Annotated in this window: 113 protein-coding genes, 2 tRNA genes and 1 pseudogene (2 of these 116 only partly in view); 51 read left to right on the forward strand and 65 right to left on the reverse strand. The window is 56.4% G+C overall.

Features of this window, described 5'->3' with window-relative positions; all coding sequences use genetic code 11:
- The 3 genes in view from queE to Absy_RS06255 are tightly spaced (at most 2 nt apart) and all read left to right on the forward strand, a layout consistent with a single transcriptional unit that may run on beyond the window.
- Positions 1–346 carry the 3' portion of a 7-carboxy-7-deazaguanine synthase gene (queE, locus tag Absy_RS06245; protein WP_048853885.1) on the forward strand. The gene continues 299 nt to the left of window position 1, outside the view, so the window shows 346 of its 645 coding nt (coding positions 300–645); its start codon lies beyond the left edge, outside the window; its stop codon occupies positions 344–346.
- A 2-nt stretch (positions 347–348) separates the two neighbouring features.
- The gene (gene queC, locus Absy_RS06250) at positions 349–1077 is read left to right on the forward strand and encodes a 7-cyano-7-deazaguanine synthase QueC (RefSeq protein WP_048853886.1); all 729 of its coding nucleotides are present in this window, start codon (positions 349–351) and stop codon (positions 1075–1077) included.
- Positions 1070–1594 (forward strand): 6-pyruvoyl trahydropterin synthase family protein, encoded by a 525-nt coding sequence (locus Absy_RS06255; protein ID WP_048853887.1) that lies wholly within the window; start codon positions 1070–1072, stop codon positions 1592–1594. Before queC ends, Absy_RS06255 begins: the two co-directional genes overlap by 8 nt.
- Before the next feature lie 60 nt (positions 1595–1654).
- Here Absy_RS06255 and Absy_RS06260 read toward each other — a convergent pair whose 3' ends face one another.
- Positions 1655–3154, reverse strand: coding sequence for a malate:quinone oxidoreductase (locus Absy_RS06260; protein WP_261764745.1), 1500 nt, complete (start codon positions 3152–3154; stop codon positions 1655–1657).
- 275 nt (positions 3155–3429) lie between these two features.
- On the opposite strand from Absy_RS06260, the gene Absy_RS06265 reads away from it, so the two are divergent.
- Complete coding sequence (locus Absy_RS06265) at positions 3430–3864, forward strand: OsmC family protein (RefSeq protein ID WP_048853888.1); 435 nt, start codon at positions 3430–3432, stop codon at positions 3862–3864.
- A gap of 5 nt (positions 3865–3869) precedes the next feature.
- Here the strand turns inward: Absy_RS06265 and aroC are convergent, their stop codons facing one another.
- A complete protein-coding gene (gene aroC, locus Absy_RS06270) occupies positions 3870–4943 on the reverse strand; it encodes a chorismate synthase (protein WP_048853889.1) in 1074 nt (357 codons plus the stop codon).
- Between the two features lie 8 nt (positions 4944–4951).
- On the reverse strand, positions 4952–5791 hold the full coding sequence (gene fabI / locus Absy_RS06275; RefSeq protein WP_048853890.1) for an enoyl-ACP reductase FabI: 840 nt from the start codon (positions 5789–5791) through the stop codon (positions 4952–4954).
- Between the two features lie 190 nt (positions 5792–5981).
- On the opposite strand from fabI, the gene pdxH reads away from it, so the two are divergent.
- Positions 5982–6620: a pyridoxamine 5'-phosphate oxidase gene (pdxH, locus tag Absy_RS06280; protein ID WP_048853891.1), complete on the forward strand. Its 639-nt coding sequence runs from the start codon at positions 5982–5984 to the stop codon at positions 6618–6620.
- 81 nt (positions 6621–6701) lie between these two features.
- Positions 6702–7580: a universal stress protein gene (locus Absy_RS06285; RefSeq protein WP_048853892.1), complete on the forward strand. Its 879-nt coding sequence runs from the start codon at positions 6702–6704 to the stop codon at positions 7578–7580.
- A gap of 34 nt (positions 7581–7614) precedes the next feature.
- Here the strand turns inward: Absy_RS06285 and Absy_RS06290 are convergent, their stop codons facing one another.
- From Absy_RS06290 to Absy_RS06325, 8 genes are read right to left on the reverse strand one after another with little or no spacing between them, the layout of a single operon-like run.
- Complete coding sequence (locus Absy_RS06290; RefSeq protein ID WP_048853893.1) at positions 7615–8421, reverse strand: MBL fold metallo-hydrolase; 807 nt, start codon at positions 8419–8421, stop codon at positions 7615–7617.
- Positions 8422–8436: 15 nt separating this feature from the next.
- Entirely contained in the window at positions 8437–9225 is a 789-nt protein-coding gene (locus tag Absy_RS06295) for a TatD family hydrolase (RefSeq protein ID WP_048854001.1), read from the reverse strand.
- An 11-nt stretch (positions 9226–9236) separates the two neighbouring features.
- A complete protein-coding gene (gene metG, locus Absy_RS06300) occupies positions 9237–10775 on the reverse strand; it encodes a methionine--tRNA ligase (protein WP_048853894.1) in 1539 nt (512 codons plus the stop codon).
- On the reverse strand, positions 10772–11731 hold the full coding sequence (locus Absy_RS06305) for a DNA polymerase III subunit delta' (protein ID WP_048853895.1): 960 nt from the start codon (positions 11729–11731) through the stop codon (positions 10772–10774). The genes metG and Absy_RS06305 overlap by 4 nt, the downstream gene beginning before the upstream one ends.
- A complete protein-coding gene (tmk, locus tag Absy_RS06310; protein ID WP_084596947.1) occupies positions 11724–12362 on the reverse strand; it encodes a dTMP kinase in 639 nt (212 codons plus the stop codon). The genes Absy_RS06305 and tmk overlap by 8 nt, the downstream gene beginning before the upstream one ends.
- Before the next feature lie 3 nt (positions 12363–12365).
- Positions 12366–13580 (reverse strand): D-alanyl-D-alanine carboxypeptidase family protein, encoded by a 1215-nt coding sequence (locus Absy_RS06315; protein WP_048853896.1) that lies wholly within the window; start codon positions 13578–13580, stop codon positions 12366–12368.
- A 9-nt stretch (positions 13581–13589) separates the two neighbouring features.
- Positions 13590–14441, reverse strand: coding sequence for a septal ring lytic transglycosylase RlpA family protein (locus Absy_RS06320; RefSeq protein ID WP_048853897.1), 852 nt, complete (start codon positions 14439–14441; stop codon positions 13590–13592).
- Positions 14438–15427 carry a lytic murein transglycosylase gene (locus tag Absy_RS06325; RefSeq protein WP_048853898.1) on the reverse strand — a complete coding sequence of 330 codons (990 nt, stop codon included), beginning with the start codon at positions 15425–15427 and terminating at the stop codon, positions 14438–14440. Before Absy_RS06325 ends, Absy_RS06320 begins: the two co-directional genes overlap by 4 nt.
- A gap of 232 nt (positions 15428–15659) precedes the next feature.
- On the opposite strand from Absy_RS06325, the gene Absy_RS06330 reads away from it, so the two are divergent.
- The gene (locus Absy_RS06330) at positions 15660–16226 is read left to right on the forward strand and encodes a DedA family protein (protein ID WP_048853899.1); all 567 of its coding nucleotides are present in this window, start codon (positions 15660–15662) and stop codon (positions 16224–16226) included.
- A gap of 2 nt (positions 16227–16228) precedes the next feature.
- Complete coding sequence (locus Absy_RS06335) at positions 16229–17302, forward strand: ATP-grasp domain-containing protein (RefSeq protein ID WP_048853900.1); 1074 nt, start codon at positions 16229–16231, stop codon at positions 17300–17302.
- Here Absy_RS06335 and Absy_RS06340 read toward each other — a convergent pair.
- Together Absy_RS06340 and Absy_RS06345 are read right to left on the reverse strand one after the other, a co-directional pair.
- Positions 17292–18836: an amino acid permease gene (locus tag Absy_RS06340; protein WP_048853901.1), complete on the reverse strand. Its 1545-nt coding sequence runs from the start codon at positions 18834–18836 to the stop codon at positions 17292–17294. The genes Absy_RS06335 and Absy_RS06340 overlap by 11 nt on opposite strands.
- Positions 18837–18849: 13 nt before the next feature.
- Positions 18850–19698: an undecaprenyl-diphosphate phosphatase gene (locus Absy_RS06345; RefSeq protein ID WP_048853902.1), complete on the reverse strand. Its 849-nt coding sequence runs from the start codon at positions 19696–19698 to the stop codon at positions 18850–18852.
- Between the two features lie 134 nt (positions 19699–19832).
- Between Absy_RS06345 and Absy_RS06350 the strand changes: the two genes are divergently transcribed.
- A complete protein-coding gene (locus Absy_RS06350) occupies positions 19833–20291 on the forward strand; it encodes an MlaD family protein (RefSeq protein WP_048853903.1) in 459 nt (152 codons plus the stop codon).
- Positions 20292–20386: 95 nt separating this feature from the next.
- A tRNA-Met gene (locus Absy_RS06355) sits at positions 20387–20461 on the forward strand.
- A gap of 139 nt (positions 20462–20600) precedes the next feature.
- Here the strand turns inward: Absy_RS06355 and Absy_RS06360 are convergent.
- Positions 20601–21047 (reverse strand): DUF4167 domain-containing protein, encoded by a 447-nt coding sequence (locus tag Absy_RS06360; RefSeq protein WP_048853904.1) that lies wholly within the window; start codon positions 21045–21047, stop codon positions 20601–20603.
- A gap of 38 nt (positions 21048–21085) precedes the next feature.
- On the opposite strand from Absy_RS06360, the gene Absy_RS06365 reads away from it, so the two are divergent.
- Positions 21086–21247 (forward strand): hypothetical protein, encoded by a 162-nt coding sequence (locus tag Absy_RS06365; protein WP_179287777.1) that lies wholly within the window; start codon positions 21086–21088, stop codon positions 21245–21247.
- A 46-nt stretch (positions 21248–21293) separates the two neighbouring features.
- Here Absy_RS06365 and prmC read toward each other — a convergent pair whose 3' ends face one another.
- A complete protein-coding gene (gene prmC, locus Absy_RS06370) occupies positions 21294–22196 on the reverse strand; it encodes a peptide chain release factor N(5)-glutamine methyltransferase (protein ID WP_048853905.1) in 903 nt (300 codons plus the stop codon).
- Between the two features lie 90 nt (positions 22197–22286).
- Between prmC and Absy_RS06375 the strand changes: the two genes are divergently transcribed.
- The gene (locus Absy_RS06375; RefSeq protein WP_048853906.1) at positions 22287–22697 is read left to right on the forward strand and encodes a hypothetical protein; all 411 of its coding nucleotides are present in this window, start codon (positions 22287–22289) and stop codon (positions 22695–22697) included.
- Here Absy_RS06375 and prfA read toward each other — a convergent pair.
- The 6 genes from prfA to Absy_RS06405 all read right to left on the reverse strand — a co-directional run bounded on the left by prfA (position 22694) and on the right by Absy_RS06405 (position 30039).
- Positions 22694–23752 carry a peptide chain release factor 1 gene (gene prfA / locus Absy_RS06380; protein ID WP_048853907.1) on the reverse strand — a complete coding sequence of 353 codons (1059 nt, stop codon included), beginning with the start codon at positions 23750–23752 and terminating at the stop codon, positions 22694–22696. The two genes, Absy_RS06375 and prfA, sit on opposite strands and share 4 nt — an antisense overlap.
- Entirely contained in the window at positions 23752–24999 is a 1248-nt protein-coding gene (hisS, locus tag Absy_RS06385; protein ID WP_048854003.1) for a histidine--tRNA ligase, read from the reverse strand. The genes prfA and hisS overlap by 1 nt, the downstream gene beginning before the upstream one ends.
- A gap of 136 nt (positions 25000–25135) precedes the next feature.
- Positions 25136–26296 carry a flavodoxin-dependent (E)-4-hydroxy-3-methylbut-2-enyl-diphosphate synthase gene (ispG, locus tag Absy_RS06390; RefSeq protein WP_048853908.1) on the reverse strand — a complete coding sequence of 387 codons (1161 nt, stop codon included), beginning with the start codon at positions 26294–26296 and terminating at the stop codon, positions 25136–25138.
- Positions 26297–26434: 138 nt separating this feature from the next.
- Positions 26435–27712, reverse strand: a complete 1278-nt coding sequence (locus tag Absy_RS06395) for a helix-turn-helix domain-containing protein (protein ID WP_179287784.1) — start codon at positions 27710–27712, stop codon at positions 26435–26437.
- Positions 27705–28793: an NAD(P)H-dependent flavin oxidoreductase gene (locus Absy_RS06400; protein ID WP_048853910.1), complete on the reverse strand. Its 1089-nt coding sequence runs from the start codon at positions 28791–28793 to the stop codon at positions 27705–27707. The genes Absy_RS06395 and Absy_RS06400 overlap by 8 nt, the downstream gene beginning before the upstream one ends.
- On the reverse strand, positions 28786–30039 hold the full coding sequence (locus Absy_RS06405) for an aspartate kinase (RefSeq protein ID WP_048854004.1): 1254 nt from the start codon (positions 30037–30039) through the stop codon (positions 28786–28788). Before Absy_RS06405 ends, Absy_RS06400 begins: the two co-directional genes overlap by 8 nt.
- Positions 30040–30210: 171 nt before the next feature.
- Here Absy_RS06405 and ubiG point away from each other — a divergent pair, with 171 nt between their 5' ends.
- Positions 30211–30951, forward strand: coding sequence for a bifunctional 2-polyprenyl-6-hydroxyphenol methylase/3-demethylubiquinol 3-O-methyltransferase UbiG (gene ubiG / locus Absy_RS06410; RefSeq protein WP_048853911.1), 741 nt, complete (start codon positions 30211–30213; stop codon positions 30949–30951).
- Between the two features lie 55 nt (positions 30952–31006).
- Here ubiG and Absy_RS06415 read toward each other — a convergent pair whose 3' ends face one another.
- The 5 genes and pseudogenes from Absy_RS06415 to Absy_RS12975 form a co-directional block, all read right to left on the reverse strand.
- On the reverse strand, positions 31007–31516 hold the full coding sequence (locus Absy_RS06415) for a DUF2147 domain-containing protein (protein WP_048853912.1): 510 nt from the start codon (positions 31514–31516) through the stop codon (positions 31007–31009).
- Positions 31517–31630: 114 nt separating this feature from the next.
- Positions 31631–32125, reverse strand: coding sequence for a DUF1178 family protein (locus Absy_RS06420; protein ID WP_048853913.1), 495 nt, complete (start codon positions 32123–32125; stop codon positions 31631–31633).
- 43 nt (positions 32126–32168) lie between these two features.
- Complete coding sequence (gene grxC / locus Absy_RS06425; protein ID WP_048853914.1) at positions 32169–32429, reverse strand: glutaredoxin 3; 261 nt, start codon at positions 32427–32429, stop codon at positions 32169–32171.
- 19 nt (positions 32430–32448) lie between these two features.
- Positions 32449–33066, reverse strand: coding sequence for a ComF family protein (locus Absy_RS06430; protein ID WP_245614767.1), 618 nt, complete (start codon positions 33064–33066; stop codon positions 32449–32451).
- A 6-nt stretch (positions 33067–33072) separates the two neighbouring features.
- Positions 33073–33396: pseudogene (locus Absy_RS12975) on the reverse strand (double zinc ribbon domain-containing protein); the annotation flags it as partial.
- On the opposite strand from Absy_RS12975, the gene Absy_RS06435 reads away from it, so the two are divergent.
- Entirely contained in the window at positions 33352–34230 is an 879-nt protein-coding gene (locus Absy_RS06435; protein ID WP_048853915.1) for a class I SAM-dependent methyltransferase, read from the forward strand. The pseudogene Absy_RS12975 and the gene Absy_RS06435 sit on opposite strands and share 45 nt — an antisense overlap.
- A gap of 56 nt (positions 34231–34286) precedes the next feature.
- On the opposite strand, the gene moaA is transcribed toward Absy_RS06435, so the two are convergent.
- The 4 genes from moaA to Absy_RS06455 all read right to left on the reverse strand — a co-directional run bounded on the left by moaA (position 34287) and on the right by Absy_RS06455 (position 38150).
- Complete coding sequence (moaA, locus tag Absy_RS06440) at positions 34287–35303, reverse strand: GTP 3',8-cyclase MoaA (RefSeq protein WP_048853916.1); 1017 nt, start codon at positions 35301–35303, stop codon at positions 34287–34289.
- A gap of 140 nt (positions 35304–35443) precedes the next feature.
- Positions 35444–36853 (reverse strand): phosphoglucomutase/phosphomannomutase PgmG, encoded by a 1410-nt coding sequence (gene pgmG, locus Absy_RS06445; RefSeq protein WP_048853917.1) that lies wholly within the window; start codon positions 36851–36853, stop codon positions 35444–35446.
- On the reverse strand, positions 36853–37737 hold the full coding sequence (gene galU / locus Absy_RS06450) for a UTP--glucose-1-phosphate uridylyltransferase GalU (protein ID WP_048853918.1): 885 nt from the start codon (positions 37735–37737) through the stop codon (positions 36853–36855). Before galU ends, pgmG begins: the two co-directional genes overlap by 1 nt.
- A gap of 327 nt (positions 37738–38064) precedes the next feature.
- Positions 38065–38150, reverse strand: a tRNA-Leu gene (locus Absy_RS06455).
- Between the two features lie 74 nt (positions 38151–38224).
- Here Absy_RS06455 and lipB point away from each other — a divergent pair.
- Entirely contained in the window at positions 38225–38935 is a 711-nt protein-coding gene (lipB, locus tag Absy_RS06460) for a lipoyl(octanoyl) transferase LipB (protein ID WP_048853919.1), read from the forward strand.
- On the opposite strand, the gene Absy_RS06465 is transcribed toward lipB, so the two are convergent.
- Both Absy_RS06465 and Absy_RS06470 read right to left on the reverse strand, forming a co-directional pair.
- Positions 38913–39470, reverse strand: a complete 558-nt coding sequence (locus tag Absy_RS06465; protein ID WP_048853920.1) for a LolA family protein — start codon at positions 39468–39470, stop codon at positions 38913–38915. The two genes, lipB and Absy_RS06465, sit on opposite strands and share 23 nt — an antisense overlap.
- Complete coding sequence (locus tag Absy_RS06470; protein ID WP_048853921.1) at positions 39467–39805, reverse strand: BolA family protein; 339 nt, start codon at positions 39803–39805, stop codon at positions 39467–39469. Before Absy_RS06470 ends, Absy_RS06465 begins: the two co-directional genes overlap by 4 nt.
- Before the next feature lie 51 nt (positions 39806–39856).
- Between Absy_RS06470 and Absy_RS06475 the strand changes: the two genes are divergently transcribed.
- From Absy_RS06475 to cobT, 3 genes are all read left to right on the forward strand, one after another.
- Positions 39857–40468 (forward strand): J domain-containing protein, encoded by a 612-nt coding sequence (locus Absy_RS06475; RefSeq protein WP_084596949.1) that lies wholly within the window; start codon positions 39857–39859, stop codon positions 40466–40468.
- 66 nt (positions 40469–40534) lie between these two features.
- Positions 40535–41542, forward strand: coding sequence for an AAA family ATPase (locus tag Absy_RS06480; protein WP_048853922.1), 1008 nt, complete (start codon positions 40535–40537; stop codon positions 41540–41542).
- A gap of 26 nt (positions 41543–41568) precedes the next feature.
- Entirely contained in the window at positions 41569–43488 is a 1920-nt protein-coding gene (gene cobT, locus Absy_RS06485) for a cobaltochelatase subunit CobT (protein WP_048853923.1), read from the forward strand.
- On the opposite strand, the gene Absy_RS06490 is transcribed toward cobT, so the two are convergent.
- Entirely contained in the window at positions 43485–44960 is a 1476-nt protein-coding gene (locus Absy_RS06490; protein ID WP_181015893.1) for a pyridoxal phosphate-dependent decarboxylase family protein, read from the reverse strand. The genes cobT and Absy_RS06490 overlap by 4 nt on opposite strands.
- Positions 44961–45033: 73 nt before the next feature.
- The gene (locus Absy_RS06495) at positions 45034–46020 is read right to left on the reverse strand and encodes a bile acid:sodium symporter family protein (RefSeq protein ID WP_048853925.1); all 987 of its coding nucleotides are present in this window, start codon (positions 46018–46020) and stop codon (positions 45034–45036) included.
- A 68-nt stretch (positions 46021–46088) separates the two neighbouring features.
- Between Absy_RS06495 and Absy_RS06500 the strand changes: the two genes are divergently transcribed.
- Entirely contained in the window at positions 46089–47015 is a 927-nt protein-coding gene (locus Absy_RS06500) for a hypothetical protein (RefSeq protein ID WP_181015894.1), read from the forward strand.
- Between the two features lie 65 nt (positions 47016–47080).
- Here Absy_RS06500 and mfd read toward each other — a convergent pair whose 3' ends face one another.
- Both mfd and Absy_RS06510 read right to left on the reverse strand, forming a co-directional pair.
- A complete protein-coding gene (gene mfd / locus Absy_RS06505) occupies positions 47081–50557 on the reverse strand; it encodes a transcription-repair coupling factor (protein WP_048853927.1) in 3477 nt (1158 codons plus the stop codon).
- 49 nt (positions 50558–50606) lie between these two features.
- Positions 50607–50936, reverse strand: a complete 330-nt coding sequence (locus tag Absy_RS06510) for an FAD assembly factor SdhE (protein WP_048853928.1) — start codon at positions 50934–50936, stop codon at positions 50607–50609.
- 68 nt (positions 50937–51004) lie between these two features.
- On the opposite strand from Absy_RS06510, the gene recG reads away from it, so the two are divergent.
- Entirely contained in the window at positions 51005–53152 is a 2148-nt protein-coding gene (gene recG, locus Absy_RS06515; protein WP_048854007.1) for an ATP-dependent DNA helicase RecG, read from the forward strand.
- Between the two features lie 17 nt (positions 53153–53169).
- Here the strand turns inward: recG and Absy_RS06520 are convergent, their stop codons facing one another.
- From Absy_RS06520 to Absy_RS06540, 5 genes are all read right to left on the reverse strand, one after another.
- Positions 53170–53775: a thiamine phosphate synthase gene (locus Absy_RS06520; RefSeq protein WP_048853929.1), complete on the reverse strand. Its 606-nt coding sequence runs from the start codon at positions 53773–53775 to the stop codon at positions 53170–53172.
- Positions 53772–54548 carry a thiazole synthase gene (locus Absy_RS06525; protein WP_048853930.1) on the reverse strand — a complete coding sequence of 259 codons (777 nt, stop codon included), beginning with the start codon at positions 54546–54548 and terminating at the stop codon, positions 53772–53774. Before Absy_RS06525 ends, Absy_RS06520 begins: the two co-directional genes overlap by 4 nt.
- A 4-nt stretch (positions 54549–54552) precedes the next feature.
- Entirely contained in the window at positions 54553–54750 is a 198-nt protein-coding gene (thiS, locus tag Absy_RS06530) for a sulfur carrier protein ThiS (RefSeq protein WP_048853931.1), read from the reverse strand.
- A 20-nt stretch (positions 54751–54770) separates the two neighbouring features.
- Entirely contained in the window at positions 54771–55739 is a 969-nt protein-coding gene (gene thiO, locus Absy_RS06535) for a glycine oxidase ThiO (protein ID WP_048853932.1), read from the reverse strand.
- Positions 55740–55844: 105 nt separating this feature from the next.
- Entirely contained in the window at positions 55845–56321 is a 477-nt protein-coding gene (locus tag Absy_RS06540) for a DUF3429 domain-containing protein (RefSeq protein WP_048853933.1), read from the reverse strand.
- 184 nt (positions 56322–56505) lie between these two features.
- Here Absy_RS06540 and eno point away from each other — a divergent pair, with 184 nt between their 5' ends.
- Together eno and Absy_RS06550 are read left to right on the forward strand one after the other, a co-directional pair.
- On the forward strand, positions 56506–57786 hold the full coding sequence (gene eno, locus Absy_RS06545; protein WP_048853934.1) for a phosphopyruvate hydratase: 1281 nt from the start codon (positions 56506–56508) through the stop codon (positions 57784–57786).
- Positions 57787–57949: 163 nt separating this feature from the next.
- A complete protein-coding gene (locus Absy_RS06550; RefSeq protein ID WP_048853935.1) occupies positions 57950–58279 on the forward strand; it encodes an FtsB family cell division protein in 330 nt (109 codons plus the stop codon).
- 113 nt (positions 58280–58392) lie between these two features.
- Here Absy_RS06550 and rpmG read toward each other — a convergent pair whose 3' ends face one another.
- Entirely contained in the window at positions 58393–58560 is a 168-nt protein-coding gene (rpmG, locus tag Absy_RS06555) for a 50S ribosomal protein L33 (RefSeq protein ID WP_003623017.1), read from the reverse strand.
- Between the two features lie 69 nt (positions 58561–58629).
- Here rpmG and Absy_RS06560 point away from each other — a divergent pair, with 69 nt between their 5' ends.
- Entirely contained in the window at positions 58630–59901 is a 1272-nt protein-coding gene (locus Absy_RS06560; RefSeq protein WP_084596951.1) for a molybdopterin molybdotransferase MoeA, read from the forward strand.
- Between the two features lie 85 nt (positions 59902–59986).
- Positions 59987–60640 carry a transcriptional repressor LexA gene (gene lexA / locus Absy_RS06565; RefSeq protein WP_048853937.1) on the forward strand — a complete coding sequence of 218 codons (654 nt, stop codon included), beginning with the start codon at positions 59987–59989 and terminating at the stop codon, positions 60638–60640.
- Positions 60641–60691: 51 nt separating this feature from the next.
- On the opposite strand, the gene bioD is transcribed toward lexA, so the two are convergent.
- The 3 genes from bioD to Absy_RS06580 are packed head-to-tail and all read right to left on the reverse strand — an operon-like array spanning position 60692 to position 63990.
- Entirely contained in the window at positions 60692–62107 is a 1416-nt protein-coding gene (bioD, locus tag Absy_RS06570) for a dethiobiotin synthase (RefSeq protein ID WP_048853938.1), read from the reverse strand.
- Positions 62108–62791 (reverse strand): alpha/beta fold hydrolase, encoded by a 684-nt coding sequence (locus Absy_RS06575; RefSeq protein ID WP_048853939.1) that lies wholly within the window; start codon positions 62789–62791, stop codon positions 62108–62110.
- A complete protein-coding gene (locus Absy_RS06580; protein ID WP_048853940.1) occupies positions 62791–63990 on the reverse strand; it encodes an aminotransferase class I/II-fold pyridoxal phosphate-dependent enzyme in 1200 nt (399 codons plus the stop codon). Before Absy_RS06580 ends, Absy_RS06575 begins: the two co-directional genes overlap by 1 nt.
- A 57-nt stretch (positions 63991–64047) precedes the next feature.
- Here Absy_RS06580 and Absy_RS06585 point away from each other — a divergent pair, with 57 nt between their 5' ends.
- Positions 64048–65319: an adenosylmethionine--8-amino-7-oxononanoate transaminase gene (locus tag Absy_RS06585; protein ID WP_048853941.1), complete on the forward strand. Its 1272-nt coding sequence runs from the start codon at positions 64048–64050 to the stop codon at positions 65317–65319.
- Here the strand turns inward: Absy_RS06585 and Absy_RS06590 are convergent.
- The 6 genes from Absy_RS06590 to Absy_RS06615 form a co-directional block, all read right to left on the reverse strand.
- On the reverse strand, positions 65316–65783 hold the full coding sequence (locus Absy_RS06590; protein ID WP_048853942.1) for a molybdenum cofactor biosynthesis protein MoaE: 468 nt from the start codon (positions 65781–65783) through the stop codon (positions 65316–65318). The two genes, Absy_RS06585 and Absy_RS06590, sit on opposite strands and share 4 nt — an antisense overlap.
- Before the next feature lie 7 nt (positions 65784–65790).
- Positions 65791–66054, reverse strand: coding sequence for a molybdopterin converting factor subunit 1 (gene moaD, locus Absy_RS06595; RefSeq protein WP_048853943.1), 264 nt, complete (start codon positions 66052–66054; stop codon positions 65791–65793).
- A gap of 86 nt (positions 66055–66140) precedes the next feature.
- A complete protein-coding gene (locus Absy_RS06600) occupies positions 66141–66677 on the reverse strand; it encodes a hypothetical protein (RefSeq protein ID WP_048853944.1) in 537 nt (178 codons plus the stop codon).
- A gap of 131 nt (positions 66678–66808) precedes the next feature.
- A complete protein-coding gene (pgsA, locus tag Absy_RS06605; protein WP_048853945.1) occupies positions 66809–67378 on the reverse strand; it encodes a CDP-diacylglycerol--glycerol-3-phosphate 3-phosphatidyltransferase in 570 nt (189 codons plus the stop codon).
- Positions 67379–67501: 123 nt separating this feature from the next.
- On the reverse strand, positions 67502–69415 hold the full coding sequence (uvrC, locus tag Absy_RS06610; protein WP_084596969.1) for an excinuclease ABC subunit UvrC: 1914 nt from the start codon (positions 69413–69415) through the stop codon (positions 67502–67504).
- Between the two features lie 247 nt (positions 69416–69662).
- A complete protein-coding gene (locus Absy_RS06615; RefSeq protein ID WP_048853946.1) occupies positions 69663–70745 on the reverse strand; it encodes a dipeptidase in 1083 nt (360 codons plus the stop codon).
- Between the two features lie 115 nt (positions 70746–70860).
- Between Absy_RS06615 and Absy_RS06620 the strand changes: the two genes are divergently transcribed.
- Complete coding sequence (locus Absy_RS06620) at positions 70861–71661, forward strand: exodeoxyribonuclease III (protein ID WP_048853947.1); 801 nt, start codon at positions 70861–70863, stop codon at positions 71659–71661.
- A 30-nt stretch (positions 71662–71691) separates the two neighbouring features.
- Here the strand turns inward: Absy_RS06620 and Absy_RS06625 are convergent, their stop codons facing one another.
- The 3 genes from Absy_RS06625 to Absy_RS12870 all read right to left on the reverse strand — a co-directional run bounded on the left by Absy_RS06625 (position 71692) and on the right by Absy_RS12870 (position 78093).
- Positions 71692–75906, reverse strand: coding sequence for a translocation/assembly module TamB domain-containing protein (locus Absy_RS06625; RefSeq protein WP_048853948.1), 4215 nt, complete (start codon positions 75904–75906; stop codon positions 71692–71694).
- Positions 75906–77843 carry an autotransporter assembly complex protein TamA gene (locus tag Absy_RS06630; RefSeq protein WP_048853949.1) on the reverse strand — a complete coding sequence of 646 codons (1938 nt, stop codon included), beginning with the start codon at positions 77841–77843 and terminating at the stop codon, positions 75906–75908. The genes Absy_RS06625 and Absy_RS06630 overlap by 1 nt, the downstream gene beginning before the upstream one ends.
- Before the next feature lie 124 nt (positions 77844–77967).
- Complete coding sequence (locus Absy_RS12870) at positions 77968–78093, reverse strand: hypothetical protein (protein ID WP_261764743.1); 126 nt, start codon at positions 78091–78093, stop codon at positions 77968–77970.
- Here Absy_RS12870 and Absy_RS06635 point away from each other — a divergent pair.
- The 8 genes from Absy_RS06635 (at position 78092) to Absy_RS06670 (ending at position 89372) form a co-directional block, all read left to right on the forward strand.
- Positions 78092–79180 (forward strand): lysophospholipid acyltransferase family protein, encoded by a 1089-nt coding sequence (locus Absy_RS06635; RefSeq protein WP_048853950.1) that lies wholly within the window; start codon positions 78092–78094, stop codon positions 79178–79180. The two genes, Absy_RS12870 and Absy_RS06635, sit on opposite strands and share 2 nt — an antisense overlap.
- Positions 79181–79351: 171 nt before the next feature.
- Positions 79352–80770, forward strand: a complete 1419-nt coding sequence (gene miaB, locus Absy_RS06640; protein ID WP_048853951.1) for a tRNA (N6-isopentenyl adenosine(37)-C2)-methylthiotransferase MiaB — start codon at positions 79352–79354, stop codon at positions 80768–80770.
- Positions 80767–81864, forward strand: coding sequence for a PhoH family protein (locus tag Absy_RS06645; protein WP_084596953.1), 1098 nt, complete (start codon positions 80767–80769; stop codon positions 81862–81864). Before miaB ends, Absy_RS06645 begins: the two co-directional genes overlap by 4 nt.
- A gap of 43 nt (positions 81865–81907) precedes the next feature.
- On the forward strand, positions 81908–82390 hold the full coding sequence (gene ybeY / locus Absy_RS06650; RefSeq protein WP_048854010.1) for an rRNA maturation RNase YbeY: 483 nt from the start codon (positions 81908–81910) through the stop codon (positions 82388–82390).
- Positions 82387–83334: a hemolysin family protein gene (locus Absy_RS06655; protein WP_084596957.1), complete on the forward strand. Its 948-nt coding sequence runs from the start codon at positions 82387–82389 to the stop codon at positions 83332–83334. Before ybeY ends, Absy_RS06655 begins: the two co-directional genes overlap by 4 nt.
- A 69-nt stretch (positions 83335–83403) precedes the next feature.
- Complete coding sequence (locus Absy_RS06660; protein WP_048853953.1) at positions 83404–84024, forward strand: DsbA family protein; 621 nt, start codon at positions 83404–83406, stop codon at positions 84022–84024.
- A 46-nt stretch (positions 84025–84070) separates the two neighbouring features.
- The gene (locus Absy_RS06665) at positions 84071–88618 is read left to right on the forward strand and encodes an AAA family ATPase (RefSeq protein WP_048853954.1); all 4548 of its coding nucleotides are present in this window, start codon (positions 84071–84073) and stop codon (positions 88616–88618) included.
- Positions 88605–89372: a hypothetical protein gene (locus tag Absy_RS06670; RefSeq protein ID WP_048853955.1), complete on the forward strand. Its 768-nt coding sequence runs from the start codon at positions 88605–88607 to the stop codon at positions 89370–89372. The genes Absy_RS06665 and Absy_RS06670 overlap by 14 nt, the downstream gene beginning before the upstream one ends.
- Positions 89373–89503: 131 nt before the next feature.
- Here Absy_RS06670 and Absy_RS06675 read toward each other — a convergent pair whose 3' ends face one another.
- Positions 89504–91021, reverse strand: a complete 1518-nt coding sequence (locus Absy_RS06675) for an acetyl-CoA hydrolase/transferase family protein (RefSeq protein WP_048853956.1) — start codon at positions 91019–91021, stop codon at positions 89504–89506.
- A gap of 308 nt (positions 91022–91329) precedes the next feature.
- Between Absy_RS06675 and Absy_RS06680 the strand changes: the two genes are divergently transcribed.
- The 4 genes from Absy_RS06680 to gltA all read left to right on the forward strand — a co-directional run bounded on the left by Absy_RS06680 (position 91330) and on the right by gltA (position 94485).
- The gene (locus tag Absy_RS06680) at positions 91330–92073 is read left to right on the forward strand and encodes a metallophosphoesterase (RefSeq protein WP_048854011.1); all 744 of its coding nucleotides are present in this window, start codon (positions 91330–91332) and stop codon (positions 92071–92073) included.
- A 69-nt stretch (positions 92074–92142) separates the two neighbouring features.
- Positions 92143–92463, forward strand: a complete 321-nt coding sequence (locus tag Absy_RS06685) for a chorismate mutase (RefSeq protein WP_173957239.1) — start codon at positions 92143–92145, stop codon at positions 92461–92463.
- Between the two features lie 15 nt (positions 92464–92478).
- Entirely contained in the window at positions 92479–93024 is a 546-nt protein-coding gene (locus Absy_RS06690) for a SixA phosphatase family protein (protein ID WP_048853958.1), read from the forward strand.
- A 150-nt stretch (positions 93025–93174) separates the two neighbouring features.
- Complete coding sequence (gene gltA / locus Absy_RS06695) at positions 93175–94485, forward strand: citrate synthase (protein WP_048853959.1); 1311 nt, start codon at positions 93175–93177, stop codon at positions 94483–94485.
- 174 nt (positions 94486–94659) lie between these two features.
- On the opposite strand, the gene Absy_RS06700 is transcribed toward gltA, so the two are convergent.
- A complete protein-coding gene (locus Absy_RS06700; RefSeq protein WP_084596971.1) occupies positions 94660–94899 on the reverse strand; it encodes a hypothetical protein in 240 nt (79 codons plus the stop codon).
- Between the two features lie 269 nt (positions 94900–95168).
- On the opposite strand from Absy_RS06700, the gene Absy_RS06705 reads away from it, so the two are divergent.
- The gene (locus Absy_RS06705; RefSeq protein WP_048853960.1) at positions 95169–95921 is read left to right on the forward strand and encodes an orotate phosphoribosyltransferase; all 753 of its coding nucleotides are present in this window, start codon (positions 95169–95171) and stop codon (positions 95919–95921) included.
- 4 nt (positions 95922–95925) lie between these two features.
- Positions 95926–96789 carry a glutamate racemase gene (locus Absy_RS06710; protein ID WP_048853961.1) on the forward strand — a complete coding sequence of 288 codons (864 nt, stop codon included), beginning with the start codon at positions 95926–95928 and terminating at the stop codon, positions 96787–96789.
- Between the two features lie 79 nt (positions 96790–96868).
- Here Absy_RS06710 and Absy_RS06715 read toward each other — a convergent pair whose 3' ends face one another.
- A complete protein-coding gene (locus Absy_RS06715) occupies positions 96869–97939 on the reverse strand; it encodes a polyprenyl synthetase family protein (RefSeq protein ID WP_048853962.1) in 1071 nt (356 codons plus the stop codon).
- A gap of 101 nt (positions 97940–98040) precedes the next feature.
- On the opposite strand from Absy_RS06715, the gene Absy_RS06720 reads away from it, so the two are divergent.
- Positions 98041–98796, forward strand: a complete 756-nt coding sequence (locus Absy_RS06720; RefSeq protein ID WP_048853963.1) for a tRNA1(Val) (adenine(37)-N6)-methyltransferase — start codon at positions 98041–98043, stop codon at positions 98794–98796.
- 26 nt (positions 98797–98822) lie between these two features.
- Here Absy_RS06720 and Absy_RS06725 read toward each other — a convergent pair whose 3' ends face one another.
- The 3 genes from Absy_RS06725 to Absy_RS06735 form a co-directional block, all read right to left on the reverse strand.
- Positions 98823–99839 (reverse strand): ribonucleotide-diphosphate reductase subunit beta, encoded by a 1017-nt coding sequence (locus tag Absy_RS06725; RefSeq protein ID WP_048854012.1) that lies wholly within the window; start codon positions 99837–99839, stop codon positions 98823–98825.
- An 81-nt stretch (positions 99840–99920) separates the two neighbouring features.
- Positions 99921–101864: a ribonucleoside-diphosphate reductase subunit alpha gene (locus Absy_RS06730; protein ID WP_048853964.1), complete on the reverse strand. Its 1944-nt coding sequence runs from the start codon at positions 101862–101864 to the stop codon at positions 99921–99923.
- 203 nt (positions 101865–102067) lie between these two features.
- Entirely contained in the window at positions 102068–103048 is a 981-nt protein-coding gene (locus Absy_RS06735) for a Gfo/Idh/MocA family protein (protein ID WP_048853965.1), read from the reverse strand.
- A 252-nt stretch (positions 103049–103300) separates the two neighbouring features.
- Between Absy_RS06735 and secD the strand changes: the two genes are divergently transcribed.
- Together secD and secF are read left to right on the forward strand one after the other, a co-directional pair.
- Entirely contained in the window at positions 103301–104866 is a 1566-nt protein-coding gene (gene secD / locus Absy_RS06740; RefSeq protein ID WP_173957243.1) for a protein translocase subunit SecD, read from the forward strand.
- Positions 104867–104884: 18 nt separating this feature from the next.
- Positions 104885–105826, forward strand: coding sequence for a protein translocase subunit SecF (gene secF / locus Absy_RS06745; RefSeq protein ID WP_048853967.1), 942 nt, complete (start codon positions 104885–104887; stop codon positions 105824–105826).
- Between the two features lie 64 nt (positions 105827–105890).
- Here the strand turns inward: secF and Absy_RS06750 are convergent, their stop codons facing one another.
- Together Absy_RS06750 and mscL are read right to left on the reverse strand one after the other, a co-directional pair.
- The gene (locus Absy_RS06750) at positions 105891–106289 is read right to left on the reverse strand and encodes a hypothetical protein (protein WP_143221437.1); all 399 of its coding nucleotides are present in this window, start codon (positions 106287–106289) and stop codon (positions 105891–105893) included.
- A 75-nt stretch (positions 106290–106364) separates the two neighbouring features.
- Positions 106365–106856: a large-conductance mechanosensitive channel protein MscL gene (mscL, locus tag Absy_RS06755; protein WP_048853968.1), complete on the reverse strand. Its 492-nt coding sequence runs from the start codon at positions 106854–106856 to the stop codon at positions 106365–106367.
- Positions 106857–107158: 302 nt separating this feature from the next.
- On the opposite strand from mscL, the gene rpmE reads away from it, so the two are divergent.
- The 3 genes from rpmE to Absy_RS06770 all read left to right on the forward strand — a co-directional run bounded on the left by rpmE (position 107159) and on the right by Absy_RS06770 (position 108883).
- Complete coding sequence (gene rpmE / locus Absy_RS06760; RefSeq protein WP_048854014.1) at positions 107159–107389, forward strand: 50S ribosomal protein L31; 231 nt, start codon at positions 107159–107161, stop codon at positions 107387–107389.
- A gap of 176 nt (positions 107390–107565) precedes the next feature.
- A complete protein-coding gene (locus Absy_RS06765; protein WP_048854015.1) occupies positions 107566–108087 on the forward strand; it encodes an Hsp20 family protein in 522 nt (173 codons plus the stop codon).
- A 205-nt stretch (positions 108088–108292) separates the two neighbouring features.
- Positions 108293–108883 (forward strand): DUF1013 domain-containing protein, encoded by a 591-nt coding sequence (locus Absy_RS06770; RefSeq protein ID WP_048853969.1) that lies wholly within the window; start codon positions 108293–108295, stop codon positions 108881–108883.
- A gap of 60 nt (positions 108884–108943) precedes the next feature.
- Here Absy_RS06770 and Absy_RS06775 read toward each other — a convergent pair whose 3' ends face one another.
- A complete protein-coding gene (locus Absy_RS06775) occupies positions 108944–109108 on the reverse strand; it encodes a YdcH family protein (RefSeq protein ID WP_084596975.1) in 165 nt (54 codons plus the stop codon).
- Positions 109109–109339: 231 nt separating this feature from the next.
- Between Absy_RS06775 and Absy_RS06780 the strand changes: the two genes are divergently transcribed.
- From Absy_RS06780 to Absy_RS06790, 3 genes are all read left to right on the forward strand, one after another.
- Positions 109340–109546 (forward strand): YdcH family protein, encoded by a 207-nt coding sequence (locus Absy_RS06780; RefSeq protein ID WP_048853970.1) that lies wholly within the window; start codon positions 109340–109342, stop codon positions 109544–109546.
- Positions 109547–109668: 122 nt separating this feature from the next.
- Positions 109669–110142: a 5-(carboxyamino)imidazole ribonucleotide mutase gene (gene purE, locus Absy_RS06785; RefSeq protein ID WP_371263677.1), complete on the forward strand. Its 474-nt coding sequence runs from the start codon at positions 109669–109671 to the stop codon at positions 110140–110142.
- Complete coding sequence (locus Absy_RS06790; protein ID WP_048853971.1) at positions 110139–111311, forward strand: 5-(carboxyamino)imidazole ribonucleotide synthase; 1173 nt, start codon at positions 110139–110141, stop codon at positions 111309–111311. Before purE ends, Absy_RS06790 begins: the two co-directional genes overlap by 4 nt.
- A 34-nt stretch (positions 111312–111345) precedes the next feature.
- Here Absy_RS06790 and Absy_RS06795 read toward each other — a convergent pair whose 3' ends face one another.
- Complete coding sequence (locus Absy_RS06795) at positions 111346–112077, reverse strand: JAB domain-containing protein (protein WP_052945716.1); 732 nt, start codon at positions 112075–112077, stop codon at positions 111346–111348.
- Positions 112071–112823: a UPF0758 domain-containing protein gene (locus tag Absy_RS06800; protein WP_146802505.1), complete on the reverse strand. Its 753-nt coding sequence runs from the start codon at positions 112821–112823 to the stop codon at positions 112071–112073. The genes Absy_RS06795 and Absy_RS06800 overlap by 7 nt, the downstream gene beginning before the upstream one ends.
- Positions 112824–112868: 45 nt before the next feature.
- On the opposite strand from Absy_RS06800, the gene Absy_RS06805 reads away from it, so the two are divergent.
- Both Absy_RS06805 and Absy_RS06810 read left to right on the forward strand, forming a co-directional pair.
- The gene (locus tag Absy_RS06805; RefSeq protein ID WP_048853973.1) at positions 112869–115094 is read left to right on the forward strand and encodes an ATP-dependent helicase; all 2226 of its coding nucleotides are present in this window, start codon (positions 112869–112871) and stop codon (positions 115092–115094) included.
- Positions 115094–115343 carry the 5' portion of a 50S ribosomal protein L11 methyltransferase gene (locus Absy_RS06810; RefSeq protein ID WP_048853974.1) on the forward strand. The gene runs 665 nt beyond the window's last position, so only the first 250 of its 915 coding nucleotides appear in the window; its start codon is at positions 115094–115096; its stop codon lies off the right edge, out of view. Before Absy_RS06805 ends, Absy_RS06810 begins: the two co-directional genes overlap by 1 nt.

Raw genomic sequence — 115343 nt, forward strand, 5'->3', positions numbered from 1 at the left:
CCAGCTGGACGCCCCCTTAATTGCCGCCATGCATGAGAGAGACTTTTTTATCGCGGTGGAAAGCAACGGTACCTTATCCGCCCCTGCGGGCATTGACTGGTTGTGCATCAGCCCCAAGGCTGGCGCACCTCTTGTGCAAACCAGCGGTACTGAACTCAAACTGGTGTACCCTCAGGCAGAGCTGGATCCAGCTGATGTTGCGGGATTGGATTTTGCGCACTTCTGGCTCCAGCCCATGGATGGACCAGAACAGGCTGCCAATACGCAGGCGGCCATAGCTTATTGCCTACAAAACCCACAATGGGCCCTTTCCCTCCAAACCCACAAGCTGACGGGAATACCCTGACCATGCCCCTGTCCTCCAAGGAACAGACCGAATCCGCTCTTGTGCTTTTTTCTGGCGGGCAGGATTCTGCAACATGTCTTGCATGGGCTTTATCCCGTTTTGGCCATGTGGAAACAGTAGGGTTTGATTATGGTCAGCGACATGCCATTGAACTGGAATGCCGCCAGAGCATACGGGATGGGCTAAGTGCCCTAAACCCTGCGTGGAAAAAGCGATTAGGTCCTGACCACACCTTACCTTTACATGCCTTAAACGATATTTCCGATACGGCGTTAACCCGCAACGCGGAAATTGCCATGACCCAGAGCGGTCTACCCAATACTTTTGTGCCTGGCCGTAATCTTATTTTTTTAACGTTTTCCGCCGCACTTGCTGCACGCAGAAGCATACGCCACATTGTGACCGGTGTGTGCGAAACGGACTATTCCGGTTATCCCGATTGCCGGGACGATACCATAAAAGCCCTACAGGTTGCTCTTAATCTGGGCATGGACAGCCGTTATGTCCTCCACACCCCGCTCATGTGGCTCGACAAGGCTGAGACATGGACACTCTCGGAAGAACTCGGGGGCGCTCCGCTGGTTACGCTCATCAACCACGAGAGCCACACCTGTTATATGGGGGAACGCAACCAGCGCCATCCATGGGGATATGGTTGTGGCACCTGCCCTGCCTGCCAACTCCGGCGCGCCGGATGGGAAGCCTACAAAGCTGAAGACCAACATGCCTGACCTTGTTTTTACCCGCCGCTTTTCCATGGGACACCGCCTGATCCACGGTGCCAGCGAAAGCTGTGCCCTGCCCCATGGACACAACGAATTTGTAACCGTGCGCCTCAAACCCACTCACCCCACCCGGCTGGATGGGCGGGGAAACATGCCTGTTTCTTTTCAGGCCGCAAAGCAAACCTGGCACCGCTTTGTGGATGAAAGACTGGACCACGCCCTGCAACTTGCGGCGGATGACCCTCTGCTCACATGGTTTAAAACCCATGAACCCGCACGCGCTGCCCGCATTGTGGTTACCCCCGGCGACCCGACAACCGAGCTGATGACATGCCTGCTTATGGCCAAGCTCAACGCATTCCTGTTGGCCGAAGGCGGGGTTTTACACTGCACCGAACTGAGTATTCAGGAAACTCCGACCAATACAGTCAGTTTTGATGGCAACCCGGCTGACTTTATTCCCCACAGCACCACCGGCCAGACAAGCTGGTGGAACCGGGCAGATATGAGTATCGCCGACTAAGCCCGACCAAAGCTCCCTCTTTCCTATATTGGACCTATAGAAAAGAGGGAGATAGAAAACTTACTGCTTCAAACCCAGAACCTGTGTTGTTTTATCAAAAATTTCTTCACATAGATCTGGATTACGGGCGAGCTTTTGCCCAAAGGACGGAATAATCTGGCGTAGTTTTTCGATCCACTGCGGCATTTTATCGGGGAAGCATTTTTCCAGCACTGTCAGCATAATCGGGGCAGCCGTAGAAGCACCCGGAGATGCACCCAGCAGAGCAGCAACAGAACCATCCTGGCTGGCAATAACCTCTGTACCAAACTGCAAAACACCACCTTTGGCAGCATCTTTTTTAATAATCTGTACCCGCTGGCCAGCAACAACCAGCTCCCAATCCTTGGCCTGAGCGTTGGGAATAAAATCCTGCAAGGCTTTAATACGGTCATTCTGGGACTGCATAACCTGCTCGATCAGGTATTTGGTCAAAGCCCAGTTATCCCGAGCAACAGCCAGCATGGGGCCAATATTATCTGCCCGCACAGACATCGGCAGGTCCATAAGAGAACCCTGCTTTAAAAAGCGCGTGGAAAAACCGGCATAAGGGCCAAACAACAGAGCCGGGTTACCATCGATCATACGCGTATCAAGGTGCGGTACAGACATGGGCGGCGCACCAACAGACGCCTTGCCATAAATTTTAGCATGGTGCTGCGCAATCAAATCCGGATTGGTGCAGCGCAGGAATTGCCCGCTCACAGGAAAACCGCCAATACCACGGGCTTCGGGTATGCCTGTTTTTTGTAGCAGGGAAAGCGCACCACCGCCACTACCAATAAAGACAAACCGCGCCTTGACCTCGCGCTGCGTATTCTGTCGCAGATCACGAATCTTCAGTTTCCAGCCGTCTGTGCCATTTCTGGTAATATCGCTTACTTCATGCTGCGTGTGCAAAGTACAGCCCGAAGTGCTGGCAAGATAAGTAAAGAGCAGTCTGGTTAGCGCACCAAAGTTAACATCTGTCCCTTTCAGGCTACGGGTCAGAGCCAGCTTTTGCCCGGCCGGGCGGTCACGCATGATCAACGGAGCCCACTGCGTAATCTGCGCCGTATCTTCCGTATATTCCATGCCAGAAAACAACGGATGCTGCGCAAGAGCCTCGTAGCGTTTACGCAGGAACGCCACATTATTGTCCCCCCACACAAAGCTCATGTGCGGAACGGGTGTTAAAAAGTTTTTAGCCGAAGCAATAATCTGCTTTTCAACCAGATAGGACCAGAACTGGCGAGAAATCTGGAACTGTTCGTTCACCCCGACAGCCTTGGTAATATCTACCGTACCATCTGCCCCCTGCGGGGTGTAGTTCAGTTCACACAGTGCAGAATGCCCGGTGCCTGCATTATTCCACGCATTGGAACTTTCTTCCGCAACGCTACCCAGACGTTCAAAAACGCTAATACTCCAGTCCGGCTGGAGCTGACGCAGGAATGTCCCTAGCGTTGCGCTCATGACGCCGCCACCAATCAGGACAACATCAACGGAAGAAGCGGTATCGGTCGTGGTGGAACTCATTATGGTCTCCGCGTTGTCAGCCTCGCCCGCCGCCGCGTCTGCGCATGGAAACGGGGCCAAAGAATAGCCGGAATGCTCCCTCTCCTGCCTCCTTGCAAGGCTTTACAGAGCGTTCACGGCCATATTGTTCAATGTAGTATAGACACACTCTGCTCAAAACGCCTTTTCATCTCTGCGAGAGCAGCAGCCATGAATGAACTTTACCAGCCACATCAGCGTTCAGCCCACACGATGCCTGACAAGCCCCGTTCAGGCGAACAGGAACGGATACATTGAACATGAGCAGTATTGTCAAACACGGCAGCGCACATTGGGAAGGAGCAATCAAAACCGGTAAAGGCACTGTTTCTACCCAGAGCGGCGCGCTCGACAGGCAGCCTTACGGTTTTAATACCCGCTTTGAAGGACAGCCCGGCACAAATCCTGAGGAACTGCTTGGAGCAGCCCACGCGGCCTGCTTTTCCATGGCTCTATCGCTTATTTTAGGGAATGCGGGTCTGACCGCCACATCCATTGACACGCAGGCTGACGTAACCCTGAGCAAGACTGATGCCGGTTTTGAAATTGCGTCTGTTGCCCTTACCCTGAAGGCCAACATCCCCGGAGCAACGCAAGAGCAGTTCCTTGAGCTTGCCAATCAGGCCAAGGAAGGTTGCCCTGTTTCCAAACTATTCAGGGCAACCATTACACTTGATGCAACCTTAATCGCCTAAAAGCGTCAGGCACCAACCTGAGCACGGTGCCGTAACAGATGGTCTGCCAGCACGCAGGCCATCATGGCCTCCCCAACAGGAACAGCACGGATACCCACGCAGGGATCATGCCGCCCTTTGGTTATAACCTGTGTTTCCACCCCATCCTTGGTAATAGACGGCACAGGAGTCAGCATTGAGCTGGTCGGTTTAACCGCAAAGCGCGCCACAACAGGTTGCCCGCTGGAAATCCCCCCCAGCACACCGCCAGCATGGTTGGAACCAAACTCCAGAGCACCATTGCGCATAAAAAGCGCATCGGCATTCTCTGGCCCGGTCAGGGATGCTGAGGCAAAACCATCACCAATTTCTACCCCTTTTACGGCATTAATACTCATGAATGCAGCGGCAATATCCGCATCCAGCTTGCCATAAATGGGAGCACCAAGCCCTGCGGGCACCCCTTGGGCAACAACTTCAATCACCGCACCGATTGATGAACCATCCTTGCGAATAGCAGCCAGATACTCTGCCCAGTCATCCACTACGGCTGCATCTGGGGAGAAAAATGGATTACGCTCCACCTCCGCCCAGTCCCAGCGTGTCCGGTCAATATCCTTGGCACCAAGCTGGACCAGTGCCCCACGTACACAAACCCCGTCCCCCAGTACTTTACGGGCAACAGCCCCGGCAGCGACACGGCAGGCTGTCTCCCGCGCTGAGGAACGACCGCCCCCGCGGTAATCGCGAATGCCGTATTTAAGGTCATAAACAAGATCTGCATGACCGGGGCGATAGGTCTGGGCAATATTGCCATAATCGCGCGAGCGCTGGTCTGTGTTCTCAATAATCAGCGAGATTGGCGTACCTGTTGTCTGCCCTTCGAATACGCCGGACAGAATGCGCACCTGATCAGGTTCCTGCCGCTGCGTTGTAAACGCGGACTGCCCAGGCCGCCTGCGGTCCAGAAAAGGCTGAATATCCGCCTCGCTCAACGGAATACGTGGGGGGCAGCCGTCAATAACGCAGCCGATCGCGGGGCCATGGCTTTCGCCCCACGTCGTAACCCGGAACATATGCCCGAAAGTATTGTAGGACACGGCGGTGCTTAGTCTCCAGCAACAGAAATATCGGGGGCAGTTGGGTTTTTCATACCAACCACATTGTATCCACAGTCAACATGATGCACCTCACCCGTTACACCAGAAGACAGGTCAGAGAGCATATAAAGCCCTGCTCCACCGACTTCTTCCAACATCACATTCCGCTCAAGCGGTGCGTTATACTGGTTCCACTTCAGAATGTACCGGAAGTCACCAATTCCGCTGGCAGCCAATGTTTTGACCGGCCCGGCCGAAACAGCGTTGACACGGATACCGTCGGCCCCAAAATCTGCTGCCATATAACGTACGGAGGCTTCCAGTGCGGCCTTTGCAACACCCATAACGTTATAATGGGGCATAACGCGCTCAGCCCCCAGATAGCTAAGGGTCAGTAATGAGCCGCCGTTTTTCATCAGACTGGCGGCACGGCGCGCCACAGCCGTAAAGGAATAGCACGAAATATCCAGCGCGGTCAGGAATGCATCCCGCGGCGTATCCACATAACGGCCACGCAGGAACTGTTTGTCCGCCCAGCCAATGGCATGGACAACAAAGTCCAGTTCGCCCCATTCGCGTTCGATCGTGGCAAATGTTTCATCAATAGCGGCGTCATCTGTCACATCGCATGGCAAAACCAGCTTTGCACCAATGCTTTCCGCCAGAGGCTGTACGCGTTTGCCCAGCGCTTCGCCCTGATAGGTAAATGCCAGCTCGCCTCCCTGCGCGGCAACTGCGGATGCAATGCCCCATGCGAGAGAACGGTCATTGGCAACACCCATCACCAGACCTTTTTTGCCCTTCATAAGCGTACCTTTTGTGGGCAGCTTGGCGTTGGGAGAAGACATGCGGGAACCTCAACCTACTTGTTTCGGAAAAAATTCTGGGTTTTCTGTAGGGGTGGTCGCATACACCGGCGCGTGAAACAAGCCCAAAGACGCATGGACATGCTTTAAACTCACATGCGGCAGGAGTATGGAATCACACAGGAAAGCCAGCAACGTTCCTTTCCATGACATTTAGACAAGAGTCCGAACCATGCCGGAAACAGACACAGCCGCCGCCTCCTTTCCATCCACCGACCAGCCTCTGATCGATTTGAGAGCAGACCCGTTCACGCTTTTTGAAGCATGGATGCAGGAAGCCGAAAAAGCAGAACCCAACGACCCCAACGCCATGGTACTAGCAACAGCTAATGCAGAAGGACGACCATCAGCCCGGATTGTTCTGCTCAAAGGGTTCGACCGGCGCGGGTTCGTTTTTTACACCAATATGTTCAGCCGCAAAGGCCGGGAACTGGAAGCCAACCCCCATGCGGCCCTGCTCTTCCACTGGAAGAGCCTACGCCGCCAAATTCGAATCGAAGGGGACATCTTTCCCGTATCGGATGAAGAAGCCGATGCCTATTTTGCGAGTCGGAGCCGTATATCCCGCCTGGGTGCCATTGCCTCCAACCAGTCACGCCCCTTAGCTGATCGCGCCATTTTTGAAAAACGCCTGAAAGACGCGGAAGAAGAGTTTGGAGAAGGCCCCATTCCCCGACCAGAAAACTGGTCTGGCTACCGGGTAACGCCCCAACATTTTGAATTCTGGCAAGAACGCCCATATCGCCTGCATGATCGCGCCATATGGGAACGCCAAGGGAACGAATGGGACGTAACACGGTTATATCCGTAAGAACACACGCAGCATCATCCACCATCATTATGCGCGCTGCATCCACGGGCCGCACGCACTAAAGCATTACAGGAGCAATATATGAAAGATGTCCGCAAAATACTGCTGCCCCTCCCCAGCACATCCAATGCGGAGGCAGCGCTGGTCCGTGGTGGCAACTTTGCCCGGCGCTTTGGCGCACATCTGGCCGTTCTGCATGTCCGCCCCGATGGCCGCGACATTGCCCCACTGGCAGGTGAAGGCATGTCTGGCGCCATGGTCGAAGACCTGATGCGTTCAGCTGACCATGAAAGCGCACGCCATGCCCACGATGTGCACGCCCTGTTCGAACGCTACGTTGCCGGCCAACCCGACATAAAAATTGTTCCGCTCCACAGTGTTTACCCTGAAGATGCTCCAAGCATCAGCTTTACCGTTGTTCGCGGTGCAGAAAGCGAGATTGTTCCTGCCCGGGCGCGCCTGTCGGACTTTACACTGGTGCCCCACCCGGATTCCGGGGATGAGGTCTCCTCCTCCGAGACTTTGCACGCCGTTCTGTTTGATAGCGGGCGGCCTGTTGTTATTGCCCCCCGCACCCCACCCGCAGGGCTGATCAAGCGCGTCTGTATTGGCTGGAATGGTACGGCTGAATCGTCATCAGCTTTACGTGGAGCACTGGCATGGGCACAAACGGCTGAAGCCGTGCGGGTGCTCCACTGCGGCGATTATCAGCGTCGGGGGCCAAGTGCCAAAGATGTAGTGGAATATCTGGCGGCTCACAGCATCAAGGCGGATGCCGTTGAATTCCAGCCTGTTGATCGTGATGTTGGCAAGGGTCTGTTAGCAGCCTGCAAAGAGTTTGAAGCCGATATGCTGGCCATGGGCGCATATTCGCATTCCCGCCTGCGGCAGCTTATTCTGGGTGGTGTAACGCGGCATGTCCTGGAAACCGCTGACATTACCGTATTGATGAGCCGCTAACCCTCAATGGGAGGGAGGGCAACGCCCTTCCTCCTTACAAACAGTGAGGAGGGTCAGGCAGTTCAAAGCTCATGCCATCCCATGCGGCTTCAACCCCGTGTGGCAGGTTGTTCTGCATCCATCCCCAGTCCATTTCTGAACCCATATGGGTCAGAATCAGGCGCTGTGGTTGAATGCGGGCTTTCCACTCCATAACCCGCTCCAGCCATGCGTGTGCGCCATGGGGTGTTTTTTGAAAACAATCCACCATCCATGTCTGAACGCCACGCAGGCACTCCATGGCAGCATCGGGCAGTTCCACCACATCCGTACTATAGGCAAAATCACCACAACGGATGCCCGTGGAAGAGACATAACCGTGGTTCTGCCCAAACAGAACAAACGTGTAGCCCTCTATAATAATAGGCTGGCCCCACGTAATGGGTCGGGCTTCCAGTGCCGCCCGGAAAAATTGAGGCGGCGTGCAGGGCTTAAAAACATAGGCAAAGCGCTGCTGCAATTCCTCCAGCACTTCGGCTGTTCCATAGGCGTTAATCGCCTTTCCAATCTGGCGATTAATCCCCCTAAGCTCATCAATGCCAGAAACATGGTCCGCATGGGTATGCGTGTAAATGACATGGTCAAATGCACTAATCCCATGGGCAAGCAACTGGGCGCGCAGGTCTGGCCCTGTATCCACCAGAATACCTGCCCCGTTTTCCATTCTTAAAAAAATGGATGCGCGGGTCCGCCTGTTGCGTGGTTCGTTTGGATCGCACGCCCCCCATTGGCCATGACCATCTGCCCCGCCAAGGGCTGGCACCCCTGACGACCCGCCACACCCGAGTACACTCACTTTCATACCCGCACTCCCGGTTTAGCGGACCTTACGGAACAGCCGTGCAAAATTCCGGGTTGTCTGTGCAACCAACTCAGCCGTTTCCATCCCGCGTTCCTGTGCAATGCGGCCAGCCGTATATGCAACAAAAGCAGGCTGATTCCGCTTACCGCGCTGTGGCACCGGCGCCAGATAAGGTGCATCCGTTTCCACTAATATGCGCTCAAGGGGAAGCTCCCGGGCAACGCTGCGGATTTCCTCACATTTAGGGAAAGTGGCTATGCCTGAAAAGCTGACATAACCACCCAGAGCAAGCACCCGCCTTGCAAGCTCAGGGCTGGATGCAAAGCAATGCAGCAAAATGGGGAAGGAACCTTTGGCGTATTCCTCCTCCAGAATTGTTGCCACGTCCACATCGGCCTGACGTGCGTGAATAATAACCGGAATATCCAGCTCTCTCGCCGCCTGAATATGTTTACGAAAACTTTCCTGCTGGCGGGGACGTACCTGCTCCTGCCCATGGAAGTAATCCAGACCTGTCTCCCCTATCCCAATCACCTCAGGAGCATCGGCAATAGCCACAATATCCTGCACACTTGGCAGCGGAGCTTCTTCCACGTGGTCCGGGTGTGTTCCTACCGTGCACCACACCCGCATATCCGGCTGGCTAAAGCCCGTCAGCCGCTTTTGCTCGGCCGCGTGGGATAAACGCGTGCCAATGGTAACCATACCACTCAACCCCGCAGCTTTTGCCGCATTAAGCAGGGATGGCAGTTCCTCATCTGAAAAATGATCCAGATGACAATGGGAATCGATCAACCCTTGCATGGTTGCTTCTGTCATACCTGCTCCGGTTCAACATAACGGGGGAAAATACCTTGTGGAGCTGGCAACTGTCGCCCACCGGGTAAAGGCAGTTCGAGTGCAGCAAAGGTACGCTCACCCGCCTCCACTCCCAGCTGGTCAAGCATCCGGTCCATACTGTGCGGCATAAACGGCTGAAGCATGGTCGCAATTCCTCGCAGCGCATCCAGCAGCACACGCAGCACATCGGCCATACGCTCTACATCTGTTTTGCGGAGCGCCCATGGGGCCTGATGGTCAATATACGCATTACAGGCGCGGATAACCTTCCACACGTCTTCCAGCGCATCAGTCAGGGCACAGCGCTCAAACTGGGAAGCCAGCAGTTGTGGCAGCACAGAAACCTGCCCTAACAGTTTCTGGTCCTCTTCTGTCAGGTTTCGCCGTTCTGGCAACACTCCGCCACAGTTACGCGCGACCAGAGACAGTGTTCTTTGGGCCAGATTGCCCAGATCGTTAGCAAGTTCCACATTATTGCGCATGATCAGCGCCTTGCGGGACAGATCACTGTCCCCACCAAAAGGCACCTCCCGCAGCACAAAGAACCGGACAGCATCCAGCCCGAAATCCGCCACCAGTTCCCTTGGATCAATAACATTGCCCAAAGATTTGCTCATCTTCTGGCCTTCAATGGTCCACCATCCGTTGGCAAAGACTTTTTTGGGCAGTTCAATACCTGCCGCCATCAAAAAAGCAGGCCAGTAAATGGCATGGAAGCGCGCAATATCCTTACCCACAAGGTGCAGACTGGCAGGCCAGAAGGCCATGCGAGGAGCACTGGTATCCGGGTAACCAAGAGCACTCAGGTAATTGGCCAGCGCATCAAACCAGACATACATGACATGCTGGTCGTCACCGGGTACGGGAATACCCCATTTAAAGCTTGTACGGCTGACGGACAGATCCCTCAGCCCCTGTTTAACAAAGCTGATAATCTCATTCCGTGCGCCATGAGGGCCAAGGAACTCGGGATTCTGCTCGTAAAGTTCAAGCAGACGGTCCTGATAGGCCGACAGGCGGAAAAAATATGAGGGTTCCTTAACCCATTCTACCGGCGCCCCCGTGGGAGCAACCTTTTGCCCGTCCGGACCTGTAATCAGTTCATCTTCACCATAAAAACATTCATCCCGCAGGGCGTACCATCCTTCGTACGCATCCAGATAAATGGCACCATTTTCCGCCACTTTGCTCCACAATGCCTGCGCACTGGCAATGTGGCGGGGCTCCGTTGTGCGAATAAAGTCGTCATACGAAATGGCCATGGCGTTGGCCATAGAGCGGAAATTGGCAGACACTTCATCCGCAAAAACCTTGGGAGCGACACCCGCAGCCTGTGCTGCCTGCTCAACCTTTTGCCCGTGTTCGTCCGTACCCGTCAGAAAAAAAACCTCATCACCCGCTAAACGGTGGAAACGCGCCATAACGTCCGCAGCAATGGACGTGTAGGCATGACCGATATGCGGTGCTCCATTTACGTAATAGATGGGGGTAGTCACATAAAAACGACGGGTCATTTTGGGCTCGCAATCGTCATAGCTTCAATAAGAGCTTCCTGTTTATCCAGATTAAAACGTTCCGTCTCGCTCTGAACACGCATAATCTGTTCCCACGCGGCAGCCAGGCTCATGCAGCGGGCATTTCCGTTCTGCGCGGCCTGCCGGGCCGTGATCTGCAACTGATCTGATAACAGAGTAAAAAAAAGCCCAAAACCATTATCCTTGCGCAAAATGGCTTCGGCAATTTCATACCCACGCAGGGCACCAACACCTTGCAGAACTTCGCCGACCAAAGCCGCCACACCTCCGCCGGTATCGGCCAATACTGCCACAGCCTTACCCGGTGCTCCATGCGCTTGGTGCATAATACGCGCAAAATCCAACTCTGGCATATCCGGGCAAAGCGCCTGCAAAACGCCACGCATCTCGGCCTCTTCCAAAGGAGCCAGTTCAAGCTTGCGGCAACGACTGCGAATGGTTGGCAACAACCGGCCTGGTGCTGAACTGGTCAGAATCAGCACGGTCGCAGGCGGAGGTTCTTCCAAAATTTTAAGGACAGCATTGGCCGCACTGCGGTTCATCCACTCAGCGCCATCCACAATAACCACACGCCACCCGCCTTCTGCCGCTGTCCGGCGCAAAAAGCCTGTTATGGGGCGTACGTCATCAGCCACAATCTCCTGTCGGTAACGCTGTTTTTTCTCGTCATATCCACGTTCGACTACCAGCAGATCAGCATGTGTTGCGGCTGAAATCCGGCGGCCAGCAGGAAGGTTTTCCGCCTCCCCCCCCAGCAAAATACGCGCAAGCGTAAAGGCGAATGTCGCTTTGCCAATGCCCGGTGGGCCAGTAACCAGCCACGCATGGGGCATACGCCCTTTGCTCAGTGCGGCACGGAACGCCGCAACTGCGGCCCCATGCCCATGCAACCGGAGCGATGCCATACGTGGCGGCATAAACGGGGCATCAGCCATGGGACAATCTGGACAAAATTTCCTTCATAATCTGGCTGTTCACTGCCTCTTCGGTGCGGTCTGCCGTGGCTATGCACCGCATACGTGCAGGCTGCTGCTGTGCTATAGCCCTAAATCCGGCCGCAATCCGGGCGTGAAAACCCTCATCCGCCTGTTCATACCTGTCTGTTGGCACCCCACGCACGGCCAACCGCCGCCGCGTAACCTCCCGCGGTGCTTCGAGCAGAAATGTCATATCCGGCACCAGGTTAAGCTGTGCTTGCAAAACGTCAATCAACTCCAGAACAGCCGGATCACCCTCCGCACGTCCATAGCCCTGATAGGCTTTGGTGGAATCTGTAAAACGGTCACACAGCACAATCTGATTATCCGCCAGCGCCGGGCGAATGACCTGATCCACATGGTCAAACCGTGCGGCAAAATGAGTCAGAATTTCCGCACGCAAAGAGAGCGGGTTGTGACCAAACAGCAGGAGCTGCCGCAGATCTTCCGCTCCTGCCGATCCACCCGGCTCACGCGTAGCAAGCACACTGTACCCCTGTGATTGCAGGGCATCGCGCAGCAGGCGGAGCTGCGTGGACTTGCCCACGCCCTCCCCGCCTTCCAATGTTACAAACAGACCAGACATCATCCCTCACAGATGCAATCGTCTGGTCGCGCGGCCAATAATACCAAGAGCGGGCACTGCCTGCCCTGCAACCAATGGAATACTGGCTTTTCTGCCACCGGGCAGAACCACATTCAACTGGCCAAGCACCTGCCCGTCCTGCACTGGCGCAATAACCGGGCTATCGTAGTCAACCATCACATGGGTGCTGTTTTTCCAACCGTGAGGCAGCAGCATTTTAAACTCCTGCGCGGCAACCAGCGGCACGGTCAGGCTGGCCCCCATCCATACGGGAGCCTGTTCCACAACCTGACCTTTGCTTACGATCTGCGCTGTTTCAAAATTTGCAAACGCCCAGCCCATCAGACGTTCGCCTTCACGCCCGCGGGCACCATCGGTTGGCAGGCCATTGATTGCCATAATAACCCGACGCCCCTCCCGCTCGGAAGACGCACACAAACCAAAACCACCAGCATCGGTGTGGCCGGTCTTCAGGCCATCGGCCAGTCCTTTGACCACCAGAATATTTCTGTTTTCCTGATGAATTTTGTTAAAAACAAACTCTTTTTCGGAAAAGAAATGATAATATTCAGGAAAATCATGGATCAGACGCAGTGCCAGATAGGCCACATCCCGCGCGGACATGTAATGGTTTTCCGCTGGCCAGCCTGTCGCATTCATAAAGTGTGAATTGGTCAGGCCAAGCTTGCCTGCCGTATCATTCATCAGCGCAACAAACTGTTCTTCAGAACCGGAAATACCTTCGGATAGAACAATGCACGCATCGTTACCCGACTGAATGACCATACCCTGAATAAGATCCTGCACCGCAACGCTCTGGCCCAGCGGCACAAACATTTTTGAGCCCTGCATCCGCCATGCGCGCTCGCTAACAGGCAGCATCTGGTCAAGCTTGAGCCGCCCTGCCCGCAACATGCCAAACGTGACATACGCCGTCATCATCTTGGTAAGAGATGAGGGAGGCATGCGTTCGTCCGCATTTTTTTCCAGCACGGTAGCACCGCTACCGTAATCCAGAATGCAGGCCCAGCGCGCTATGGTATCCACCGGCCCCACAGGAGTCGTGGCGGGTGTTGCGGGCACCGCAGCACTGGCTGGAGCCGATGCGGCTGATGCGGAGGAAGGGGTTGCCCCATGCCGGGGGCGTGCCACGGCATCCACCACCAGTCCACCAGAGAAAAGGGCTGCGCCCCCTGCGAGTAAAAACCGTCGAGTCTGCAAAGCTATTCCCTATTCGACGACGATGTGAGAACCATTAAAACCATTGTCCAGTGCCCGCTTAAGGGCAGCGTCTGCGGCACTTATAGTCGCAAATGGCCCCTGCCGGACAGCCCACATCATGCTTTGACCAAACATAACGGGCTTAACCACCCCTCCGTGGCTGCCAGCCTGCACCATAGCAGCATACCGCGAGGTAAAATCCATGGTCTCAACCCAAAGCATTCCCGGAGCTGCATAGCCTTGTGCATAAGCCACTGGCATATCAGGTATCGGCCCACCGGATGCGGGAGGAATATCCACTCCACCCCGGCCAGTTTCCACCACAACACCGCCACTTCCACCAAGGCTGGACTGAACAACCTGCTCCTTTGGTGCGGCGTTGATCTGCAGGGCAACGCCTCCGGGCAGGATTTCCGCCAGATGCCTGCTAGCCACCTCGTCTTCTACAATGCGGACCTGTGCTGGCTCGCTACCCATACCCAGCAGGTTGGCAGCCTGTGTTGATAAAGCGATAGCACGCCCCATCTGCTCAGGGCCACGGTCGTTCACACGGACCCGTACCTGCCGTCCGTTTTCCAGATTGATCACGGTTACAATAGTGGGCAACTGGAGTGTTGGATGGCTGGCCGTCATGGTTGCCATACTCCTGACCTCACCATCGGCAGTCAGCACGCCCTCTGCCCCATTCTGACGGATGGCAAGTCCGGTTCCCTGCCACGCAAATTCTTCGCGCGGGTAATACCACTGGCCCTGCGCCTGCCATGCCGGACCAACCGTGTAATGCACATCCGGCTGCGCTGGCGGATGCGCGGGCGAGCAGGAGGCCAGTAGCAGACAGCTCCCAAAAACAACTTTTTTCACGTTATGGCATCACCCAGAAGGCCCACGGCCAATGCATAAAAATCTGACGGGTTGTACCGTCGGATCACGTTAAAATTATGGTAAACAATAAAAGCCTCGCCCCCCGCCCCATCAGGGCGGATAACAGCGCCTTCGCTGACCGATGCATCAAAGTTTCCAGCCCGTGGCCTTACTCCCTGCTGCTGCCACCATGCAATGGGCCTGATCTGGCTCCGACCAAGCTGGGATTGTGCAAATGTGTCGGGTAGCAGAACACCCTCCCCCCACGGCTGCCCGGCCTGCCAGCCACATTGAGCAAGGTAGTTGGCAATGGATGCAAAAACATCCCCTTCATTCCGCCAGATGTCCGCCCGCCCACCAGCCGGGTAACTGGCTGCATAGCGCAGGTACGCACTTGGCATAAACTGTGGTTGTCCCATAGCTCCGGCGTAACTGCCCAGCATGGTTGCAGGCGCCACACCAGCCCGCTCCACCACATGGAACGCCTTAAGCAGCTCCGAACGAAAAAAACTTGCCCGGCGACCATCATAGGCAAGAGTTGCCAGAGCATCGATAACCGAAAAAGTACCCATACGGGTGCCATATGCTGATTCCAGCCCCCATATGCCTGCCATGGCGCCTCGGCTCACACCATACAGGCTGCTCATCTGCCCTAGTAGCGCATCGCGCTGCTGCACGGCAGAAAGCCCGTCATTCATTTTTTTTTCGGTAAGAACCCGGTCTTTATACTGCGCCCATGTCAGGGTAAATTCGGGCTGATGCCTGTCCGCCTGCAGCACCTTGGCATTAGGCTGGGAGGTCTGTGCCAACGCCTGAGCAATAATGGAGGCCGATACGCCCTGTGCAAGAGCCTCCCGCCTTACCCCGGCTAAAAAAGTGGCATAGCTCTTGGAGGCTGCTGGTGTTGCATGGTGCTCTTTACGCGCATAAGCGGGCGCAGTTACGAGCAGCGCGCCCCCTCCAAGCAATAGTTTTCTACGTAACATAATGCACGCTCCGCTGTGCAGGCGACATGGAAGAGCTACAGTATCTTGCTTTTGCACATCTGTCAGTCTGTGTTGCGCTCTTTAATCCATAACACAGTTCGGCTACCCCTTGGAGCAACCTTATCAAGCAAAGCGCTCCCAACGCTTGACAGCCGCCACGTAAAAGAGCCTGTTGCAGCACCACCTGATACGTAAACCCAACACACTTCCGTATTGGAGACCAAGCTCCGTTGTGCTTGACCATTTTTTGGAACTTACAGCCACCCAGCCTCTTCTGCAGGTGCTGATTGTTATTCTAGCAACCTTTGTACTCGAAGATGCGGCAACCGTTATTACCGCCATTCAGGTTCATTTAAACACAATTAGCATACCAGTTGCCCTGATTGCTTTGTACATAGGCATTGTTGTGGGGGATGTGGGGCTTTACGGCATGGGCGCTCTGGCGGCCAGATGGCCGGTAGCACAACGCTGGATTAAAGTTCCTTCTGCACAGACGCAACAGGCATGGCTGAGTAAAAACCTATTCCTCGTTGTTTTTGTCAGCCGCTTTATTCCTGGCACGCGCTTGCCCCTTTATACGGCTTGCGGGTTTTTTCGGGCGGGGCTTGCTGTTTTTACGACAGCAACCTTTTGCGCTACCCTTATCTGGACCACAGCTCTCTTCCTGCTCTCGCTCCGTATTGGCGGAATATTACTGACCCACCTTGGCGCATGGCGCTGGGTTGGCATTGCAGGTTTTGTTGCTGTTATCATTCTTATGGGGCGGCTTGTTGCGCGCACCCAAAAAAACAAGATGTAATCATGCCTTCCACCTCCACGCACAACAAACAACCCAATCCATTATCCTTGTTCGAATTCTGGCCGCGCTGGCTGTTTTACACCCCTGTCGTGGCATACTGGATTTTGCTGGGGCTACGCTACCGGGACGTAACGCTACCAACGGCTGCCAACCCTCGCATAACAACCGGTGGTCTGTGCGGGGAAAAGAAAAGCGACCTGCTGAATATGGCAGGCCCTTACGCAAAACAGTGGATTGCCCCCTACGCGACATTTACAACCGGCTCGAATGACCTGGAGCTCGCCTTGCAGGCCATGCACTCCAAAGGTTTAGTATTCCCTGTTGTTGTAAAACCGGACATCGGCTGCAATGGGACCGGCGTTAAACTGGTGCACTCACACTCTGCACTAGCGGATGTTTGCGCTACCTTCCCCCGCAATATTGATCTTGTTGTGCAAAAACTTATCACATGGCCGCATGAAGCCGGGATATTCTATATCCGCCAGCCGGACGAACCTGCAGGACTGCTAACCTCCCTGACTTACAAAGACATACCATTCCTTATTGGTAATGGCCGGGATACAGTTCTGGACTTACTCAAAAAAGATGCACGTACCAGCAAGGTGCTCCACATTTATACCCCCCGCCTGCAACATTGCCTGCACACCATTCCCGCACAGGGTAAAAAACTGGACCTGGTCTTTGCTGGCAATCATTGTAAAGGGGCTGTTTTTCGTAATGGCACACCAGATATTACGCCAGAATTAACGCGCCAGATCGACCTGATCATGCAGGATATTCCTGATTTTTACTTTGGCCGCATTGATCTCAAATTCCATTCCACGGAGGATCTGGCGCGCGGTGAGAACTTTGAGATTATAGAAATCAATGGCGTTGGTGCAGAAGCCATCCATATCTGGGATTCCAGAACCACTCTGCGCGAAGCTTATGCTACCCAGTTCCACCATTACCGGGAAAGCTACCGGATCGGAGCAAAAAACAAAGCCGCAGGCTGGAAGCCTACAAACCTGTGGCACGGATTACGCTTATGGGGAGAGCAAAAAAAACTGCTGGCGTCCTACCCCCTTAATGACTGAGAGACTGCGCCTCCACCGCGGCTCGCTGCTCCCGCCCCAAACGGGAATGACGATTACCGTAAAAACGGTAGCACCCCCAGCCACATACTGTGTAGGCCGCCAATAATAACGCTGGTACGGGGTCTCCCCCCATCAGCGCCAAAACCATATCGCCACACAATGGGGCGACCATAAAACCGCAGAATACCATACCCAGCAAAGGTACGTAGCCAATCCAGACCCCGCGGATAACAAACCCACCAAATGGCACAACAAAAGCACGCTTGTAAGCTGGTGCGGTATTACGCATCCAGATCACGGTAAAACAGACAATCCCAAAAGCCGTAGCCGTGCCAAGGCTGACCAGATCGCCAATAATATCAATGGGCAGGACGGCAGTGGCCAACGCCACCACCACACCGAGCACAATACTACCGATCCATGGGGTATGGTAACGCTTGTGCAAACGGGAAAAAACGGGAAAGAGCAGGCCATCTTCCGCCATGGCAAAAAAGATTCGGCTTTGGGCATACAGTAGCCCCATTAACACCGAGCACAGCCCAATAACCGCACCAATTTTAACAAATAAGGCCAGCCATGGCTGGTGCATGGCATTAACCGCCACGGCCAGCGGGTCCGCTACATCCAGCGTCTGCCACGGCACAACACCTATCAGCACCGCGGCAACCACCATATACACCACGGTGCAGATGACCAGAGACAGAACAATGCCAACCGGCACATCCCGTTTGGGATTTTTGGCTTCCGCCGCAGCGGTAGAAACCGCTTCAAAACCGACATAGGCAAAAAAGATAACCGAAGCCGCCCGAAAAATACCGGGCACTCCGTAACGAAACCCACCCTCATAAGGCGGAATAAACGGGGTCCAATACGCCGGGTGCAGTTCCCAAACACCCAGAGCCACAAAAATAGCCAGCACGCCCACCTTAAGGGCAACAATCAATGAGTTGATTTTAAAGGATTCTCGCACGCCAACAATCAGCAGGATTGTTACAACCAGAATGGAAAAAGCCCCTAAAAGATCACACTGCCAATTCCCAACAATATGCCTGTTAGCGCCCTGATAAATCACGCCCAGAGTGGTGCTATGCAAAGCTGCGGGCACATGCACACCCAAATCTTCCAGCAGACTGGCCGCATACCCTGAAAAACCGGCAGCCACCCCCGCGCACGAAATGCCGTATTCAAGCAAAAGCAGCCACCCCACAGCCCATGCCCACCCTTCACCCATGGAAACATAGGCATAAGTATAAGCTGACCCCGATACGGGCATAACAGACGCAAGCTCCGCATAGGAAAGCGCTGTAAACAGGCACGCAATACCCGCGACAATAAAGGAAAGCAGAATGGACGGACCAGCATAATCCGCCGCGGCCGTTCCCGTCATAACATAAATGCCTGCACCAATGGTGGAGCCAACCCCCAACATGGTGAGCTGCAATGGGCCTAGCGTCTTTTTCAAACGCTGCTGGCCATTTTCCTTTTCAATTCGGGCAAGTGTTTTGCGGCGCAGGGGGGTACGGGCGTGCTTCATTCCTCTCGACCACTTATCCTGCAAAGTGGAACATCAGGAACGACGCTCCCCCCACCACCATGCAGTACCATGCAAAAGGTGAAAGAGCCCAACTGTCATGCCTGCGAAAATAGCGCATAAGAAAAGCAGTGCTCGCCAGCGCCGTTACGCCGGACACAACAGCCGCAAGCATGGCAATATGCATCTGCCCCGGATCAATTGGCGTGTGGCGCATTTTAAACGCTTCCCGCACGGTTGCGGCAATAATAACCGGCTGCGCCATAAGGAACGAAAAGCGGGCGGCTGCATCGTGGTGCAAACCACGTAATAACCCACCACAAATTGTAGCACCCGAACGCGACAGGCCGGGGAAAAATGCAAAGCACTGAAAAAATCCAATAAACAGCGCATCGCGCGAAGTCAGGCTTGCCAGATACCGAACATCCTGCCGGACCACAGAACCACGGAGTTTTTCAACCACCAGCAGCAGCACTCCATTCAAAAACAGGAAGAGCGCGGCAGAAGATGCTGAACCAAAAACACTCCGCAGCCAGTGTTCAAACAGACCGCCAACAATAACGGCTGGCACCGTAGCAAGGCATATCAACCACAGGATATGCAGGCTCTCTAATTGAATACGTTGCCCAAACGACCCGAATGCCCCTTTGAACAGCGCCTGCCAGTCCTGCCAGAAAAAAAACAGCAGTGCGACTGATGTTCCCATATGCAACATGACCAGAAACGGCAAAAATGTCGGATCATGCAGATCGTAAGACCAATGCAGCACAGCAGGCAGGACAACGGCGTGCCCAAGGCTGCTGACAGGAAAAAGTTCCGTAGCGCCCTGAAGCAGCGCCATGATAAGTGCCTGAAAAAGGGACATGAACGTTTAGGGTTCCAAACTATCTGAAATCTTACTGCTGTCCTTGCACCATGCGCCTAAGTGCTGCAAGGATTTCATCCTCTTTGTAACTTTGCGCAAGCACACATTATTCCGATAAAGGACCGTAACGGACCATGAGCAGACAAAACCACATAGGCGCGATTTTTTGCAGCACTCTGGTTCTGGCTGCCGCAACAGGGTTTGGTATTTACGCCACCAACACCCAAAAAACACCAGGCAAGACCTCTTACGAACTTTCCGCCCGCTTTGTCTCGGCTAATGGACTTTCCCGTGGTGCGGATGTGGATATTGCCGGCGTCAAGGTTGGACGCGTGGCTGCTATTACACTCGACCCTGAATCGCAAATGGCCATTGTCCGTTTTCGACTGGATGGCGCACTCCACCTTCCTGCCGACAGCACATTAACAATCGGCAGCAGCACACTGTCGGGCGAGAATGCTTTGATGATCGAACCCGGGACCGCAACGGCCCACGCACAGGCCGGACAAATGCTAACGCACACGCAGGAACCATCGAGCCTTGAACAACAGGTGAGCAACTATATTTTTGGCGCAGGCAATCTGACAGAGTAAGCCAATACCTTCCATCCAATCAGTTTTTTAAAAAAAATCTTCAAGATGGATTGACGCCTCCCTTGGGAACGGATACATAACCGCCACCAACCAATGGCGGCGTAGCTCAGTGGTAGAGCAGGGGAATCATAATCCCTTGGTCGGAGGTTCAAATCCTTCCGCCGCTACCAAATTTCCTTAAAATACAAAACATATTTTCTCTTGGTTTTTCCAAGTAGGAAAATATTGTGCATTATATGCAGCAGCACCCCTGCTCCGCCCTACACCATAATCCATGGTTGCAGGACGAACGCAGGTTAACCGTTAATATCAGCCTTCAGATAATTCTGGCTGTGGTTCTGTGGAAAGATCTTTGGGCTCGCTTGCGGCTGCTTCACCTTCAGGGGCGGGCTGCTCATCTTCTTCATACTCAGCTGCGTTGGACGCTGCACGCTGCTGCCTGCTGGCCTGACGCTCTGCGCGTTCCTGCTGACTTTGCTGCGCTGCCTGCGCCATAGCGTTCAGAATACGAAAATAATGCTCGGCGTGCTGGAAGTAAGCCTCAGCCGCCACGCGGTCACCGCTGCCGGTTGCATCACGCCCAAGCTGAAGATATTTTTCAAAAAGCTGCTGCGCTGTGCCTCTGACCCGCACATCAGGGCCATGACTGTCAAAAACATGATTCCGGTTCATGGGAATCTGGCCATTCAACTGCCTGGACGCTCCATTGCTCCCGTTGGAACGATGGTGTCTGGTACGCATCCGTTTTACATTCATGGGTTTATCACAGTGCTTTCCTGTTCATGGCACTTTGCATGAAGAAACAGTCCGATACAAAAGGCATGTTCCTGAATGAAGGCCGAATTGTTTTTTCGGAATGGGCTTTTGGCGGCAATGATTTTATTGCCGGAAGAAAAGCCCTTACCGCTCATCCACCGTGGCAGATTTTATTTATCTGCATTCTGCCGCAGGACTGAGCCAGTAGATAATAACAACGCGCAACCACAAAGCCAAACGGTTTTTTTATATTCCAGCATTTAGTGCGTTCAAGCGCAGCACAACACCCCGTGGAATACCAGCCAGATCCGGCACAACCTGCACAATCTCCAACCCGTTCCGGGCTGCTATGGCACGTAATGCCGGTTCCTGATCGATGCCAATTTCAAAAATACCTATGCCGTGCCTGTTCAGCAGCAAAGGGAGCTGACAACATAGCTCCTTATAGGCATCCAGCCCATCCGCACCACCATCCAAAGCCTTTACCGGCTCGTGCGCCCTCACCTCTTCCATCAAACCATCCAGGTCAGCGGTGGGAATATAGGGAGGATTGCTCAACACAACATCAAACCGTGCGCCAGTTCGCAGGGCATCGTTCCACCGACCGGCCATCATGAATGCGCGCTGCGCCATGTTGCAGCGCTGGGCATTACTGCGGGCCAGAGCCGCCGCCGCAGGATTAACATCCACCCCAATGCCCCATGCATTCCGGTATTCAGCCAAAGCCGCGAGCAGAATGCAGCCTGTTCCTGTTCCCATATCCAAAAAAGACAAAGCTGCATTGTGGTCTGGCAACTGGTCCAGCAAGGCAGAAATCAGCGTTTCAGTATCTCCCCTTGGCACAAGAGACGCAGAAGAAACACCCAAATCCAGACTCCAGAAGCCTTTACTACCCGTAATATAGGCAAATGGTTCATGCTGCGCCCGACGCCCAACCCATGTTACAAATGGTTCAGTAGCAACAGAAGCCCTCGGAGACAGAGCGAGAAGCGCCTCTGGGGTTAATTGCAGGGCATATTGCAGCAACAGCCGCGCCTCCCGCCGGGGCCCCTCCACACCCGCATCGTGCAAAAGTGCCGTTCCATAGGCCAGCAGGTCCTGTATGGGCTGGTGGAGTGGGAGGTTTTCTGCTTTGCTTTGGTGTATCATCTTAACAAATCATCTGATCCGCAAACTCTCATGCCTGCTTTACGCTCTTCATTCACTCTTCGGCTTTGTGCATTACTGGGCACTGTGTTCATGCTCACATGGTCTGCACACCCTGCTTTAGCCGGAGAATTTACGGTAACGGACGAAAAATCCGACATGGAAATTTCGGAAGTATCCCGCATTTATATGGATGGCAAACTGGCCTCTGTATTTAAACTTGATGACACGACAAGGCACAAAACAGTCCGCATTGTTACGCCACAAGGCCGGCTGGATCATATTTACACATTGTGCGGAGAAATCACCATCCGCACTACGGATGGCCGAGTGGAAACGCACGAGGTCAGCAGTAGTGGTATTTTGCATAACCCGGATGGCCACCACTTTGATGCACTCGGTTCCGATGGGTTTAAAGACTTTTTCCTACTCGACCAACAGGCACCCGAAGCCTCCGAGCGTATTCCCGGTCGGGGCGAAGCCTGCTCCGCCCCAATTAGTTAGAACCCTGCATCTGCCAGAAGAGCGGCCTGTTCTTCCTGCGTCAGAGCGTCCACAAACTCGTCCAGTTCACCCAGCATCACACGGTCAATTTTATACAATGTCAGATTGATGCGGTGGTCGGTAACCCGCCCTTGCGGAAAATTATAGGTCCGTATCCGCTCAGACCTGTCCCCCGTTCCAACCTGGGAGCGCCTGTCTGCTGCACGGTCCGCATGAGCCTGCTCGCGTTCGCGCTCATACAGGCGGGCACGCAGAATTTTCATCGCTTTGGCACGGTTTTTATGCTGGCTTTTTTCTTCCTGCATGGACACCACAATGCCAGTCGGCAAATGGGTAATACGCACCGCACTTTCGGTTTTGTTCACATGCTGCCCACCCGCACCAGATGCACGAAAAACATCAATACGCAGTTCAGTCTCGTTAATCGTCACGTCCACTTCTTCCGCTTCTGGCAGAACAGCAACCGTCACTGTGGATGTGTGAATACGCCCCTGCGCCTCGGTTGCGGGAACCCGCTGGACCCTGTGCACGCCTGATTCGTATTTAAGGCGTGCAAAAACGCTCTTGCCGTTAATTTCAGCAATGCCACAACGCAGGCCACCCAACTCGCTCTCGTCGTAATCCATTACGGTAAAGCGCCAGCCTTTAAGGTCTGCGTAGCGTCGGTACAGGTCAAACAGTGCGGCGGCAAACAGTGCGGCCTCATCCCCCCCGGCAGCAGGCCGCACTTCCAGAATGGCGCTCCGCTCATCCGCTACGTCTTTAGGCAGCAGCGCCAAGCGAACCTCCCGCTGCAATCCGGGAAGCTGTTCACGCAGAGCAGCCAGTTCCTCCCCGGCCAGTTCACGCATTTCCGGATCGGATAGCAGGGCTTCCGCCTGCGCTATGCCCTGCTCTGTTGCCCGCAGATCGTTAATACGGGCAACAACTGGCTCAATTTCCGCATACTCGCGAGAAGCCTGCGTAAAGGCATCCCCGCTCAGACCGCTTGCCAGATGCGCTTCCAATTCCAGCGCCCGGCTGGCAATCCGGTCCAGCCGCTCATCAAGATTCATTACGCAAAAACGCTCCGTGCGTCCGACATCAATGTTTCCATCGCCACATCGCTTTCCTGACCACTTTCCATGCTTTTGACACGGAAGACACCACGAGCCAGTTCGTCCTCACCAACAAACAGAACATGGCTGGCATTCTGCTTGCCTGCCCGTTCCATCCGCTTACGCAGTGATCCTTTGTAGCCGATCTCTGTGCGAACACCCTGCTGACGCAGAGCCTGCAAAAGCTGGCAAACGGCTTTTTCTTCCGGAGTTCCAACAGGTATCAGCACAACCGAGCGTGGAGCTTCGGGCGCATCTTCCAACAGCATGGCCAACCGTTCCACCCCGGCAGCCCAGCCAATAGCCGGCACATCTGGCCCACCCATCTGTTTGACCAGCCCATCATAGCGACCGCCAGCCAGAACCGTACCCTGTGAGCCAAGACGGTTGGTTACAAATTCAAAAGTCGTGTGGTTGTAATAATCCAGACCGCGTACAATGCTGGGGTTAACCGTGTAGGCAATACCAAACAGGTCGAGCTTGTTGCGCAGTTCATCCCAGAACGTACGGGCTTCGGGGGTAAGGAATTCCTCCATCATCGGAGCATTGGCTACAAGTGCGCGGTCACCAGCATCTTTACTGTCGAGGATACGCAGGGGATTTTTTTCAAGCCTTACGCGGCTATCTTCGGACAGCTTGTCCCCATGAGCAGAAAAATACGCAACAAGTGCGCGCCGCCATGCGTCCCTGCTGGCTGAATCCCCCAGAGTGTTCAACTCAAGGGTCACGTACCCGGCAATACCCAGAGCCTCAAGCACGGCATAACCGAGGGCAATAGCCTCCGCATCCGCTAAAGGCTCAGCCGCTCCCATCAACTCTGCTCCAATCTGATGGAACTGGCGGTAACGTCCCTTTTGGGGCCGTTCGTGGCGGAACATGGGCCCCGTATAAAAAACCTTCTGGGGTAGTGACTGGGTTAAGCCGTTTGTAACCAATGCACGGCAGACCGCAGCTGTACCCTCTGGCCGCAGGGTCAGACTTTCCCCATCCCGGTCATTGAAGGAATACATTTCCTTGGAAACCACATCAGACGTATCCCCCAAGGAGCGGGAGAACACGCGGGTATCCTCAAAAATAGGGGTAGACCATTCATCAAACCCGTAAAGCCCGGCAATATGGCGTGCAGTGCTGACCACGCGCGTATGGCGGCGCTGCTCTTCTCCAATAAGATCGTGCGTTCCTCTTACGGGCTGAATGCTGCTCACGGCCTGTTTTTCCTGATTGGCGCACAATGGCGGACCAGACTGCGCACCTTATATTGAAATGTCTGTATAATGGACGAACAAAAGCCACCACGCATTCCAAACTGATTGGAACAGGCGTGGTGGCCTGTATGCCAGCTTAGTTGGCAGATGCCATATCGGGCAGTTCGGGGGTTGCCCCTTCCTGCTTGGCAAGTGCTTCTGCGGCCTCAATAGCAGCCACACGTTCTTCAACCAGTTCAACAACGTGGTTGATCATGTCCCCTGCGGGCACAGTATGATCCTGCTTACCAGCGGAATAGACCATGTGACGGCCAGAACCACCACCGGTAACCCCAAGGTCGGTCATCAGGGCTTCCCCCGGGCCATTCACAACACACCCGATAATGGAAAGAGTGAGAGGCGTTTTGATATGGGCAAGCCGGTCTTCCAAGGTCTGGACCGTCTCCACCACATTAAAGCCCTGACGTGCACAGGACGGGCAGGAAATGATTTTGACCCCACGATGGCGCAAACCAAGGGATTTAAGAATATCCCAGCCGACCAGCACTTCCTCTTCCGGTGCGGCAGAAAGAGAGACACGCATGGTATCCCCCACACCGGCCCATAGCAGATTGCCCAAGCCGATAGAGGATTTGACCGTCCCTGCACGCTTGCTGCCAGCTTCCGTAATACCGATATGCAGCGGATAATCGCAGGCATCGGCCAGTTGCTGATAGGCGGCAACAGCCATAAATACGTCGGACGCCTTTACGCTGATCTTGAATTCACGGAAGTCATGATCTTCCAGAATTTTCGCGTGTTCAAGCGCACTTTCCACCAATGCTTCGGGGTTAGGTTCGCCGTATTTTTCGAGCAGGTGTTTTTCCAACGACCCAGCGTTCACACCAATACGGATGGAACAGCCATAGTCCTTGGCGGCCTGCACCACTTCCTTCACACGGTCGGCGCTCCCGATGTTACCGGGATTAATGCGCAGGCACGCGGCCCCAGCCTTTGCGGCTTCAATCGCCCGTTTGTAGTGGAAGTGGATGTCGGCCACGATTGGCACGTTCACTTCCTTCACAATTTCCGCAAGGGCTGTCGTGCTGTCTTCATCCGGGCAGGACACGCGCACAATATCAACCCCAGCCAGTTCCGCACGACGAATCTGCTCGATTGTCGCCTGCGCATCACTGGTCAGGGTATTGGTCATGGTCTGGATGGAAATAGGGGCGTCTCCACCGACGGCTACCTTGCCGACGTGGATCTGCCGAGATTTCCGACGCTCGATATGCTGGTATGGCCGGTAGCCGCTCATCTTACATCCTTTTGTCGAGCCGACAGTTGGGGGAGGTCTGGCCGCAATTCGGCGCTGCGGCATCTCCCGCTCTAGGTTTGGTGCTTTCCTGCCAAAATCAAGACCGATTGGCTACACATAAAGCAAGGAAAGAGCCATTCAGTGCGCGCCAGCTCCACTTAACTGGCGAGCGTTCAGGTCATCCGCGCTAGGCTCTGCCACTGGCGTATCCCGGTGAGATGGAGGTTTAGCAGCCGGAACTGGCGCTGCAATGCCACCACCCGGAACTGAAGCGGTAGCCGATGCACCACTTTTAGCAGAAGTCTCGGCCAACGGCGCGTGAACATTACCCACAGCCTGCGTTGCTGGCGCCACAGGTGCTGGTACGGATGCAACGCCACCACCAGCCTGAACCTGCCTGACCGTATCGGGCGTAAGAGCAATACGCCGCAACACCGCACCGTTCCGCCCCAACGGGGGCGTTGTCAATTCGCCCTGCCCTAACGCAATACCACCTGCGTTCCCTACAGTCAGGCTATATGGCCCATTATCCGAGGGAACTGTCCATGCCTCACCCGCTTGCAGAATGTGATCATACACAACCTTACCTTCTGCATTTTTAACCTGCACCCAACTTGGTGCCAAAGCTTTGAGGGTCAGTGGCGCACTGGCATCTGCCGTAGCTGGCTCAGCCTGCACATGAGCAGGTTGTGCATCAACTGGCTGCTGTTCTGGCGCACCATGATTATCAGATGCCGCACTCTGGGCTGGAGGAACGGTCGTATCAACCCCATGTGCAGGAGCAGCCGTTACTTCTGCACCCTCATGCGCTCCAGCTCCCCCCTCTGGCTGAACAGGCTGAGGCACAACAGGGACAGGTGCCAGTTGCGCCACATTATGATCTGGCAGCATGGAGGCCACTTGAGGAGACGGTGCATTTTTTGCACTTTCTCCGGGCATAAGGGTTGCCACCGGAGGCACATGCTCCGGCACTGGCGGCACATGTCCAACAAAACAGTACCAGCCCACATAACTCGCCAAAATAACGGCAAGACCAAGAGATATGCTGACTGCTGGCGGTAGGCGACGGTCCGCTGGCGGGTCCGGAAAATCCAGTTCCGGCTTACGCGCACCAAGCCGACCTTCCTGCCTGTAGCATTTCAACAATTGCTCAGGCTCAAACCCCAGCGCCTGCCCGTATGTGCGCAAAAAACCCAGCGCATAAACCTCGGCAGGCAGAATGTTAGCCTGCCCGGTCTCCAGCGCTTCCAGATACACACTCCGAATCCGCAGCCAGGCAGCAACATCCTCTATGCTCCACCCAAGCTGCTCCCGGCGTTGGCGCAAAGCTTCGCCCACTCCCAGTTTTGCAATATCTGGAAGGGGGGGCAAAGCTGGACCTTGCTCCTGATCAGAACCTTGGGCGTATTCAGCCATCCGCATCCATACGACGTTGTTGACGCACCAGTGCCACAGTAGCCTGTTCAACCAGATCTTTTATGATCTGCGCTACAGGCTGAACGGACTTTACCATACCAACAGACTGGCCCGCCATAACAGACCCCTGTTCCACATCGCCGTCAATCACTGCACGGCGGAGTGCTCCTGCCCAGAAATGTTCAATTTCCAGCTGTGCCGCCTCACGCGTAAGTTCACCTGCCTGAAAACGACGGATAACATCGGCCTGATGGCTGACAAACTGCCGCCCGCCCTCATTACCCAGCGCTCGGACCGGAATAACCGGAAAACGCTCATCCAGTTGCACGGAAGTAACGGCATCACGCGCGGCAGCACGCACAAACGCTTTTTTAAATTTTTCGTGAGCAATGCTTTCTTCCGCTGCGGCAAAAAGCGTACCCAACTGCCCACCGGATGCACCAAGCTCCAGATAGGATAACAGGGCATCTCCTCGGGCCAGACCGCCCGCCACAAAGACTGGAACACTCTGAATATGTGGTAGAATTTCCTGCGCAAGAACGGTCAGGGATACCGGGCCGATGTGCCCACCGGCCTCAGCCCCTTCGATCACCAGCGCATCCACACCCATTTTAATCAAGCGTTTAGCCAGAACCAGTGCGGGAGAGAACGCAATAACCTTGGCGCCCCCTTCCTTAATGGCTTTGATGGCAGCTCCCGGTGGAATACCGCCCGCCAGCACAATATGCCCAACCCCAGCATCCAGACAGACCTGCACCAGTTCATCAAGCTGCGGGTGCATGGTAATCAGGTTTACACCAAACGGACGATCGGTCAGAGCGCGTGTGGCTTTAATTTCCTCTGCCAGACGGGCCGGTTCCATGGCCCCACAGGCAATAACCCCAAAGCCGCCAGCGTTAGAAATGGCCGAAACCAGATTGCGTTCGCTTACCCAGGACATGGCACCGCCAAGAATGGCGTATTCCGTGCCCAAAAATTCGGTTCCGCGCCCCCACAATGCGTCCAGCCGCTTGCGGGCCGCATTGCGTTCTGCCTCAGTCGGCGCGTCGGTCAGGGCGACCTTTATGTGTTGCTCAGACATTATCCAGCCCATATGCGGTGTGTAGTGCACGCACCGCAAGCTCTGCGTATTCTGCCGCAACCAGCACGGAAATCTTGATCTCGCTGGTCGAAATTGCCTGAATGTTAATCGAACGTTCAGACAGTGTGCGGAACATGGTGCTTGCCACCCCGGCGTGTGAACGCATACCGGTACCGACAACGCTGATCTTAACAATATCCGGGTCTGTTGCCAGTTCTTCGTACTGCACAGAATCGCGCACACTTTCCAGCACATTGATCGCCTGCGGCAGGTCGCTCTTGCTGGTTGTAAAGGTCATATTGGTGGTGCCATCGGCCCCCGTGCTCTGCACGATCATGTCCACATTAACGTGGGCTTCGCTCATCGGACCAAAAATCGCAGCCGCGATCCCGGGGCGATCGGGAATACGCCGGACCGACAACTTGGCTTCGTCACGAGAGTAGGCAATGCCGGTAACCAGTTTCTTTTCCACGATTTCGTCCTCATCCACCACCAAAGACCCGGGAAGGTGCCCTTCCATAACAGCCGGGCCATCTGCAAAGCTGGAAAGAACCTGCACCCGCACGCCTTCGCGCATGGCAAGTCCTACGCTGCGGGTCTGCAGCACCTTGGCTCCGACCGAAGCCAGTTCCAGCATTTCCTCATAGGTAATTTTATCAAGCTTGCGCGCCTTGGGTACAATGCGCGGGTCGGTGGTGTAGATACCATCCACATCCGTGTAAATATCGCAGCGATCTGCGTGAATCGCAGCGGCAAGCGCTACGGCAGAAGTATCCGAACCACCACGCCCAAGGGTGGACACGCGACCATCCGGGGCTACGCCCTGAAAGCCCGCAACAACGGGCACCATTCCTTCGGCCATGCACCCCAGCAGACGAGCGCCGTCGATTGTATCCAGACTGGCCTTGCCATGCGCCGAGTCGGTCTGAATAGGAACCTGCCACCCGGCAAAAGACCGCGATGGTACGCCCAGCTTCTGCAGCGCAATAGCTAACAGTCCACTGGTGACCTGTTCGCCAGTAGCAACAATGGAATCATACTCCTTTGGGTCGTGCAAAGGAGACAGGGACTGACAGAACCCAACAAGCCTGTTTGTTTCCCCCGCCATAGCGGAAACAACAACAAGGACATCGCATCCTGCGTCTTTCTGTTTTTTGACGCGCTCGGCCACGGCTCGAATACGATCAAGGTCGCCGACAGACGTTCCGCCGAATTTCATGACAATCCGGGGTGCGGAACCGGACATAGCTTTATTCTCCACCAGACAAGCCGCAGAACATGCCCCTGCCCCCATTCGACCCCAGCTTTGCCAGAAAAGACGAACAGGAACGGTTGCACAGCTTTACAAGGCGCGTCACATAACCTTCCCGGCCCCCTTTCGTCCAGCGGGGAGACCAGCAGGAAAGGAATTTGTTGCATGAACGCCACCACCCCACACGCGGCCTCTTCGGTCTCTGAGGAAGAAATCGCACGGTTTAGCGCCCTTGCGGAGCAGTGGTGGAATCCTTCTGGTCCCATGCGTCCACTGCACGCCATGAATGCGTTACGCATAGACTGGGCCTGCCGCCACCTGCCTCTGCGTGGTCGCACTTCGCGCCGGGCAAAAATTCTGGACATAGGCTGCGGTGCCGGTCTGGCCAGCGAGGCACTAGCAAAAGCCGGTTACGATGTGCTGGGGCTGGATGCCTCCGCCAACGGCATAGCAGCGGCAAAGGAACATCTGGCTTCCTGCCCATTGCCGGAGCAGGCAGGCCCGCTACATTACCGCAATGGCAGCGCGGAAGACCTTGTGGCAGAAGGCTGCACGTTTGATGCCGTTGTTGCATTAGAAATTATTGAGCATGTTACTGATCCTGCGGCATTTATGGATATGCTTGCCCAGCTTGCCGGGCAGAATGGCACGGTCATCGTCTCGACCATGAATCGTACCTTGCGTTCTCTTGCCGTTGGCAAAATTGGCGCGGAATATATTTTACGCCTGCTCCCTGTAGGTACGCATGAGTGGCGCAAGTTCATTCTGCCATCTGAACTGGGTCAGTACGCTCGGGCTGCGGGCCTGCGCATGATTTCCATAGCGGGCATGGCCCCCGGCCCCATGGGCTGGAGAGAAACGCGCGACCTTGGCGTCAACTACATTGCCGCATTTACAAAATACTAATTTTAAAAATTTTTATGGGTTGGCCATCTTAAATATGCGCCAACCCATTTATTGTTCACTTAACAGAATCGGGAATTTTGCAGACTGGCCCCATAGCGGGGCCGGTATAGCGGGTCCATGTCTGGGTTTCGCCAAAAATGGGCAGGCCTATGTACCCACGCAATTTAAGTACCGTCGGCTGAGGCGACCATATCTGGGAATCGTACAGATGCCCTGTATCCGGGTCCAGAATATGCCCCGCCCAACGCCCTTTTTCATCATCCATTGGGTGAAAATCCGTGAGCATGAGCAAACCACACTCGCTTTTGCCATCATGCCCATGGGGGACATTCGTGCCATCGTAACGCAGGCCAATCAGGTGGCCACACAGATTTTGACCACAGCGCTCAATTTGAAAAACACCATCATGGTCCTGACTAAGCCAGTAACCCGTCAAAGCGTGTTCGTTTGACAAAGGCTCTGCTGAAAGAGACCCAACCGGCGCGGCCATGAGAAAAGCGGCCAGAAAAGCAGCAATACCTGCCTTGCCCCTGCGCTCCGTGCTGGATTGTCTGTCTCGCGTCATCTTTGCCTCTCCCTCAGCCGGGCTGGCGGTGGCTGGTCCACTCAGCCCTCAAGCATGTGTGAGGGATAGCTCCCCTCCACGCCACCCCCATTTGTATATGGTCAGACCAGACATTCAACTATCCGTGTCGCGCACCCAAGGAATATTGTGGAAGGCAACCCCTTCCTCCTCCAGCTCTTCCCGCTGGGTTTCGGACATCTCGCCATAAATGCCGCGCTCTGGTGCTTCTCCATAATGAATGCGCAAAGCCTCATCGGCAAAGTTCCTGCCTACGTTCTCGCACTTTTCTTCAACTTCGCGTCGCATTTCACGCAGAGCACCCAGCAAGGCGTCTGGCACAACAGAGGGGGTATGGGGAGCAGATGCCGCCGCGATGGTATGGGTGCCAGCGGATGGCGGTGCCTGAGCCGCTGCTTCAGGCGCTTCTTTGGCATCGGAGCGACCACGGCCAACGATGGCAGGCGCCATGGGGGCCTGATCCACCGCAGACGTGCCACACTCCATGCAGCTTAAAAGCCCTTTCTGCCTGAGCATGGCAAATGTGCTGCTATCTTTGTACCAGCCTTCAAACACATGGTCGTTGGCGCAACGCAGGCGATAGCAGATCATATTGGCTTACCTTGATGAGACCTTATAGCCTGTGCCTGAAAAATCAGCTCAGACCCAGCAATCCATTCAACTGTCCTGTACGCTCAAGCCGCATCAGGTCATCACACCCGCCAAGCGATTTTCCATCCACAAAGGTCTGTGGCACGGTTGTCTGCCCACCAGAAAGGCTAATGGCTTCATCCCGCTCCGGGGTGCCGCGAGGAGCGTTTACCTCGGCAAACTGGACATTTTTGCTCTTAAGCAGTGCAACCGCCCGCATACAATACGGGCAACCGGGCTGGGTATAAATTTTGATTTCTGGCATGAACTGTCCTTAACGCAATCTAAAGGGTGGATTCAATCCGCTTTTGGGCAAACGTAACTGTCGTTTTTGTCTGGCGTATTGAGCGGGGCAAATCCATATCAATTTCCGCTCTGGCAGGCACTACCCCTGCAACCAAAAGACAGACACTCCGCGCCCCGGCACCAAGCAGCGCTTTGGTACAGGCCGCAGCCGTAGCCCCGGTTGTAAGCAGGTCATCCACCAGAACAATGTCCCGGTCACGCACAGCACTTTCACGCCCATGGCGTACAAGAATGGCTTGCGCCAGAGCATCCTGCCGTGTCTGCCGATCAAAGGCTGCCAAAGGCAGGGTTGCCTTAATGCGGACCAACGCATCGGGCTGGCAGTTCAGACCATGCAGTTTTGCCACCCTGAACGCCAGCAGCACCGCCTGATTATAACGGCGCCTGAACAACCGCCAACGGTGCACGGGAACAGGCACGACCACCACATCCGGCAACAGAATATCCTGCCCGATCCGCGCCATCTGCTGGGCAAGAAAAGCGGCATTATCAAGCTGATCAGCATATTTAAGCTTTAGAATCAGCTCTCTTGCCACACTCTCATATACAAACGCCGCACGGGCCTGCCCCCATACGGGCGGGTGCCGTTCACACATTGGGCATAGACCTGAAGCGCCCAGCATTGCCTCGCTGGGTTGGGGAGTCGCACAGGCTTTGCAATACGGCATAACAACCGGTTGCAAATGGCCAAAACAGGCCGGGCAGACCAGTCCGTGCTGCGCAACCTCTGCACTGCAATGCAAGCAGACTGGCGGAAAAAGCACCCCGAGCGCCTTACGCCCCCCAACATGGAGCCACTTGATAAAGCGCTTAATTACAAACACAGGTTTGTCATGGAGGATCACTTGGCAAACGGCTAGGATACGCGCACATCTGACCTTATGGATACACCCGTTATTTTTGATCGCAAAGCAGTCAGGCTCCACCGGGATCGCTCAGCAGGTCGGCAAAACACCTTATTGCCGGTTCTGGAAGCCGCAACAGACAGACTACTTGACCGTTTAGACGATATGACGCGTAGTTTTTCCTGCGCATTGGATATAGGGGGGCGAGGCATTACCCAGCAGCGCCTTGCCGCACGGGGTATTTGCACAGTTAGCACGGATCTATCTCCCCGGCTTGTCTCCCAATCTGGCGGAATGCGGGTCTGCGCGGATGAAGAATGGCTGCCGTTTGCTCCCCATAGCTTTGATCTGGTCATTGCCAATCTGTCCCTGCATTGGGTGAATGACCTACCCGGAGCATTAACCCAGATCCGGCATATACTCCGCCCCGATGGGTTATTTTTAGCCAGTATGCCTATTCTACCAACATTACGCCCCCTGCGTACTGCGCTGGAAGCCGCAGAATTGGCGCTGTGCGATGGAGTCTCCCCCCATATCTCGCCATTCCCCACCCAGCAAAGCTGTGCACAGCTCATGCAACGCACCGGGTTTGCCCTGCCAGTCATTGATACTGAACGACTGGACCTGCGTTACCGCTCTCTTGCCGGTCTTTTAACCGACCTCCGGGCTGCGGGGGAAACAAATGCCCTCACCCAACGTAACCGGGGTATAGCACCCCGCCTTCTGTTCCCGGCGGCCGCGGCTGAACTGGAAACATCCGAGGCGGAAAATTTTGCCATGCCGCTCCACATGGCCATTTTATCTGGTTGGGCTCCAGCTCCTACGCAGCCGGTACCGCTCCAGCCGGGGCAATTCGAACACTCTTTGCATGATGCCCTGACCCAAGCGGATGCAACGCCCAAGCCCACAAAATAAACCTTTACCGCATACACACATACGATCGTACAGTTTTGACGATTACGGATGAACCCTCAGCCCCCAGTAACGCTCATATGCCTTTGGGGGCCGGAAATAGCGCCAGTTTGCGCATCCAGCAGAAAATTATGGCCTGTTGGTTTGCGTGCTATGGCAGACTGTATGGCAGCTTCCAATGCTGCATCTGCTGCACCTTCCCGCATAAGGTGGCGCAGATCAACCCCATCTTCCTGACCAAGGCAGGTATAAAGCCGCCCCGTACATGACAGGCGGACACGGTTACAGGTCGCACAGAAATTGTGGCTCATGGGGGTAATAAAACCAAGCCGCTGCCCTGTTTGCGCGACCCGCACATAGCGGGCTGGACCACCGGTCTGGTACGTTAACGGCTCCAGCGTCCAGCGCCGGGATAACGTTTGCCGCACGGAATCCAGCGAGAGGTACTGCTCCACGCGGTCCTCCCCGGTATCCCCCATAGGCATGGTCTCAATCAGGCATAAGTCGGCACCGATTTCCCCACACCAAGCCAAGAGTGCGTCAAACTCATCATCATTTACGCCAGCCATGGCCACGGTATTAATCCGTACAGCCAACCCGGCCGCGCGGGCTGCACGTATGCCATCAAGTGTTGCTGCCAGCTTCCCCCTGCGGGTCAGTCGGGCAAAACGGTCCTCATCCAATGAATCCAGACTGACATTAACCCGCTTGACCCCGGCTTCCGCCAGAACAGTCGCGTACTGCGCCAGACGGCTACCATTTGTGGTTAATGTTAATTCATCCAGGTGGCCTGCCTGCTCTGGCAGACGTAGCCATGACCCAAGTTCCTTGAAAAAAAAGCCAATATCGCGCCGCACAAGTGGCTCGCCACCCGTAATACGCAACCTGCGCACCCCATGGCGCACAAACACCCGGCTCAGGCGCAAAAGTTCCTCAAAATCCAGTACATCCGTACGGGGCAAAAAGGACATCTGCTCGGACATGCAGTACACACACCGCATGTCACATCTGTCAGTCACGGAAATACGGAGGTAGGAAATCCGCCGACCGGCGGGGTCCATTAAAGAGGACAACATAGGTACACTTTATATCAGAAACCTCTACCGTATTAAAATGCTAAAATTGTTCTACCAGAGCAGAAACAACACGCAGCACTGTAAAAACTTACGGCCCGCTTTAAGCAGGCCGCAAACAGCATACAAGCTGAAAAATCATTTTAATGCCCGGCATGACTGCCCGAAAAATCCGGTCTGGACAAACCAGACTGCTCCAGTTGGTGCACCAGCGCGTCTTTTAACCGATCCAGTCCGGCTTGGTCATGCCCTTCCACCCGGGCAACCAACACAGCCTGTGTGTTGGAAGCACGCAACAACCACCAACCATCCTTTGTGTTGACGCGCACACCGTCAATTTCAGACACATGGGCTCCCTCTTTGCGCAGCCGCGCCGCCACTTCCTCAATGACTTTGAATTTACGATAATCATCGCAGTCAAAGCGCACTTCGGGGGTGGAGAGCGTTACAGGCAGCGACTCACGGAAAACCGACAGTGGCTCATCTGAACGTGCGACAACATCGAGCACACGCACACCGGCATACAGGCCATCGTCAAAGCCAAACCATTTATCGGCAAAGAAAATATGTCCCGACATTTCTCCTGCCAGAGGAGAACCGGTTTCCGCCATTTTGGATTTGATCAGTGAATGACCGGTTCGCCACATAAGTGGTTTACCGCCCGCTCGTGCGACCTCATCAAACAGAACCTGACTGGCTTTTACATCAGCAATAACAGTTGCCCCTGCGTGGCTTTTGAGCACATCCCGCGCCAACAGCACAAGAATCTGGTCACCCCACAGAATTTCACCCTTATTATCCACCAGACCAATGCGGTCGGCATCACCATCAAAGGCAATACCCATATCCGCACCGTTATCCTTGACCGCAGCAATAAGCTGCTCAAGGTTTTTGGCAACTGTGGGGTCAGGATGATGGGCCGGGAATGTGCCATCGATGGCGGCATTGAGCACAATGTGCTCACCCGGCAGGGCTGCCACCATTTTTTCCAGCACTTCACCTGCGGAGCTATTGCCATTGTCCCAGACAACCTTGAGCTTACGCCCAGCGCCCCCATAATCCTGCACAAGGCGTTTTACATAAGCCTCGCGCAGGTCAACCGTCCGGAGCGTCCCGGCTGCGGCAGGAACCACATCTCCCTTTGCTGAACGCTCCCCCAGTTCACGGATCTGGGCACCAAAGAACGGTCTGCCAGCCAGCATCATTTTAAAACCATTATGGCTGGGGGGGTTATGGCTCCCCGTTACCATAATGGCACCATCTGCATCCAGCATGGCAGAAGCGTAGTAGAGCATGGGGGTCGGTCCACGCCCTACACGCGTTACCTCCAGCCCACACTCCAGAGCACCTTTTACAAGGGCTTCTTCCAGCATGGGGGAGGACAAGCGGCCATCATACCCGACAACCAGAGTTTTGCCGCCACCACGTCGCACAAAACTGCCAAAAGTCCGGCCAATGGCAAACGCGTCTTCTGCTGTTAATGTTTTGTCCACAATCCCGCGAATGTCGTATTCACGCAGGCTTGTGCCATCAAACTGATGCACAAAAGACATTAATTCTGGTTTTCGTACTTCTTAAGGAAGTCACGCACACCATCAGCCAGTTCTGGCCGTGCCAGCGCAAAGGCAATCTGAGCCTCGAGGAAGCCAAGCTTGTTGCCGCAGTCGTAACGCACACCCTCATACCGCAGGCCATGGAATGGCACGTGGCCAATGGTTTTGGCCATGGCATCGGTAAGCTGCACTTCACCGCCCGCGCCTTTTTCCAGCTTGGCAAGATGCGGCATAACATCGGGGGTCAGAATATATCGCCCGATAATGGACAGGTTGGAAGGGGCGTCTTCAGGCTTAGGTTTTTCAACCAGCCCCTTAACTTCCACAAGCCGCCCATCATCCTGGCCGGTTGCCAGAATACCATACCGGTTGGTGTGCTCACGCGGGACTTCGGATACGGCAACCACGTTGCCCCCGGTTTCGTAGTACGCATCAGCCAGTTGCTTCAGACAGCCTTTTTTTGACATCACCATGTCATCTGGCAGCAAAATCGCAAACGGGTCGTCCCCGATAAAGGCCCGCGCGCACCAGATGGCATGGCCCAGACCCAGAGGTTCCTGCTGGCGCACGGCCATAAGGGAACCAGCCTGAATAGTGCTTGGTTCCAGCGCTTCAAGGCAATCAACCTTGTTACGTTCCTTAAGTGTGCTTTCCAGTTCGTAAGCAATATCAAAATAATCGATCAGGGAATCTTTGCCACGGCCGGTAATCAGACAGAATTCTTCAATACCGGCAGCACGTGCTTCATCAATTGCATATTGAATAAGGGGTTTGTCCACGACCGGCAGCATTTCTTTGGGCATGGCCTTGGTCGCAGGCAAAAAGCGCGTTCCCAGCCCCGCAACTGGCAGGACTGCTTTACGTAAAGGCTTGGGATTAGACACGAATATAACACCTTCAAATCAAGTTAAACCAAAGACCATCCGCACAGGCTTGCTTAAAATCAGGGAGGGCACCACCCCAATCCTGCCAATGCCGGAAAAAGATAAAACTGCTATGACTTTTAATCTAGCATTATGCCCTTATCCGTAACCGACAGACATGGCGTTTTTTACATAACTGTAACCATGCCTTCTGTGCGCAACAAACAGCACAAAAGAACGGCGTGAATGTGACAAGCGCACAGTATATTGCAAAAAACGTACAAAAAAAACGACTCAAGGCCTCAGCCTTTTGCCGTTCCGTAACATATATTTTGTCAGGAAAGAAAATGGTGCGGTCGAGAAGACTCGAACTTCCACGAGGTTTCCCCCACAAGCACCTCAAGCTTGCGCGTCTACCATTCCGCCACGACCGCACGTGACAAACGATACCAAAAAGAGTGATACCGTGTGATAGGAAGCCCTATAACCGAACCATAAGCAGGCGGCAATGACCAAAGAACAAATTTTATGGGAAATTAGCAAAAAACTGGTTCCCTACCCTCTGGCCTTGAGCCGAATGGAGCAGATTGCAAAGGATATAAGGGCTGGAACGGCTGCGGAGCGCGTCTGGCTGCTTGAACACCCGCCCCTTTACACCTCTGGTACATCCGCCCGGGTAGAAGACCTGTTCAACCCCGCAGGTTACCCCACCTACCACGCAGGCCGGGGCGGGCAATGGACCTACCACGGACCGGGGCAACGCACGGCCTATGTTATGCTTGACCTGCAACGCCCGCACGGCAACACCCCCGCACGCGACCTGCGCGCTTACGTGCAAGCTCTGGAAGCATGGATTATTAGCGCACTGGCCAAATTTGGTTTGCGTGGAGAAGTGCGCGAAGGTCGGGTTGGTGTATGGGTGAACAACCCGCACACAAACGCAGAGGAAAAAATTGCGGCTATTGGGGTCCGTGTTTCCCGCTGGGTGAGCTGGCATGGCGTGGCCATCAACCTTGCACCTGCCATGCCAGACTTTGACGGCATTGTGCCTTGTGGCATTCGCGAATATGGCGTTGCCAGTTTTGAAAAACTGGGCCTCAGCACCACCATGGCGGAATTCGATCTGGCATTGATGGACGCATGGCAGACTGTATTTGGCAGCACACCATCGCCCATTAACCCCGTAGAACTTACGCTCAATCCAGCCGAATTTGCGTAAGCTGCCGCCGTTCATCCACAATCCGGACCTCGTACAGGGTCAAGGACCCTGCCGTGTCCTTGAAGCGGAGCGTAACCAGACCTTGGGACGGATTATCCGTTCTAGCCAAGGATAACTGCACAAATCCCGCAGGCTGCTGCACGTCCGTGACCATAACAGGTCCGGACAGGCGCACCGGGTTACCCAGCAGCAGCCCCAGCGCATTGTGGGCCAGCCCCATATGCGTTTCTGACCCATTCTGGGCATCGGTAAACACTGCTGAGCGTTCCGATGCCTTCAACTCCATTTCATGCGGGAGCGTGTAACGCATATCCAGATAACCGGGCCGGTAGGTAATAAGCCCCCCTCCGGTGCTGCCATTGGGCCAGACCTGCGTAAACGGTACAGCCTGTAGGTTCACTGTACGAAAATATGCCTCTACACGGCTTATAGCCGTAGTGTGCCCTGCCCCACCGGTCTGCTGCGTGGCACATGCCGCCAAAAACAGGGGGGCCAGCAAACACAAGCCACGACGCCCTAACAAACGTGGGGTCATGCTGCGGCCTCTTCTTCTGCTGGGGTACGCAAGGTCAAAGCCAAGGCATGTAGGCCATCTGCCAGTTCTGGCTCCAGCAGCTCATGCACCTTGCGCGAGCGCGCTACGCGACTCATCCCCTCGAAAACGGGAGAGACAATATATAGGCGGAAGTGGGTTTCCGTTGCACCCGCATGGGGGCCACGTGTCTGCTCCACATGGTGGGCATGGCGGTGGCTCTCGTCCAGCAGGTCCAGTCTGGTGGGAAAAAGCGCAGTTTGCAGCACTTTGCGCACACGCTGGGCCCGTGTAAGATTCGGTTCCAAACCAGATACGGATTCTGAAAGACTGGTCATATGACAACTCACCCCTTGCGACCAAAGCATTTGCAACGCAAATAACAATGAATGATGAAGCGAAGGAACACCCGTCCCCGCGCGTTTGATCCCGACCCGAACGCGCCGCAGCGCTGCTGCGACATGCCCGACTGCACAAGTCCGGCAGGATACCGTGCGCCACGTTCCCGCGATAGCCTGAACCAGTATTATTGGTTCTGCCTTGAGCATGTACGGGAATATAATGCGCGGTGGGACTACTATAAAGGCATGTCCCCCGGCCAGATCGAAGCGCATTTACGCTCCGACATAAGCTGGGACCGCCCGACATGGACATTTGGCCAGGGCCCCGGCGGTGGCAGGCGTACCATGCCCAACGAGGAAGATATTCTGGACCCGCTGGATATACTGGGGCAGAACCGCCGCGCACGCGCTGAACGTGCACGCGCACAGGCCGAACCGCGGGTACCAGTTCCATTGCGTGAACCACTGGCCATTCTGGGGCTGGACTGGCCCGTAACACTGGCAGATGCCAAAACCCATTACCGCGCTCTTGCCCGCAAACATCACCCCGACACCAATCATGGTGATCTGGCTGCGGAGGAACGCCTGAAAAAAATCAACGTAGCTTTTACCATTGTGAAGGCGCACCTGCAGGCTGAAGAACTCGAAAAAGCAGACTGATCATGTATCCTGCGTTTTTCTACCCGCCGGTTTTGTTTTGAACCACTTACGAGCAGACGGATAATCATGACGGACTCCAGCCCACAGACAGCAGCCCTTGATCTCCCGCCCATTTCGGCGGTTTCCGTACCGGATGTGGAAGTTAGCGTCCGCGATGTGTTCGGTATCGATTCTGACCTGAAGGTGCCAGCCTTCTCCCTTCGGACTGATCATGTGCCGCCGGTTGATCCGGCCTATCTGTTCGACCACGACACGACATTGGCCATTCTGGCTGGCTTTGCCTTTAACCGCCGCGTTATGGTGCAAGGCTTCCATGGCACGGGCAAATCCTCCCACGTGGAGCAGGTCGCCGCCCGGCTGAACTGGCCTTGCATCCGCATCAATCTGGACAGCCATGTCTCCCGCATTGATCTGGTCGGGAAAGACGCAATCGTGGTCAAGGATGGCCAGCAGGTTACCGAATTTCAGGAAGGACTGCTGCCGTGGTGCCTCCAGCGCCCCTGCGCACTGGTGTTTGATGAATATGATGCAGGCCGCCCGGACGTTATGTTCGTCATCCAGCGGATTTTGGAAGTGGAAGGCAAGCTAACCCTGCTGGACCAGAACCGCGTGATCACGCCTAACCCCTGGTTCCGCCTGTTTTCCACCGCCAATACCGTAGGTCTGGGAGATACAACGGGGCTGTATCATGGTACCCAGCAGATCAATCAGGGGCAGATGGACCGCTGGAACATTGTTACATCGCTTAACTACCTGCCTCACAAGCAGGAAGTCGGCATTGTGTGTTCCCGGTTGGGCATTGCGGAAGATGACAAGGCAGAGCGGGAAAAAATCAACAATATGGTTGCCCTTGCCGGGCTGACACGCAACGGGTTTATGGCGGGCGATCTGTCCACGGTCATGTCACCACGGTCGGTTATTGCATGGGCGGAAAATGACCGTATCTTCAAGGATCTGGCCTTCGCATTCCGCGTAACATTCCTCAATAAATGCGACGAGGCCGAACGCGGGATGGTAGCGGAATATTACCAGCGTTGCTTTAACAGCAGCCCCCTTCCCAAACGCTCCACCTAAAACCAGTACAGACAATCGGGGGCGTTATGGCTGATCATTCCAAAAGTGCTGGCAACCCACCTATCCGCCTCTCACGCGAGGAGGCGGAAAAGCGGGCCGATGCCTTTAAACAGGCAACAGAGGCAACATTGCGCGCCCTTGGCGGGCGGAAGGAGACGGATGTTTCCTTCCATAGTGGCAACATGCCCATGGCACCGATCAGTCTGGGCGAAAAAATTCGCCTCTCCTCCCCGTCTCTCAATCTGAATGAGGAAGAGGCCCAGCGCTTACGCGGCGCCGCCGATGCGCAGGCTCTTCGGCTCAAACACCACGACTTTGACCTCCATGCAGCCCGCCGCCCAGCCGATACCATCGCCCGCGAAGTCTATGACGCGCTGGAGCAGGCCCGTGTGGAGGCCGTTGGCGCACGCCACATGAAAGGCGTTGCCGCCAACCTGCGCCTTAGGCTGGAGCAGGAAATACGCTCAGCCGGTCTGGAGCATATGACAGATGCGGCACAACTTTCCCCCGTTGTTGGGCTGGAGCTACTGGCACGGGAAAAACTGACGGGGGAACCCCTGCCAGAAGCTGCCCGTACCATTATGGAGCAGTGGAAAAGCACCCTGCCACAAAACGCACTGGATGCGCTGGACACACTGGCCACGGACCAGGATAACCAAAAGGCTTTTTCCCGCTCGGCCCGCAAGCTGCTTGCAGCCTGCGCCCTGACGGATGATGAATCTCTCTCCGATCAGGATGAGGAGGAGGATAGCAACGGCAACGCTCCGGATTCCAGCGAAGAGAATGACGAGCAACCGCCCCCCGAACAGGAAGACGATACATCCGGCGCAGCACCTGACCTGTCGGAAGCCGTGTCCGAGCCGCAGCTTATGGCAGGCAGTGCCGATGCGGCTGACAACACACCTGAAGTTGAGCAGGAATCGGGGTCGGCAGAAGGCACGGGGGATGCCGCAGGCCCGGGCAACCGCAAGGAGATAGAACCCGGCCAGACCGCCAAAGGCTACCACCCCTACACCACCAAATTTGATGAAGAAATTCTGGCTGAAGATTTGTGCGATGCGGAAGAACTCTCCCGCCTGCGCCACCAGCTGGACCTTCAGCTTGCTACCTTGCATGGTGTTGTTTCCCGTCTGGCAAACCGGCTCCAGCGCCGCCTTATGGCACAGCAGACCCGCTCCTGGTCCTTTGATCTGGAAGAAGGAATGCTGGATGCGGGGCGGCTCTCCCGCATTGTGGTTAATCCGCGCCTTTCCCTTTCTTACAAGCAGGAAAAAGATACGGAATTCCGCGATACCGTTGTGACCCTGCTCATCGATAATTCTGGCTCCATGCGGGGTCGCCCCATTTCTGTTGCGGCATCCTGCGGGGACATTCTCGCCCGCACACTGGAGCGTTGTGGCGTAAAAGTGGAAATTCTGGGCTTTACCACCCGTGCATGGAAAGGTGGACAAAGCCGCGAACTCTGGGTGCAGAACGGCAAGCCCGAAAACCCCGGTCGCCTGAACGATCTGCGGCATATTGTTTACAAAGGAGCGGACACCCCCTGGCGGCGCGCACGTACCAATCTGGGGCTGATGCTGCGTGAAGGACTGTTAAAGGAAAATATTGACGGAGAAGCCCTGCTCTGGGCGTGGCGGCGGGTCAAAAGCAGGCCCGAAGCACGTAAAATTCTCATGGTTATTTCCGATGGTGCGCCGGTGGATGACAGCACACTCTCGGTCAACCCGGCCTCATATCTGGAAGATCATCTGCGCGAGGTCATTCATATGATTGAAAACCGCAGCCCGGTAGAACTGACCGCTATTGGCATTGGCCATGACGTAACCCGATATTATCAGCGGGCCGTGACCATTACCGATGCAGAAGAGCTGGGGGGCACCATGCTCCAGTCCCTTTCCGCCCTTTTTGACGAAAAACACTCCCGCAAGCGTGGGCAGCGGGGTTAACCCGCTACGCCGCCTGCCATTGCCTTGATCATTTGGGAGTGCGCCAAACGCACGTCCAGAAAAGACTCCAGTGTATTGAGCAGGATATCCACATCCGCCTCAGTCGTGCGGTGGTTTACAATGGCAGCCCGGATCGCCAGCACACCTCCAATCCGCGTGGTGGATGGCACCACAATGCCGCTGACCTGTAAGTCCTTCACCAGTTCGCCATTCAAGTCGTCCAGATCATCCACATCGGGCACAACTACCCGGAAACACACAATATTCAACGTAACGGGGGCCAGTAGCTCCATACGTGGTGTCGCTTGCACACGCCTTGCCAGATTCTGCGCGACCGCGCAGCTATCGGTTACAACCTGCCCCAGTTTTTGAGTGCCAAAACCAGCAAGGGCAAACCAGACCTTGAGCGCACGAAACCCGCGGGAGAGGTCCGGCCCCAAGTCACAGAACCAAGGCGCTCCTGCTGCCACCCCCCGATCCTCGCGCGAGAGATATGCAAGGGATTGGGCAAATGCCGCTGCCTGCACGCCGGGTTCGCGCACCAGTACGCAACCGGCATCGTAGGGAACCTGCGCCCATTTATGAAAATCAAATGCCAGACTATCCGCCCGTTCCAACCCTGCAAGCAAAGGAGCAAATTCGGGGGCAAGCACAGCAAGTGCACCAAAGGCGCCATCAACATGGAACCACAGCCCTTCGCGCTCTGCCAGATCAGCCAGCGCGTTTAAGGGGTCTATGCTCCCGGTATCGACCGTGCCAGCAGTGCCTACAATTAAAAACGGCTCCAAACCTGCTGCACGGTCCTGTGCGATCATGCGTTCCAAGGCGACTACATCCATACGGAATGCGGTATCCAGTGGCACACGGCGCAAAGCCTGCTCGCCCAGACCCGCCAGATCAAACGCACGCGCTACACAACCATGCGCACTCTGCGCAGCATAACCAACCAGCTTTCGCCCCCCCACGCCTTGCTGGCGCAGGTTCTGCCCATCAGGCACATGGCGCGTCGCGGTCGTAATGGCAATAAAATTGGCCATGGACGAACCTGTGACCAGAACACCCGTGGCATCTGATGGAAAGCCGAACATATCCGCAGCCCAGCGGATAACCATGCGTTCGACCTCAACAGGAGCATGGTCACGCCCACCCAGATTGGCATTTAGTCCGGCTGCCAGCATTTCAGCCAACATCCCCTGTGCCGTACCGCCTCCATGCACCCAGCCCATAAACCGTGGGTGCCGGTTCCCCACGGCGTAGGGTTGAACGTAACGGGTAAACTGCTCGTACAAGGCTCCAAGTTCCTGGCCTGTAGCAGGTAGTGGTGCAGCCTTAAACGCCTCACGCACAGGAGCAGGTATGGGCTGCCACACGGGACCTTGAGAGACGTGGCGGATATTTTCCAGCATCTCATCCAGCATCCGGTGCCCCTGCGCCTTCAGTTCTTCCCAGTCTTCTGGATCCAGCCCTGCCACGACCATGCTCTCCCCTATGCGGTTAAATGTTCTTTACGCAGCTTTTCAGCCAGTCACATTACGCCTTTCCGCTCTACTGGCGGGCAGACTCCCCTACTGCATTATCCAGTGCCCGGCTCTGGCGCGCAAACCTGCGTGCCAGAACGGCACAGACAAAAAGCTGGATCTGATGGTACATCATAAGGGGGAGAACAATAATCCCCACGGACGCAGGAGGAAAAAGCACATTGGCCATGGGCACACCAGACGCCAGTGTTTTTTTGGACCCACAGAACACAACGGCTATCTCGTCCTTCAAGGGCAGGCCAATCAGACGACCACCAAAAATTGTTAACGCCAGCACACTGAACAGCAACACCGTGTCGGCCAGTGCAATCATACCCAGTTCGGCCGCTGGCAACCGGTGCCATAGCCCCTGCATAACCGCATCGCTAAAGGCGGTGTACACAACCACCAAAACCGAACCCCGGTCAGAAAAAGAGAGTATTTTTTTGTTCCTGTGTGCCCATGCACCAAGCCATGGTTGCAACACCTGCCCCAGAATAAACGGCAGCAAAAGCTGATAGACAATATCCAGCGGGTTACCCGTAGCCTGCCCGTGCTGGCTTAGCACCAGCCCCACCAGAATGGGGGTAATAAAAATACCAAATACATTGGAAGCCGTAGCCGCACACACTGCCGCAGGCACATTCCCCCCGCCAATGGACGTAAAAGCTATGGAGGACTGTACGGTAGATGGCAGGCAGCACAGGAACAGTACACCCATCCACACATCAGGCTGCAACAGGTTGGGAAACAGCGCATGGGCGGCCAGACCGAGAAGTGGAAACAGCACAAAGGTACAGCTTAAAATAAGCAGATGCAGCTTCCATGCGACCACTCCATCCAGCACTGCCTTGCGTGACAGACGCGCACCCTGCAAAAAAAACATGAGGGCAATCAATCCCACTGACAACCAGTGAAAAACAGGTACGGCCGCCCCATGGCACGGCACAAAGGTCGCCAGCAGAACAGAGGCCAGCAACCCCAGCAAAAAGGGGTCAATTTTTAAAAACCGCACGGCTTTGCCTCTTTCATGATAAACTTGTTATTGCTTGGCGTTTTTACTTACGGCACCTTCCTTACGAAATGAAGCAGAACTCTCTTTTTTCCCTCTCTCTTCTCGGGGTCGTGAGTCTTTGCACCATCACCACCGCAGAAACCGCTTTTGCCGCCCCACCCTCAGGCTGTGCAACCATCCACTCCAGTTCGGAGGAAAATACTCCCACAGGTCTGATTGAGCATGACCTGAGCGTCAGCACCCCCGATGGTGCAACAGACCTGCATGTTAAAAAACTGCTCCTTTCCGCCCCAACATCCAGCGCGGCAGCCACACAGGACCTTGCTCACGCGGCGTCCCTGTTGCTGGTTTCCGCCATGACCGGGTTGCATAATGGAGCCTGCACACAATGGCTTATGGAGCAGGGCCAGCAAGTTGCCGCCAGCCTGAAGGCGGGCGGGCATTATGACCTGACATGGAGCAATGCCACCATTACGCACGGCATGGCCCATGTGGCTGTTGCCATGGCACGCTACCAGATGCAGGGGGCATCGGCCACGCACGCCAGTACGGCTACGCTCAGCATGAACGGACTATCGTTCCACAATGTTGCCAACCAGCAACTGTTGCCCTCCGCTGCACGGGCCACATTTTCCCTCCCCAGCTCTGAACTTCCCGCTCTTATGAGCGCCATAGGCGGGCGAAGCACGGCCGCCCCCGCCGTCCATGCCACCATTAGCAATTTTGAGGCATCGGAAGGGCGCATCCACCTACAGGGGCAAGGCCAGGCGACATTAACCGGTAATGTCGCCGCAACCTCGGCCTCCGGACACCTGGCCATTACCAATCTGGAAGATCTGATTGAAAAAGCCAGAGCTGCCCATCAGATGAAGCTCGCTGCGGGGCTTGTTCTGGGCAGGTTGGTCAGCCATCGCTCGGGCGAGCAGAATACATGGGACACCACATGGGAGGGAGGTGTGCTAACGGTTAATGGCTTTCCGCTTCCCATTAAGTAACCCAACCCCCTCTGCACGGGCTGCTTTTGTGCAGGGGGGGCGGCAGTCATAGAGTAACCTCGACTTCAGGCCGCGGCACGCTCACACAGATTGGCCAGATCCCGCAGTACCTTACGGGCCAGATCGATGCGTTGCACGTTGGTCAACTCCCGCACCACAGCCATTTTGTGGTCTGGCCGAAGGCGAACGACACCATCTTTCCAGCGCCCCATCCACTGCACCAGCCCACCGGGGTTAGCAAAACTGTTGTTCCTGAACTGGAGCACCATTCCTTTTGGTCCGGCCTCCACCCGTTCAACCCCAGCCTGACGGCAAAGTCTTTTAAGATCAACAATGTTGAGCAGGTTTTTAACTTCCTCTGGAACGGAGCCAAAGCGGTCCACAAGTTCCGCTTCCATGGCTTCCAGCTCAGCATCAGACGCCAAAGCGCTGATTCTACGGTAAAGACCTAATCTGACTGGCAGGTCAGGCACATACGCATCTGGAATAAGGACAGGGAGGCCCATAACAATATTGGGGGTCCAGCCGCGATCATTGTCTGCATTACGCCCCTTATCAGACCGCAGATCGGCAACCGCATCTTCAAGCATTTGCTGGTAAAGTTCTATTCCCACCTCGCGCACATGCCCGGACTGCTGGTCCCCCAGAAGATTACCGGCACCACGCAGATCAAGGTCGTGCGAAGCCAGCGTAAAGCCTGCCCCGAGCGTATCCAGCGTTTGCATGACCTCCAGCCGTTTTTCCGCCGAAGCGGACAACGTATGAGTTTGCGGCCATGTAAGGTATGCGTAACCACGCTGCTTGCCACGACCAACACGCCCGCGGAGTTGGTAAAGCTGCCCCAGACCAAACATGTCTGCCCGATGGATGATAAGCGTGTTCACGGCTGGCATATCCAACCCGCTTTCCACAATATTGGTGGAAAGCAGAATATCGTACTGACCATCAGAAAACTCGGTCATCACCCGCTCCAGCTCCGTGGGAGACAGGCGACCATGCGCCTGCACCAGACGGGCATCAGGAACAATGCTGCTCAACCGTTCAGCCAGATTATCCAGATCCTCAATCCGTGGTGCAACGCAAAAAATCTGCCCGCCACGGAAGCGTTCACGCTGAATGGCCTCGCGAATAACCACACTATCAAACGGCATGATGAACGTACGTACAGCCAGCCGATCGGTAGGAGGCGTTGCAATCAGGCTCATCTCCCGCACACCGGAAAGCGAGAGCTGGAGTGTTCGGGGCAAGGGTGTGGCAGAAAGGGTCAGCACATGCACATCTTCACGCAGGGCTTTCAGCTTTTCCTTATGCGACACGCCAAAGTGCTGTTCTTCATCAATAATCAGCAGTTCAAGGGCTGCAAATTTAACTGTTTTGGCCAGCAGGGCATGTGTGCCAATCACCACATTCACGCTGCCATCAGCCAGCCCCTTACGCACCTCGGTCGCCTCCTTGCCCGTAACCATGCGGGAAAGTTGCGCCACTTTTATGGGAAAGCCCTCAAACCGCGCGGCAAATGTCCGGTAATGCTGGCGGGCCAGCAGAGTGGTTGGCACAACAACGGCCACCTGTCCGCCAGACATGGCAGCCACAAAAGCAGCCCTGAGCGCCACCTCCGTTTTGCCAAAACCCACATCGCCACACACCAGTCGATCCATGGGCCGACCGGAGGACATATCCTCCAGCACATCGGTAATGGCGCGCGACTGGTCATCCGTTTCCACAAAAGGAAAACGGGCGCAGAATTCGTCCCACATTCCCTCGGGCGGGAGAAGTTCCGGTGCTTCCTTAAGGGCACGGGCCGCCGCTGTGCGGATGAGTTCACCCGCCATGTCCCTTATGCGGCTCTTCATCTGTGACTTGCGGTTCTGCCATGCCACACCACCCAGCTTATCGAGCGACACACCGGCCTGATCAGACCCAAAGCGGCTGAGCAGCTCAATATTTTCCACCGGCAGGTAGAGTTTTTCTCCACCATCGTACAGCAGACGCAGGCAGTCATGCGGGGCCACACCGACGCTTACTGTCTCCAGCCCATCATAGCGACCAATGCCGTAGTCCTGATGAACAATCAGGTCTCCGGCAGACAGTTCACTGGCTTCTGCAATCAGTTCATCCGCCCGACGGCGGCGGCGTGGTGGGCGACCAATCCGTTCACCCAGCAAATCCTGTTCAGAAACAAAGGCAACGTCATCCGCAACAAACCCGCGCTCAAGTCCGAGGGTTAACAGCCCTACCGGACCCGCCTTGGCTTTGCGCGCCCACTCCCATGTATCGAACGTTTCTGTCGCAACCCCATGCTCGCGCAGCAGCACACCAATCCGCTCGCGCGACCCCTTGCTCCAGGCGGCCACAAAAGTACGGCGTTTGACCTGCGCCCACTCCCGCACCTGCTCGCCAAGCAGGGTAAAAACCTGCTCACGCTGGGCACCGGGTACAATCTTGGAGAACATTTTGCCCGGGCGACCACCCACATCCACCCCACCAGCTCCATCTGGCTGGGCATAAGGGCTAAAGGCTACGGCAGGCAGACGCGCTACAGCCGCCTCCCACCCTTTATGGTCCATATACAACAGGTGTGGAGGCAAGGGGCGGTATGGTGTTTCCCCCTCCCTAACCGGCATTTTACGGGCCTGATAATGGTCCGCGATCATGTCCAGTCGGGCAGTCAGAACATCCTCGACCTGATAATCGAGAGAGAGTGCCGCACCCGGCAGATAATCAAACAGCGTTTCCAGATGTTCATGGAACAAGGGCAGCCAGTGTTCTATGCCGGGGTGCCTGCGACCGTCCGAAATATGTTCGTACAACGGATCGGATGCAGCGCCGGGGCCAAACGCATCACGCCAGCCTGTGCGAAAGAGCGATATGCTCTGCGCATCCAGCGAGAACTCGGATACGGGGCAGAGCACCAAACCATCGCGTTTGTCTGTCGAGCGCTGGGTACCGGGGTCAAAGGCACGGATATTCTCAACCTCATCCCCAAACAGATCAAGTCGCAGGGGTTCGGTCGCACCAGCGGGGTACAGATCAAAAATACCACCCCGCGTTGCAAACTCCCCAGCTTCCATAACCGTATCTGTCCGGGTGTAGCCATTGGCTATCAGCAGATCGATCAGCAGCGACTGGTCCAGACTTTCCCCCGTGCGAATACTCAGGGATTGCCCTTCAAATGTTTTGCGCGGGGCTACACGCTGGATGGCAGCATTAACGGTGGTCAGCACAAGCCGTGGTTTACCACCCGATGGCTCCAGCAGGCGGGTAAGAGTCGCCACCCGCTCGGCCACAAGAGTGGGATTGGGGGAAACACGGTCGTATGGCAGGCAGTCCCATGCGGGAAAACGCAGAACCTCCACATCTGTTGCCACAAAAGCCAGCGTATCCGCCAGCCGCGCCAGAGAGGCATCATTCCGGGCTATATGCAGCAAAGGCCCTTTGTGTTCGCGTGCACGGCGTGCAAGCAAAAGGGCATCGTACCCCTCTGGCACGCCCCAGATTGTGGCAATGCGACTCCCTGTGTTGGCACCTGTGTCTGCTGTCATCTGGCGTGCTTCTCTTGTCCTGCCTGTATTCCACCCAAGGAATAATCGTTTATTTTCCGCATTTTGCGCGGCATGACTTAACCATACGCCGCAACATGGGGGTCGCTTTTTCCTCCGGCAAGGGCAAACGGCCGAATAACCAGTCCGTCAGGTCGGGGTCTGGCATTTCGAGTATGGCTTCCATATCCGCCAGTTCTTCGGCGTTCAGGGTATCTGCCGTTTCCTCTACAAAACCACCGATCAGAATGTCGGTCTCAAAAGTGCCGCGATGGTTCGCACGGAACTTGAGCCTGCGACGGCGCGCGGCCAGAGAGTCCTCCGACCCGTCCGAAGCATTGGAAGAAAGCGTGTCGGATGATGGTGTAAAATTGTGTTGCATGGCTTTGCTGTCCTATACCGATGCTGTTCCTGTCTGTCAGCCTGCAAACAGAGGCCTGTATACCGTCCGTGTCCAGCCCCCCATCCTTCACATCCGCTTCGGCTCCGCAATGGGCAAATGCACCAGCGCTTCTGGCCCTGCAAGCGCCACTGGACAGCCTGAGTGGCGTTAATGTGGCACGGTCGCGGCTTTTGGCCAAAATTGCTGGAGGGTCGCGGGTCATGGACCTGCTGTTCTGCCTGCCAGAAAGCGTGACTGACCGGCGTTTGCGCCCCGCCCTTGCACAACTCAGGGCTGACACGATTGCAACCGTTTCTGGCACGGTGCTGGATGTACGCCCCCCAGCCCCCCGCACCCGCCAGCCATGGCGCGCCACCCTTTCCGACGAAACGGGTTTACTGGAGATCGCTTTTTTTTCCCCATGGCAGGCAAAGCAGGCCATCAAGGGGGCACAGATTGCCGTATCGGGCAAAATAGAGCGGTTTGGCGAGCGCCTGTGCATGACATCCCCCGACTATCTTTTGCCCGCCCGCCAGATGGAGCGCATTCCCTTACTCGACCCCGTGTGGCCACTCACTGCGGGTCTATTTGCAGGGCAGGTACGCCAAGCCATGGCCGCAGCACTGGCCCTGCTCCCCCCAGACCTGCCGGAATGGCATGACCCTGCTCTGATCAGCCAAAAAAACTGGCCAGAATTTGCCACGGCACTGGCATGGATGCACAAACCCGATACCATTCCCCAAAGCCAGAGCGGTACACAATGGCAGGCAGACCGCGACCGCGCGCGGACCAGACTGGCCTGTGATGAACTTCTGGCAGACCAACTGGCCATGCGTATTGCCAAGCAGGCCTCCCGCAGTCGCCCCGGGCGCAGCCTGCTGGGCAATGGCGTTTTACAACAACAAGCACTGGCAGCCTTTGGCCACCCACTTACACCGGGGCAAAAATATGTGCTGCGCCAGATAGAAGCCGATATGGCAGCACCGCACCGCATGAGCCGATTACTCCAAGGGGATGTGGGAGCAGGCAAAACACTGGTTGCACTGCTGGCCATGCTCCGTGCGGCCGAGGCCGGAGTTCAGGCAGCCATTATGGCTCCGACCGAAATTCTGGCCCGCCAGCACGCAGCAACATTTACGCGCCTTTCCCCCGTGCCGGTGGCATTTTTGTGCAGTTCAGTCAAAGGCAAGGCCCGCAAGCAGGCACTGGCGGATATGGCAGACGGCACAGCCAAACTGGTAGTGGGCACCCATGCACTGGTGCAGGAGACCGTAAAGTTTGCCGATCTGGGGTTAGCCGTTGTGGATGAGCAACATCGGTTTGGCGTGGACCAGCGCCTGACACTGGTGGAAAAAGGCCATCATGCGGACATGCTGGTGATGACCGCAACCCCTATCCCCCGCACCCTGCTGCTCACCCAGTTTGGGGACATGCAGGTCAGCCGCCTAGAAGGCAAACCATCGGGCCGCAAACCCATTCGCACGTCTTTGCACAGCCTGAATGCCATGAATGACATTCTGGAAGGCATTGCCCGCGCCTTGCAGGCTGGAGCGCAGATTTTTTGGGTCTGCCCTCTGGTTTCGGAAAGCGAGGCGTTGGATATTGCCGCAGCCGAAGCCCGGCAGGCTGTTCTGATCGACAGATTTGGGGACATGGTGGGGCTGGCCCATGGACGGCAGGATACAAACGTGCGTGAACAGGCGCTACAGGACTTTGCCAGCGGCAAAACCCGCATCTTGGTCGCTACAACGGTTATTGAGGTCGGGGTGGATGTGCCCTCAGCGACCATCATGATTATTGAGCACGCCGAACGCTTTGGTCTGGCACAGCTCCACCAGCTCCGGGGGCGCGTAGGCCGTGGCTCCAAGGCGTCTTATTGCTTAATGCTGCATGAGGAAGGATTGGGCCAAACAGCCCGCCGCCGCCTGAGCTGCCTGCGCGAAACCGAAGATGGTTTTTTGATTGCGGATGAAGACTTCCGTCTCCGTGGCGGCGGGGAGGCAACTGGCCGAAGGCAGTCTGGCCTGCCAGAATACCGGATGGCACCCGAAGTTCTGGTCGATCTGCTCCTCAGTACAGCCCATGCTGAAGCAGAACGTATTTTACCAGATATGGAAACGCATGAAGCCAGAACCTACCGCCTGCCCGCACCCGCCCGCCTGCTGTTGACACTTTTTGGCAAAACGGATGCAGCCCGCATTTTTAATGGCGGCTAATGTGACCAAAAGCGCGGTTAGCCGCCTGTTGCGGCTATCCACGCCTTAACCTGCCCTTCCGGATCTGCCTGTTGCGTAAAGGCGGACACGGCGGATACGCAATCTGCCCCCGCCTGCAGGCACAAAGGAGCGCGTTCAAGCGTAATTCCGCCAATAGCAACCAGTGGCATGGCACCAATCTGCCTTTTCCACTCCCCGAGCCGTTCAACTCCCTGCGGACCAAACGCCATTTTTTTTAACCGGGTTTCCCATATGGGGCCGAGTGCCACATAATCAGGTTCAAAGGTTAACGCCCGGTCCAGCTCTTCCTGACAATGGGTACTCAAGCCAACCTGTAACCGGCCATTGCGGATGGCGGTCATATCAGCGGTATCCAGATCTTCCTGCCCCAGATGAATGTAGGAAAGTCCCTCATCCAGCGCGATCCGCCAAAAATCGTTCAGGACCAGACATACATCGTGCCGCGCAGCATAGTCACGCGCCAGCCGGACCTGAGCGCGTAGCTCAGGCTCCGGCATATCCTTGACGCGGAGCTGAATGAAGCGCGCACCCGCAGCGCCAAGACGGTCCACCCACTGGGCGTTATCCACCACCGGATAAAATTTTTGCGGCAGAGTGCTCATCCCAAAAATGCCTTTCCTGCTACCGGGGTGGACGGCACCGCCATATCCCGCTCTTCCATTGGGTCAGCCATATGTGCCAGCATTCCTGCCTGAACAGCCAGACCAAAAGCCCGCGCCATGCCAACTGGATCACCAGCTTTGGCCACGGCGGTATTGATCAGAACCGCGTCATACCCCATTTCCAGCGCCTGCGCGGCATGAGAGGGCACACCTATGCCCGCATCGACAACCAACGGAACGGACGGAAAATGCGCCCGCATGGCACGCAACCCGAACAGGTTGTTCAACCCCTTGCCGGAGCCAATGGGGGCACCCCACGGCATAAGCACCTCACACCCGGCTGCCAGCAAGCGTTCGGCCACCACCAGATCTTCTGTTGTGTAAGGAAAGACCTTAAAGCCCTCCTCCGTTAAAATCCGGGCTGCCTCTACCAGCCCAAATACATCGGGCTGAAGCGTATCCAGCTCACCTATGACTTCCAGCTTGATCCAGTCCGTACCAAAGACCTCCCGCGCCATATGGGCGGTCGTTACAGCCTCCTTGACCGTATGGCAGCCTGCCGTATTGGGCAGCACGGGTACGCCCAGTTCCTGCACCAGAGACCAGAACGCCTGCCCGGCCCGCTCTCCCGCAGATTCGCGCCGGAGGGAGACGGTCAGAACGCCCGGACGGGCCGCCAGAACAGCATCACGCAAAATTTCGGGCGATGGGTACTGCGCAGTTCCCAGCATGAGTGCGGAGGACAGCTCCTGCCCATAAAACGATGCCGCCATACTTCTAGCCTCCCTGCATGGGAGCAACAATTTCTACCCTTGCCCCTGCATCCAGCGCTGCGTGCGCCCGCGCGGTTTTGGGCACAAACTGCCCGTTTAATGCCGTGGCAATGCGCGCACCGGCATATCCCAGCTCATCAATCAAGGCCGCCAGTGTACTGGCCGACACCTCCTGTGCCTGATCGTTGACGATTATCTTCATCGGGCATCACTCCTTGGGCCTTACGGCCCGAAAATCAGATCAGCGGCCTCCCGTGCCCGAGCGGGGGAGAGCAAAAAACCATGACGGTACATGCCATTAACATAGACATGCCGCCCCTGCTGCACCACGCGAGGCATATTATCAGGGTAGGAGGGGCGCAGTCCGGTTCCCATTTCCAGAATTTCGGCTTCCGCAAAACCGGGATGAAGTGTCCATGCGGAATTCAGCAGTTCCATCATGGAGCGCACGGTCATGCCGCCAGCATTCTCGCTTTCCACCATTGTGGCCCCAACCATGAACACATGGTTATCCCGCGGTACAATGTAAACCGGAATACGCGGGTGCAGCATACGCACAGGGCGGTGCAGAATAACATCGGGGCAACGCAGCAGCAGCATCTCGCCCCGGACCCCGCGCAGGTAGTCCAACTGGTCACGCACATGCAGGCCCGTGCAGTCCACCACCCAGTCAAACCCGCTCTCGTCCAAAGTCTGCGCGGTTGCCAGCACGACCTGCCCCCCCATTTGCAGCAGGCTTTGTGCCAAGGCTGGTAATGCCTTGCGGGGGTCTACATGCCCTTCATCCGCAAAGAACAGACCTTTTTGAAAACGTCCGGCAAGGTCCGGTTCCAGCCGTGCAATATCCGCTTCACCCACGGTTTGAAAATGGGACGTACGCCGCCCAAAACGGGCCAGTTCCCCCACATCGCGCGCAGGCGCCAGAACCAGACTACCTTCCCGCACCACACCGGGAACGTGGGCAGCCCACCAGTCAACCGAATCGACCGACTGGGCCGTAACTTCCGCCGGAGCAGACTCCGCCTCGCACCAAGGGGCCAGCATACCCCCTGCCATCCAGGAAGCCCCGGCCCCAACCCGTTCCGCGCAGTCATACAAGGTGACCACACCACCACGTTCGGCCAGTGTTACGGCGGCGGTCAGGCCCGCCACACCTGCCCCTTTAACCAGAATGCGCGGTTTGCCGTTCATAAGCCCTGCTTTCCACTGTGTGCCTGTTTGGCACATGTTATGCGATATGCGCGTGTTATAACACAAACGGCGCGCACCTTAACGCTCCGCCTCCCTGCCTGTCCTTCACAAAAAGCGAACCAACAACACCATAAGCAGACAACATTCTGTAATTGCAGTCACAATCCAGCGCACACCCATATACCCCGGCGGCACCCAGCCGCGCTGCCATGCTGCACGCTCTACAAGTGCGACAAGTGGAAAAGCCACAGCCAACAGGGCAATACCGGCCAAGGGGTGCCAAATAAGCCCGGTGCACGCCGCGGCCCAGCCCACCAGTGCTGGCACCACCCCAAGAAGCAGGCGCATATGATCCGTACGCCCGGCAGAGGCGACAAGAATGGTCCTGTCCGTCTCCAGCGCCTGCCCCCAATGAACCGCACCGATAAAGGAAAGGGAAATGGCGCCATACACAACCAGCGCCGTAAGCAGGTTGGGAACCGGGGTATGGGAATCGTAGAACACAATGCCGCATGTGCACACAATATAGGGCACAACACCTGCCAGCATTAGAACCACACCCAGAAAGGGAAGCTTGTTCATAGGGGGAAGGACAACCTTTTCTCTGTATTTTCTTGTTCTCAGTGTTGACAGAAAAGCCCAAGACGCTGCCACTAGCAACCGCATGGGCCAGAGGCCCCATGTGAGGTTTCGTCATAGATCAAGAATAAAAAACGGCGGTACCGGCCCCAGCCTGTACCCACTGACAAGCAGGAACAAACACACCATGAGCGCCATTGTTGACATCATCGCCCGCGAAATTCTGGATAGCCGTGGCAACCCCACCGTGGAAGTGGACGTGGAGCTGGCATCTGGCGCCAAAGGCCGTGCGGCAGTGCCTTCGGGTGCATCAACCGGCGCGCATGAGGCCGTGGAACTGCGCGATGGCGATTCCAAGCGTTACGGCGGCAAAGGTGTACTGAAAGCCATTGAAAATATCGAAAACGAAATTCTGCCAACCCTTCAGGGTGCAGAATCGGCAGACCAGATCGATATTGATAATGCCATGATCGACCTAGATGGCACGCCCAACAAAAGCCGTATGGGTGCCAACGCCATTCTGGGTGTTTCTCTCGCTGTTGCCAAAGCCACCGCAGCAGAACTGGAAGTCCCTCTTTACCGCTACGTTGGTGGCGCATTTGCCCACATCCTGCCTGTACCGATGATGAACATTGTCAACGGTGGCGAACATGCGGACAACCCGATCGACATTCAGGAATTCATGATCCAGCCGGTTGGTGCTCCTACCGTGGCTGACGCCATTCGCTGGGGTTCCGAAATTTTTGCACAGCTCAAAAAAGCCCTGAGTGCAGCAGGTCTGAACACCAACGTGGGGGATGAAGGCGGTTTTGCGCCAGCCCTTAAATCCGCAGATGAAGCACTTGGATTTATTACCCGCGCAGTGGAAGCCGCAGGCTACCGCCCCGGCCTGGATGTGACCTATGCTCTGGACTGCGCGAGCACCGAGTTCTTCAAAAACGGCAGGTACGTCATGGAAGGCGAAGGCAAAAGCTTCGATTCCGCTGGCATGGCCGCATATCTGGAAGATCTGGTCAGCCGCTACCCCATTGTTTCCATTGAAGACGGGATGGCCGAGGATGACTGGGAAGGATGGGCATTGCTGACCCAGACACTGGGCAAAAAAGTACAACTGGTCGGGGACGACCTGTTTGTTACCAACCCAGAACGCCTGCAACGCGGCATTAAGGCTGGCATTGCAAACTCCCTGCTGGTCAAGGTCAACCAGATTGGCACACTGACCGAGACACTACAGGCCGTGGAAATGGCGCACCGTGCAGGCTACACAGCCGTTATGAGCCACCGTTCCGGGGAAACGGAAGATTCCACCATTGCCGATCTGGCGGTTGCCACCAACTGCGGACAGATCAAAACCGGCTCCCTCTCGCGCTCTGACCGGACGGCCAAATACAACCAGTTGATCCGTATTGAGCAGGAGCTGGTAACTGCAGCCCAATATGCGGGGCGCACCATCCTCAAAAACAGCTAAGAGCGCCATAACGCTCCAAGCACTCTGGCCGGTCCCCCTTTAATGAGGGGGACCGGCTTTTTTGTGCACAACGCACTTTCCCACAGCGCCTAATATGGGTTAGACATTACTGAGTATTTATCTCTCTCTGTCACCACACCTTAAGGCTAGGAGCTGACCAAAAGTGCAGATTGGCCGTTTCTTCCGCCGTGTTATTCGGGCTGTGGTGCCCCCTTTGGCGTTTTTAAGCATTGCTGGCTATTTTGGCTGGAACGCAACACAGGGCGAGCATGGTATGCACGCATACCAGCAACAACTGGGGCTACTGGAGCAGGCCAAGCAGGCACGTTCGGATGCACAGGCCGAGCAAAACGCATGGAAGCGCCGCGTTAATGGCCTGCGGGAAAACACGCTGGATACGGATATTCTGGACGAACGCGCACGCGCCATGCTGAACATGGCCAACCGGAACGATGTTGTTGTACCCTACGACCGGCGCGATCCGCTTTTTTAAAACCCGGACCGGTTTTTTTACCTTAATTCCAGCCCGACTCTATTGGACATTACGACACAAAAAAACGGCGCTCTGGAGCGCCGTTTTTTTACACCATACCGATATGGCCAAAATTACTTAATTTTGGCTTCACGGAATACGACGTGCTTGCGTGCAACCGGGTCGTACTTCTTCAGTTCCATTTTACCCGTGTGTGCACGAGCGTTTTTCTTGGTCACATAGAAGTAACCGGTGTCAGCCGTCGAGACGAGACGGATCTTGATGACGTTGGTCTTGGCCATGACTTCCTCAGCAGAACATATTTACAGAGCCGGTCCATACGGCTCCGGCGGTGTTCAAGTTGCGGCAAAATGCGCATACAAAGGCAAAAGGTCAAGCTTTCTTACATCAATATGGCGCCGCGAACGCCAAAAGGAGACGATTTCATGCTGGATGTGGCAACCGCGCGGGCCAGAATTCTGGAAAACCTGCCATCCTGTGGGCAGGAAACAGTGGCCCTGACAGCAGCTTGTGGCCGCATTCTGGCGCAGGATGTTCACGCGCGCCGGGCCAACCCACCTGTTTGTGTATCCGCCATGGACGGATACGCCGTTCAGGCCGCAGATGCTTCCGCAGGAGCAACCCTGACAGTTATTGATGAAGCCCCCGCTGGCAGGCCTTCCAGCCGGACTGTGGTGTCTGGCACATGCATTCGTATTTATACTGGCAGTCAGGTTCCTGACGGGGCTGATGCCATTGTCATACAGGAAAACACCGAGCGGACCGACCAGACAGTCACCCTGACCCAGGCCGCACACACAGGTCAGTTCATTCGCAAACAGGGGCAGGATTTTGCGCAAGGTGCTGTGCTGCTGACCGCAGGCAGCAGACTCGGCCCACGGGATATCGGGCTGGCAGCCGCTGGTGGTCTGGTCTGGCTGCCAGTCCGCCGCCGCCCCCGCGTGGGTATTCTGGCAACAGGAGATGAAATACTCCTCCCCGGTGATACAGCCCCCCCCGATGGCATTTTCAACTCTGCCTCCTTCATGCTCTCAGCCCTGCTTACGCAGGAAGGGGCGGAAGCCATTGTGCTGCCCATAGCGCGCGATAACGCAAGCTCACTCTCCTCTGCTTTTGCCCATACCCATGATCTGGACATGCTGATCACCATTGGCGGAGCAAGCGTGGGCACCTACGACCTTGTACGCTCCACGTTGGAAGCAGAAGGACTGATCCAGAATTTCTGGAAAATAGCCATGCGTCCGGGTAAACCTCTTATGTCTGGCACGCTCAGGGGAATGCCTGTGCTGGGTTTGCCGGGCAATCCCGTGGCCGTTCTGGTTTGCAGTATGGTGTTTGTGCTACCCGCCCTCCACAAACTTATGGGGCGCTCTGCCTCCAACACACCAGACATGCAAACAGCCCTGCTGGGAGCAGACGTGAAAGAAAACGACCAGCGGCAGGACTTTTTACGCGCGACACTCCACACCAACGAAACGGGGCAACTGGTCGCCACTCCCTTTACCCGCCAAGACTCCGCTCAATTGAACATTCTGGCGCAAAGTCAGGCTCTGGTCATACGTACACCGCACGCAGCAGCCCAAAAAGCAGGAACACCTTGCAGCATCCTGCGGCTCCCCTGAATTAAACATTGACAAAAACAAGAACCTACATAGAACAAACTATGAGATTTATATTCCATTCCGAACTGACAGGCCGAGGTGCGAGATGCTGACCAGAAAACAGCACAAGCTTCTTCTTTTTATTGATTCGCACCTCAAACAGACCGGCTTTTCCCCCTCGTTTGATGAAATGCGCGAGGCTATGGGCCTACGCTCCAAGTCCGGTATTCATCGCCTGATTTCTGGTCTGGAAGAACGGGGTTTTCTGCGCCGTCACCACCACCGCGCCCGGGCGCTGGAGGTTATTCAACTCCCGGAAATGGAGGACGAACTGCCCTCCAACGTTATTCGCGGCAGCTTTACCCGGCAAAAACAGGATTCCATCAAAATTCCCCTCTATGGGCGTATTGCCGCTGGCCTGCCGATTGAAGCCATGGCAGATACCTCGAACTCCCTGTCCATCCCTGCCGATATGCTGGGGAGCGGGGATTATTATGCGCTAGAAGTCGCTGGGGATTCCATGATCGAGGCCGGGATCCTCGATGGTGATCAGGTCATTATTAAAAAATCCGATCAGGCAGAAAACGGGCAGATTGTGGTTGCTCTGATTGACAATCAGGAAGTCACGCTCAAGCGTTTACGCCGCAAAGGCAACATGATTGCGCTGGAACCTGCCAATGCCCGATACGAAACACGGATTGTCCCTGCAGAACGGTTGCATATTCAGGGCCATCTGGCCGGATTGATCCGCCATTACTAGATGGAGTGAATACTCCATCCCCATTGATGATATGGCCTGTGCCTTACAACATTAAGGGTCAGGCCGAAGGAGCGGTGCACAAACATCCTCCCACGCCGGAAAACGCGCTGCCACGGCAGATACGCTCTCCGGCGTAACCTGCTTAAGATGTTCAACTTCTGCCAGAATACGCACGTGCCCCTTGTGGGCAATGGTCTGGCTATTTGCGTTATTGAGCGGTCCATTCAGCACAACGCCTGCAACAGCAACACCCCTGCTTTTTAACGCCTGTATGCTTAACAGGGTATGATTGAGTGTGCCCAGCCCACTGCGGGCGACCAGCACAACAGGCAGCCCCCATTGCACTGCCAGATCCAGCATCATCACTGTATCTGTTACAGGAACCATCAGGCCACCGGCTCCCTCCACCACCAAAACCTTACCCTCTTCCACCCTGGGCAGCACAAGTTGGGCAGGATCTATGTGTACGCCTTCCGCCTCAGCCGCGGCCTGCGGTGAAAGAGAGGCCTGAAATGCCCCCGCGGGAGGAAAGCACAAAGGCTGGCCCGCCAGATCGGCCACCGTGCAGGTGTCCCCTTCCTCATCTGCCAGACCACTTTGCAGGGGCTTCCAGTATGCAGCCTGCCAACGTTTAACCAAGCAGGCAGACACAAATGTTTTGCCCACCCCTGTGTCCGTACCTGTTACAAAAACACCTGCAACCGGCGGTTTACGGAAACAGCCATACGCCAACTCCCACGTCATCGACGCTCCCATCTGATCCAAACGGCAGACTACGCGACGGAGCATCCCGGCCCCCATAGGCTTACGCCCCTTCTGGGGAACAGATGCGCCGGTGGCTTTAAGGTGTTTGATAAACCCAAGTGCATTACCAAAAACCTGCACGCAGTGTTCACGCTCCCACAGGCCAGAATACAGGTGTGGTATCCACCCATGTAACTGCGCATGGTCGGGATAAACAGGTGTGGCGGCCTGAGCACCTTCTGCCGCACAGGCGGCCTTCCACTCTGCAAAGGTGCCTGCGAGCAAAGTCGATACCGCTAACACGCCCCTCGGAGCCAACATATCGCCAAGGCGGGCCATAACCTGCTCTGGTTGTTCCAGCCATTGCATGACAAGATTGCCACAGATTACGTCAAACGGTCCGTCAACCGTTGGGTGGGCTGCATCCATCAACTTGAAGGTTGTTGAAGGCGGTGTATTGCGCCTGGCCCGTTCGAGCATATGGGGCGCAAAATCGGTTGCCACAATCTGTGCCTCTGGCCAAAGCCGAGCGAGTTGTGCGGTCAGCAGGCCGGTCCCACAGCCTATTTCCAAAATACGTTCCGGTTTTCTGCCCGCCAATATGCGTACAAGCCGTTCTGCCAGCGTCCGCGCTGCAAGGCGCTGCATGGTTGCAGCGCCTTCATATCCATCGGCCTGATCAAAACTGTGCCGTATGCGCTCCCTGTACGATGTGCCGGTCATTTACGCTCTCTGTTCCATCTTTTCTCGGGCATCCTGCAAAAACGCCACACAGTCCTGTAAATGGGTGTGTGGCAACATATGCCCACCATCCAGCCACTGTACGCCCGGACCACCAGCAAAACTCTCCTCGGTCATGGCGGGAGAGACAACGGGGTCCTGCCGGGCAGCCAACACACAATATTGCTCTGGAATACCAGCCAGTCTGGACCGGACATCCCCCGACACAAGCAACTCAAGCCCTTTTTGCAGGTTGGGAATACAAAGAGGCTGCTCCACCTCCCCCGCGCCGCATAGACCACGAAAATCAGCCAACACCTGCTCTGGCCTGCTGGACAGACCTTTAACCATACGCTGCAAAACCCGCACTTGCACCCCAGCCGCAAAATCTGGCCGTGCCGCAAAAGCCGCAAAGGCATTAATCCCTACCAGCCTGTTTGCACGGGAAAGTTCCATATGCTGTGCAAGCCACAAGAACCCCAGAGAATGCCCAATGCCCAGCATAGGGCGGCCCTGTGCCTGCACGGCCTGCACCTGCGCCATAGCCTGCGCAGGTGTGTTTGCCCCCTGCCCAACAAAACCCAGATCCAGCACACACGCATCCGCCCAACCCAGCGCAGCCAGCAAAGGAGTCCAGAAGTCCGGCCCAAAACCCCAGCCATGCACAAATACGGGCTGTACAGGCATTATTCCTGCTCCAGTGGGCATGTAGCCCTGACCGCATCCACCACGGCACGGGCCAGACCCTGCATCTGCTCGTAAGTATGATGGGCGTGGAAAACCACCCGCAAACGGCACCCTCCCGGTGGTACGGTTGGTGGGCGAATGGCAACTGCCAGAAAACCCGCCCGCTCTACCGCCTGAGCAACAGCAAGGGCGGTTTGTTCCGCCCCCACCACCACCGGCACGATCTGGGTGGTCGATGGCCCGACCTCCAGCCCAGCCTGAACCATTTTTGACCTGAACTGCGTGGCAAGGTCTGCCACATGCGCACGCTCGGCAGCCATGCCCGGCAGCAGGTCCAATGCGGCATCCACAGCGCCCAGCACCAGAGCAGAAGGTGCTGTGGAATAAATAAAGCCCGATGCCGTATTATCCAACCAGCGGCACACCGCATCAGATGCAGCCACAAACGCCCCCATCCCTCCGAGTGCCTTGCTAAAAGTCCCGATAATCAGATCTGCCTGTCCGCTGGCCAAACCCTTGCCCTGCTCGCCCAGAATGCCCGTGGCGTGCGCCTCGTCCACACATAAAAAAGCATTGTGCCGTTGGGTTATGCGCTGCAGTGTCGGCATATCTGCCCGGTCTCCATCCATGCTGAAAACGCTCTCGGTCAGCACAATTTTTAACCCGGCCCCCACTTCCTGCCCCAATAATGCATCCAGATGCGCCATATCATTATGCCGGAAACGTTTGGGGCGCACACCCGCTGCCGCACATCCGTGGTACAGGCTGGCATGAATCAAACGGTCCACCACAACAACGGGGGGGGCTCCCATAATCTGGGTAGAAAAACGCGCGAGTGCTGGCACGACAGAGGCATTGGCCTGCCAGCCCGAAGCAAGTATTCTGGCTGCTTCCATGTTTTTAAGCTGTGCCAGACGCCGCTCCAGTGCCACTGTTTGTGGCGGCGTACCTGTTACCAGACGGGAGGCACCACTCCCTGTTCCTTCTACCTTCGCCCACATATTTGCGCGCTCAAGCAGGAGCGGATGCGTGCGCAGGCCCAGATAATCGTTGGACGAAAAATCGACCAACACCGCATTACTCTCGGGGCGTTGCAATAATCCGGGGCCAGCCCCATGCCATTGCTGGCAGGAGCGCATACGCCCCTGCGCGGCAAAACCAGCCAGTCCCTGCTGGAAAAGATTGTCAAACCGGGTCATGACATCTCTGGTGCCGGAGCCAGCTCGCCCGGTCAATCATCTACAGGAACACTCCGCATGTCTGCTCCCGCTTCCATGCCCGACTGGTACCAACAGGGCCTCCCCCACATCTGGCTCCCATACAGCCAGATGAAGACCGCATCCGCTCCGCTGGCGGCACAGAGCACGCATGGGAGCCACATTACCCTGACCGATGAACGTACACTGGTGGATGGCGTGGCAGCATGGTGGACCGCCTGCCACGGTTACAACCACCCCTATATTCGTCAGGCGGTTATGAAGCAGTTGGAAACAATGCCGCACGTGATGTTCGGCGGCATGGTACACGAACCCGCCTTACGCCTGGCCAGCCGGTTATGCGCCCTGTTACCCGGCGATCTGGAACGGGTCTTTTTTACGGACTCCGGCTCCGTTGCCGTAGAAGTCGCCATGAAAATGGCGATCCAGTACCGGCTTAACAAAGGCGAGCACCAGCGCACAAAAATGCTGGCCTTCCGCGGCGGCTACCATGGAGACACGCTGGCCACCATGGCAGTATGCGACCCTGAGGAAGGGATGCACCATTTATATGGTTCGGCTTTGGCGGAACATGTTATTGCCCCCCTCCCGGTTGATGAGACCAGCACACGGGCTTTTATGGACCTGCTCGCCCGCCATGCGCACGAACTGGCTGGCATTATTATGGAGCCACTTGTGCAAGGCGCCGGGGGAATGCTTTTCCATGCCCCACAGGTTTTGCGCACGGTTCGCGCCGCAGCAGACCAGCATGACGTATTGCTGATTCTAGACGAAATTTTTACGGGTTTTGGCCGAACCGGAACACTCTTCGCCTGCGAACAGGCGGGCATTACGCCAGATATCATCACCCTTTCCAAAGCCCTGACGGGTGGCACCATGGCGCTTGCAGCAACGGTTGCGCGCCGCCATGTTTTTGAGGCGTTCTGGGCAGATAATCCTGACCACGCACTGATGCACGGCCCCACCTTTATGGCTAATCCGCTTGCCTGCGCCTGTGCCAATGCCTCTCTGGACTTATTCGAGGCAGAACCCCGGCTGGAACAGGTTGCCGCCATCAACGCGCTTATGACCGAAGCGCTGGAACCCTGCCGCACATTACCCGGCGTGCGGGATGTGCGTACACTTGGAGCCATTGGTGTTGTAGAACTGGACAGGATTGCCAACCCGGATGCCCTACGCCAGCAACTGATTGCCCATGGGGCATGGATACGGCCATTCCGTAATATTGTTTACCTTACCCCGGCCTTTACAATCAGCGAGCAGGACCTGCTGTTCCTGTGCCGTACCATCCATACTGTACTGGCAGCCTAGGGGACCGGGCTTTGCTGCAACCATGCGCGGGCGGCCTCTTCGTCCGTTTCCCGCGCATCAACCCATTGTGCCTGGCCGTTTGCATACTCCTCACGCTTCCAGAAGGGAGCGCCGGTCTTGAGCCTGTCGATCAAAAAAGTTGTAGCTTGCAGAGCCGCCGCGCGGTGTGATGCACTGGCACCCACAAAAACGATACCGGCCCCCACCTCCAGCCGCCCCACACGGTGGATGACTGTGCAGCCAGTCAGGTCAAACCGGGCCTGAGCCTCCTGCGCCAGTGCGTGCAAAATGCCCTCGGTCATGCCGGGGTAATGCTCAAGGGTCATGGCAACAAGCCCATCCCCGCCACGAACCTGCCCGACAAACAGACCAATCCCACCCGTAAGGGGCGAAAGGGCACTCAGGCGGGCTGTTTGCACGCCCACATCAAACGGAGCCGTCTGCACGGCAACATGGAGAGGCATAATCCGCTTAACCGCCCGTCATGGGGGGGAAAAAGGCAACTTCATCCCCCGGATGCACCACCTGTTCAAAGGTGCCCAATGTTTTGTTAATGGCAACACGCAGTCTGGGCTGTTCGGCAAATGCTGCTGCAATGGAAGGCGTTTCACCCTCAATCTGGTGGCGCAACGCTGTGACTGACAAACCATGCGGAGGAATAGCCACACTCAGGCTATCCAGCCCAACCTGCTCGCGTAAGGCTGCAAAAAACAAGACTGTTACATGATCCGCCATGATCCGCCCGATCCACCTTATAACTTGTAACATGCCCCTGCGCTGGCAGGGCGTTCATAGAGAATACACAGCCATGTCTGCCGCACCTAATGGGTCGGCAGATGCCCGGTACGGGGTGTACCTATGGTGCTGATTGACCCATCTGAATGGATAAGCGTTGTTGTGCCATCGCCATTTGGAATTTCAATGGGGGCTGCAGCGGCTTTGCCCCCCCCTGCTGGTTTGACCACATTCGATGGAAGGGCGGACGCACCGTATTCGCCATGCCCCACAACACCTTTATGAATACTCTCCTGCTCGCCAATGCTCATTTCCTGCCCATCTGGCAGTTGCGGGCCGGTGGCTGTTGCCTGCCCGGCAGCAGGTGGCCTGCCTGCCCGGCCTCTGGCCACATCCTCAAGCGTTGGCAAGGGGTCTGGGGGGCCGGGCCATATATTGCCGCCCTGAGGCAGAATGGGCACTTCCTTGGTGGCCTGCCCCTGTACTCGCCGCATATTCAGGTCCGAGCCTGATGGAGCATTAGGGTTTTCGCCGGGGAGAGTCATTGTGTCGGACATAACTTTTTCAAAGCCCGCACACCCACTCATCATGACGCACACTCCAAGAAGAGCGGCTCTTCGCATACCCAGACTCCGTATTACGCCATTATTCCGCAGCGACAGGTTCTTTCAAAGCCTGTCTTTCCGTGCGGCAGCACCCATAACACATGGCGCAACGCCAGTCGCCCAGACGTTGGCCTACGTGTTTGGGCCTTCTACAGATCTACGTGCTGCAACCCCTTGGTCAGATAATCCCATCCGGTAATCATTGTCAGCACCCCTGCAATCCAGAGCAGCACGGCACCAATCAGGGCTACAGGCAACCACGGCATACCCAGCAGTGCGCCTGTTCCATCTCCCGCCAGCAAAAAACCAATAGCCGTCATCTGAAAGCCGGTTTTCCACTTTGCCAGCCGGGTTACGGGCAGGCTGGCGCGCCGCTCTGCCAGATATTCACGCATACCAGATACCAGAATTTCCCGGCACAGAATGATAATGGCTGGCCACAGACTCTGGTATGGCAGACGCAAAAAACCAGCCAGCACCATAAGGCAGGCCCCCACAAGCAACTTGTCTGCTATGGAATCAAACATCCGCCCAAAGTCGGAAAGCTGGTGGCGCGAGCGGGCCAGTTTGCCATCAAAATAATCGGTAATACCGGCCAATATGAACAGAAAACACGCAATGGCGTCTGTTTGTGGCGTTCCCCATGCGGCAAATCCGACCACAATGGGGATTGCCACAATACGCGAAAGAGTCAGGACGTTGGGAAGGTCGGTCAACATTGCTGTCTATGCTAGCGCATTTCCCCCCGGACTGGAATGGTTTGACTTATCGCAAAGTCGTCAATCACGCACATTTCTCCCGCAATGCAGCCATTTGCCACCACCGGACTGGCCATACCGGATTTAATCCGATGACCAGCCGGGGTGAAAATGCCCATACACGGCCCGGGCAATCTCGCGGCTCACCCCCGGAGCGGCTTCCAGCGCATCCAGTCCTGCCTGTTTGACCGCACGGGCGGAACCAAACGTATTGAGCAGCATTTTTTTGCGTGCGGGCCCAATACCGGGAATATCATCCAGTTCGGACGTAACCAGCGCCTTGGAGCGGCCAGACCGATGGGTGGTAATGGCAAAGCGATGGGCCTCATCCCGCAGTCTTTGCAAATAGTACAGAACCGGATCCCGCTGATCGAGCTGGAACGGCTCCGTATGGTCCGTGTAAAACCACTCCCGCCCGGCATCCCGGTCCGGGCCTTTGGCAATGCCAACGAGCTTGACCCCCGACACCCCCAGATCTTCCAGTACGGTTTTAACGGCTGAATACTGGCCTGCCCCGCCGTCAATCAGCAGAACATCGGGCCAGTTTGAGGTATCGCCTTCATCCGCCTCCTTCAACGCGCGGCCAAAGCGGCGTTCCAGCACCTCCCGCATCATGGCAAAGTCATCCCCCGGCGTAATGGGGCCTTTAATGCGGAATTTGCGATAAGCCTTGCGGTTAAAACCCTCTGGCCCCCCCACAATCATCACGCCATAGGCGTGTGCGCCCTGAATGTGGCTGTTATCGTACACCTCAATGCGTTCTGGGGGGGCATCCAGACCAAAAACCTCGGCTACACCTTTAAGCAGCTTGGCCTGCCCGGCTGTTTCCGCCAGCCTACGGTTAAGTGCATCGCGCGCATTGGTCACGGCATGGTCAACGACCTGCTTTTTCTCCCCCCGTTGCGGGTTGAGAATATCCACTTTTTTGCCACGCCGGAGCGACAGTGCTTCTACCAGCAAAGCACTTTCCGCCAGAGGATGGTTCACCAGAATCTGGGCTGGGCAAGGCTTGTCATCATAAAACTGGACAATAAATGCGGACAGGATATCCGGCGCGGTCTCATCCTGCGCATGGGCGGGAAAAAAGGAGCGACTTCCATTGTTGCGTCCGCCACGCACAAAAAAGACCTGAATGCAGGTTTGTCCCGCTTCCTGCCAAAGACCGAACACGTCCGCATCCTGCAAGGAGGCAGGGTTGATCACATTGGAATCCTGCATTTGCGCCAATGCGCGAATACGGTCGCGCAGAACGGCGGCACGTTCAAAATCCAGTGCTTCAGCCGCCCTGTTCATATCCGCTCCCAGCGTGTCCCGCAGGGCGGTGTCCTTACCGGATAAAAAATCCCGCGCCTGTTCCACAAGCTGCCCGTAAGCCTGCTGGTCTATGCGCTCCACACAAGGGGCCGAACAGCGCTTGATCTGGAACAGCAGGCACGGACGACTGCGGCTGTTAAAAACCGAGTCCGCGCAGGACCGGAGCAAAAACACACGCTGGATCAAATTAAGCGTCTGATTGACTGCCCATGCGGAGGCAAATGGCCCCCACAGGCTGGCCCCCTTGACGGCCTTGCCCCTGTGCTTGGCAATCTGAGGAAAAGGCTGCCCATCTGTAAGCATAAGCCAAGGGTAGCTCTTGTCATCACGCAGCAGAATATTGAAGCGGGGCTTCATCCGCTTGATGTAGTTAGCCTCCAGCAGCAGGGCTTCGGCTTCTGTATGGGTGGTCACAATTTCCATAGATGCCGTCTCCGACACCATGCGCCGCAACCGTTCGGGCAAACGGGCTACCTGCGTATAGGATGTGACCCGCTTTTTAAGCGAAAGCGCTTTGCCCACATACAGCACCTCACCACGGCTGCCGAGCATACGGTACACCCCGGGCGAAAACGGCATGGTGCGCAAGGCGTGCCGGATAACCTCCACCCCTTTAAGGGGCACGGCCTCCACGGCATCACCCTGCGTTGGTGTGCCGTCCGGTGTTGAATTTTGTGCAGTCATCTGGTGCTCTTTGGGGGGCAATCAATTTCATCCACCGTTTTTGTGGATAAGTCTGTGGACGATGGGGGGCCGAAAGGGTGCAAACCGCAGATTTTCAGCCCTTCCAACGGATTGCATATTTTTTAATCAAACAAGTCAGAGCCTTGATTTGAAAGGATTTTACGCTTTAGCACTCTTTGCCGGTCTTTGCTTTTTTGAACTCTTTGTTGAAAATAGGGCATGTCAAGAGGAAGAGTGGACAAAATTTTCAGCCCGCATGGTGGGCTGTAATCTCGCTTTGTTCTGCTACCTGCTCCGCCTTTTCCAGCAGCCGCAAAAAATTTTCACCCCAGAAGGCAGCAATCTCGCTTTGGTCATACCCCCGGCGCATTAACTCGGCCGTAATGTTTACGCCCTGTGTGGCATCCTGCCAGTCTTCCAGGGCACCGCCCCCATCAAAATCGGAGGAAATGCCCACATACGCAGGTCCAAGCCGACGGACAACATAATCAATATGGTCCACCAGATCAGCCACCCCGGCAGAACGCCGCCCTTCCTCCGGTTTGGGTTTAAGAAAAGCAGGCATGGCAGTAATCTGGATCAGCCCACCACTGGCCTTGAGCGCATCAAGCTGTGCATCATCCAGATTCCGTGGGTGGTCACATAGCGTGCGCACGCACGAATGACTTGCAACCACTGGCGTTGCAGAAGCATCCACCGCCTGCAACATGGTCTGCTTGGATGCGTGAGAGACATCCACCAACAGGCCGAGCCTGTTCATTTCCCGCACAGCCTCACGCCCAAGGGCGGAAAGCCCTCCGTGCTTTTGTGGCGCATCACCCAGACTGGGACGGTGAATGGCCGCATCGGCCAAAGCATTGTGGCCATTATGGGTCAGGGTCACATACCGTGCACCACGCTGGCGGAACGCCCTTAACAGTGCAGGGTCTTCCCCCATACCGTAACCGTTCTCCACCGCAGGAATAACGGCAATAATACCCTTTTTGTGCGCGGCCCTGATATCGGCCACACGCGGGCAGATGGCGGCTGTTACACCATTATGCGTGCCCTGCATGGTGTTAATGGCATCCAGCATGGCAAGGCATTCCTGCTGCACCTGCTGGTGCGCCTCCGCCGTAACCGGCCCCTGCCCCGTATAGGCGACAAAACAGCCAGCCGACATGCCACCACGCTGCATTTTTGGCAGATCCACCTTACGCAAAGGCGTATCTTCAAATGCATCGCCTCTGTCCGGCCATGGAATATCAATGTGGCTGTCCAGTGAGAGAATGGCACTGTGCAGGTCTTGGGCTACCTGCGCGGAAATGGGTTGGGCATGGAGGGTCTTCATTCTTTAATATCATGGGGCGGATGCAAAAAATTGCAAGCCTCTCCGCCCCACTCCCTAAGGCTCACAGCCCCTCTTTTTACTTGCCCTGCACCGTGCAATACGCCATGCCCTGCCCATGCGACTTGTAACATGGAACATCAACTCCCTCCGCCTGCGTATGCCGCTGCTGGAAAAACTGACCACCACCTTGCAACCAGATGTTATCTGCCTGCAGGAAACCAAGGTGACAGACGAACTTTTTCCACTCGATGCCGTGCGCGCCCTTGGTTTTGAGCATCTGCATTACAAGGGCATGAAGAGCTATAATGGCGTGGCCATTCTCTCGCGCCTGCCACTCAGTGCCGCAACAGATACGCCCATCTGGTACGGCAAGGAGGACTGCCGCCACATTGCGGCAACCATTCATGCCCCAGGGGGCGACATAGCCCTGCATGATTTTTACGTACCCGCCGGAGGGGATGAACCAGACCCCGCGATCAACCCAAAATTTGCGCATAAACTGGCGTTTGTGGAGGAAGTCACAAACTGGTTTGCGCACCAAAAACCAAACCGCACAGTACTTGTTGGCGACTTTAACATTGCCCCGCTGGAGCATGATGTGTGGAACCACAAGCAGTTACTCAAAATTGTCAGCCACACTCCACCGGAAACCGAGCGCCTGACCAACTGGCAGCAAACAGGCTTTGTGGATGCCATGCGCCACTTTGTGCCTCCCCAAGACAAGCTTTACACTTGGTGGTCTTACCGTAACCGGGACTGGCGCAAATCCAACCGGGGCAGAAGGCTTGACCACATATGGGTTACGCCAGATCTGGTTCCACAGCTTGCTGGCATGAACGTGGTGCAGGATGCCAGAGACTGGCCCTCCCCCTCCGACCACGTTCCCGTGGTCATGGATTTTCTTCCCCTGTCATAAAAACCCCGGTGTTGGCCTGCTGCGCAGGTTCTAATAACGGTACTGCCATAGCAGACCAACACTACTGCCCGGATCATTTTCCGGCGTGGTAAAGCCGGTTACGGACCCACCGGTGCCTACCGTGGTGTTGAGCTTGAGGTGCTTGGTCAGGTCCACCTGAACCTGTGCCTGAGTCCCGGAACCGGAGGTGGCCTGTTTGGCCCCTACGTAAACACCTTTCATAACGTATTTACCCGCCTCCACGCTGCTCCCGCCATTACCCACGCCAGAACCGCCCCCCACGGCCAGCCTGTCCAGATGCAAGGTTTTGCGCAAAGTCCCCATCGGGTCAAAGGTCGTAAGCCCGGTCAGGGTTGCCAGCGCCGTACCCACCTCCACCATCTGGGTGGATGAAAGGGAGCGGGCATCGGTGCCAAAGAGCAGCATGGCCAGCACCTGATCCTGCGGTAGGGATGGTATGGAATCAAAGCTGATCTTGGGCGCACTGGCGTAGCCACCCACCTTGAGCATGGCTGTCTGCCCTTCAACCGCACGATCAGCCTCAAAATCCAACGTTGGGTCCAGTTTGTGGCCAACGCCCGAGCCATTAAAGCCAACCCGCCCTTTGGTGAAGTTGAGAGAAATTCCGGCAAGGTCAAAATTACCACGCTTGAGGTCAAACCCACCCGTTACAACAGGGGCCTGCGTGCTGCCCGTAACCCGCAGGCGGCCTGCCATTTCCGCATCCAGCCCATGACCACGCACAAAAAACTTGCCCGGAGAGACCAGCTTGAGGTCCAGCCCAATAACAGACTTGTGGGTACTGGCCGCCAGTTCCTCCTCCGCACGTTTTTTTTCTTCTCCGGGGCGGATCACATCCAGACGTGCAACGGATGAAGGCAGCGAGTTGGGAATATTAATTTCCACCCGCCGCAATTCCACTCCCCCCGCAACATCCATACGGGTCTGAATCTGCCCATTAACCGTTATGTCCGCATTGAGAATGGCGGTCAGCAGGTCGCTTGTAACCGGGCGGGCATCTTTGGCCAGCAAGTGCAGGTTAACGGGCATTCCCGGCATGGCAACGCCAACAAAGCCGGTCACACCAAGCGTGCCATCCCCTGCCTTGGCGTTCAGATTCTGAATCATGATCCGGTCGCGTGCCCCAACCACACGACCATTGATCGCGCTCAGGTGGAAGCCTTGGGCAAAATCCTGAAAATCTGCATTGATCAGATCAATCGCACCCGTAATGGCGGGGGATGCGGTAGTCCCCTTGATCTGTAGGGCCATTTGCATCTGCCCCTGCGCCTGCCGTGCCTGTGCCCCCAGAATGCCGTTGGCAATGCTCAGGTCCAGATGGCCATCAGTCCGCAAATCCAGCGCTCCGGCTTTGGAGAGCGGCGCATTCCCACGCACCTGCACCCCCAGCTTGGGCCCTGCCGAGGCATTGACCTGCACCTGTGCCTGTGTGCGGGCCAGATTGGCCGTAGCCTCCACCTGCAATGGTGGCACAGATGCCATGGCGGAACTCCCCGCCATGCGCAAATTGCTCCCCTTCAGCTGCACCTTGCCCTCGGGCTTATCCAAGGCACCAGAAAGCCTGGCAGAAAGCGCGACCACACCCGTGGCTTTTAAGCCGGGTACAAACGGCTGCGCCAACGCCGGAGTAATATTGCGAATATCCGCCGTAACCGACAGGCTGGGCTTGAGCCTGCCCGCCACATCCAGTGTTGCAGGCTGGCTCCCCGGCGCACTCAGCACCGCCCGCAGGTGGTCCAGACCCAGCGTATCCCCGAACGACACCAGGACCGGGGCCTGCAAACGCAGGATTTCTTCCTTGGCTGTAGCACTCAGTTTCTGGAGTTTGACCTGCTTGTCCGGCAGGTTCAGTACAGCCTGCGTATTCAGTGCCAAAGGTTTGCCCGACCAGCTTGCTGGCCCCACCTGAGCCGTAAGCAGCATTGCGTTATCGGGGCCTTTTGCACTCACAAGCGCCTGCCCGGTTACACCGGCCGCGGATAGGCCACCCAGACGTAACGTCAGGTCCGGAGTGGGGTGGAGAGCCGGGTCGGCAACCGTACCCTCCAGAGCAAGAGACCCAACACGCACCACTGGCGTTGTAACATTACCCTTGAGTTTGAGCGCCACCACAGGCTTGTCCGCCACAGTGGTGGTATTCACCGATGCCACCATGGAACCCGATAGTTTTTGCCCGACAAGCGGACCATAATCAGCCAGCCGCCCTATGCTGAGGTCCAGATTACCACGGGGTATAATTTCCTTTGGTGCAAGCGTTAGCGCACCCTGCCCTTTTGTGCTGTTCCACGCCAGTTTTTGCAGGTCGAGGTGGCGTATTCCATCCTCTGCCTGCCCAAAAGCCACATCCAGTTGCAATGGCGCACGATCCAGCACACCATTCAGGCCCAGCGTGCCTTGAGGGAGCGTGGGCAAATGGGCAACAGAGGCATCCAGCACCAATGACCCTTTGGCCATTGTGGCCGTACCAATATTGGCTTTTGCCCCCAGCGTAGCCGCAAAATCCTGCAATGGTCCTTTAAGGGCAAGCGCCAGAGTAGCATCTCCCCGCAGGCTCGGTGCCAGCTTGTCCAGTGCTGGCAAGCCAATAGTGGCTGCCATATCCACAGTCCGCCCGGTTTGCAGGCTACCATGCACCTTGGCATCCAACGCCTGCCCGCTAAGGGTAAGGGACGACAGATCTATCTGCTGCCCCGCAGGCAGGCTGCCCTGCGCGGGCAACGGGCGCATGGCAGCCACAAGTGCAATCTGCCCATCCGGGCCAAGCAGCCCCGCCGCCTGAGCCTGCCCCCCGGTAATGGCCAGCGGGCCATTAACCGCCAAATGCGTATCGCCCTGCGGGTTAAGCGGGCGGTCAAACTGCACATTCAACCCTGCATGACCGCGCAAGGGCACACCTGCGGCTTCGCCTATGGGCAGCAGGTCAGGCACATTCAGGCTGAGTGTCCCCTTCTGGGGGCTGGCGGCCTGCACCGTCCCGGACAGGGAGGCAACCGGATGTTCAAGCCTGAAGACCACCGGAATACCCGGCACGCCGGGTTTGGCTGTAGCATCCAGCGTTAAGGGAGCCGCTGCCAGCAGTGTTGGGGCTTTACCGGGGAGTCTCAGACCATCCGCCGTCAGGGTCAGATGGAGCTGTTCGGCAGCAGCATGAGCAGGCGCTCCTTCCCCTGCAAACCGAACCTTAAGAGCACCGACCTGTACACCGGAGGCAGCGAGTTGGTCAATATCCACCTGCGCTGTACCATGTGGTGCAGCCATTTTACCGCTCAAACGTGCGGCAAACCGCACCGCCTGCCACCCCATATCGGGCGTAAGACTCATCTGCGGGGCCTGCGCCGATGCTTCCAATGCCGTCAGCTGCTGCCCAAGCAGATCCAGCGTACCACGCACCTGTGCGCTTATGGCACCGGCGGACGCATTAAACGCCAGACTGGCAGCCTTGGCAGGCCCCTGCATATCCAGCTTGAGCGCAATGGGAGCCAGTTGCGGCATACCCAAACGGGTTACGGCAAAACCGTTCGCACCTTCGCTGGCGTTCAGATGAAGGGACAGATTGCCACCGCCTGTTGCCGTGGCAAGGCTGATCTGCCCTGGCACATCCAGCCTTTTGACCTGCAATGCAATATCCGACCGAGGGAGTCTGGGCAGGCTTAACCCATTAATAACCGGGTCAATATTGCCAAGTTTACCCCGACCACTCACGCTAAAACTGGCGGCTTGCCCGGCCAGAGGCGCCCCCACGTTAATCCGCTCCACCTCCAGCTTGCGAATATCCACCCCCAGTCGCAAGGAGGAGGGCGCGGAAGGTGACTCAGCTTTTGCAGGTTGCGCTGCGGAATCGGACACAGGCAGGCGTGGAATATCCAGCTCGGCCGCCGTAAAGGCATAAATACGAGCCTGACGCCCCAGCATGGCCAGAGGTGACCAGTCCAGCCGGACATCATGCAGTGTGAGCCACGCGCCCTGCCTGTCATGAATCTCAAGCGTTGCCACACGAAAATTATCGGGGAAACGGCCAGAAAGACCGGAGAGCGTGACCATTCCCCCGGTCAGCGATGTAGTCTGCCGGATGAGCATCCGCCGCCCGGCCCCGGTATTGGCCCCTACCAGCAACACGGTGGTTGCCAGCACACCAATCCCTACAAGCGAACCTGTGGCTAACAGCGCAAAACGCCCAACACGCCGCCAAACAGGGCGCGGGGGCGCTGGAGTGGACTGCGGCATCAGAATGTTTCCCCCAGCCCGATATAAAGGTCCCACGTATCGCCCCGTGGCGCACGGTTAAGGGGAACCGCCACATCCAGCCGAACCGGGCCTATGGGCGTATAATACCGCACACCACCACCCGCACCCACACGCAGGGTACCGGTAAAAGGCATACTGCTGCTGCCTACCTGCCCCGCATCTGCAAAAGCGGCCATGCCAAAGCTTTTAAACAAACGCTGCCTGTATTCCACCGACCCTGCATCCAGCGACGTACCACCAATGGCGTATTTGGTATGCCCGTACTGGGGGCCAACCCCCTGCCAGCGATAACCTCGCACCGTAGCACTCCCCCCTGCGTACATGCGCTGGTCGGGTGGAATGTCCCATGTCCCTGCGCCCTGAATACTGCCTATGGTGCCACGAAATGCAAAAATACTGCGTCCAGGACGGCTGATGCCAAGTTTGTGCAAATCCACATAGGTGGAGGCCGTGGCGTTCATGATTGTAAAAAATGATGTGCTGCCACCCTTATCCCCCAAAGAGAGCGAGGGCGTTACGTTAATGCTGGCACGCACACCATGGGTGGCTGGCTCAATCGGGTTGCCCACACCGGTGTTGTCGTACATGCCCGACAAGGGCGCTGACAGAATTGTATAGCTTCGTGACACGTTGAACTGTTCGATTCTTTCCTGCTCCGCAGCCAGTCCAAAATTTCCGTTCCAGTTTTTCGCCAACGGGCGCGTTACCCCACCACGCAGCAGCAAGGCCGTCTGCCGGTAGGACCAGAACAACTGCCGCAACCCCTCTATGCGGGCATTAAGATTCTGCCGGGACTCCAGAAAGTCTGGCTTAAAAAAGTCGGCATACACATCGTAACCCAAGCCCTGCTGGGCCGACCCGCCCAGACCCGTAATCAGGGCTGTCAGGCGCAGGCGCTCGGCATTGCCCAGCAGATTATTGTGGGTCCAGGTTGCGCCCACACGCGCACCAAGGTCGGTGGAATACCCCAATTCTGCCCCGACGGAATGGCGCTTGCCTTCCTGGAAGGAAAAATCGAGCGGCATGGTGCCATTAACCGCTTTGTCGGAACCATCCCTGACCGTAACGTTGGAAAAAACACCAAGGGTGGTCAGATCCTGCCGGGCCGCTTCTATGCGGGAGGGCTGGTACAACTCTCCTTCATGCACGGTCAGTCGTTTACGCACGAAGGACTCATGCACCTTTTTCAGCCCATCTGTGCTGATCTGGCCGATATTCAGCACCGGCCCCGGCACAACAGGGTAAACAATATCCAGTGTTCTGCTTGCCGGGCGCAGGTACGCCATGGGTTTATCAACCTGCGCAAGGGCATGTCCGCTCTCGCGCAGGGCATCAAGCAATCGGCCCCCTGCGGCCAGTACATCTGCCGCCACGGCTGGCTGCCCCGCGTGCAAACCAAAGGCCTTTTGCTCCGTATCGCTCAGATGGGGGGCAACACCCGTTGCACTTTCCACCAGCTTGACGGTTCCCAGATGGAACAGTGGCCCTTTATCCACCTTGACCGTAATATCCACTTTTTCATTTGCAGGAACGGTCTCAATCCACGATGCCAGAGCGGTGGACATACCATCCATGGTAACACCCTGCTTGCTGCTTTTGAGCAGGATATGCACCGTTCCATCATAGTATCCGCAGCTTTCCAGTGCTCCGCGCAGGCGGTCATATTCATTACGGACACGCCCTGCCAGCGCAAACGGCCCCACCGCACGCGTAGCCTGCAGGCTTAAAAGATCGGACGAAGTTTTAAGCGCAGTATCCAGATCACTCTGCCCCGTGGGGGCCAGAGTTGTGACGTATGGCTGCGGATCTGCCGCACGCACGGCACACGTAAATGCGCTCCAGAGCACGGCTCCAGCCAAAAGGCGATTCGTTGCTCCGGCAAACCTGACCAGTAAGTTACGGTTGTAAACGGCCACTATCCTTGTCTGTCCGTTGCCAAATAAAGGCCATGTGACCTCCTACCCGGCTGTATTTTGGCATATCTACCCTGCCTATAACCACACCATGACAAAAATTAGATCCATCCGCCAAAAAAAACCTTCACACACGCGATGGATTGTCCCCGTGCCCATCTTCGCGGTATGAGAACGCATGTTTTTGTGTTTCTTCCACATTACTGCCCGTTCCTTGGCCTGCCCGGCCAGCCTCTGGCAGAAGCAGGACCATGCGCACCAAGCCTGACCAACCTACGCAGCCCCTGCCCTTGGGCACGCCTGCCTCCGCCCCGATCTCTCCCCTTCCTGCATGGGTAGATGCGTTGTTCCGCCGTACAGGGGAGGCGCGTTCAGCCATACGACTGATGGGACTCCTTGTGTGGGTTCCTCTTTCCGTTGGGTTTGAGGCCTGCCTGCTCCCTGTTCCCGGCACGGCCAAAATCCGCTGGACGCGGGTCATCTGGGGCGTGCTGTGCCGCATTATTGGCCTGCGTATATCCGTTAAAGGCAAGCGGGCGGGCACTGTTGGCGGGTTAAAGGCGCGCAAACGGGGTGAACGCCCGGTTATTTACATCTCCAACCATATGTCCTGGCTGGATGTGCCTGTGCTGGGCACGTTGCTGCCATCTGTCTTTGTTGCCAAGGGCGATATTGAAAAATGGCCGGTCATGGGGCTGGTCTCCCATATTGGCCGCACCATTTTTGTCAGCCGCCAGCGCAGCACTACCGGGCGCGAACGCGATCAGATGATCCAGCGCATGGTAGATGGCGATAATCTGGTGCTGTTCCCTGAAGGAACATCGTCCGATGGGTCGCGCGTTCTGCCTTTCATGTCGGCTTTTTTTGCCATAGCCAAACTCCCCAAACTCAAGGAAGGCATGGACCCAAGCCTGCTGCCAGTAACTTATAAACCCGGCATGGCGCCACTCATCCAGCCCGTATCCCTTGTGTATGACCAACTCGAAGGTCTGCCGATCAGCCGTTTCCGCCGCCCGGTCTTTTCATGGTATGGCGATATGGATCTTGGACCCCATGTCTGGCAGCTTTTGCAATGGAAACGCTCCCACGTAACCGTTGTTCTGCACGAACCGCTGGACCCGGACATGTTCCCCAGCCGCAAGGCGCTGGCACAGACGGCATGGACCGCCGTAGCCGCTGGCTGCGCGGACCTGCGGCAAAACCGCGAACCCCGGATCCAGTCCGGGCGGTTTGATGCGGCCTCGCTTCCGGCCAATTTTTTGCCTGCCCATACCAAGAAAACAAAACTGCTGCTTGACAGGGCGGCCTCATTTTTTGCTTCATTCAAAAAGAGGACATAACCAGCGGAAGCGCACCCTGCGGCTTCCGCACTGTTCAGGACAGGAGACCACACTGTCAGGCACGGCATGGCCCTTATTCTGCACGATGCACCCCCGCTCACACGCCAAACGTGAGAAAAGAAGCTTGACCTGCGCCGCCTCTCGCCTGATGTCCTCTTTCCGTCGCATGGAATGGGCCTGCGGCAGAGCGGAGTGGCAGCCATTATGACCCGAACCCCCGACCAGACAGCACCATCACGCGCCCTGCATGTGATTACCTGGGGCTGCCAGATGAACGTGTACGACAGTGCACGCATGGGGGATGTTCTGCGCCCGCTGGGCTACCAGCCGGTGGACACGCCCGATACGGCAGACATGATTATCCTCAACACCTGCCACATCCGCGACCGCGCAGCGGAAAAGGTTTTTTCCGAACTGGGCAGGCTACGGCTGATCAAGGAGGCGCGCAAAGCACTTGGGCAGCAGACCATTATTGCCGTAGCTGGTTGTGTTGCTCAGGCCGAGGGGCAGGAAATTCTGGCCCGCGCTCCGTATGTGGATATTGTGCTTGGCCCACAAACCTACCATCGGCTGCCCGAAATGGTGGCCCGTGCGGCCCGTGCGGGCAATGCTATTATAGAAACCGATTTTCCCGCAGAGCAGAAATTTGATTTTCTGCCGGAAAGCGAAGCCCCGCAAACACCGGGCAACTACACCGCGTTCCTGACCATTCAGGAAGGGTGCGACAAGTTCTGCTCTTTTTGCGTGGTGCCTTATACACGCGGGGCAGAAAGCAGCCGCCCCGTGCAGTCCGTGCTGGCCGAAGCCCGCCGCATGGCCCAAAGCGGCGTGCAGGAGATCAGCCTGCTGGGGCAGAACGTCAACGCTTATCATGGGGAAGGGCCAGATGGCACCGTATGGGATCTGACCCGTCTGGCCTATGCACTGGCGGAAATTCCCGGCCTCTCACGCATACGGTACACCACCTCCCACCCACGGGACATGAATGATGCGCTGATCGCTGCTCACCGCGACCTCCCCCAGCTTATGCCGTTCCTGCACCTGCCCGTGCAGTCCGGCTCTGACCGTATTCTGCGCGCCATGAACAGAGGTCACACGGCAGACGAATACCGTGACCTTGTCCATCGCCTGCGTGCGGCTCGGCCAGACCTTGCCCTGTCCTCCGACTTTATTATCGGCCACCCCGGTGAAACGGAGGAAGATTTTGAAGCCACCATGCAGCTTGTGCGCGATGTAGGCTTTGCACTGGCCTATTCCTTTAAATACTCCCCGCGCCCGGGCACTCCCGCTGCGGGAGCCCCCCTGCAGGTTCCCGAGGATGTAAAGGATGCCCGCCTGCAAGCGCTGCAAAAGCTTCTGCGCGAGCAGCAGGATGCGTTTAACGCCTCCATGGTTGGCAAAACCGTACCCGTTCTGTTTACATCCAAAGGGCGCAAACCCGGACAGATTGCAGGACGTTCCCCCTGGCTCCAGCCGGTCCATGTGATCGGGCCTGACCACCTGATCGGTCAGGAACTGCCAGTGCGCATAACAGAACGCCTGACCAACTCACTGGGCGGTCTTTTGGAAGAGGAGAAAGTTTACGCTTGAATACCACGCGCACGTCCCCCCCTCCTTCCGTCGCGGTTGCGGAGCTGGCTCAGCCCGTAACGCTGCAATTTGAAAACAATGCGCTTCTTGCCCGTCTGGTCGGTGACCACGACCGGCACCTGCGCTGCCTGGAAGAAGGGCTGGAAGTGGACGTTGCACGGCGTGGCAACCGTATTTCCATTCGTGGTCTGCCCGAGACCACGTCTCTCGCCCGTATAACCCTGAGCCTGCTTTACCAAAAGCTGGCGGCGGGAGAGACCATAGACATCAGCGCAGTAGAGGCGGCCATACGCATGTCCAAAGTACATGAAAGCAGACCCACCCTCCCCCTGTCTGTTGCTCCGGCAACCCCTGTTGCAAACTACGATTCCGCACTTCCCGTTATCCGATTGCGGCATGGCAACATAGAACCCCGCTCCCCCGGACAGGCTGAGTATATGCGCGCACTGGCCAGCAGGGAGCTTGTGTTTGGCATTGGCCCCGCCGGAACGGGCAAAACCTATCTGGCCGTAGCACAGGCCGTATCTCTTTTACTGGCAGGCTCGATTGACCGGATCATTCTCTCCCGCCCTGCGGTCGAAGCCGGTGAACGGCTGGGTTTTTTGCCCGGAGACATGAAGGACAAGATCGACCCTTACCTGCGCCCTCTTTACGATGCCCTGCACGACATGCTCCCCGGTGATCAGGTCATGCGCCGCATGAGCGCTGGCGAGATTGAGGTTGCCCCCCTTGCCTTCATGCGCGGGCGTACGCTTTCCCACGCATTTGTTATTCTGGACGAAGCCCAGAACACCACCATTGCACAGATGAAAATGTTTCTAACCCGGCTAGGTCCGGGGTCTCGCATGGTTGTAACTGGGGATCTGACACAGATCGACCTGCCATACGACACCCCATCGGGCCTGCAGGATGCCGTGAATACGCTTGAAAACGTAAAGGGAATTACCATTTCCCGTTTTGAAGCAGCAGATGTTGTGCGACACAAGCTGGTCGCGCGCATTATTGAAGCTTATGATGCAAAGACGACGACGGCTGATAAAAAAGGGCATTCCCGCCACAAGGGCCGTCAGGAGAACAATGGAACCGCGAAGTAGTCTTGCCCCCGTCTTGACGCAAGAGGTGGCCGACTCTCTGGATATGGACCCGTATCCAGAGAGTTTTCATGATGAATGCCTCCAGAACGGCACGGAAGTGCTGGTCCGGGACATACGCTGGCGCTCCCATGTGCCTGCGCCCGAAAAAACCGTGCGGCGCGCTTTGGCAGCCTGTGCAGAGTACGGGCTGGAACCAGGCAGCGTTGTGCTGGCAACAGACCGGGCCGTGCGGCTCCTTAATGGCAGGCACCGCGGCAAGCACAAACCCACCAATGTGCTGACATTCGAGCCCCCTCCGGGTTACGCTGGTGGCGATATTATTCTGGCGCTGGAAACCGTAGTCCGCGAAGCACGCAAGGCAGGCAGGCCAGTCAGCCACCATCTGGCCCATCTGGTTGTGCATGGCAGCTTGCATCTGGCCGGATACGACCATCACCACCCAGGCGAAGCACGGGAAATGGAAATGCTGGAATCCCGCCTGCTTTCCCGCATGAAAGTGCCTAACCCGTGGAAGACCCGGTCATGAGTGAACACGACACCTCTTCTGAACGGGTGGAGCCTTCCGGGCGCGGCCTGTTCTCCTTCTTTCAGCGCAAAAAACCAACGGGGGGGCTACGCAGTTCCATTGCGGCCCTTGTACAGCAGGCCGCAGAAGCCGGTGATGAAACCGCGCCAGATGGTGAAAAACCGGAACTAGACCGGCAGGAACGCGCGCTTATTGCCAACATCCTGCGGCTACGCAATATCTCCGCTGATGATGTGATGGTGCCACGGGCCGATATTGTTGCCATGCCCGTTTCCATCAGTCTGGACGAAGCACTGGCCATGATGCGGCGGGAAAACCACTCCCGTATGCCCGTTTACCGTGACCAGCTTGATGACATTGTCGGCATGATCCACGTTAAGGATCTGATTGCTTATGTTGGCACCAGCGAGGCGTTCAATCTGGAACCCCTGCTCCGCCAGCCACTGTTTATTGCCCCGCAAATTCCCGTACTCGACCTGCTGTTGCAGATGCGCCAGCGCCACATGCACCTTGCCCTTGTGATTGACGAATACGGCGGGATTGATGGGCTGGTAACGATTGAAGATCTGATCGAAACCATTGTGGGCGATATTTCGGACGAACATGATGAACCAGAAGCTGTTCTGATTACCCCCCGCCCTGATGGTTCGTTTGATGTCGATGCCCGCTGCCCGGTGGAAGAGTTTGAGCAAAAAATTGGCCCGATTCTGACCGACAGCGAAAAAGAAGCTGAGATCGAAACCATTGGTGGCCTTGTGTTCCGCATGGCGGGGCATGTTCCGACCCGGGGCGAGGTACTCACGCACGAAAACGGCTACCTGTTCCGCGTGCTGGATGCCGATGCCCGGCATATTCGCCGCGTGCGGGTCCGCAGGCTTGTAAGCGAGGGGGAAAACTCCCCCAATCCGCAGGCACTGGCAGCCCAACCGTCAACAACAGGTTGACGGTTGTTCTTTCTGGCTCCATCCCTGTTTGCTGAATTGTGATCCATTGATCGGGAAGGCTTGGTTCTCATGTCCTTTACACGTCGTTCTTTTCTTGTCGCCACGGGTGCGGCGCTGACTGCCGGGTCCCTCCAGAGCGGAGCTTTTGCAGCCGATGCACCGGATGCACGCTTTACGCCACGCGTTCTGGGCAACCCGGATGCCAAGATCGTTGTGGAAGAATGGTTCTCCCTGACCTGCATCCATTGCGCGCATTTTGCGGAAGAGACCTTCCCACAGGTTAAAAAGAACCTGATCGACACGGGCAAGATCCGCTACGTCTTCCACGACTTCCCGACCGATCAGCTTGCAACCCTTGCTGCCATGGTTGCCCGGACGTTGCCTGCAGAACGATACGAACCATTCTGCTCGGCAGTTCTCTCCAGTCTGGACCGCTGGGCCTACAATAACGAGGCCGACCATAAAGCCGAACTGCAAAAAATTGCAGCTTTTGCCGGTATGCCTGCAGAAACGTTTGAAAAAGCCGTAACAGACCAGAAACTGCTTGATTTTATTATGAAAGAGCAGAGCGAAGCGCAGGATAAATATAACATTGAATCCACGCCGACCTTCCGCTTCAACAACAAGGAGCAGGTGTCTAGCGCCCTCTCCTACGATGATTTTGTCAAATATCTGACAAAGGCAGGCTGACTGTTTTAAACAGTCAGCCCTTCCGACCAGAAAAATACGTGTCTGTATGACGGTTCGTTTTGTTCGCCTCCGCATTGTGGGGTTCAAAAGCTTTGCCGACCCCATAACCGTGGAGCTGCTACCCGGTTTGACCGGCGTTGTTGGCCCTAACGGGTGCGGTAAATCCAACGTGGTGGAAGCACTACGCTGGGTTATGGGCGAATCCTCCGCGCGCTCCCTGCGCGGGGGAGAAATGGATGACCTTATTTTTGCTGGCACAGCAGGCCGCCCGGCCCGTTCGCTGGCAGAGGTCACGGTTACGCTGGAAGGCACCAGAGGGTTCGGCCCCGCAGCCTTTGCCGATCTGGACGAACTCCAGATTACCCGCAGGGCAGAGCGTGGGTCCGGCAGTGATTACCGTATTAACGGTCGTCCGGTACGTGCACGCGATGTACAGACCCTTTTTGCCGATCTGGCATCTGGCGCACGGTCTTCCGCCATGGTCAGTCAGGGCCGGGTGGCCATGCTGGTTGGTGCAAGGCCGGAAGAACGCCGCAGCATTTTAGAAGAAGCAGCAGGCATTACTGGCCTCCATGCCCGACGGCATGAAGCCGAGATTAAGCTCCGCGCGACCGAAAACAACCTGACCCGGGCAGAAGACCGCCGCCAGCAACTGGCCGAACGCCTGGAGGGGCTGACCGAGCAATCCCGCGAAGCCACGCGTTACCGGGAAATTTCGGCCGCCCTGCGGGAAGCAGAAACCGAATTACTGGCGGTTTTACACGCACGGGCCAGACTGGCCGTTGCACGGGCAGCGGACACCGCAGCACAGGCCCGTAAAAGCCTGACCGAACATGAAGAAGCCGCAGAAACTGCGGTTCTGGCGGAATTTGAGGCCACAAAAGCCCTCCCCTCCCTCCGTGAGCAAGCCGATGCTGCCCGTACTGCGCTGGAGCGGTGCCGTGTGCTGGCAGAAGGCGTTGTTCGGGAAGAAGAACGTGCAGCAGCACAGGCACAGGCCGCCGCCGAACTGTTGCAGCAACACGAAGCCGATGCACAGGCTGCAACAATCCGCCTACAGGATGCACAGGCCGCGCTAGAACGCCTGAAAGCCAATAAGGCGGAGGCATTAGCGGCCCAGACATCGCTGCCTACCCGCACAGCAGAAGCCGGGCAGCACTTGCAACAGCTCTCTTCCCAACTGAGCGAAACTGAACAGGCACTTGCCAGCCTGACCGCAGAGCTGAACGCCGCGCAGGCAGGCAAGGAGCGGGCGGAAGAAGGCTTAACCCATGCCCGCACCCAGCATGAACGGGTATGCAATGCGCTCAATACCATTCAGGCAGATATTGCGGCGCTGGAAGCCCAACTCCCTACCGAGCAGGCTTTGACAACAGCGCAGGATTGCGCAGATCAGGCCATTCTGGCCCAGCAGGCAGCCAGAACGGCACAGGAAGACGCAGAACGCCTGACAGCCCAGTGCAATATTGACCTCTCGATTGCCAAAAATAACGCGCAGGCAGCCGAAACAGCCCAGAATGAGCAAAAAAAGGCACTGGATCAGGCCCGGCAACGCCTGAATGCGCTGCATGGTGAACTCAAGACTGCGGAAAAACGCCACGCGGAGGCACTGGAAGCTCTGGTCAAACCAGAGGTTCTGACACACCTGCAAACACAAAAAGAGAACGCCGCCGCAGCCTTTGATCTGGCACACCAGACACAGGAAAAAGCCGAGGCAGAGCGCCGCGCGGCCAGTACAGCCTTTACCGATGCGAGCCGCACTGCGCAGGAGGCCGAAGCCCACCAGCGCAATGTGACCGAGACCCTCCGCACCGCCCGCACCACACAGCAGCGCGCACAGCAGGAAGCAGAAACTCTTGCACGTGAGCTGGAAAAAGTTCGGGCAGAGGCCATTGCCGACAGTGTGCTGGAATCGGCCAAACAAGCCCGCGCCGAACAGGAACAGGCACTCGCCCAGACGGGAGAAGCACTGGAACAGGCCGAGCAGAGCCTGAACCAGCACAAAGCCCTCCATGCCACAGCCCACGAACAGCAAACCTTACTCCAGACCGAACTAACCCGCTTACAGGCGCAGGCAGAAGGGCTGGATCAGGCTCTGGGGCAGGACAGCGCGGTGGCGGAAAACCCCGTTTCCGCCCTGATCTCTGTTCCTGAAGAATACGAGAACGCGCTCGCAGCCGCTCTGGCAGAAGGGCTGGATGCCCCCGCGGCAGCAGATGCACCGCAAGGCTGGCTGCAACTCCCGCCAGACAACATGCCCGCCCTGCCCGGTGGAGCAATCGCGCTAAAGCACGCCATTACAGCTCCACCGGAGCTGGACCGTGTTCTGCTCTGCACAGGGGTTCTGCCCGATGGCGCAGAGGGGCATGAACTGCAACAGGCTCTGGCACCGGGGCAATGCCTTGTTTCCAAAGCGGGTGACGTGTGGCGTTGGGATGGTTTTTATGCCCACGCAGGAGGGAGCAGCACCGCAGCCCGCAGGCTGGCCCAGCGCCGCATTCTACGCGAAACACAAGACCGCATTACGGCGCTCAAGGCCAATGCGCCCGCACTGGAAGAACAGGTAGCCACCTGCGCTACGGCCCTGCAAACCAACGAAGACCTACTCAAGGACCTCCGGAGCACACGGCATACGCAGGAACAGGCACTCCAAAAAGCCCGTGCACACGAGACCGAAACTGAACGACGCCACGCCTCCTACCGTGCACGCGTGGATGCCATACTGCCCCAGCATGACCGCGCACAGGCTGCGCTGGCTGAAGCCAAGACCACTGTGGCCAATGCCCAGTCCATGCACGATAATCTGCCATCATTACACGATATTCAGTCTGCGCTTGCTGCTACGCGGGAGAAAAATGCAGCGGCACAGGCTGCCGAGCAGCAGGCTCATACCGCCTTCAAACAGGCGCAGGCCACGTTGCAGGCCGCACAGGACAAGCTGGCACAGGCCGAGCAGCAACATGCCTCTGCCACCACCCGGCTGGAAACCCTAACCCCCGAACTCGAACGTCTGCGCCATAATCTGGCAACCGAGTCCCAAAGTGTAGCCGAACTCGAAGGCCGCCTTGCCTCCGCCCACGCGCTGCAACAGGCACAAGCGGCTCTGCAAGTCGCCCAGAACACCCTGCGCGAAGCCGAATCAGCCCTGCACGCCGCAACGCAGGCAGCCGTACAGGCAAACGAGCAGGCAACGTCCGCCGCACAGGCCCTCCGCACATTGCAAGAAACAGGTCTGGCATTGCGCAGCCGCCTGTCTGGCCTGAACCCGCGACAGGCAGAATTACACACCGAATGCGCGGAAGCAGAACAACACCTCCAGGCTGCTCAGGCTACGTTGGAAGCCGCCTTGGCAGCACTCCCGGCCGATGCTCCGGCCAGACTGGAGCAGCTTACGGCACAACGCAGTACTCTTCTGGGTGATCTGGATACAACGCGCGAACTACGCGCAGCCCTGCAAGCCGAAGCCTCCACACTGACTGCCCGGCTGGAAGCCCTGAATGCAGCCGAAGCAGAATGGACTGCCCGCGAAGCCACGGCACGCACGGACAATACCAATGCCCTCCAGAGGCTGGAAAGTGCCCGCGCCAATCACAGCCGGGTCGCAGAACTCCCCACAGCAGCACTGCAGCAGAAAGCCAGCACACTTGCTGCTCTGGAAGATGCAGAAGACCATTTTACCAAGACCGACCAGCTCCGCGCCGAGGCCGAAGCCGCTCTGACCAACGCCCACGAACAGCGGCGCAAAACCGAAGGTGAACTGGCTACTGCCCGTGAGAACCTGCTAAAAGCAGAGGGCAAAAGCGAGCAGGCGCAGGCCATTCTAGACCAGCTTCTGGTAGAAACGCCGGTCCCTCCCAGACAACCAGTTTCTGACCTGACGGAAGGGACGGAAACCTCGCTCCGCCGCAAGATCAGCCGGTTAAGCCGTGAGCGGGATGATATGGGCCCCGTCAACCTGCGCGCGGAACTGGAAGCAGAGGAAGCCTCCACCCAGGCCCAGACTCTGGGCGCGGAAATGACAGATCTGGAAGAAGCCATAACCCGGTTGCGCGGCTCCATTGGTTCGCTCAACAAGGAAGGCCGGGAACGGCTTATGGCTGTTTTTACGCAGGTTGATCAGCACTTCCAGTCTCTCTTCACACGGATGTTCGGCGGCGGACGTGCCCATCTGGGGCTGGTTGGCAGTGATGATCCACTGGAAGCCGGGCTGGAAATTTACGCGCAGCCACCCGGCAAAAAGCTGGCCACGCTCTCGCTCCTGTCGGGAGGTGAACAAGCTTTAACCGCTCTTTCCTTGATTTTTGCTGTTTTCCGCTGTAACCCTGCTCCGATATGCGTATTGGACGAAGTGGATGCTCCACTTGATGACGCCAATGTAGGGCGCTTTAGCGCGCTGCTTGGTGACATGGTTGCCGAAGCCGGTACGCGTTTTCTGGTTGTGACACACCACCAGCTCACTATGGCCCATATGGACCAGCTATTTGGTGTAACCATGCAGGAGCGCGGAGTAAGCCGCGTTCTTTCTGTTGATCTGGCTAAAGCGGCCTCCATGGTCGGTCAGAAGAACAAGGAACCCACTCATGTCACATCCTGAAAAGGGCGATGGCATATCTGTCTGCTGCAATGCCACCAGTTCCCGCAGGTGTTTGAAAAAAATTGCCTTTGCGGCAACTCTCTGTGTTGCCTCTGTGACGCTACTGGCAATCCACCACACAAAAACCAGTGGTATTATGGCGCGCATTCATCATGGTCTTATTATGTGCGCCAGCAATACCGGCACACAGAACATTGCACAGGCCGCCACCATATCGTCCATTGAGCGACCGAGCATGGTGCGTCTGAGCCTTACCAGTGGTGCGGATGGGCAGGTCGATGTGGAACCGGGGAGCAGTTCGCTTGCCACTGTTCTGGATACGGCAAGCCATTCAAACACATTGCTTATGCTGGATCTGCACGGGACTGACCCTAAAAAGGTCGCTCGCCAGGTCAGCAAGGCTCATATGCGTGACCGGGTCATTTTTGTTCCGGCAGATTACAAAGACGCCGCTGCCGCCCTAAAAGCCGATTCCAAGGTTATGGTGGCCATTCACGTTAATTCCGAGCGCGATGCCTACAACGCGCACCGTATGGCGGGGCGTCACCCTTACGCTGCGTACCTCTCCCCTTCTGCATCACCCAGCCTGTTCTCGCTGGTTCACCGCGATGCCGAAGCCATTATTACGGACACGCCATCGTCTCAGGTTTCCACGGCTGATTTTCTGGCAAACAGACCGGTTGACATTATGATCACCCATCAGCCCTATCAGCTCACCACATCGCTTGCTGCACCACTGGCCCACGCCGAATAACCAGAACGTTCCATAGCTACGTCTGCAAAGTTAACGGCAAGACGCTCAATAAGTTGCCTCTTCCACCATAAAAAAAGCCCCTGCTCCTGAACAAAGAGCAAGGGCCATAACAATGAACCGGCTGCTCCCGATTATGCGGGAAGCATGGAACCTGTTTCAATAAACCGCTGGTGCCAGGACAGAGCCTCGGTCAGCAGGTGTGGCGTGTGCTTGCCAAACGAGTCCTTACGCGCACGGTCAAAATAATCCTGCAACATCGGACGATAATCCGGGTGTGCACATTTTTCGATAATGGCCTGTGCCCGTTTGACGGGGGAAAGCCCGCGCAAATCTGCCAACCCCTGTTCGGTTACAAAAATCTGGGTGTCCTGCATAATGTGGTCCACATGGGCAGCCATGGGCACAATAGCCGAGATTTTTCCACCTTTGGCCGTAGAGGGGGACAAGAAGATGGACAGATAGGCATTGCGGGCAAAGTCGCCCGAACCACCAATACCGTTCATCATTTTTGATCCCATAACTCGGGTCGAGTTGACGTTACCGTAAATATCCGCCTCAATCATGCCGTTCATGGCAATGCAGCCCAACTGGCGGATAACGCCTGTGCTGTTGCTTATATCCTGCTGACGCAGGATGATCTTGGAACGGAAAAAGTCCATCCGGTTATTAATCTCTTCTGCCGCTTCCGGGCTGAGAGAGAAGGACGTTGCCGAGGCAATGCGCATACGGCCAGAATCCAGCATGGCAAGCATACCATCCTGAATAACCTCGCTAAAGCCAACCAGATTTTCAAATGGTCCTTCGTTCAGACCATCCAGAACAGCATTGGCTACGTTGCCAACGCCAGACTGCAACGGCAGCAGTGAGGGAGGCAGACGGTTCTGTTTGACTTCGTGCTCAAAAAAATCAAGCAGATAACCGGCAATGGCTTTGGCTGTGCCATCAGGCGCTGCAAACGGTGCATTCCGGTCGCTGTCGTTCGTGCGCACAATGGCCTGAATTTTAGCCGGGTCCACCTTGAGGAAGGTACGGCCGATCCGCTGATCCGCGCGGGAGAGTGGAATAACATCCCGCGGGGCATTGCCGTAGCTGTTGCCGTCCCACACATCGTGGGTGCCTTCCAGCCCCGGATGCTGCCATTCATTGACCTCAATAATGACCTTATCGGCCAGATCGAGAAAAGCCTGTGAGTTGCCAACAGAAGAGGTTGGAACAATCCCCCCTTCTTCCGTAATAGCGGTGGCTTCCACCACGGCAACATCGAACTTGCCGTAGTTCCCCTGATGTGCGCGCAACGCCACCTGACCGAGGTGATTATCAAAATAATCTGTCTCGCCAGAGTTAATGCGGTTGCGCATGGCTGCATCGGTATTGAACGGCGAGCGGAAGTACACGCCATCCACCTTGCCCAGCTCACCATCCAGCTGCGGGCCAGTGGATGCGCCTGTAATCAGGCTGATCTGGTGTTTTTCCCCACGGTTGTGGGCGGCTTCCATCTGCTTGGCCAGCGCCATTGGCACGGCCTTGGGGTAACCTGCGCCTGTAAAACCGCTGGTGCCGACCACGTCACCATTTCGGATCAGCTTTGCCGCGGCCTCAGCCGGACAAACCTTGCTGCGCAGCGCGACGTTCCGAATGCGCTCTGTCATGAGAGGCCTTCCTGTTTTTTCTTCTCAACTGTTCCGAACATACAAAAGGGACAAATCCCCACAGCATTCTGCGCTCAATACCCCTGCGGGCCAGCCTGCATCCCTGTTGTGGTTCTGTGTCCTCCTCTGCATTTTTCAGGTTTGTTTCCACCCCTGAAAGCACTTGCACCCTATGCGCAAACAGAACGCTCTGGCGCGTCACATACTTGTGCATCCGTATGCCCTCTTCAAAAAAAACTTGCCAGCACCGTTCCTGTTTTCGCTCGAAAAGCCTACATGAAGGTTAGAAAAGAACAGGTATGGATGGAATGTTCACGGATACCCGGCATGACGAAAACGTGAAGAACGCAATGCAGAAAGGACTCCGCATTGTGGGCGATGTGCATGGCGATCTGGAAGCCTTCCGCCATGCCGTGGCCACTGAGCGTTTTATTATTCAATTGGGTGATCTGGTGGATTACGGACCAGACAGCGCCGGTGTTCTACGCCTGATGCTCAAGGTCCAGCGGGAGGGACGCGGCCTGTTCCTGATTGGTAACCACGACCGCAAACTGGGCCGTGCCCTTATGGGCAAAAAACTTCGTTCATCCCCTCATCTGGACGACACGCTGGCCCAGCTCCTTGCCCCCGACAATTTGGATGTTCTGCAAGATGTGCTGCCAGCACTGGAACAGGCACCAGCATGGCTGGTTATGGGGCGAACGGTTTTTGTGCATGGCGCATTTGACCCGCACATGCTGAACGAACCACCCCCGCCTCCGCTGGGTCGGGTCACCTATCTGCTGTCTCGCGCATTGTTTGGCGAGACCACGAGCCGGATGCAGGCGGATGGTTTTCCCGAACGTACACTCAACTGGGTCAACCACATTCCAAATGGCTATACCGTTTATTGCGGCCATGACCAGCGCTCCACCAATGGCTGCCCGCTTACCATTGAGGGCAGATCGGGTGGGCGCGCCATATTTGTGGATACGGGTGCAGGCAAAGGCGGACATCTGGCGTGGGTGGACCTGCCTTTTCCTTTGGTGGATGAAAAACCTTTTGTCTGTTAACGTTTAAGCGTTACGCGTTTATAACGCTTTCATAATGCTTTTTCCACGCAGCCAGAGACTTTGATCATCGTGACAAACCAGCCATGCCCCCCGGAAGCCCTGCAGGACCTCCGCCGCAGCATCGATAATATTGACGCAGCTCTTGTTGCCATGCTGGCAGAACGCTTCCGTTGCACCAAGGCGGTCGGGGCACTCAAAGCCCTCCACCAACTGCCCCCAGCAGACCCTGCGCGAGAAACCCAGCAGATTGCGCGCCTGCGCCGTCTGGCGGAAGATGCTCATCTGGACCCGGATTTTGCCGAAAAATTCCTCAACTTCATCATCCATGAAGTCATCCGGCACCACGAAGCCATTGCACGTGAGTCCGCCCCACCAGCCGCGACGCCATAACCGCACTTTGCGCTGATGACAGAGTCTCCAACACCACGCCGCCTGATTCTGCTCCGCCATGCGGAAGCGGTCTCCCCTGATATGGGCTGCTTTTCCCAAGAAGCGGATATGGCACGCCGCCTGACACCGGATGGAGAGAAAGCTGCCGTACGGTGCGGTTTTTGGCTACAAAGCCATGCCCTGACCCCAGACATTGTTTTGTGCAGCCCGGCCCAGCGAACCCGACAGACCCTTGCAGGCTTACAAAGCGGGCTTAGCCCTGCCACCATACCCACTGTGCAGCTATGCCCTGAAATATATGAGGCAGAACCCAGTGCCCTTGCAGCAGCGGTCCGGCAGGTGCCCCAGCAGGCCCGCACTGTCCTGCTGGTTGGGCATAACCCGGGTATTTCCGACTTTGCCCGGTGGCTGGATAGCCACAACCATCAACTGGACATGGGATTCGCTCCTGCCTCTGTGGCGGTCTTTACCATGATCGGAAGCGACCTTGTTCCCGATCAGACCTCTTGGGCAAATTGCGATAACATGAGCCTCAATTTGCACACATTCACGCGACCCTGAGAGAAAAAACCGCAGTTTTCTGCCGCTTCATACGTATGATAACGCGCGGTTTATCGGGATGAACCTTTTTGTTTGCTCTCGAATGGGAGACAACACTCAAACAGCAGGCCGCAGCCGCGACCGTGACCCCACTATGCTAAAGGAAACACCATGAGCGTGTCGCAGAACGAGGGTAAGCAGTCCACCGCCACCATTTCCGTCGGTGGCAAGACCGCCGAAATGCCCGTACTTTCTGGCAAACTTGGACCGGATGTTATTGATATCCGCAAACTGCCAGCTGAACTCGGTGTATTCACCTTTGACCCCGGTTACGGCGAAACGGCCTCCTGCAACAGCAAAATTACTTTTATTGATGGTGATAAAGGCATTCTGCTGCACCGTGGTTACCCTATTGCCCAGCTGGCGGAAAACGCTTCTTACGAAGAGGTGATCTACCTTCTGCTCAATGGCGAACTGCCAAACAAAGCGCAGTACGACACATTTTCTTCCACCCTGACCAACCACACCCTGCTACACGAGCAGATCCGCAACTTTTTCAATGGCTTCAGGCGCGATGCCCACCCAATGGCCATTCTGTGTGGCACGGTTGGCGCTCTTTCCGCTTTTTATCCAGACGCAAGCGACATTGCCATTCCCGAAAACCGGGAACTTGCGGCCATGCGTCTGATTGCAAAAATTCCGACCATTGCTGCATGGGCATACAAATACACGCAGGGCGACGCCTTTATTTACCCGCGCAATGACCTGAATTACGCGGAAAACTTTTTGTCCATGATGTTCGCACGCATGTCCGAACCTTATAAGGTCAACCCCGTTCTGGCCCGCGCCATGAACCGGATTCTGATCCTCCACGCCGATCATGAACAGAACGCGTCAACCTCCACTGTCCGTCTGGCAGGTTCTACCGGGGCTAATCCTTTTGCCTGTATTGCTGCTGGCATTGCCGCCCTGTGGGGGCCAGCACATGGCGGGGCAAACGAAGCCGTGCTGAAAATGCTGGCGCACATTGGCAAAAAAGAAAATATTCCGGGCTTTATTGCTCAGGTCAAAGACAAGAACAGCGGCGTCAAGCTCATGGGTTTTGGCCACCGCGTTTACAAAAACTTTGACCCACGCGCCAAAATTATGCAGCAGACCTGCCACGAAGTTCTGAACGAACTGGGGATTAAAGACGATCCACTGCTTGATCTGGCAGTAGAACTGGAAAACATTGCCCTGAGCGATGACTATTTTGTGCAGCGCAAGCTCTACCCGAACGTGGATTTCTACTCCGGCATTATTCTCAAGGCCATGGGTATTCCAACCAGCATGTTTACCGTGCTGTTTGCCGTTGCCCGGACGACCGGCTGGGTCAGCCAGTGGAAAGAAATGATTGAAGAGCCCGGCCAGCGCATTAGCCGTCCGCGCCAGCTTTACCTTGGCGCAACAGAGCGGGATTTTGTTCCTTTTAACAAACGTTAAAAGGCTTACTCTCCTCCGGGTTGCCAAAAGCTGGTCCGTCGCAAAACGGGCCAGCTTTTTTTATAATTTTCAGAACCAAATGCCTTAGGCATCGTTACTTACATAAAAAAAAGCGGATGCTCATTTTTATGAGCATCCGCCACATTCCACCACACCAGTTTGTAAATGCTTAATTCAGGCGCAGTTGCAACCAGGAGTCGGGCCATCAGCCTTGCGTACCATATGATGATCGATCCATTCCGAGACCAGCATACGTGCTTCGCTCAAGGATGCCTCGGGATGATGAATACGGTACAGGGTGGTGCAGGCATTAAACGCTGTAACGTCTGCCGTCCCCACGTCACGCAGTTCCGTGTACGCCGTGATGACGGCCCGCTCGCAATTCCGTGCGATCCGACTTGCTTCTATAGCCACGACATTCATCCCTAAATGATAACCAATCTCAATTGGCAGCATTTAACGCCACATCTGGCACCAACGCAAGGTTTAAATTGCGTTTTACTTTACACAGATTATCACAATGATCTTACGCCGCCTGCTTTCCGGCGCAAGCCAGCAATCTGCCTGTTTTCATCCCAAAGTGGAGGGCAAATAGCGCGAACAAACAGAACAGGCATGGATTTTAGGCGCAGCTAGCGGTATGCCAATCCAGCTTCAACCACCATAATTGCAAGGAATCTGCCATGATGTCGCCAGCAGGCATTACCTCTCCCTCTGGAGAGTCCAGCGAATGGGATCGCGATGCCGCCCTGACCACCGCACGCCTGCTGCTTGAAATCAAAGCAGTCAATTTCCGCCCCGAAGAACCCTACACCCTCACATCGGGTTGGAAGTCACCCGTTTACATCGATTGCCGCCGGATTATCTTCTTCCCTCGCGCCCGGGCAAAAATTGTTGAACTGGGTGTGGAAAAAATCGGTCGTCACGTTGGCTACGAAAGTCTGGAAGCCATTGTGGGGGGAGAAACCGCAGGCATTCCATTTGCCGCATGGATGGCTGACCGTATGCTGCTGCCCATGGCCTATGTTCGCAAAAAACCGAAAGGTTTTGGCCGCAACGCCCAAATCGAAGGTGATGTGCCAGAAAACATGCGGACTCTTCTGGTAGAAGACCTGACCACCGATGGTGCTTCCAAGGTGCAGTTTGCCAATGCCCTGCGTAACGCCGGTGCCATTGTGAACCATGCCTTTGTGGTATTCTACTACGGTGTATTCCCCGGCGCACAGCAGACACTCACGGACATGAACGTCGCCCTGCATTCCCTGTGCACATGGTGGGACGTGCTGGAAGCCTGCTCCACCCGCCCCTACTTCTCCGAAGAAGCGGCATCCGAAGTCCGTCGCTTTCTGGAAGATCCCTGTGGCTGGTCCGCACGCCGCGGTGGTGTAGGCAGCCTGGAAGAAGCGGCTGAATTTAAGGCACGCAAGGACAAATAACACCGTGCACACGCCTGGCCCCGTACTATCTGCTCCCTACCGTGTTCTTGCATTTGACTCGGGCATTGGTGGGCTTGGCATTGTACGGGCCATGCGTGCGCTCTCCCCCCATATCCGGGTTGACTATCTGGCTGACACCGCCGTCTTTCCTTACGGTGAGCAAGAAGATGCGATGTTAATTGAACGCATCATCTCCCTTGTGTCTCAGGCCATAACACGCCTACGCCCGCAAGCGGTGGTTATTGCGTGCAATACGGCCAGCACGCTTGCACTGGATGCCCTGCGGCTGGCGTGCCCCACCATTCCATTTATTGGCTGTGTGCCCCCTATCCGATGGGCAGCACGGCAGACCAAAACCGGGGTTATTGGCCTCCTTGCCACCAGCGCGACCGTCCGCCGCCCTTACCTTACGCAATTACAAACGCTCTATGCACCAGACTGCACCCTGATTGCCCATGCAGCCCCACGCCTTGCAAGTTATGCGGAGCAGGTTTTTAGGGGCTACCTCGTCCCTGATCAGGCCATTTATGCGGATATTGAAGGGCTTTTTAAGCACCCCGATTCTGCACGGCTGGATGCCATTGGCATTGGCTGCACACATTATACTTTTGTGCTGGATATTCTCCGCAACCTAACGCCATCCACCATAACATGGCTGGACCCGGCCGAAGCTGTTGCCCGCCAATGTGGCACGGTCCTGCAAACTCTTCCCCCCTGCACGGCAAATGCGGGTGGGCCTGAGCAGGCATGGTTTACAGCCTGCCCGGCAGATGCCGCAGCACTAGCCGCACATCTGCCTGCCTATGGCTTTCAGGGCATCAGTCTGTGGGAAGAGCAGGCAGTACCGCAACGGGCCTGCCCAGCCTAAAAAACATTACAGCATTACCCCTGACAGGGATCGGGAATTCTCCCGACCAACCTTGCCAGAGGCACGCTGCAACACGCGCCTAGCTGGCGCGGCTTGCGGAGTAGCTGGCTGTTTCCAGCAACAGGGCCTTCAGATCACTTTCAGGGAAGTCACGCAGGGCTTCACGCGCCAGAGCCGCGTAATCCTCGGCTTTGAGCAGAGTGATCCCAATCGCATCTGTCTGGGCAATACGGGCCAAGGCTGCATCCAGATCTTCTGGCTGCTGGTCGCATTCCTCAATCACCCGCCGCCAGAATACACGGTCCTCCTCGCTCCCGGCCTCGTAAGCAGCCAGAACGGGCAAGGTAACCTTGCCTTCCTTAAAGTCGTCGCCAACTTCCTTACCCAGTATGGCCTGATCGGCAGAATAATCCAGTGCATCATCCACAAGCTGGAATGCCATGCCCAGATTGGCACCATACACCCGCAGAGCTTCGCGCTCCCTGGGAGTGACGTCGCCAATAACCGCGCCGGATTCGCAGGCCGCAGCAAACAGCGCCGCAGTTTTGCCATAGATAACCTGAAGATACTGTTCCACAGAGGTGGAAAGGTCATTCTGCGTGGTCATTTGCATGACCTCGCCTTCCGCCAGTGTGGCAGACGCAGCGGAGAGAATCGCCATGACATCCAGCGACGCATCAGCCGTTAATATCTGGAATGAGCGGGCAAACAGAAAGTCCCCGACCAGAACGGAGGCCTTGTTGCCAAAAATGGCATTGGCACTGGCCAGACCGCGGCGGAGCTGGCTGTCGTCCACAACATCATCATGCAACAGGGTTGCTGTATGAATGAACTCAACGCAGGCGGCAATTTCCACATGCCGCATACGCCCGTCCTGATTGTTGTAACCACACAACCGTGCGGAAGCGAGAGTCAGCAGTGGCCGCAGCCTCTTGCCGCCAGCGGCAACAAGATGCGCAGCTAACTGCGGAATAAGCGCTACGGAACTTTGCATGCGGTCCACAATGACCTGATTACATGCCTGCATATCCGCAGCGAGATAATCAGCCAGCGCCTTAAGGCCGGCTTCCCCTGGTTTACTCACAGAAACTCCAGATCCATCCTGGCTCGCGGCACTGTCTTTTTCCGACAGACTGACTGCAACACCCAAATGCTATTCCCCCAGCCATGGGATGAGTTGACGTTCTCTTATATGCGAGGCACCTGAAAAACGGTCAAGCACCAACAAATTCAAGCCAGCCAGATACAGCGATGCACGCAGCACCATCAAGCCACCTTCCAGCCACCTCGCACGGGACTCTCCTGCGTGGACGTATAGCTTACAGCCAGTTCCAGCAAGGCTACCGTACAGGGCTTGAGCCTATTCTTATGGCCGCAGCCGTTCCCGCACGCCACGGACAGCATGTTCTGGAGGTTGGCTGTGGAGCTGGCGCAGGGCTGTTATGCCTGATGCACCGGGTACCCGATCTGTTTGGAACCGGAATAGAGAAAGACTCCGCAACAGCCGAACTGGCCCAGTGTAATCTGCTTTCCAACAAAAAAGACCAAGCCACTGTGCTTGCGGCATCTTTTCCCGAAGGTGTGCCCGAGGCCATGCGCTTTGACCACTGCATGACCAACCCTCCGTGGCACGCCACCACAGGTACGGCCTCCCCCGAACCACGCCGCGACCTTGCACGCAGGATGGGTATGCACACCCTGCCTTTATGGATCAAAGGGGCAGCCAACATTCTGCGCCACAAAGGCAGCCTCACACTTGCACTCCCCACCGCCCTGACGGACCGGGCCATAGCGGAGCTGGTTACCAATGGTTTTGGAGGGATTACCCTTTACCCCTTTTGGCCCAAGGTAAACCGTGAGGCACGCATTCTGCTGGTACAGGCACGCCTTGGCGTAAAAAGCCCTGCACGCGTACTGTCCGGGCTTGTTCTGCACGAGGCTGACGGTGCTTTTACGCCACAGGCACGGGATGTGCTGGAAAACGGAACAGCATTACCCGGCCTGTAAAAACACCGCGCTCACTCAGTTCATTATTACGCGAAAACAGAGCTTTCAAAAGCTTCTTCCCATGTTCCCATGGTGGAAGCCCGGCTGTATTCGGTCGAACGGTTTTCAAAGAAGTTGGCATGTTCAACAGCGTTAAGCATATCGTCCAGCCAGGGCAACGGATTGGTGGTCGTATTGTAAACCGGGTCCAGCCCAAGCTGGGTCAGGCGGCGGTCTGCAATAAAGTGGATGTAGGTTTTAACCTGAGCCGCATCCAGACCTTCCACCGGCCCCATTTCAAACGCGAGATCAATAAAGGCTTCCTCGTGTTCAACAATGGTTTTGCAGATATCGGTCAGTTCATTCCGCAGTTTTTCGGTCCAGATATGCGGGTTTTCCTGAATGAACACGCGGAACAGACGAATGATGGACAGGCAGTGCAAGGTCTCGTCCCGCACAGACCAGGACACAATCTGCCCCATACCCTTAAGCTTGTTAAAGCGCGGGAAGTTCAACAGAATGGCAAAGGACGCAAAAAGCTGTAGCCCTTCGGTAAAGGCCCCAAAGGCTGCCAGAGTTTTGGCGATTTCATGCTTACTGTCCACGGTAAAGGACTGCATGTAATCGTATTTATCCTTCATTTCCTTGTACTTAAGGAATGCAGAATATTCTTCCTCGGGCATACCCAGCGTATCCAGCAGATAGCTGTAGGCCGCAATATGAATGGTCTCGATGTTGGAAAAGGCCGAGAGCATCATCAACACTTCAGTCGGCTTAAATACCCGGCTGTAGTGCTTCATGTAGCAGTTGTTGACCTCCACATCCGACTGGGTGAAGAAGCGGAAAATCTGGGTTACAAGGTGGCGTTCGCCCTCATTGAGCACCCGGTGCCAGTCTTTAACATCATCCGCCAGAGGCACTTCTTCGGGCAGCCAGTGTACGCGCTGCTGCGTTAGCCACGCATCATACGCCCATGGGTACCGAAACGGCTTGTACACCGGGTTGGCTGTAAGCAGGTCAAACCGTTGTTCCTGCGGCTCCTGTCCGGTCTTATGCTCGCTCATTGTGCCTCCCTCGGGCGGCACCACCGGGGGAAACCGCCACGCCATTACATCTGGAAAAAAGAATTGATGGCTGACCTGCCGTTACTGGCAGGCCAGGCACTCATCATAATTGTTTGTATTACCACCGGCGGCATGGTCCGCTGCGGCCTGCTCGGCAACTCCAGCCCCAAGCACTTCGGACTTACTCAGCACGTTGCTCACCGTATCCGCCCGCTGGATGGACAGGCTGCGGCAGTAATAAAGAGACTTCAGTCCCTTCTTCCATGCCTGGAAGTGGATCTGGTGCAGGTCGCGCTTATGCACATCTGCTGGCAGGAACAGATTAACCGACTGCGCCTGACAGATATAGGGCTGGCGGTCAGCAGCGTGTTCGACAATCCAGCGCTGATCCAGCTCAAACGCGGTTTTAAACACGTCTTTTTCCTGCTGGGTCAAAAAGTCCAGATGCTGGACGCTCCCTTTACTGGTGGTAATGGAAGACCATACCTCTGGTGTGTCCTGCCCTTTTTCCACCAGCAGCTTCAACAGGTGGCGGTTACGCACCGTAAAGGAACCAGACAGGGTTTTCTGCAAGAACACATTGGCTGCAATCGGCTCAATACCGGGGCTGGCGTTCCCTGCAATAATGGAAATGGACGCCGTGGGCGCAATAGCCATTTTGTTGGAAAACCGCTCCTGTATGCCATATTCCTCGGCATCCGGGCAGGGGCCACGCAGCTCTGCCAGATGGCGGGAGGCGGCATCAGCCTGCTCGCGAATATGTTTGAAAATTTTGCGATTCCAGACTTTGGCAATCACGCTTTCAAACGGCACGTTCTTGGCTTGCAGGAACGAGTGGAAGCCCATAACCCCCAATCCCACGGAACGTTCGCGCATGGCGGCGTATTTGGCCCGCTCCATATCCTCTGGAGCACGGTCAATAAAGTCCTGCAGCACGTTATCGAGGAAAAGCATAACATCCTCAATAAACTGAGGATTATCAGACCATTCGTCCCATGTTTCCAGATTAAGGGAGGACAGGCAGCAAACGGCTGTCCGCGCCTTGCCGTGGTGGTCTATGCCGGTTGGCAGGGTAATTTCCGAACACAGGTTGGAGGTTTTGACTTCCAACCCGGCCAGCTTGTGATGTTCGGGGCGGGCGTTGTTCACATGGTCGGAATAGACAATGTAAGGCTCGCCCTGCTCCATACGGGCTGTGAGAATACGGATCCACAACCCACGAGCAGAAATTTTGCGGATAACCGAGCTATCCTTGGGAGAAAGCAGTGCCCATTCATCATCCGCTTCTACCGCACGCATGAACGCATCGGACACCAGAATACCGTGGTGGAGGTTCAGCGCCTTACGGTTGGGGTCTCCCCCCGTTGGGCGGCGGATTTCTATGAACTCTTCAATTTCAGGGTGCCAGACAGGCAGGTAAACCGCAGCAGACCCCCGGCGCAATGACCCTTGGGAAATTGCGAGTGTCAGGCTGTCCATCACGCGGATGAACGGAATAACACCGGATGTTTTACCGTTGCGGCCTACATTCTCGCCAATGGAGCGCAGGTTGCCCCAGTAGGAACCAATGCCCCCGCCTTTGCTGGCCAGCCACACATTCTCGTTCCACAGATCGACAATGCCTTTAAGGCTATCGCTGGCTTCATTCAGAAAGCATGAAATAGGCAGCCCACGGGTAGTGCCACCGTTGGACAGCACCGGCGTTGCGGGCATGAACCAATGGCGGCTGATATAATCGTAAATCCGCTGCGCATGGGCGGCATCTGCTCCATAATAGGAGGCCACACGCCCGAACAGGTCCTGATAACTTTCATCTGGCAGCAGGTAGCGGTTATCCAGAGTAGCCTTGCCAAAGGGGGTCAGCAGAGCATCGCGCGAGCGGTCCACACGGACCTGATGGTGCCCCGGAAGCTGCACCATATCCTGCATCTGCTCAGCACCGAACAGATCAGGCTCCTCCACCGAGCCTGATGCTCCTGAATGGGAACGACGAACGTCATTCTCATGCACGTCAATCAGACTCATGGTTTTAACTCTCCGGTTTTTGCAAACGATTATGGGAATAAGCCCATGTGAGGGCACACCACATATCGGGTTAACGCCACTCTTTGTCCCCCATATCTAGATATGGGGGGCATATCCAGCGAAAATTTTGCATCCAGCAGGCAATTAAAACTTGCCTTCAAAAAAATGGCTGTTCTCTCCTGCTTCCTTGCTGGTTAAATTTTTTAGCTCCCTCCGATCAGTCCGGACTGCTCCATCAGGCGGCGCGATGTGGTGATTCCCTCCGCCACAGCCAGTGCTGCCGCCAGTGCGCGCCGCCCGGCCACGGCATCCACCACTACGGGGGCACCATGCACGCAGGAAGCCACAAAAGCCTGATGCTCCGCAAACAGCGAATCATGCTCTTTCCAGCTTATGCTCTCGCGCCGGAAGCCGCCGGTTCCTGGGAGTGGCAGACCACGCTCACGCCCGATCATACTAAGCTCCCGCTTAACAAAATCTGCCGACAGATAGCCCTCTTCGGAGAAAAGGCGCATCCGCCGCTCGGTTTTGAGCGATATGCGGCTCGCTGTAATGCTGGCGACACACCCGTTCTCAAACCGTACGCGGGCATTGGCAATATCTTCATGCGCGGAACTGACCGCAGCACCAAGCGCATCCACCTGCGCTATCGGGCTATCCACAATGGCCAGAACCAGATCCAGATCATGGATCATAAGATCCAGAATGACTGACACATCCGTACCACGCGGCTTGTACGGCGCTATGCGCGTGGCCTCTATATAAAGCGGTCGGGTAATCCGCTGGGTAATGGCATCATGCTCGGCGGAATAGCGCAACAAATGCCCGACCTGGCACACCAGACCACTTTGCTGCGCTAGAGTAACCAGCATGTCCGCCTGCTCCAGCGTTGCGGCAACTGGTTTTTCCACCAGCACATGCCGCCCGGCACGCAACGCCTGCACGGCAAGATCAAAATGGAATTCGGCAGGGGCTGCCACCACCACGGCATCGGACTGCGCCAGAAGGGTTTCCACATCCGCCACAACGGAGCACCCCGCCTCGCGCGCAACCAGTTGGGCACGCGCCATGTCGGGGTCAAACACACCGGAAAGGGTCTCGCCCGGTACGTCCCGTATTTTTAACGCATGGTAACGCCCAAAATGCCCAGCCCCGATAACCCCTACACGCAGCGTTGTGCTCATCTGTTCCTGCCCTTGCCTGTCTGGCCAGTTTTTATTCCCCTCCAGCCGTAGCAGGCCCGCCCGCGAATGCAAACACGCCCTCCACCCACCCCTCAGGCATCTGCCATGCTGCCCCTCTTTGCCGTGATGTGATGCGCATGAGCCACGCAAAAAGAACGAAAACGCAAAGCATTCCACCCATAAGCACGCGAACGGGTTGCATCTATTGGGGTTGAACGGCATGTTCCGGGCAGCAAAACTGCAAGCGATCAGGTGAGAATGTATTACAGCCGCCTCAAACTGGCCTCGGTACTGGGCGTATGCCTGTTAGGCCTGCTGCTGTGCCTGCCCAACGGCATGCGCAAGCCGCTCCCTTCCATACCATGGCGACAGATCCATCTGGGACTGGATCTGCGGGGCGGTTCCTACCTGCTCATGCAGGTTGATCTGCAAAGCCTGACACACGACAGGTTGCAAACCCTCTCGGAAAACACGCGGGATGCGCTGCTTAACGCGCATCTTGGCTACCAGAACATTACGGTCGATGCCCAGAAGGGCGTGATCAGCTTTATGCCCCGCTCCGCCTCTGAAGCCGATGCAGACGTAGCCGCACTGAACGCGCTGCCTCGCGCAGTGCCCAATGAATTCAGTGTTAGCAGGCGCGAAGATGGCAGCATTGCCCTTGTGCTGGCTCCCGAATCCATCCGCACCCGTGCGCGTGAAGCGGTAACCCAGTCCATTGAGATCGTGCGCCGCCGTATTGACGGCACAGGAGCCGTGGACCCCGAAATTACCCGGCAGGGCGATGACCGCATTGTGGTGGAACTACCCGGCATAAGCGACCCGGACCGGATTAAGGCCCTTTTGGGCACCACCGCCAAAATGAGCTTCCATCTGGTGGATGCCAACCCGCTGCACGCAACCTATCCGCCGCAGGGTGTTAGCCTCCTCCAGATGGCCAACCCGGCAGAGGGCGGCCCCCTGCCCGTGTTTGACCATGTGGATGTGGACGGCTCTGACCTGACCAACGCAGGCGCTGTTATTGACCAGCAGAGCGGTAAATGGGCTGTCAGCTTTTCCTTCGATTCGACTGGCACCCATGCCTTTGCAGCTGTAACGCAGGCCAACGTGGGCAAGCGATTCGCCATTGTGCTGGATAACAAGATTATCGAAGCGCCTGTGATTATGAGCCCCATTACAGGTGGTAATGGCCAGATTACCGGCGGCTTTGATGCCCAGAAAGCGACTGATCTGGCCCTTATGCTCCGTGCAGGCGCATTACCCGCCCCCCTGAGTGTTATTGAACAACGCTCCATTGGGCCTTCGCTGGGGGCAGATTCCATTCGCGCAGGGATCATCAGTCTGGCCGTCGGCTTTATTATGGTCGTCGCCTTTATGGTTCTGTTTTATGGCCGTTTTGGCTGGTATGCGGACTTTGCCCTGCTGGCCAATTTGGTGCTGATGGTGGCCATTCTCTCGCTCTTTGAAGCCACACTGACCTTGCCGGGTATGGCGGGCATGTTGCTTACACTGGGCATGGCAGTGGACGCCAACATCCTGATTAACGAACGCATCCGTGAAGAGATTGCCCGTGGGCGCACCCCGCTGGCAGCCATGCAGACAGGTTTTGAAAAAGCCACCTCCACCATTATCGACAGTAACGCCACGGCCCTGCTGGCCCACGTTATGCTGTTTGTTTTTGGCACAGGTCCGGTCCGTGGGTTTGCGCTCACCATTACCATTGGCATTGTGACCACACTGTTCACCACCCTGCTGCTCTCCCGCATGCTCATGGCCCGCTGGTATGCGCGTACGCGCCCAACCAGCCTGCCGGTTTGAAGAAACGAGGCGCTACTTATGTTCGGACGTCCTCTTCTGCGTTTTGTCCGCAAGGATACGCACATCAACTTCATGAGCGGGCGCTTCATGGGGTTGATTGTCTCCGCTGTGCTTTCGCTCGCATCCATTATTCTGTTCTTCCACCCCGGGCTTACTCTGGGGCTGGACTTCAAGGGCGGGATTGTTGTGGAAGCCCAGACCACAGGCCCGGCGGACTTTGCCAAACTCCGCGCAGCACTCGCCCAGCATGGCGTGCAACATGCCTCCTTCCAATCCTTTGGCGGGGCCAATGATGTTCTGATCCGGCTGGACACAGACTCGGAACATGACACGCAGGCCGTGGTGGACAACGTGCGCCACACAGTGGCCGAAGCCCTGCCCGGCACCACCATTTTGCGGGCAGACGCCGTGGGGGCTTCCGTCTCCTCCGAGCTGTTCCGCAACGGGATGCTGGCCCTTGGGCTGAGCCTTGCCATGATTCTGGGTTACATCTGGTTCCGGTTCGAATGGGAGTTCGCCTTAAGTGCGGTCATCACGCTTGTGCTTGATCTGACCAAAACCGTGGGCTTTCTGGTTCTGACCGGCTTTGAGTTTGATCTGGTCATGGTTGCTGCCATTCTGACCATTCTGGGCTACTCCACCAACGACAAGGTGGTGGTTTATGACCGGGTGCGCGAAAACCTGCGTAAGTACCGCACCATGCCGCTCATTGACCTGATTAACCTTTCGATCAACGAGACGCTCAACCGCACGCTTGGCACGTCCTCCACCGTTTTTCTGGCATCCCTGCCGCTTGCCCTGTGGGGGGGGGCCACATTATCCGGTTTTGCATGGACCATGCTGTTCGGCATTGTTGTGGGTACCTCCTCCTCCATCTTTATTGCAGCCCCTCTCCTACTCTTCATGGGGGAAGGCCGGTTGAAGCGCGGTGCCAAAAACACCAAGACATCCGCCTCCTGAACAGGGGGGGAAGCTCTGGTTTCAACCACAACGGAGCAGTCTGGCTGCTCCGTTTTTTTATGCCTTAACGCGGAATAAAGGGAACAGGCTGACCGCCGGGGGCCACCACAACACTCATCGTGTTGGATATGGGATGATCAATCACAAACAAAAAGTCTTCCACCTTCTGCCCTGCAAACCGGAAGGTTTCCGCCCCCGGATGATCCCGGAAAACCAGAATGGCACTCAATGCGCTACGATCAGCAGTTAAAATCTGCACAATCTGCGGCAGGGTCATGCCGCCATTCATAAGCTGCCCACGCGCCATACCATTGGCAATGGCATAGCTATACAGCAGGGTGCTGGGGGTTTGTTCGACTTTGAGCTGGTAAGGTACGCTCTGACAGCCCGCCATGCTAACGGTGGCAAGGACTGCCGCAACAGCGGGGGCTTTATAAAAAAAGCGGAGTATGGGACGCTTCATTTTCAAGAACCTATCCCATATTCCGCCAGCCGAAAACACAGCCTGCCCCATTGAAGCAAAATCTGTGGCTCTGTTTTACCCTTGTGTAGGGGTCTGTTCCTTGTTGCGTGCTGCCAGTTCATCACGGATTTCTGTCAGCAGAACTTCTGTTGTGGTCGGAGCCGGAGGTGCGGCAGGCTTGGCTTCTTCGCGCACATGCAGGCGGGTCAAGGCTTTGACCATCCAGAAAATAGCCATGGCAACAATCAGGAACTGAATAACCGCGTTCACGAACAAGCCGAGGTTAAGGGTGACAGCACCAGCTTTTTGTGCGGCTTCCAGCGTTGCCTCATGCGGGCCTTTAAGCGTGACAAACAGGTTGGAAAAATCAATTCCGCCCACAAGCAGACCAATAACCGGGTTGAACACATCTTTGACCAGACTGTTAACAATACCCGTAAACGCGGCACCAATGACCACACCAACGGCCAGATCGACCACGTTGCCACGCATAATAAAGGCCCGGAACTCGCCAACCCAGCTGGGTGCGCGAACATGCGCCTTAAGATCGGTTTTAAGATCAGCCATGAACACTTATCCTGTTTAAGAGGGAAATATGCAAAGATACTGTTCTGTATCTGGCTGACTGGCTGTTTCTCAAGCCTTATTGTTGAGATGTTTAAAAATCTTTTCCGTGCAGGGCCGTATTAAGCCTTTGTTCGCTCAAAATATCTCACACATCTCTTTCAGGCTGAGCGTCAAAATTGCACATCATGCAGGTAGGCAGAACGGAATCAACGGTTGATCCTGCCCGCACATACCGTTATATGCACGGCAATTCGGCCCGGTCGGTATCGGGCCTTTGTTTGCTGAAAAGAAAGACCTGCCCCATGAAGCCCGGCATTCACCCCGAATACCACGAAATCACCGTCATCATGACCGACGGCACGGAATACACCACCCGCTCCTGCTACGGCAAAGCTGGCGACACCATCCGTCTGGACATTGACACCAAGTCCCATCCAGCGTGGACCGGCGTTCAGCGTATTATGGATACCGGGGGCCAGGTTGCAAAGTTCAACAAGCGCTTTGCTGGTATTGGCGCCCGCACGAAGGGCTGATTTTTTCAGTCTCCGTGTATGCTTCAGGCCCCGCCCTCTTGAAAAAGGAGGCGGGGCTTTCCACGTTTGGAACAGGGTTGACGCTCCAGCAGGAGGCAACCGGACAGACTGCCACAGCGGCTGCCTTATGGGGCTGGCTGGATAGGCAGGACCTTGCTGAACGAGGAGGTTCCAACATGACTTATGATTTTGCACCACTGTTCCGTACCGCCATTGGTTTTGACCGACTGGCGCAGGTTATGGACACAGCAGCCCGCAATACGGGCACACCAAGCTACCCACCTTATGACATCGCCAAAACCGGGAACGACAGCTACGCGCTCACCATGGCCGTGGCGGGGTTTGGACCGGATGATATTGAACTGGTGGTGCAGGATGGCACGCTTGTTGTCTCTGGTCGGGTCAACACACCGCAGGACGAAGGCGAAATACTGCACCGGGGCATTGCCCGCCGTGCGTTTGAGCGCCGGTTTGCCTTGGCTGACCATGTAGAAGTCACCGGGGCGGACATGAACAACGGGCTACTCCGCATTAGTGTGCGCCAGATTATGCCCGAAGCCCTTAAGCCACGGCGTATTCCCGTCAATGCTGGCCAACCGGCTCCACAGACCCCGCAAAACCGCACACCAGCAGTTGCCACCAGCACCGCTTCAGGCACTGCTGCATCGCTGGAGGAGGCTGTGCCAACAGCGGCCTGAACCCTCGCCATGAACCCAAAAGGGGGTGGAACAGGCGTTCCACCCCCTTTTGTTGTATATTTGCGGCTTGACCTGAACGGGCTGCTCCCTCCATATCGGGGGCATAGATGCGCGTCGGCAGGCACGCAGGCTTCGGAAGAGGTTCCAGGCCGTCAACTTTACCGGTGCCTGCGTGAGCGCCGCCCGACGACAGGATAGAAGCCAAATGACGACCTTACCCTTGATGCCAAAAGCAACCGCTGTGTGGCTGATCGAAAAGACCGCGCTCAGCTTTGAACAGATCGCCGCTTTCTGCGGGATGCACCCGCTGGAAGTGCAGGCCATTGCCGATGGTGAGGTCGCACAGGGCATTGTTGGCTACGATCCGGTTGCCAACCACCAGCTTGCCCTTGAAGAAATCCGCCGTTGTGAGGCATCGCCCAACGCCCGGCTTAAAATTCTGGCAACCAACAACCCCGTGCGCCGCCGCTCCAAGGGAGCACGCTACACGCCTGTTGCCAAACGCCACGACCGCCCCGATGGCATTGCCTTTCTGCTGCGCAACTATCCGCAGTTGAGCGAACAGCAGATTGTTAAGCTGCTGGGCACAACAAAAGACACCATTGCCAAGGTGCGTGACAAACAACACTGGAATACACCCAACATTAAACCGCGAGATCCGGTGACCGTTGGCCTGTGCAGCCAGACAGACCTGAACGCCGCAGTCGCCGATGCCAATGCCCGGCTTGAACGGGAAGGGGCGGAAATTCCCGTACCAGCACTGGATGCTGGCGATCTTGATTTTTCTGCTGAATAAAATCTCAGCACCTCTCCCTGCTGTTGCTTGGCATACAGCAGGGAGAGGTGTTTTGCGTTTTTAGCTCGCCAGCCGCTCGATTTCTTCCTTGATCCTGAGCTTTTGCAGCTTCAGGCACATCAGAACACGTTCATCCGGTCTGGGGCGCCCCCCTTCGGAGGCAATTTTCTGGTCAATGTGGGAATGGCGGTGTTTAAGACTCTCTATCCTTGCTAGGCGCGCCATGGCTGCCTCCATTCGGTTAGTGACTCCTTTACGCTAACGTACAGGCGGCCAAAAATTTCATGTTAATTTCATATTCCAACGCATAACGATATGCGCTGCACACATGGAACTTTTCCCTGTTTGCGCAAACGGCTTCTGCAATCCATGGTTGGTAAACCGCCGCATAAATGCGACAACTAGAGTATCCGATTGAATGCACGAGTCAGATGCACACAGGGAGAAAACGGCACCATGATGCAAGACCGCGAGTCACTACTGGGGCAACTTCTTGAACTGCGAAGCGAGCATCGCGATCTGGATACGGTCATCAACCGCATGACCAGCGACACAGCCTTTATCGACCAGTTGTATCTCCAGCGGCTTAAAAAACGTAAATTACTGCTCAAAGACCGCATAACACGCCTTGAAAGCCAGCTGATACCTGACAATATTGCCTGACTTTACAACAGGACCAGACCAGCAAGACCGGATACCCTACCCCTGTGAACACCTCAGCCACCCAGACCACCCCCGCCCACTCAGCAGACAACAAGGCAGCCGCAACGGCTCCCAAGGTTGGCATTATCATGGGAAGCCAGTCAGACTGGGAGACCATGCGCCACGCTGACGCCATTCTGAATGAGCTGGAAATCCCGCATGAAACCCGCATAGTCTCGGCCCACCGTACACCGGACCGACTGGCGGAATACGCCCGTACCGCAGCAGAGCGGGGATTATCTGTTATTATTGCCGGGGCTGGAGGGGCTGCGCATCTGCCCGGCATGTGTGCGGCATGGACCCGCCTGCCTGTTTTGGGTGTGCCTGTGGAATCCCGCGCTCTTAAAGGCATGGATAGCCTGCTCTCTATTGTGCAGATGCCCGGTGGTGTACCGGTTGGCACCCTCGCCATTGGTTCGGCCGGTGCCAAAAATGCTGCCTTGCTGGCCGCTTCCATTCTGGCCCTGCAAAACCCAGAACTGGCCGCAAGGCTGGAAGCATGGCGTGCAGTACAGACCGCATCCGTTGCCGATACCCCTGTGACAGAAAGCGAATGACCCACACACACGCAGCCCTGCCCCCCAATGCCGTTATTGGCATTGTTGGCGGCGGGCAGCTTGGCCGCATGTCTGCCGTTGCAGCCTCCCGGCTGGGCTTTAAAACCCATATTCTCACACAGGATGCCCATGGTCCCGCCGCACAGGTCAGCAGTAGCGTAACCCTTGGCGCCTATGATGACCCGGCGGCACTGGATGCTTTTGCCAAAGCGGTCGATGTTGTTACTTTTGAGTTTGAGAACATCAGTGCCGACGCACTTGACCGGCTAAGCAAATATTGCCCTGTGCGGCCCTCTGGTCATATTCTGCGCATCAGTCAGGACCGGCTGGCCGAAAAAACCTTTCTGGCCTCTAGCGGAGTGCCTCTCGCGCCGTGGTGTGCGGTCACCGACCGAACCACACTCCATGAAGCTGCACAAAAGCTCGGTCTGCCCCTTATCCTCAAAACGACCCGCAACGGGTATGATGGCAAGGGCCAGCGCCGCGTTTATACCGAAGCAGAACTGGATGCCGCGTTTGAAGAGCTGGCTCCCCACCCGCTGGTTGCCGAAGGCATGGTCGATTTTGCCTGCGAATTAAGCGTTATGGTGGTCCGAGGAACCGATGGCACCACCCGCTGCTTTGACACGGTTCTGAACCACCACTGGCACGGCATTCTGGACCTGACTCTGGCCCCGGCCCCCATTGCAGATGTAACAGCCCACGAAGCAGGCAGACTGGCAGCCCTTATTGCCGAAAAGTTTGATCTGGTGGGTATTATGGGGGTGGAAATGTTCTTGGTGCGGGATGGTTCGCTAATGGTGAACGAGGTCGCACCGCGCCCCCATAATTCCGGGCACTGGACCATGGATGCCTGCGCGCAGGACCAGTTTGACATGCACATCCGTGCGGTTGCAGGTCTCCCCCTCCCTCCGGCGCAGCGCCACTCCGATGCGGTTATGAAAAATCTGGTCGGACCGGAAGATATGGCTCTGTGGCCTGCCATTCTGGCCAATCCCGGCCAGATCCCGCATTTATACGGCAAAAAAGAAGCCCGTCCGGGCCGCAAGATGGGGCATGTGAATATTCTGTTCCCCTACGGGTCTTTGCCGGGAGAATGGGGCATACAGGCAGCCCTTGGGCCACTGGCCACCAAATGCGCGGCTCCTCCTGCCACGGACCAAGACTAACAGGGACATCCCCTGCAACATGGAGGGGGCGGATTTAGAGCAAACCGCCCTCCTTCATGCTCAGGACCTGCGTTTTTCCTACAATCAGGTGGTCTGCAACCTGAACCCCCACAATCTGGGCGGCGGCAATAATCTGCTGCGTCATATACAGATCTTCGGTCGAGGGGGTGGCATCTCCACTAGGGTGGTTATGCACCAGCACAAAACTGCGTGCCCCTAACGCCAGCGCACGCCGCACAATCTCACGCGGGTAAACGGGGGCGTGGTCCACCGTGCCGCGGCCCAGCACTTCATCTGCCATCAGTCTGAGTGCTGCATCCAAAAACAGAACGCGCATCTGTTCCGTTTTTTCGCGCGCGAGCAGAGCCAGCAAATATGCATTCAAGGCAGGGCGCTGGCGTAAAATATTCCCCTGCCCCAGCCTTGCCCTTTGCCAGCGGAACGCGCTCTCGCGCACCACAACCAGAAGAACACGCACAGCCTCGGGTTGGGTGCGTATGCTGCCTTCCTGCTGTTCTGCTGCGCGCAATACTGCGGCCAATGTGCCGTATTCAGCCAGTAAGGTCGCAGCTAATGCCCTGACCTCCGCTGGGCTACAACGGGCTATGGCTAGCAGGGTAGCCAGACAGTGCTGCTCCTCCGCTACACGCGGCTCTGGTGCCAGCAATGGCATGGCGCGTGCCATTCCGTCCCGCGCATGAGCGAAAAAGACGGAACCATCGGCCATTCCGTGCCGCACGGATGGGGTGGAAGATTTACTTACCATTCCCCAGCCTTCTGGCGTGCGCTCAGCCATTTTCCCTGACCAATAATCAGATGATCATGCAAAGTGATGGCCAGCAATGGTGCTGCTTTGCGCACGGCTGAAATAAAGGGCAAACAGCCCTGTAACAGGTCTGGCAGATCCTGCTCCTGCTCTGCCAGACAAACCGTGACCAGCGCACAGGCCTGCACTTCCAGCGCGCGTTGCAAAAGACGGGCTGTCATCTGCTCAATCTGTGCCTCTTCTGGCCATATGAATGGTTCAGCCACCAGCAAGCTATTGCGGCTGTCCAGAAAAAGCATATAGGACTGCACCCCTTCAGCCCTTTGCAAAACCGTGCTGCAATACCTTACAAGACTGTCCCAGTCGCCCAAATAAGGGCGGTTCGCACTGCTCCCCTGCACCAGACAGTTCGCCACAACCGGCACATGGGCACACAAGGTCGCTGTGGTGGATGGCATTCCTGCTGCGCGCATCTGCTCCACTGGAGACTCGAATACGGCGGCAAAAGACCCGAACTGATTGATCAGGCTTTTAGCCAGAGGTTTAGTGTCCCGCCGGGGAATGCCGTAAAACAGGAGCATTTCCAGCAGTTCGTAGTCCGCAAGCCCTGCCGCGCCATGGGTCAGCACTCTCTGGCGCATACGTTTGCGGTGCCCTGCTGGTCCGGTGGATGTAAACGCTGGAGCCACCCCACCCGCTGCTGGCGTAGCAGATGGGTCATCTGGCGGCATCTTTGCTTTTGCCATCCTATTGCTCCGATTGGCCTAAGGCGGACATCACTATATAAGAGAATGGTGACAACATTCGAGCCCCCTTCTCCTCCGCATTTTCCTGCTGCTCCTCAAAGCGGTACCTCCTACCTTGCGCGCCTGAACCCTGAGCAACGGGCCGCCATCGAAACAACCGATGGCCCACTGCTTGTTCTGGCTGGCGCGGGTACGGGCAAAACACGTGTGTTAACCACACGCTTTGCCCATATTCTGCTTACCGAGCGTGCAAAGCCGTGGCAGATTCTGGCAGTGACCTTTACCAACAAGGCTGCGCGGGAAATGCGTGAACGTGTTGCCCAGCTTCTGGGCAGTCCGGCGGAAGGTCTGTGGCTTGGTACGTTCCACGCTTTATGCGCCCGCATGTTGCGCCGCCATGCGGAGTATGCGGGACTAAGCCAGAATTTTACCATTCTGGATACGGACGACCAGCTCCGCCTGCTCAAACAGATTATGGAGCCGTGGCAGATCGATACCAAACGCTGGCCCGCACCCGGCCTGCTGGGCGTTATCCAACGCTGGAAAGACCGGGGGCTTACGCCCGCGCGGGTCACCCCGGCGGAAGATACGGATTTTGCCAACGGTCATGCCCGTGCCATTTACGAGGCTTATCAGGCCCGGCTGCTGCAACTGAACGCCTGCGACTTTGGCGACCTTATGCTGCATGTGACCGAAATCCTGCGCACCCGGCCAGATGTGCTGGCGCAGTACCATCGCTTTTTCCGTTACATTCTGGTTGATGAATACCAAGATACAAACACCGTGCAGTATCTGTGGCTGCGCCTGCTGGCCAAGCAGGCAAATGGTACCGCCAATATCTGCTGCGTGGGGGATGATGACCAGTCCATCTACTCATGGCGTGGCGCGGAAGTGGAAAATATTCTCAGGTTTGAAAAAGATTTTCCCGGTGCGCAGATTGTCCGTCTGGAACGCAATTATCGCTCAACCCGCCATATTCTGGGTGCTGCCGCAGGGCTGATCGCCCATAATGGGGAAAGACTGGGCAAAACCCTGCGCTCCGGTCGTGATGACCCCTCGGATGGGGAAAAAGTGCTGGTCACCAGTGTATGGGATTCAGATGCGGAAGCCCGGAGCGTGTGCGACATAGCCGAACGGTTATACCGCAATGGGCAATCTCTAGCGGAAATGGCCATTCTGGTCCGCGCTGGCTTCCAGACCCGTGCATTTGAAGAGCGACTGGTGCAAACCGGACTGCCCTACCGCATTGTTGGCGGCGTTCGTTTTTATGAACGTGCGGAAATACGCGATGCGCTGGCTTATATGCGCGTTGTCAGCCAACCTGCGGATGATCTGGCGTTTGAGCGGATTATCAATGTGCCCAAGCGTGGCGTTGGCCCCGCCAGCCTGCAAAAACTGCGCGAGGCCGCACGTTTTGCCAACACGCCAGTAAGCGTTGCCACCCAGACCATGCTGAATACGGGCCAGCTCAAAGGTAAAATGGCCGACCAGCTGCGCACCCTCATCAACGCTCTGGACACCACGCGTGATCTTCTGAGCCGCGAGGGCCATGTACTGGCGGTTGAACATCTGCTCGAAGAGAGTGGGTACCTTGAGATGTGGCGTCTTGACCGCTCGCCAGAAGCACCCGGACGATTGGAAAACCTGAAAGAGCTTGTACGCGCTCTGGCTGACTTTGGCACGCTGGGCGAGTTTTTGGAGCATGTCTCCCTTGTGATGGAGACCGATGAAAAAGCACAGGACGCCAAACTGTCGATTATGACACTCCACGGCGCAAAAGGGCTGGAGTTTGACACTGTCTTCCTGCCCGGCTGGGAGGAAGGGGTCTTTCCCTCCCAGCGGACGCTGGATGAAGGCGGGCTTAAAGGGCTGGAGGAGGAACGCCGTCTGGCCTACGTGGGTATTACCCGCGCACGCAAGCAGGCCATGATCTTCCATGCCGGAAGCCGCCGCATTTATGCCAACTGGCAGCCATCCATGCCCAGCCGTTTTCTGGACGAGCTACCAGAGGAACATATTGCCCGCAAAAACGAAGGCGGAGCAGCCCGCCGCGGCCTGTTTGCAGAGGAAAGCCTGTTTAACAACGGGCCCGTTGTTGCACGGCGCAAACGGCAGGCAGAGGCCGAACCCAGCTTTCAACTTGGCGAGCAGGTGCGCCATCCCCGCTTTGGCGTGGGCATCGTTATTGCGGCAGACCGCAACCATCTGGAAATCGCGTTTGAAGACGCGGGAACAAAACGACTTCTTTCCTCCTTTATTGAGAAATTATAATGGCTCCTCCTACCCGCCGCCACGCAACCAGCCTGGAAACCATTTCCGTTACTGTGCCCGAAGCCGCAGTTGAACCATACGAAAACGCCATTGGCAGCGTTTGCACAACGGTTGGCATTTTTGAGGCCAACCCCGAAGGCACCCTATGGCGGGTCGAAGGCGTAAAAGATACCGGCCACCAGGAAGAGGAACTGGCGCTGGCACTCATGCTGGCAGAACTGACCAGTGGTGTCTCTGCTCCGCTTGAGC

Origin of the sequence: Acetobacter syzygii, from assembly GCF_000964225.1 — a bacterium.
Classification (GTDB): Bacteria; Pseudomonadota; Alphaproteobacteria; order Acetobacterales; family Acetobacteraceae; genus Acetobacter; species Acetobacter syzygii.

Bases quoted from the DNA above. Each gene is read 5' to 3' on its own strand.
- ispG (WP_048853908.1), bottom strand. From the start codon at position 26,296: ATGAGCGGCTACCGGCCATACCAGCATATCGAGCGTCGGAAATCTCGG.
- Absy_RS06660 (WP_048853953.1), top strand. From the start codon at position 83,404: ATGTCCTTTACACGTCGTTCTTTTCTTGTCGCCACGGGTGCGGCGCTG.
- ybeY (WP_048854010.1), top strand. From the start codon at position 81,908: ATGGACCCGTATCCAGAGAGTTTTCATGATGAATGCCTCCAGAACGGC.
- Absy_RS06400 (WP_048853910.1), bottom strand. From the start codon at position 28,793: ATGTCTGAGCAACACATAAAGGTCGCCCTGACCGACGCGCCGACTGAG.
- ubiG (WP_048853911.1), top strand. From the start codon at position 30,211: ATGAACGCCACCACCCCACACGCGGCCTCTTCGGTCTCTGAGGAAGAA.
- thiS (WP_048853931.1), bottom strand. From the start codon at position 54,750: ATGAAGATAATCGTCAACGATCAGGCACAGGAGGTGTCGGCCAGTACA.
- lexA (WP_048853937.1), top strand. From the start codon at position 59,987: ATGCTGACCAGAAAACAGCACAAGCTTCTTCTTTTTATTGATTCGCAC.
- secF (WP_048853967.1), top strand. From the start codon at position 104,885: ATGTTCGGACGTCCTCTTCTGCGTTTTGTCCGCAAGGATACGCACATC.
- Absy_RS06350 (WP_048853903.1), top strand. From the start codon at position 19,833: ATGAGCAGACAAAACCACATAGGCGCGATTTTTTGCAGCACTCTGGTT.
- mscL (WP_048853968.1), bottom strand. From the start codon at position 106,856: ATGGCTGATCTTAAAACCGATCTTAAGGCGCATGTTCGCGCACCCAGC.
- Absy_RS06580 (WP_048853940.1), bottom strand. From the start codon at position 63,990: ATGACCCGGTTTGACAATCTTTTCCAGCAGGGACTGGCTGGTTTTGCC.
- Absy_RS06395 (WP_179287784.1), bottom strand. From the start codon at position 27,712: ATGGCTGAATACGCCCAAGGTTCTGATCAGGAGCAAGGTCCAGCTTTG.
- Absy_RS06620 (WP_048853947.1), top strand. From the start codon at position 70,861: ATGCGACTTGTAACATGGAACATCAACTCCCTCCGCCTGCGTATGCCG.
- Absy_RS06365 (WP_179287777.1), top strand. From the start codon at position 21,086: ATGAAGAAACAGTCCGATACAAAAGGCATGTTCCTGAATGAAGGCCGA.
- Absy_RS06415 (WP_048853912.1), bottom strand. From the start codon at position 31,516: ATGACGCGAGACAGACAATCCAGCACGGAGCGCAGGGGCAAGGCAGGT.
- Absy_RS06325 (WP_048853898.1), bottom strand. From the start codon at position 15,427: ATGTTACGTAGAAAACTATTGCTTGGAGGGGGCGCGCTGCTCGTAACT.
- prfA (WP_048853907.1), bottom strand. From the start codon at position 23,752: ATGAATCTTGATGAGCGGCTGGACCGGATTGCCAGCCGGGCGCTGGAA.
- Absy_RS06575 (WP_048853939.1), bottom strand. From the start codon at position 62,791: ATGCCTGTACAGCCCGTATTTGTGCATGGCTGGGGTTTTGGGCCGGAC.
- Absy_RS06780 (WP_048853970.1), top strand. From the start codon at position 109,340: ATGATGCAAGACCGCGAGTCACTACTGGGGCAACTTCTTGAACTGCGA.
- fabI (WP_048853890.1), bottom strand. From the start codon at position 5,791: ATGTCTTCTCCCAACGCCAAGCTGCCCACAAAAGGTACGCTTATGAAG.
- Absy_RS06795 (WP_052945716.1), bottom strand. From the start codon at position 112,077: ATGGTAAGTAAATCTTCCACCCCATCCGTGCGGCACGGAATGGCCGAT.
- Absy_RS06500 (WP_181015894.1), top strand. From the start codon at position 46,089: ATGAAGCAGAACTCTCTTTTTTCCCTCTCTCTTCTCGGGGTCGTGAGT.
- Absy_RS06375 (WP_048853906.1), top strand. From the start codon at position 22,287: ATGCTCACATGGTCTGCACACCCTGCTTTAGCCGGAGAATTTACGGTA.
- rpmE (WP_048854014.1), top strand. From the start codon at position 107,159: ATGAAGCCCGGCATTCACCCCGAATACCACGAAATCACCGTCATCATG.
- Absy_RS06340 (WP_048853901.1), bottom strand. From the start codon at position 18,836: ATGAAGCACGCCCGTACCCCCCTGCGCCGCAAAACACTTGCCCGAATT.
- Absy_RS06540 (WP_048853933.1), bottom strand. From the start codon at position 56,321: ATGAACAAGCTTCCCTTTCTGGGTGTGGTTCTAATGCTGGCAGGTGTT.
- Absy_RS06525 (WP_048853930.1), bottom strand. From the start codon at position 54,548: ATGGCGGCATCGTTTTATGGGCAGGAGCTGTCCTCCGCACTCATGCTG.
- queC (WP_048853886.1), top strand. From the start codon at position 349: ATGCCCCTGTCCTCCAAGGAACAGACCGAATCCGCTCTTGTGCTTTTT.
- Absy_RS06290 (WP_048853893.1), bottom strand. From the start codon at position 8,421: ATGAAAGTGAGTGTACTCGGGTGTGGCGGGTCGTCAGGGGTGCCAGCC.
- gltA (WP_048853959.1), top strand. From the start codon at position 93,175: ATGAGCGTGTCGCAGAACGAGGGTAAGCAGTCCACCGCCACCATTTCC.
- Absy_RS06590 (WP_048853942.1), bottom strand. From the start codon at position 65,783: ATGCCTCTCCATGTTGCCGTGCAGACGGCTCCGTTTGATGTGGGCGTG.
- thiO (WP_048853932.1), bottom strand. From the start codon at position 55,739: ATGAACGGCAAACCGCGCATTCTGGTTAAAGGGGCAGGTGTGGCGGGC.
- Absy_RS06675 (WP_048853956.1), bottom strand. From the start codon at position 91,021: ATGACAGAGCGCATTCGGAACGTCGCGCTGCGCAGCAAGGTTTGTCCG.
- rpmG (WP_003623017.1), bottom strand. From the start codon at position 58,560: ATGGCCAAGACCAACGTCATCAAGATCCGTCTCGTCTCGACGGCTGAC.
- Absy_RS06510 (WP_048853928.1), bottom strand. From the start codon at position 50,936: ATGCAACACAATTTTACACCATCATCCGACACGCTTTCTTCCAATGCT.
- moaA (WP_048853916.1), bottom strand. From the start codon at position 35,303: ATGTTGTCCTCTTTAATGGACCCCGCCGGTCGGCGGATTTCCTACCTC.
- Absy_RS06405 (WP_048854004.1), bottom strand. From the start codon at position 30,039: ATGTCCGGTTCCGCACCCCGGATTGTCATGAAATTCGGCGGAACGTCT.
- Absy_RS06790 (WP_048853971.1), top strand. From the start codon at position 110,139: ATGACCCACACACACGCAGCCCTGCCCCCCAATGCCGTTATTGGCATT.
- Absy_RS06480 (WP_048853922.1), top strand. From the start codon at position 40,535: ATGACGGACTCCAGCCCACAGACAGCAGCCCTTGATCTCCCGCCCATT.
- pgsA (WP_048853945.1), bottom strand. From the start codon at position 67,378: ATGTTGACCGACCTTCCCAACGTCCTGACTCTTTCGCGTATTGTGGCA.
- Absy_RS06285 (WP_048853892.1), top strand. From the start codon at position 6,702: ATGAAAGATGTCCGCAAAATACTGCTGCCCCTCCCCAGCACATCCAAT.
- miaB (WP_048853951.1), top strand. From the start codon at position 79,352: ATGGGCCTGCGGCAGAGCGGAGTGGCAGCCATTATGACCCGAACCCCC.
- Absy_RS06295 (WP_048854001.1), bottom strand. From the start codon at position 9,225: ATGCAAGGGTTGATCGATTCCCATTGTCATCTGGATCATTTTTCAGAT.
- Absy_RS06730 (WP_048853964.1), bottom strand. From the start codon at position 101,864: ATGAGTCTGATTGACGTGCATGAGAATGACGTTCGTCGTTCCCATTCA.
- mfd (WP_048853927.1), bottom strand. From the start codon at position 50,557: ATGACAGCAGACACAGGTGCCAACACAGGGAGTCGCATTGCCACAATC.
- Absy_RS06585 (WP_048853941.1), top strand. From the start codon at position 64,048: ATGTCTGCTCCCGCTTCCATGCCCGACTGGTACCAACAGGGCCTCCCC.
- Absy_RS06255 (WP_048853887.1), top strand. From the start codon at position 1,070: ATGCCTGACCTTGTTTTTACCCGCCGCTTTTCCATGGGACACCGCCTG.
- Absy_RS06665 (WP_048853954.1), top strand. From the start codon at position 84,071: ATGACGGTTCGTTTTGTTCGCCTCCGCATTGTGGGGTTCAAAAGCTTT.
- Absy_RS06800 (WP_146802505.1), bottom strand. From the start codon at position 112,823: ATGGCAAAAGCAAAGATGCCGCCAGATGACCCATCTGCTACGCCAGCA.
- prmC (WP_048853905.1), bottom strand. From the start codon at position 22,196: ATGATACACCAAAGCAAAGCAGAAAACCTCCCACTCCACCAGCCCATA.
- metG (WP_048853894.1), bottom strand. From the start codon at position 10,775: ATGACCCGTCGTTTTTATGTGACTACCCCCATCTATTACGTAAATGGA.
- Absy_RS06735 (WP_048853965.1), bottom strand. From the start codon at position 103,048: ATGAGCACAACGCTGCGTGTAGGGGTTATCGGGGCTGGGCATTTTGGG.
- Absy_RS06345 (WP_048853902.1), bottom strand. From the start codon at position 19,698: ATGTCCCTTTTTCAGGCACTTATCATGGCGCTGCTTCAGGGCGCTACG.
- moaD (WP_048853943.1), bottom strand. From the start codon at position 66,054: ATGGCGGATCATGTAACAGTCTTGTTTTTTGCAGCCTTACGCGAGCAG.
- Absy_RS06705 (WP_048853960.1), top strand. From the start codon at position 95,169: ATGATGTCGCCAGCAGGCATTACCTCTCCCTCTGGAGAGTCCAGCGAA.
- cobT (WP_048853923.1), top strand. From the start codon at position 41,569: ATGGCTGATCATTCCAAAAGTGCTGGCAACCCACCTATCCGCCTCTCA.
- Absy_RS06690 (WP_048853958.1), top strand. From the start codon at position 92,479: ATGACAGAGTCTCCAACACCACGCCGCCTGATTCTGCTCCGCCATGCG.
- grxC (WP_048853914.1), bottom strand. From the start codon at position 32,429: ATGCCAGAAATCAAAATTTATACCCAGCCCGGTTGCCCGTATTGTATG.
- Absy_RS06520 (WP_048853929.1), bottom strand. From the start codon at position 53,775: ATGAGCACTCTGCCGCAAAAATTTTATCCGGTGGTGGATAACGCCCAG.
- Absy_RS06420 (WP_048853913.1), bottom strand. From the start codon at position 32,125: ATGATCTGCTATCGCCTGCGTTGCGCCAACGACCATGTGTTTGAAGGC.
- Absy_RS06465 (WP_048853920.1), bottom strand. From the start codon at position 39,470: ATGACCCCACGTTTGTTAGGGCGTCGTGGCTTGTGTTTGCTGGCCCCC.
- Absy_RS06770 (WP_048853969.1), top strand. From the start codon at position 108,293: ATGACGACCTTACCCTTGATGCCAAAAGCAACCGCTGTGTGGCTGATC.
- Absy_RS06430 (WP_245614767.1), bottom strand. From the start codon at position 33,066: ATGTGTGAACGGCACCCGCCCGTATGGGGGCAGGCCCGTGCGGCGTTT.
- pdxH (WP_048853891.1), top strand. From the start codon at position 5,982: ATGCCGGAAACAGACACAGCCGCCGCCTCCTTTCCATCCACCGACCAG.
- Absy_RS06775 (WP_084596975.1), bottom strand. From the start codon at position 109,108: ATGGCGCGCCTAGCAAGGATAGAGAGTCTTAAACACCGCCATTCCCAC.
- Absy_RS06635 (WP_048853950.1), top strand. From the start codon at position 78,092: ATGCGCACCAAGCCTGACCAACCTACGCAGCCCCTGCCCTTGGGCACG.
- Absy_RS06360 (WP_048853904.1), bottom strand. From the start codon at position 21,047: ATGAATGTAAAACGGATGCGTACCAGACACCATCGTTCCAACGGGAGC.
- Absy_RS06750 (WP_143221437.1), bottom strand. From the start codon at position 106,289: ATGAAGCGTCCCATACTCCGCTTTTTTTATAAAGCCCCCGCTGTTGCG.
- Absy_RS06765 (WP_048854015.1), top strand. From the start codon at position 107,566: ATGACTTATGATTTTGCACCACTGTTCCGTACCGCCATTGGTTTTGAC.
- Absy_RS06475 (WP_084596949.1), top strand. From the start codon at position 39,857: ATGATGAAGCGAAGGAACACCCGTCCCCGCGCGTTTGATCCCGACCCG.
- Absy_RS06600 (WP_048853944.1), bottom strand. From the start codon at position 66,677: ATGCGAAGAGCCGCTCTTCTTGGAGTGTGCGTCATGATGAGTGGGTGT.
- Absy_RS06625 (WP_048853948.1), bottom strand. From the start codon at position 75,906: ATGCCGCAGTCCACTCCAGCGCCCCCGCGCCCTGTTTGGCGGCGTGTT.
- Absy_RS06615 (WP_048853946.1), bottom strand. From the start codon at position 70,745: ATGAAGACCCTCCATGCCCAACCCATTTCCGCGCAGGTAGCCCAAGAC.
- Absy_RS06265 (WP_048853888.1), top strand. From the start codon at position 3,430: ATGAGCAGTATTGTCAAACACGGCAGCGCACATTGGGAAGGAGCAATC.
- Absy_RS12870 (WP_261764743.1), bottom strand. From the start codon at position 78,093: ATGGTCCTGCTTCTGCCAGAGGCTGGCCGGGCAGGCCAAGGAACGGGC.
- bioD (WP_048853938.1), bottom strand. From the start codon at position 62,107: ATGACCGGCACATCGTACAGGGAGCGCATACGGCACAGTTTTGATCAG.
- tmk (WP_084596947.1), bottom strand. From the start codon at position 12,362: ATGATGTCTGGTCTGTTTGTAACATTGGAAGGCGGGGAGGGCGTGGGC.
- Absy_RS06560 (WP_084596951.1), top strand. From the start codon at position 58,630: ATGCGCATACAAAGGCAAAAGGTCAAGCTTTCTTACATCAATATGGCG.
- Absy_RS06470 (WP_048853921.1), bottom strand. From the start codon at position 39,805: ATGACCAGTCTTTCAGAATCCGTATCTGGTTTGGAACCGAATCTTACA.
- uvrC (WP_084596969.1), bottom strand. From the start codon at position 69,415: ATGACTGCACAAAATTCAACACCGGACGGCACACCAACGCAGGGTGAT.
- Absy_RS06680 (WP_048854011.1), top strand. From the start codon at position 91,330: ATGTTCACGGATACCCGGCATGACGAAAACGTGAAGAACGCAATGCAG.
- Absy_RS06305 (WP_048853895.1), bottom strand. From the start codon at position 11,731: ATGGCTGATGCCCCGTTTATGCCGCCACGTATGGCATCGCTCCGGTTG.
- Absy_RS06670 (WP_048853955.1), top strand. From the start codon at position 88,605: ATGTCACATCCTGAAAAGGGCGATGGCATATCTGTCTGCTGCAATGCC.
- Absy_RS06725 (WP_048854012.1), bottom strand. From the start codon at position 99,839: ATGAGCGAGCATAAGACCGGACAGGAGCCGCAGGAACAACGGTTTGAC.
- Absy_RS06655 (WP_084596957.1), top strand. From the start codon at position 82,387: ATGAGTGAACACGACACCTCTTCTGAACGGGTGGAGCCTTCCGGGCGC.
- lipB (WP_048853919.1), top strand. From the start codon at position 38,225: ATGACCAAAGAACAAATTTTATGGGAAATTAGCAAAAAACTGGTTCCC.
- eno (WP_048853934.1), top strand. From the start codon at position 56,506: ATGAGCGCCATTGTTGACATCATCGCCCGCGAAATTCTGGATAGCCGT.
- Absy_RS06805 (WP_048853973.1), top strand. From the start codon at position 112,869: ATGGTGACAACATTCGAGCCCCCTTCTCCTCCGCATTTTCCTGCTGCT.
- Absy_RS06435 (WP_048853915.1), top strand. From the start codon at position 33,352: ATGGATACACCCGTTATTTTTGATCGCAAAGCAGTCAGGCTCCACCGG.
- pgmG (WP_048853917.1), bottom strand. From the start codon at position 36,853: ATGTCTTTTGTGCATCAGTTTGATGGCACAAGCCTGCGTGAATACGAC.
- Absy_RS06720 (WP_048853963.1), top strand. From the start codon at position 98,041: ATGCACGCAGCACCATCAAGCCACCTTCCAGCCACCTCGCACGGGACT.
- Absy_RS06335 (WP_048853900.1), top strand. From the start codon at position 16,229: ATGCCTTCCACCTCCACGCACAACAAACAACCCAATCCATTATCCTTG.